Raw genomic sequence first — 115,343 nt, 5'->3', positions numbered from 1 at the left:
TTGGATGTGGATTGTCCGCTTTTAGTCGCTCGAAGATCTCGATGCGTTTTAGTTTGTTCATCGCTTAGCCTGTTACGCGGACCCGTTTCGAACCCGTACTTACGGGAGCTTCGGTTGGCTCAGGGATTGGTTGTCGCTCTTTGATTCGCTGATCAATCAGGTTTTTCAGTGCGATCAAAAGGCCTAAACCGAGGAATGCGCCCGGCGGTAGAATGGCAAATAGGAAGTTAGGGTAGTCATCTGCCAGTGTAATATGCCAGTTCGTTGCCATCTCTCCGAATAGAAGATCCATGTTGGCAAACAGAGCACCGGTGCCCAGTAGCTCACGCATCGCGCCGAGAATGACCAAGACCAGCATAAAGCCAATCGACATAAAGAAGCCGTCAATAAACGACTCTTTGATCGCATTTCGAGAGGCAAAGGCATCGGCGCGACCCATAATCACGCAGTTGGTGACGATGAGCGGAATGAAAATACCCAAAATGGTATAGAGTTCATAAGTGAAGGCCTGCATCAGTAATTCGATGGCGGTGACAAAGGCGGCAATAATCATCACGAAAATGGGTAGACGAACCGTTTCAGGTGTTAGCTTGCGGAACAGTGATACCGTCAAGTTGCTGCCGGTCAGAACGACCAGTGTCGCCAATCCAAGTCCTAGCGCGTTAACCACCGAGTTGGTGACGGCGAGTAGTGGACAGAGTCCAAGTAGTTGAACCAGGGCTGGGTTGTTAGTCCATAACCCATTCTTAATCAGTGTCTGTGTTTCACTCTGCATAGCTCTTCTCACGATTCGCGGGTGACAATAACAGATTCTTGTGGGTCTCAAAGTAGTCTAACGCAACGCTGGTTGCTTTGACGACAGCCCTAGGTGTGATCGTTGCACCGGTAAATTGATCAAATTGACCGCCATCTTTTTTCACGGCCCAGTTTGAATCATCTTGACCCTGTCGCCGAGCCCCTCTGAAGCTTTCTATCCAATCTGATTTAGCTCTATCGATTTTATCGCCAAGCCCTGGGGTCTCTTTGTGGGAGATGACTCGCACACCAGCAATGGAACTGTCCGCATTGATTCCGACAATCAGATCAATGTCGCCAGAGTAACCCTGAGAGGAGGTGACCGGTAAAATAACCCCCACTACCTGATCGTTTTGTATCGCTTGGTAACCAGTGGTCCCAGTCTCGACGTTCAGCTGTCCTGCATCCAGTTCAATGCGATGGTCATACAGCTGTTCATCAATGCTCGCAGGGAAGATCTCATAGAGTGCCTTCGATTCAGCTTCACGAACGTTGGCATCAATACGATCGACCGTCGTCACTTGGGTAATGGCGATCACAGCAGCCGACAAAACGGCAAATAGACCAATACCAACCGCGCTCTTAGAGATGGATTGAGTGGTGGTAGGGTTCTCATTGATCTCCATACTCACTCTCCTTTGGGTCCAAGACGTGCACGTTTATGGCCGTAACTACGCGGTTGGGTGTAGTGGTCGATCATTGGCGCCGCTAGATTCATTAGAAGAACCGAGAAAGCAACCGCATCAGGATAGTTACCCCAGGTTCGAATAATGAAAATTAACAATCCGATACCCATACCAAAAACGATTCGACCGCGGTTACTGGTGGCGGATGAAACCGGATCCGTAGCGATAAAAAACGCCGCTAACATAGTGGCACCCAGTGTTAGGTGATTAAACGGGTCAACAAAATTACTGGGATCGACACCATAAGCGATGGCACTCACCAAGCCTAGGGTGACAAGAATGCTGACAGGGGTATGCCAAGTGAATACCTTTTTGTAGATCAGGTAGATGCCACCCATAAACCATGCGGCCGAAAGGGCGTGATAGGCTGCGGCACCCTCAATCAAGGTTTGATTGCTGCGCCACATCTCTTCTGTCGTAAAACCATCACGGTTGCGCAGAATATCCAAAGGGGTCGCCCCGGTGTAGGCATCCATCATCTGTGATGATCCGGCAAAGATCAGTGACAGTGACTCCGATATAGCTGGAATGGACCAACCCTCACTGCCACTTAATACGTAGGGAAGGTTCCAACTGGTCATCTGAACCGGGAATGAGACCAGCAGTAGGGCGTAGGCGACCATTGCTGGATTAAAGGGATTATTACCAATGCCGCCATAAACCTGTTTAGCAAATAGAATCGCAACAAACATCCCAACAATACCGATCCAGAGCGGTGCTGAGGGCGGTATAGAGACTGCTAATAGAAGTGCCGTTACCGTGGCGGAATAATCACCTAGGTAGCGTGAAATGGGCAGTCCGCGCATCTTCAGAGCAAGCGCTTCAAACGCGAGCCCTGAGGCTAGGCAGATCGCAATCTGAATCAAAGTGCCCCAACCAAAGAAGAGGGTCAGCGCGAGTATGCCCGGAATCATCGCCAGAATGACTAACTGCATGACCCCAGAGCTGGTATTGCTGCGGGTAACGTGGGGTGAACTCATCCGTATCAGTGACATCTTTTTATCCTACTCGTACGGTTTAAGTTGTGATTCAAGTTGAGCGAAATGGGTCTTGGCTGACTTAAGATCGGTTTTCAGAGCTTCTTGCTCTGTCTCGTCGTCACTCTTACTGATTGCACGTTCAATCTTGGTCACAGCAACCTTCGCCATGGCAACATCAATGCGCAGCTGTTTTAGATCAATTCCTGCTCTCTGGGCCAGTTCAATCAGAGCATTGTCAGCGTCAGCGTGTGCTTTGCTTGCCTCTTCTAGGCGAGACTTCAACGCTTCGATTTCGCTTTCGTCTCTCTCTTCGGCGGCCTCTGCCTTCTTCAACTTGGTGCGCATGATCGAAACTTGTTGCTTCAGCGCTTTAAGATCCGGTTTAGCCTCTTTAGGTTCACTCTTAGCTGGCGTAGATTGGGCTGCTTCCGTATTAGAGCTGTTCTGCAAGGCCTGTTCAGCCTCAGTCGCTGCCTGTTTTAGTTTATCGACAGTCACTTGCAGAGTTTCAACGCCATCCAGACCTTTATCTTGGGCATTTTTGAGGGCGACCTCGGCTTTCTTCAATTTGGTTCTGGCAACGGCTGCAGCCGTTTTCAGTGCCGCTGTGTCATCTTGCGTAGTTTCACTGCTGGACTGCTTCTTCCGTTCTGCTTGTGCTTTAGCCGCTTCGGCTGCTCGTGCTTTACGTCGTTCTGCTTTCTCGATTGCCTCGCGTTCTAGGCGAGCTTGTCTCGCTTCGAATCGCTCACGAGCATGGTCAGCTTTGCGTTGTTCAAGCTCTTCTGCACGGATTTCAGATTTAGCAAAACGATAGAATTGCACCAGAGGAATGCTGCTAGGGCAGACGTAGGCACAGGCTCCACACTCTATGCAGTCAAACAGGTTGTGGTTTTTCGCCTTCTCAAACTCTTTGCCTTTTGCAAACCAGTAGAGCTGCTGCGGAAGTAGTTGTGCAGGGCAGGCCTGTTCACACATACCACAACGGATACAGGGCTGTGCCGCAGGTGCTTCTGGCATCTCGCTATCGGTCGCCGCGATCAGACAGTTGGTTGTTTTGATGACCGGAATTGAATCGGTTTCTGCGGCAACCCCCATCATTGGACCACCCATCACCAGACGATGCATGGCGCCCGGTTTTAGATCAGCCGCCGAAAGCAGTTCTGAAAAAGGTGTTCCAATCAGTGTCCAGAAGTTCCCAGGGTGCTCAACCGCCTCACCGGTTACCGTCACTATACGTTGTATTAATGGTTCACCATGATTGATCGCGCGATGCAGCGCCTGAGCCGTCCCAACGTTTTGCACCACAATGCCGATGTCAGCCGGTATTTTGCCGCTCGGTACTTCTACACCGGTTAACAGCTGAATCAATTGGCGTTCACCACCGGAAGGGTATTTGGTCGGAACCACGACGAGATCCAGATCGATATCAGCCTCAGCGAGCGCCTCATTGAGGGCGCGAATCGCGTTGGGCTTGTTATCCTCTATACCGATTAGGGTATGAGTTGGCTCCAACAGATGCTGAATGATTTTAATACCTTCTAATATTTCAGAGGCGTGCTCACGCATCAGCATATCGTCAGCAGTAATGTAGGGCTCACACTCAGCCGCATTGATAATCAAGGTGGTGACAATGTGATCTGAACCCAAGTTCAATTTCACATCGGTTGGGAAGCCTGCACCACCCATACCTGCAATACCCATTTGGCGAATCTGGTTAACCAGTGCAGAACGCTCTATGCCCTTATAATCAATTGCCTGATGTTCAATCCACTGATCTAGGCCATCTGATTCAATCACAATACACTCAGCGGTTAGACCCGACGCGTGCGGCACGGGTTGTGCTTCGATCGCGGTAACGGTGCCGGAGGTTGGTGCATGCAACGACGCACTAATACGACCTACGGGTTCAGCGATGATTTGTCCTTTAAGTACTTTATCTCCAACAGAGACAACAGGGTCAGCGGCTAGGCCAAGGTGTTGCTGGGTTGGAATGACCAAGCTTTTAGGAATGGGCATGGTCCGCACTGAAGCGCGAGTAGACTGCTTCTTATTTTCTGGCGGGTGAATACCGCCGTGAAAACTGAATACCTTCACGATGGATTCTCCTCAAAGCGAGGCTGTCTATCCGTCGCAATCAGATTATTGGTTTGAGGTGGTTCTGGCCACTTCCAGTTCAGTGTTGTCGTCGCCACTGGCAACATATCAATACAGTCGACAGGGCAGGGCTCAACACAGAGATCACAACCGGTACACTCATCGACAATGACGGTGTGCATCTGTTTTGCTGCACCTAAAATGGCATCGACTGGGCAGGCTTGAATACACTTAGTACAGCCAATGCACTCATCTTCACGAATGTAAGCGATCTTGCGAACATCCTCGACCCCGTGCTCTGAGTCCAGAGGAATAGAATCAACGTTAAGCAACTCGGCCAATTGGTCAATGGTGGTCTGCCCACCAGGTGGACACTTATTGATCGCTTCACCTGCTGCGATACCTTCAGCGTAAGGGCGGCAGCCAGGGTGACCACATTGGCCACATTGAGTTTGTGGTAACAGGGCGTCAATTTGATCAACAATCGGGTCACCCTCCACTTTGAAGCGGACGGCTGCGAAGCCAAGAATGACACCAAAAATCAGTGCCAGAATGGCGAGAACAAGAATGGCTAGTGCAACGCTACTCATGCAGCCACCTTAGAACTGAACCAGGCCAGCAAAGCCCATGAAGGCGAGTGACATAAGGCCAGCCGTAATCATACCGATGGCTGGACCTTTAAAGGCAACTGGCACCTCAGCAACAGCAATGCGCTCACGCAGCGCCGAGAAAAGAATCAGTGCCAACGAAAAGCCAACTGCAGCACCAAAACCATAACCAATGGATTCGATAAAGTCGTTCTGTTTGCGAATGTTCAACAGTGCTACACCCAATACCGCACAGTTGGTGGTAATCAGTGGCAGGAAGATACCCAGTAGCTTGTAGAGCAGTGGACTGGTTTTATGTACGACCATCTCCGTGAACTGCACAACCACAGCGATCACGAGAATGAAACTGACCGTCTGTAGATAGATCAGATCAAATGGCAGTAGCAGATAGGTGTAGACCAAGTAGCTGCAGACAGAAGAGAGCGTCAGTACGAAGGTGGTCGCGAGCGACATCCCCATGGCGGTCTCTAGCTTGTTGGATACCCCCATGAAGGGGCACAAGCCTAGAAATTGAACCAGTACAAAGTTATTCACCAGTACGGTACTGATTAAAATTAATAGAAACTCAGTCATCGTCTATCGCTATGGCGTTGAAAGCAAAAAGAAGCTTAATAAAAACGGTTTAGAGTGTACCCTAAACCGCCTCTATAACCCAGTATCAACGGTTGTTTCAGGTCAATTAGACGTCGCTAAAGTAACTTTAGTTCAGTCAGTGACTGCAGAATCAAATCTACCTGTTTTTCGGTCGGTAGGGTGATATCGAGATAAACCTCAGCGTTTGCATGCGGTCCAATGACAATATCACTTCCATCCTCGATAGTACTGAGAACAACGAGTCCTGCCTCTTTTAACAGTACTGCATCGTCTAGTCGGCTGCTCACCGCCGGTAGAAGGCCTCTATCGAAGAGACGTTTCTCCAGAGTGAACAGCACCGAATTTGTGACATTCGGTAGTCCAACAATCAGAGCGTTATGGCCTAGGCGACGAGCTCGAAGGCTAGCATCAACCACCGTTTCAGAGTGTATTTCGTTGTTCTCAATCGGCTGCTCAGCGTCAACCATCATGCCCGCGGCAATGGTTCTATTGGTTAAGCGGTCAATAACAACAAAGGATCCGGTCGAACCATTTTCTAGGTAGGGATCCATCTGAATCGCGCGATCGAGTTGCAGACTGACTTCGGCAATTTCATTAAGCGTCAATGAATCTGCAGGCAAGGCCTCTTGGCTATTCACATCCACTTTGAAATGAATATCAGTGACTCGACCAGAGGATTTCGCTGCTGTTGTTTTAATGAGAAGGTTGTTGCCTACCTTAAGGGGAGATTGGTCCATCCAGATCAGTTTGGCTCTAAAGGCGTTAATGGGCTCGACCTCATCATTCGCCAGCACCAGAGTGTCACCTCGTGAGATATCGATTTCATCTTCAAGCGTCAGCGTGACGGCCATCGGAGCGAAAGCACGTTCAAGATTCCCATCCATCGTAACGATCGATTTAACCTTGGATTGCTTATTACTGGGAAGGACTTTGACCTCTTGACCTACCTCTATGGAGCCTGATGCGATGGTTCCTGCATAGCCACGGAAGTTTAAGTTAGGGCGACTGACATACTGTACGGGGTAGCGAAAAGCCTCAGACGTTGCACGTCCAGTATCTACATCCTCTAGCAACTCCATAAGGGTTGGACCTGAGTACCAGGGAGTGTTGATGGATGGATCGACAACATTATCACCCTGCAGTGCAGATATAGGGCAGAAGTGAATATCGGATAAGCCCAGTTTATCGGCCAAAGCGAGATACTCTGCCTGAATCTCGTTAAAACGATTCTGATCGAACTCTACGAGATCCATTTTGTTGATCGCGACGACAATGTGTTTAATACCCAGTAGGGAAACGATGTAGCTGTGGCGACGTGTCTGTGTCTGAACGCCGTATCGGGCATCGACCAGAATAATCGCCAAATCCGCTGTTGATGCGCCGGTCGCCATGTTTCGTGTGTACTGCTCATGACCGGGTGTGTCGGCAATGATGAACTTACGTTTTGCAGTAGAGAAATAACGATAAGCGACATCAATGGTGATGCCTTGTTCACGCTCGGCCTGAAGGCCATCGACCAACAGCGCTAGATCAGGTTGATCGCCGGTTGTGCCAACACGCTTACTCTCTTTATTGATGGCAGCAAGTTGGTCCTCATAGATCATTTTAGAGTCGTGAAGCAGGCGGCCAATCAAAGTGGACTTGCCGTCATCGACGCTGCCACAGGTGATAAAACGGAGCAGCTCTTTATTCTCGTGCTGCTCAAGGTATGCGTTAATATCACTGGCAATAAGGGATGATTGATGACTCATAATATCTATCCTAGAAATATCCTTCGATTTTCTTCTGTTCCATGGACCCTGCACCGTCATGGTCTATAGCGCGGCCCTGCCTTTCAGAGGTGGTAGCCAATAGCATCTCTTGAATGATCTCAGGCAGTGTTGTGGCTGTAGATTCAACGGCGCCCGTTAATGGATAGCAGCCTAGGGTTCTAAAACGGACCGATTTTTGTTCAGGTACTTCACCGTCATTAAGTGGTAAACGCTCATCATCGACCATGATGGTCATGCCATCTCTCTGAACCACTGGACGCGGCTTAGAAAAGTAAAGTGGTACTAAAGAAATATTCTCTAAGTATATGTATTGCCAGATATCTAGCTCTGTCCAGTTCGATAAAGGAAAGACACGAATGCTCTCGCCTTTATTGATCTCAGTGTTGTAGATATTCCACAGCTCTGGCCTCTGGTTTTTTGGATCCCAACGGTGGTTTTGGTCCCTAAATGAGAAGACGCGTTCCTTGGCGCGAGACGCCTCTTCATCACGACGAGCACCCCCAAATGCGGCATCAAACTGATACTTATTTAGAGCCTGCTTAAGGCCTTGAGTCTTCATGATGTCAGTATGTTTTGCGGACCCATGGACAAAGGGGTTGATGTTCATATCGACGCCCTCCTGATTGATATGAACCAACAGCTCCATACCCGCATCTTTTGCCATCTGATCTCTAAACTCGATCATCTCTCGGAATTTCCAAGTGGTATCGACATGAAGCAGTGGAAAAGGAGGATTGCCAGGGTAAAAAGCCTTACGGGCTAAGTGCAGCATGACTGATGAATCTTTACCGATAGAGTAGAGCATAACAGGGTTATTAAACTCAGCAGCCACTTCACGAATGATGTGAATGCTCTCTGCTTCAAGCTGTTTGAGATGGGTCAAACGATCCGAGCTAATAAGATTCATAGCGCCTCCTTAATTTCGAAAACGCATTATGCATACCAATTTATATAACCCAAAAGAATATATAAAAATTAAGATAGCAGTTTTAGTTATATAAAATTTATCATCTATAAATATTAGCTATATAACTGATTCGGATAATATTACGACTAAATATTATTTTGAGTTATATAGAAAGGTATATATATTCCATTTCGTAATTTATATTCTTATCTTTATAACGGAGCAACCACATGGAATTTGGATACTCTTTTGCTGGCCTTTTGGTTGGTTTCGTTATTGGTTTGACCGGTATAGGTGGTGGCGCGTTGATGACGCCTATATTAATTGTCGGTTTTGGTGTGCCTTTAATAGTGGCTGTGAGTACGGACCTTCTATACGCAGCATTTACTAAAGCGGGTGGCATCATTAATTACGCAAAGAGACAGTTGGTCGAGTGGCGTGTAGCGGCATTGCTGTTGTTGGGGAGTTTGCCAAGCTCATTTTTGACGCTGATTCTCCTCAGTCAGGTTGATTCGGTGGCAACTCTCGAATCAACCATCAACTTAACGCTTGGAATCTCTCTGTTACTCACCTCTATTGCAGTCTTCTTTCGTGAGGCAATTCGTCGTTTTTCAGACAAGCAGTCCGATACGCCTTTTGCGCAAACACTTGTAAAGCTGCGTCCCTATCTAACGGTGTTATGTGGTCTCTTTTTAGGTGGGTTGGTCACACTTTCATCAGTAGGGGCAGGTGCGCTTGGAACCGCCATGCTGATCTTACTCTATCCCCGTTTTTCTATGGGTACGATCGTTGGAACGGACTTAGTCCATGCCGTTGTGCTTACGGCTTTCTCAGGGTTTGGTCACATGCATATGGGTACAGTGGATTTGGAGCTTTTGGCCTACCTATTAGTGGGCTCACTGCCCGGGGTTTGGTTAGGCAGTCGATTAGGGGCGAATCTATCTCCTAAATTGATGCAGCCGATCATCGGCAGTCTGTTGATGGCGATAGGTATCCGTTTCGTTTTAGCGGTTTAAAAGAATATTTCAGTAAAGGGTTAGGGTAGACGATGTATATCTATAACGACGTTGATCAAAAGATCGTTGATGAGCGTGTTGAACAGTATCGCGATCAAACCAAGCGGTATTTAGAAGGGCGCTTGAGTGATGACGAGTTTCTGGCACTCCGTCTGATGAATGGTCTCTATATCCAGAGACAGGCACCTATGCTTAGGGTGGCTATTCCCTATGGAACGATGACATCGACTCAGTTAAGAGCTTTGTCTGCGATCTCTAGAAAATATGATAGAGGCTATGGTCACTTTACGACGCGTACCAATATTCAATTTAACTGGCCAAAACTTGAAGAGGTGCCTGATATTTTGGCGGATCTCGCAAAGGTTCAGCTGCATGCGATCCAGACTTCAGGCAACTGTATTCGAAATACGACCACTGATCACTTTGCTGGCGTTTCCGCAACTGAAATTTCTGATCCTAGACCCTGGTGTGAGCTGATTCGACAGTGGTCGACTCTGCATCCTGAATTTGCCTATCTTCCACGAAAATTCAAGATCGCCATTACCTCAGGGCCAGAAGACCGTGCAGCCACTCAAGTTCATGATGTTGGGTTGCACCTCATTAAGAACGCTCAAGGCGAGCTAGGCTTCGAGGTATTAGTTGGCGGTGGTTTAGGGCGCACACCGAAAATAGGTAAGGTGATTCGTCAGTTCTTACCCGCTAATGAGGTGATCTCGTACTTGGAGGCAATCCTAAGGGTTTATAACTTAAAGGGGCGTCGTGATAACAAGTACAAAGCTCGAATTAAGATATTAGTTGATGCGCTGGGTGCTGATGCGTTTCGTGATCTTGTCGAAGAGGAGTGGCAGCATCTCAAAGGGAGTGATTTGCAAATTACTCAAGAGGAGATTGAACGGGTCAGTGACTTCTTCACGCCACATGACTACAACGCTCAAGCGGCTGCTGACACGACATTGGATCACTATCTAGAGACCCATTCAGAGTTTAAACACTGGTATCAGAGAAATACGCATCAGCACAAAGTGCCTGGCTATCGTGCAGTGACCGTCTCCCTTAAGCCGCAGTTAGGGGCGCCGGGGGATATCACAGCCTTGCAGATGGATCTGGTGGCAGAGTTGGCGGATCGTTTCTCCTTTGGACAGATTCGCTCAACGCATCATCAAAATCTTCTATTGGCCGATGTTGATCAGAGAAACTTGTACTCCGTTTGGGTAGCGCTCAGTGATGCAAATTTAGCTCGTGCCAATATCGGCACGCTAACCGATATGATTGTCTGTCCTGGGTTTGATTTCTGTTCTTTGGCCAATGCAAAAACCCTGAACATTGCTCAGCAGATTAATGATGCCTTTGATGATGTTGATTATCTGCATGATCTTGGTGATATACGCCTCAATATGTCGGGATGTATTAATGCCTGTGCCCATCACCATGTGGGCCATATCGGTATCCTAGGTGTCGATAAGAAGGGTGAGGATTGGTATCAAATCACACTGGGAGGATCGAGCGAAGCCGATGCATCACTGGGTAAAGTGCTGGGACGCGCTGTCGCTGCTGATGAGGTGGCCGATACGTTAAAGCGTCTTCTGGAAACCTATGTGGAACTACGAAAGGGTGATGAGCTGTTTATCGATTGCGTGCGCCGACTAGGTGTTGAGCCGTTTAAGGAGAGAGTCTATGCCGTTGCTTAAGCATAAAACCTTAGTCAGTGATGATCCTTGGGTTTTTCAGGAAGCGTTTTCAGACATTACAGAATCATCCATCGTTGTGCCATTCACTCAGCTTCTTCAGCAAGTGACGATTGCACAACCTCAGGAACGATTAGGCGTCAGACTCAGCAGTGAGGAGTCACTGGATGATCTGATTCCACATTTAAATCAGGTATCGCTGGTTGAAATCTATTTTGAAGCGCTACGCGACGGTAGAGGCTTCAGTTTTGCTCGCCTGATACGTCGAGAGGGTTTCCAGGGTGAGATACGTGCCAGCGGTGAGGTGAGCCGTGATCGACTGGATTATCTCTATCGGTGTGGCTTTGACTCGGTGCTGTTGCAGGCTCCGATCGATGCTGAACAAGCCCAAACAGCCTATCAAGAAATTTCCGTGCACTATCAGGCTGATGCGCGAAACGACCAACCTATCTATAGGCAGACATTATGAGCTTAGATATTAATAAGGCTAATCAACAACTCGCCGGTGCAACCCCTCAAGCGATTGTCGAGTGGGCACTAGAGCAGGGTGATAACCCGATTATTACGACCAATTTTCGTCCCTATGAGTCGGTCATTCTGCATCTAGTGACCTCCATTAAACCGGATATTAAAGTGCTTTGGGTTGACTCAGGTTACAACACCTCGGCGACCTACCGCTTCGCCGAAAAGCTAATCCAAGACCTAAATCTGAATGTGATTACCTATGTGCCAGCACAAACAGCAGCGCATCGTAATGTGGTCATGGGTGGCATCCCTGACGTGGATAGCCCACTGCATGAAACCTTTACACAGCAGGTCAAAATCGAGCCATTTCAGCGGGCTCTTACTGATCTGAAGCCGGACGTCTGGTTTAACGCCATTCGAAAAGATCAGACTGAGTTTAGACAGTCACTGGACGTCTTAAGCCAATCAAAAGATGGTGTGCTGAAGGTGGCGCCACTGTTTGAGCTGACAGAGGCTCAACTTGAGTCCTATCTGCTAGAACACAATTTGCCGAATGAGCATGACTATTTTGATCCAACTAAAGCGCTAGAGACCCGTGAGTGCGGGCTTCATACGCAACTGTAGAGCCACTCTTATGGAATATTTACCGCTCTTTTTTGATCTTAAAAACCGACCTGTTCTACTGGTAGGTGGCGGCGACGTGGCTTTGCGTAAAGCACGGCTATTAACACGTGCTGGCGCGCTCATTCATCTTATAGCACCAGAGGTGTGTGAAGAGGTGAAAATGCTGGTTGAGCAGAAGGGTGGTCAGGTTGAGCTAGGTAAGTATCGTAAATCTCTACTGCAAGGCAGAGTCTTGGTCGTCGCCGCGACCGATTATCAGTCGCTCAATGAGTCGATCTCTTTTGACGCGCGTTCTGCTAATGTTCCGGTCAACGTTGTAGACAGTCCTGCACTCTGTACGTTTATCTTTCCGGCTATTGTCGATCGATCCCCAATCGTTGTCGGTATCTCTTCGGCGGGTAAAGCACCGGTCTTAGCGAGAAATCTTCGAGCACGACTGGAGACTCTCATCCCTCAAGGCTATGCCGACTTAGGTGCATTGGTGGGACGGTTTAGACAGCAGGTGAAACAGAAATTTTCCACCGTTGATGGTCGTCGCCTATTTTGGGAGAAGATACTGTCAGGCCCTGTCGCCGAAAAGGTATTTGCAGAACAGCAAGATGAGGCTGAGCAGTTACTTAGGTCAGCGATTGAAGCGGCCGAAGATAAAGCACCAATGGGTGAAGTCTATCTGGTCGGCGCAGGGCCAGGGGATCCTGAACTACTGACCTTTAAAGCACTGCGTTTGATGCAGCAGGCCGATGTGGTGTTGTATGACGCCTTGGTCTCACCGGAGGTGGTGGATCTTTGTCGTCGAGATGCCGATTTAATCTTTGTGGGTAAACGCCGTGATCAACATACCTTGCCACAAGAGGGGATTAACGAGCTGCTAGTCAAACATGCGAAACAGGGTAAGCGAGTGGTCCGCCTAAAAGGGGGGGATCCGTTCATCTTCGGCCGTGGCGGTGAAGAGCTTCAAACCTTGTCAGAGCAGGGAGTGCCTTTTCAGGTAGTGCCAGGCATTACAGCGGCCAGTGCCTGCAGTAGTTACTCGGGTATTCCTTTAACTCACCGCGATTTTGCTCAATCCGTTCGATTTGTAACCGGGCAGTTAAAGAGCCGACAAGCAGAATTGGATTTCTCAGATCTATTAGCTACGAATGAGACGCTGGTCTTCTATATGGGATTGCACACTTTGCCAGAAATCTCTGCGGGATTGATGGGTGCGGGTCGTTCAGCCTCTACACCGGTCGCCATTGTCTCTCGTGGTACCTGTAAGGATCAAAGAGTGTTAACCGGAACCTTGTCGACGATATCCGACCTACAAGAGAGTGCCCAACTTCCCGCGCCATCCATCATCATCGTCGGCGAGGTGGTTAAGCTTCACTCAGAACTGGCCTGGTTTGGTGAGGTTCATCAAGAGGCTAATCATGCTTTAGAGCAGGTACAGCAACTTTCCGCTTAATAGTTTGTAGGTTGGCATGGCTTTTGCTTAACCCACAGTAGATAGGCATCAAAGTTAATGATGCTCGAAACTGTTTAGGTTAGGTGTTGGATTATTCATGCTGAACTCTTGTTTTTATTTATGCGTCGCGTTTTGCAAATATTTTGCAAAAGCTAAATCCCAGTTGTTGTTCTCTCTACTGATCTCAATCCCATTAACAGCGACTTCGGCGTCCCATAAGCCAGTGGATCCTAATCGGATAATGATTCTGTTTACTGGCCACGAACAGATCCCTTTTCAGCAAGAGGTTTTTCAGGGATTTATTGATGAACAGTATCAGCTACTGGTTAATCAATCTGAGTTATTTACAAAAGAGGTTTACATCCACCGATTGGATGCTTTCAGAAGTGAGCCGGATTACCTTCGTCACAATATCGATTCCCTTTATAAAAATTACCCTAAACTACCCGCGACGATCATAGCCGAAGGCAATTTTGCCCTGCGAGTCGCGCAGGGTCTCTCCAGTAAGCAACCCAATGCAATTGATGTTGTTTCTGTTAACACCAACATGTCTGCACTTCCCGGATTTTCGAAAGGGGAGCTGTTTGATCTAGGGAAAACGCTGGATTCAATCCCAAGGTTATTTCCAAACATCAAAGAGTTGGTTGTGCTCGCTCCAGCCTCTCGACGAGTAGAGGTTGAAGATCTATGGGATTTTAACTTTGCCGATCAGTTTGATTTAACCCTACTTGATGAGTCGTTAAGTTTTGATGAGACCCTATCCAGATTAAAACAGCTTCCTGCAGATCGAGTCATTTTATGGGTAGGGCGTGGTGCTGGTTCGATCTCGGGTGATGGATTGCCGATACAGCTAATTAAACAGATCGTTGATCTTGATGTGGCCCCTTTGATATCGATGCAGAGCTCAAGTCTAAAGGCTGGTGGATTGGGTGGATATATGACTCCTTCTAGAGAGTTGGGCCAAAAGATAGCACAGCTGGTTTACGGTCAATCTGAAGGGTTTGAACCACCTCAAAAACGCTTCATTTTGGATTATAACGAGTTAAGGCGTTGGCAGGCTGATATGTCGAATCTTAAGGGGTCGGTCACAATCATCAATGAGCCTCTCTCTATATTTACCGAGAGGCAAGTTCAGTCATACATCGGCTTACTCTTATTGATTGTTGCACTGTTGTCAGCTCTGTTTGCCTGGTGGATTTGGTATCAGTTAACTGTGCGAAATCGTCAGCTATCCAAGATAGAGGCTCTAGACAGACAACTCCATTTAGCATTAACCACCTCTAAATTAGCGCTAATAGAGGAGAACGTTAATCATCAGACGGCTCATTGGATAATTGAACCCCCTAATGAGAATGTTGCTCCATTGGTCGGTGAGGCTAGATTAAATGCTACTGAGCCTAGATATCGCAATCAAATTACAGACGCGCTTGCTCAAATAGGAGCGGTCGTTGAGTACCCGCTCTACATAGAGGCGTTGAATAGAACTAAATGGGTTAGAAACTCGACGATTGCGGAGCACACCAATGCAAAGGGTGAACTGATTCGAATTCAGCTGTCACAGGATGTAACGGATATTAAAGAGAAGGAGCTGGCACTTGCAGAGTCGGTCAAACGGACTGAAAAAGTACTGCAGCAGCTTAACGATGTTTCTGAATATGGTGATATAGGACTCTTTCACAGTGACTTGATTAACGGTGTCGTAACGGCGAATGATGTCTTTAGATCCCTTTATGATCTCCCTAAAGATCAGTATCCAACAATTACTCAAGAGGATATCAACACACGTATCGCTGCGGATAGTGGAAAGGATCAGCTTAAAAATCGACTCCTCAATTGGCAATCAAACAACTTTCAAAAGATTCAGAGAGAGTTGTTACTCCCCTCTGGAGAGAGGCGTTACCTTGAGTTGAATGCCCGCCCTGAAGTGAAAGAGGGTGTGTTGCAGGGGTTTAGCGGCGCAGTCATCAATCGTACAGATGATGTTCTGCTAAGGCATCAACTGGAGGTTACGCTTACTGAGCGCAGCCTCGCTGTTAAACGGTTAGAAGAGACGCTGCAAAAACAGAAACAGATGTTTGCTGTGATTGGTCATGAACTTCGAACACCGGCTGCGGCACTGAATATGATGTTGGAAGCGGACAATGCGGCGATTACAGAGTCACTTGGTGATATTCGCTCTACCAGTCAGCATCTGCTAGCGGTATTGGATGATTTACGATCGGTGGTTGAACCAGAACTGATTCAAGGGAGAGAGCTCTCTAATGCTCGTCCTATAGAGATAGTAGAGCGATCACTGATACCACTTAAAACGATGCTCGATAATCAACAGATTCGATGCTCGGTTAAATCGAATGATATGGCAGGTCATCAATTCAATCTCGATCAGCGGGGTATTCGACAGGTTTTAACCAACTTGGTTAAGAATGCCGTTGTGCACGGGCAAGGAGGTATGGTTCAAGTTCAGGTCGAAGTAATTACTCCTTCATCAGCCGATGAGGGGACTATGCATCAGCTTCGTATCTCTGTTGAAGATGATGGTCGTGGTATTCCTACCTCTCAGTATGAGTCGATTTTTGAACCCTTTGAAAGAGGTGATACAGATGCGGATGGAACCGGATTAGGGCTCTCAATCTGTCGTGAGATCATTCAAGCTAATGGCGGGACTCTCAATGTAAAAGAGAGTGAGGCGCTAGGAGGTGCTTGCTTCACAATCAATATGCCGGTTGAGCATAAGCAGCCTGCAACCCCGGATGAGACGGCATCGATGGTTTCACTAGAGGGGTTGAGTGTTTTGATGGCAGAAGACAATTTGATGCTCAGAAAGCTTAGTGAAAACTTACTGCAAAAATTGGGGGCTAACCCCGTTCTTGTGGAAAATGGCCAGCTGGCTCTAGATCTGTTTAATGAACAGAAATGGGATTTGATCATAACGGATATCTTTATGCCGGAGATGAACGGTTATGAGTTGGTCGAAGCGATTCGTGCGACAGGAAGTGATGTGAAGGTGTTAGGAATAACCGCCGCAACGGTCGGTAACGAACGAGATCTGTTGCTAAAGGCTGGCGCTGATGTCGTTATGGGTAAACCGATCACATCAGAATCTTTGCAAAACGCTCTGTTGCAGTTACAGCTAAGGGTGTGATTATATCTAGGCTCTAATCTTTATTGAGTGCGTTTGGCTTGTCTCACTGGTTTGTTTACGTCGTTCGTTGTTCCGATAATACCCTCTATACAGGCGTTACCACGGATCTCACTAGACGACTCCGTCAACACAATGGTGAACTGGTTGGGGGCGCTAAATACACACGAGCTAGACAACCTGTGGAGCTTATCTGGCATGAGCAACATGCAGATCGTTCAAGTGCTAGCCAGCGCGAATACGCAATTAAGCGGATGACTTTACAGCAAAAAACTCAATTAATAGGGTCGTGTCAGTTAGGATAATCTTAGCTAACTGAATGGAATTTTTTTCAGTTGAACTCCAGACCCATGGGTCTAAACTGAATAGTGAAAAGTCTGAAGCTGATATCCAGCGGTTGGCTTACCTGGCCCGGGTTTGAAGGGTATTAGGAGTCGAAATATTGCTTTCGGCCAAGCGGGCGGCAACTCACTGTTTAGAAGTTATGGTTAACAGTAAGAGTGTCGCCCGTTTTCATTAGGCGTTAGACGAAATAGCTACCTAAAAGATAACTGCTAAGGTAACCGACTAAAAACGCAATCGATAGATAGACGACGTAGCGTGCATAACTTCCGAAATTTAGGATATCCACTTTAGACATTGCAACGATGCCGGCTGCTGACCCAATTGCCAACAGCGAACCCCCAACACCCACAGAATAAGTTAAGGATAACCACTCGGCTTTTGACATCTCTACTCCAGATTTAAGCAGTGCCGCTGTCAAAGGTACGTTATCGACAAAGGCTGAGAAGACACCCATCGCAAAGTTTGCAACGGTGATGGGTAGGACCTGATAGATGCCTACTAAACTGTCTAGGGTTCCAATCTCTTTGAGCATCCCCACCAATAGCAAAATGCCCAAAAAGAACATCAATGTATCGAACTCGATGCGTCTAACGTAGTCCAATAGATTTTCACGAGTATCCTCTTCATAGAGAAAACGGCCCAGCAGAAACATGGTGGACAGTCCAAAAAGGAAGGTCAAAACCGGTGGGATACCCGCAACAATATTGAGAATAATGGTCGAAATAATGGTTAAAAGAAAAATAACCGCAATGACTTTGCCGACCTTGTCGTCTTTGCGAGGGGTAGGGGTAATTATCACCTGACCTACCAAGGGTCTAGAGAGCATGGCCGCTAACAGCATGGTGCTTAGGAAGGCTGGTAATGAAAGTAGCAGTAGGTCGGTAATCTCTACCTTGCCGGCTAGAAATACCATTAATGTGGTGACATCACCGGTAATCAGCGATACACCACCGGAGTTGACAGCAAATACAACAAGCACAGAGAGTCTAAGGGTTTTACGCCTCTCTAAACCAAGCGAGAGTACCAAGGCAATGGATACCAGGGTGGCCGTGATGTTGTCACAGAGACTTGAGAAGACAAATGAGAAGATGCCGACCAGAAAGATGAGTTTGCGTTCACTGATTTGACTGGGTAGTAGACGATATATAAGCGTCTCAATCAGTCCTTGATGGTTTAAAAAGGCGACAAAGGTCATCGCGGACATTAAAAATAGCCAAAGCCCTGCGATATCTAAAAGGTTTTCATTGAGCATATCCCTGAGTTGTTCAGGCGTAACACCTTGTTCAGGAAACAGGAAGATCAATATCCAAGAGAGCGTGCCTAGAAACAGAGTCGACTTCGCTTTGTTCAGATGAATCAGCTCTTCAAACACAATGGCTAACAGAGCAATCAGAGCAAAGGCGATGAGAGTATAGTGGAGCATTGATAATCCTTATCTGAATTTGGCAAAGGTATGCCTCTCAAGGATCGTCATTTTACTACTTTAGTTGCATTTGATTATAAATAAATCAACGTAAAAGGTGGGTTTTTAAGAATGGTTTTGAATAAGCTTATGCTTGGGTAAAGGAGGATACTCAGCCTCCTTAGACTGAGTATCGGATGCCACTAGGCTTTTTCTGCGCGAGGTTTGCGATTGCCTTTAGGTTTGCTGTTGCGGTCGCGCGGTGGTCCTTTGCGACGCGTTGGCTTACCTGACATCTCATCCTGCCATGGACGAATCGACAACTGCTTGCCGCAGACGCGAGCATCGGCAATTTTCTTCAATTGTGCATGCTTAAGATCATTTGGAAGATCAATCGTTGAGAAGTTCTCACTGATGCTGATGCGTCCAATCAGATCGCTGCTGATGTTCGCTTCGTTTGCGATCGCACCGACAATGTTACCCGGCTTAACGCCTTGTTGGTGGCCAACGCCGATCCAGTAACGGATCTTACCTTCGTCTGCACCAGAGTCACGACGAGGTTTACGATCACCTCTTTCACCGCGCTCGCCACGATCAGAGCGTTCACGACGTGGGCGCTCTTTAAAGCTGGGCTCTTTCTCATCAAGATAGAAGGGCTTATCTTTGTAGATAAGCTGAAGTGCAGCAGCGGCCAGGGCAGAGGCTGTGATACCGCTCTCTGTCACTAGTTCAGTGATCAGGTTATGGAAGTCAGCCGTCTGTGGTTTATCAATCGCATTAACAAGACGCTCTTTTAGGCGCTGTGAACGCAATTGGTTCAGAGCTTTAGCATCGGGAAGTTCAAGTGTTTCAAGTGTTGAACGCGTGTGGCGTTCAATCGACTTAAGCAAGCGGCGCTCACGATGAGTCACAAAAAGAACCGCATCACCTTGACGACCTGCACGTCCTGTACGACCAATTCGGTGTACGTAAGACTCAACATCGTAAGGGATATCGAAGTTAATAACGTGGCTAATACGCTCAACATCCAGACCGCGTGCTACGACATCGGTCGCCACGACAACATCAAGTTTGCCAGACTTTAGACGGCCTACAACGCGTTCACGTTGTGCTTGCTGAATGTCACCGTGCAGTGCAGCTGCATAGAAGCCTGCCTGAATAAGCTGTTCTGATAGCTCTTCAGTCGCTGTCTTAGTTCTAACAAAGATCAGTGCTGCGTCGTGCTCATGCATTTCGAGTAGGCGAGTTAACGCTTGGAACTTAGAGAGGCCACGAACTTCCCAAACGCGCTGGCGAATGGTGCTGGCTGTCTCAGTCTTGCTTTGAATCTTTACGTGCACAGGGTTTTGTAGGTAACGCTCAGTGATCGTTTTAATTTCACGTGGCATCGTCGCCGAGAAGAGTGCGATCTGACGAGTAGGTGGCGTGTGTTCAAGCACCCACTCTACATCGTCAATAAAACCCATGCGTAACATCTCATCCGCCTCATCCAGTACCAAACACTTTAGTTTGTCTAGGCTAAGAGTGCCGCGACGAACATGGTCCATGACACGGCCTGGTGTACCAATAATGACATGCACACCCTTACGTAGAGAGCGAAGTTGTGTGTCGTAACCCTGTCCACCATAGATTGATAGTGTACGTAGACCAGGGATGTACTTAGAGTACTTTTCGCAGGCTTCAGCTACCTGAATGGCGAGTTCGCGAGTTGGAGCAAGTACCAATACCTGTGGGTGGATCTTGCTAGTATCGACGTTCTGTAGAAGCGGCAGAGCGAAGGCGGCTGTTTTACCAGTACCCGTTTGCGCTTGCCCTAGAATATCACGGCCATCAAGAAGGGCTGGAATAGCGCCGGCTTGGATAGGAGAAGGTGTTTCATAGCCTACGTCAGAGAGTGCGTCGAGAATAGGCGTGCTTAAGCCAAGATCACTAAATGTGATCGGCTGATCAGTATCAGACATCAGATTTCCTGCTTTTAGGGGATCCCGTTACCCGCGGCCCATAAGTCAAAAGCAGGTGGAGGATCGTTGAAAGAGGCGCAAATTATACAGACTTTAGGCTAATAAGCCAGCTGTTTATTTTTTAAACAACAAAAAGGCCCGCCATGAAAGCGGGCCTGAACATTATGTGCTAGGCATCTCTAGCCCTTTAGAGACAAAGTCAAAGGACTTCATTCGCTCAATATAAGCGGCCACATTGGGGTATTGATCAGGTTCTATTTTTTGAAATTCAAAGCGATTTGCCCATGGAAAGATTGCGAAGTCAGCAATCGACAGTTGATCACAAACAAAGTCGCGTCCTTCCAATTGTTTATCCAGAACACCCCAAAGACGATGCGCCTCTTTGCAGTAGCGATCAACCGCGTAGGGGATAGGTTCCGGTGCAAATTTATTGAAGTGATGTGCCTGTCCAAGCATAGGTCCAAATCCACCCATCTGCCACATTAGCCACTGCATCACTTGCCAGTAGGCTTTAGGTTCTGTGGGCATAAACTGGCCACTTTTCTCGGCGAGATAGAGCAGGATAGCACCGGTTTCAAATAGGGAGATAGCCTCGCCATTAGGACCATCATGATCAACGATGGCGGGTATCTTATTGTTGGGACTGATGGCTAGAAATTCAGGTTTGAACTGTTCATCGTTAAGAATATCGACTCTATGGAGTTGATATTCGAAACCACAGGCTTCAAGCATGATTCGGATCTTATGGCCGTTTGGTGTGCCCCAGGTGTAGAAATCGATCATCTGATTAGCCTCGTGTGAAGTGTTGGTAAATTTTAATCAGCTCCTCTTCACTATAACTAACAATCACCAACTGTTGACCGGGTTTAATCAGGTCTGGATCCTGACCCAGCATTCCCTGTTGGTAGTTGTAAATGTAGATGTCGTTCACCTTAGAGTAGAGGAACTCGCCTAAGAAAGAGGAGCGTTGATTCTCAAGCACTTCGTCAGCAAGTTCTGGAATCTCTGCGATGAGCGTTTGTCCGTTCTCACCACTGAGCTTGATCCCTTCACGGAAGGTGTTGGTAAGGCCACGCTGCAATATGCCCCAGAGCCCTTGCATGTCGTTGGGGGTTACCGCATGAATGTAGAAGACACTGCCGGCAGCGATGTCGGGATTAGATAGAAGCTCTTTAAGACGAATTTTGTCTCCGGGTGACAGTGTTTTGGTATTGATAACATTGTCTTCAGAGATGAGTTTCATCATCTGATCAGGCTTCACCGATTCATTGCTGACGAGTGGCTGCTTCACAACAAGGGTTGAGGTTTGTACACCCTGGGTTTGAGCCTCATCAGCGGCCTCCATAGCTGTCTGAATGGTCTCTACTTGAGCGGCCTCACTCTTCATGTTGGGTAGTTCTAGCAGTTGATCACCGGTAACAAAGTTATTCGCTTGTTTAATATCGAGCGCTTCATCTTTGGTCTCTTCGGTCAGTGTTTTAATGACCTTTTTGGCCGCTTTTAGTGTCTCTGCAAGGGGCTGTTGTGAGGGGGTGCTTTGTGGTTGCACACTTTCGCCGGTTTGTGAGTCAGTGGATATTTCCGGTTTGTTCAGGAAAAGGTAAGTCGATACTGCAATGATAATCAGAATAAGAGCGATAATGACGCGTTGCATAGTGGTGTGTCCTTAACAGGCGACTGATTCGAATCAGGGTTGTTATTCGTTATTACAGCAACAATAATCACTTTATTGACCGGTTTAAAGTCTTTCTGCCGGTTTTGAGGTAATGAGTGTGTCTGATCAAGAGATTACAAACGATTTCACATCGTTAATGCTAGGTGAAGGAGTTAAACCGATTAAGGCAGAGGCTAAGGTCTCTGCGCGCGAGCACTTAAGACGTGGTGATATGCAGGCTCTTGAACAGCGTCGACGTGAGGCCGAAGGGGTTGATGAGCGCTTTCGATTTACTGACAATCAACTGTTGAACCCCTTGGACCCTGTCGAGTGGAAACGCGATGGCGTTCAAGAGGGGGTCTATCGCAATCTCCGTTTGGGTAAATACACTGTCGATGCGCGCCTTGATTTGATTAACAGAACGCTCTCTGAGGCCTGTGAAGAGGTGCCTAATTTTGTAAAGGAGTGTTACCGATTGGGTCTACGCACAGTCATGATTACCCATGGACGTGGCAAGCATCTGCAGGCACCTCAGAACAGGATGAAAAGTGCACTGACACTCTGGCTGCCAAACATTGATGAGGTGTTAGCCTTTCATAGCTGTCAGCCCCAGCATGGGGGGCTTGCAGCGATCTATCTGTTGTTACGTAAGAATGAAGAGCAGCGCCTCGCCAATCTAGAGCGTCATCGATAGTGGCCATCAACGATCGAAAACTGGTTTGGCTTCAGTGTGAGTCAGAAGTAGAGGCAGGTCAGGCGATCAATCAGCTTAAGGATCAACTCCCTCTCAACTCTATGAAAGGGTTGTTAGTCGGTCAGTCGCAAGAGGGTTTTAGTTCGATTAGAGCCGATCGATTAGCGACAGAGCTTGGTCAATCCATTGACTACCTTATCTTCAATGCTTTTGACGGCTTCACACCTAATGCTCTGGCCCAAGGGGCGGGCCTTGTTCGGGCTCCTGGTGTACTGATTTTGATCACTCCTAAAGCGTCTGTTTGGCCCAATTATGCTGATCCGTTTTTACAAGCCTTGGGGCAGTCTGAAAGTTATTATTCAAACTACATACAATTATTAATCAATAGTTTAAATCATAGTAGTAATATTATTTGTGATATTGACGCCGTCGAGCTCAATAGTACAACTAGCACTCAATTATCTGAATCAATAGCCCTAACTGCTGACCAACAGGCTGTGGTGGATAACCTGCTTGATGACTGGTCTCTATCGACCTCTACCAGAGTTATTACAGCAGACAGAGGTCGCGGCAAATCCTCAGCTTTGGGCCATGCGTTAAAACAGTCTGATTGGGAGTCCAATCAGGTCATTGTGACGGCACCGGATAAGCGCGCCGTTTACTCTCTCTATCAGCAGAGCGATGAGTTTCAGCCGCGCTTCCTCCATCCTGCTGAAGCCTTACAGGAGCTGCGTACCAACCCCGATATTCGACTGTTGGTGATTGATGAAGCCGCCGCGATTGCAACGCCTCTGCTTGATCAACTGGTTGAAATTGCCAATCATCTAGCAGTCTCGACAACGGTTAATGGCTATGAAGGATTTGGGCGTGGTTTCTCTCTTCGTTTTCTACAACGTTTGGGTCTACAGCGAGAGGGTGTTAACTACTCCCAGCTGGCTGAACCGGTTCGATGGTCTCAATGGGATCAGCTTGAAGAGACGATCAATGAACTGCTGTTTCTGACTGAAGGCGAGCCGTCTAAGGCGTTCTCAGGCTTTGATGACTGCGTGTATGGTTTAGAACTCGATGGCCTTGTTAGCCATCCTGATCGATTACAGGCGATCTATCAGCTTCTACACCTAGCTCACTACCGAACCTCACCCAACGACCTACGAGTTCTACTCGACTCCCCAGGGCAATCTATTTTCGCGACAGTGCAGGGCGGAGTGTTGGTTGGTGTTGCGTGGATTTCAGAAGAGGGTGAGCTGTCTGCTGAGCTCTCTGAGGCGATCGCTCAGGGTGTTCGACGGCCAAATGGCAATCTACTTCCGCAAACACTCATATTCTCTGAGGGTATGGTCACACTAGGTACCAAGCGCTTCTGGCGAATTGCACGTATTGCGGTCGTGCCAGATTTCAGAAGATCAGGCATTGCCGCAGCTATGCTCCGTTCTATTGAAGCGAAAGCGATTGCGTCTCAGATCGACTTCATGGGAGCTAGCTTTGCTGGATACCAAGAGGTGTGGCAGTTTTGGAACGCTTCTGGCTACAGAGCGATTCGTATGGGCGATCGTATCGATCCGGTGGCGGGTGAGCCCGCATTGCTGGTTATGAAAGCGTTAAACGCCAACGCCACAGACGATATTCAGTTTCTATGCGAGCAGGCAGTTTCTCGTTATCAATTTGAGATTGAGAGAGAGTTGAGGTCGGCAATGCCAGTTGGTTTTGAGGCTCTACCTAAAACGCTTGAGCAGAGAGCTTTATCGTCTCATCAGATTGAGTCTTTAAAGCGCTTTGCTCAGGGCAGTGCGCCACTCACACTAGTAAGACCTTGGATTGAGTTGTTAGATAAGGGGGTTGCGCATAACGAGGTTGGTCACCTTGAACTTAAACCGAACAAGCATCAACTCAAGGCTTTACGACATAGGGTGTCCCAGTTCATCGACTAGGGTCACTTTATCCCCAAGAGAGACCTTTCCAGGCTTTACCAAGCTAATATTTTGGCCAAAGTTGATCTCCCCATTCGGTCCAGAGTGAATTGCCTGCAGTGTGCGGAGCGGTTCCTGATGGCTATCTTTCAATCCAGTGATGGGATCGCGTGTGACTAAAACACAGCGTTCGCATGGCTTGCGACGTTCAAATATGGCCTCTCCGATTTGAAACCGACTCCAGCTATCTTCAATCCAGGGTATTGAACTGTCGATGACAAGGTTAGGTCTAAATCGAGCCATTTCAAACAGCCCGCCTGATGCATGGTTAAGTGCATCCAGTGAGGCGGTATTGGTCAGTAGAATAGGGTAACCATCACTGAGTATTGGGCCCCACTCATAGCGCTTTTCTGCAAGTTCTGTTGCCTGACTGTCGTTAAACACTAGGCAGACTTTGCGTTCGAACAGGGAATCCAGCGTCTTATTATTGAGCCTGATTCGTTGTACTGAGGTAATCCGACTCCAAACAGTGACGCTGAGTCTCTCCGATGAGCTGAAATCACCCTTCGCAATCATCTTGTTTTTGTAGAGGATAGAGAGAGTCTGACCGTCTGACTCGATGTTCAGATCCAGCAGAATCGGATCTTTTCTAGCTGTTATAAACCGCCCATCCTCTTCCGCTAGCATGAAACGACGGTCGCCAACGATCCCTTTAGTTTCTATGTTCGCTTGCTCTAAATGCACGGCCTGACCCGACTTGATCGGGTAGCGGATGATGTCGACGAGTTTCATCTCTGGTTAGTCCTTTAGAAGCGTCTCTTTGGCCGAGTTAATGCGAGAGGCAAGCCAATCACTGCCACCGCGATCAGGGTGGGCTTTTTGCATCAATCGCTTATGCGCAGCAAGGATCTCCTCTTTGGATGCTCCCTCTTTAAGACCCAATATTTCATAGGCCTCCTGTTTGCTTGGGTTTCCGGAGGGTTTAGGGCTGTTCTTTTGTTGCTGGCGTCGAGCCCTTAGAAAAGGTAGTAGGCGCAGCAACCAGGGAAACGCACTTTTAACAAAGGGAAGTAGGCCGGCAATCAGAGCGCCTAGCCAGTGCATCCTGCCGGTAATGGCTAAAAAGAGCATCACCAGCGCTAGGGTGATGAGTCCGGCTTGAAGCCAAGCTCTGCGTCGATGCTCTTTGGGTTTAGATCTCACCCAGCCGAGTATCAGCAGAATCAGTATAACGACAGCAATAAAAGAGATTGGATTCACAAGGTCTTGTCTCTGTACTTATATTGGGTTTGAAGGTTTGGCATGAATGCTTGGTCCGAAAGAGTATAGCTGACGTAACCTGAAAAGTAGATTTAAGGAAGCCATATGAAAGTAACTATCGAGCAGCTCAATCGTGAGCGTCCGGTTATATCTGAATTGAGATTGAAGTCCTTTGAATGTGAACACTATCTGGTTCAATTAACGACTGAGACTGGGCAATCAACCCTAGTTGACGACACTGGGCGCCCTCAGGTGTTTCGATCTCAGCTAGCGGCCAAGATTCCGTTCAAAGGATTAAGGGTTGAAAGGGCGGTGCTAGAGCATCAATCCTATTATGACGAAATGATTGGGTTGCAGGGCGACAAGGTTGAACCTCTGCTGGTTGATATCAGCCTTCCTGATAATGATTACTCATAAAAAAAACGGCACCCGAGGGTGCCGTTTTAGTATCAACTCTGGATTAGCTAATCGCTTTAAGGATTTGATCCAAACGCTCTTTAGCATCACCGAATAGCATGCGTGTGTTCTCTTTGTAGAAGAGTGGGTTATCGACACCCGCATAACCAGTACCCATAGAACGTTTCATGACAATGGTCTGTTTACCGTTCCAAGGCTCAAGTACAGGCATACCTGCGATAGGGCTGTCTGGTACTTCCTGTGCTGCAGGGTTGACGATGTCGTTGGCACCGATAACGATAGATACGTCAACGTTAGGGAAGTCTTCGTTGATCTCTTCCATCTCGTAAACGATGTCATAAGGTACTTTCGCTTCAGCAAGCAGTACGTTCATGTGACCAGGCATACGACCCGCTACAGGGTGAATACCAAAGCGAACGTTGATGCCTTTGTCGCGAAGTTTCTTAGTGATCTCGAATACGGTGTGTTGAGCCTGAGCAACCGCCATACCGTAACCTGGTAGGATCATGACCTCTTTAGCGTTAAGAAGCATGTCTGCCGCTTCATCCGATTCAACCGAGCGAATGTCTTCAGCATTACCCGCAGGGCCTGCTGGACCACCGCTTGAAGCTTTCTGACCAATACCACCAAAGATTACGTTTAGGAACTTGCGGTTCATCGCCTTACACATGATGTAAGAGAGGATAGCACCACTTGAACCGACTAGAGCACCGACGACGATGAGTAGATCGTTACCTAGCATGAAGCCCATCGCTGCAGCAGCCCAACCTGAGTAGCTGTTCAGCATTGAGACTACAACAGGCATATCAGCACCACCGATCGCTGCCACCATGTGCACACCAAATACCAGTGCGATGATGGTCATAACCGTCAATTCAAAGACACCGCCAGTTGCCGCTGTATCCATGTACTGAATCATGAAGTATAAAGCGATCACACCGAGTGCAATGTTGAATAGGTGACGACCTGGTAGTTGAAGAGGGCGTCCGCCAATCTTCCCGCTTAGTTTCAAGTAAGCCATGACGGAACCAGAGAAGGTCATCGCACCGATCAGAATGCCAAGGTAGGTTTCAACGGCGTGAATCGACTGAGCAACACCGGTGAGTGGTGCATGCTCTAGAGCATTCGCCCAACCCACAAATACGGCTGCTAGGCCCACAAGGCTGTGAAGAATCGCCACTAGCTCAGGCATAGAGGTCATTTCTACACGTTGCGCCAGAATGTAGCCAATGATACCACCGACAACAATACCACCGACCAGAAGTCCGTAGTTGTTAGAGACTAGGCCAACGATGGTAACACCGACAGCAATCGCCATACCCAGCATGCCATAGAAGTTACCGCGACGTGCAGACTCCTGATGCGCAAGACCGCCTAGTGCCATGATAAACAGGGCGCTGGCTGCAATGTAGGAAGCTGTAATAATTCCTGAAGTCATCGATTATCTCCTTACTTCCTAAACATGCGAAGCATGCGTTGTGTTACGGCGAAACCGCCCACAATGTTGATGCTGGTAATGAACACAGCCAATCCGGCAAGCGCCATCACCACTGGATTGTCACTTGAGATCTGAATTAAAGCGCCAATCACAATAATGGAACTGATTGCGTTGGTGACAGACATCAATGGTGTGTGCAGTGAGTGCGATACGCCCCAGATAACCATGTATCCGATAAAACATGACAATACGAATACGGTTAGGTGGCCAATGAACTCAGGTGGAGCAACAGAACCCAATCCAAATAGAGCGCCACCGGCGATCAGTAGAGGGATCAGGAACGCAAGTGGGTGAGCCGGTTTTTCAACCTCTGGCTCAAGCTCTTGCTTCGCTTTAAGGCCGACGTCCTCTTTAGGTGCAAGCGAGATACGAGGCGCTGGTGGTGGCCAAGTGATGTTGCCCTCTTTGACAACCGTCGCACCACGAATCACCTCGTCTTCCATGTTGATGTCGATTTCGCCGTTTTTCTCTGGGCAAAGTTCAGTCAACAGGTTCAACATGTTAGTTGCATAGAGCTGAGAGGATTGCGCTGCAAGACGGCTCGGTAGGTTGGTGTAGCCGATGATAGTGACATCGTGCTTCTTAACCACTTCGTTAGCGACGGTAAGTTTACAGTTACCACCCGCTTCCGCTGCAAGGTCAACAATGACAGAGCCAGGCTTCATGTTAGCGACCATACGCTCAGTGATCAGCTCAGGTGCCTCTTTGCCAGGGATCAGTGCGGTAGTGATAATGATATCCACTTCTGCAGCCTGAGCCGCGAATAGATCCATCTCTGCTTTGATGAACTCAGGGCTCATGGTCTTAGCGTAACCGCCAGAACCGCTGCCATCTTCGTCATCTTCGAAATCGAGCATCAGGAATTCAGCATCCATCGACTCAACTTGCTCTTTAACCTCAGGGCGAGTATCAAATGCACGAACAATGGCACCCATGCCTTTCGCAGCACCGATAGCGGCAAGACCGGCAACACCGGCACCGATAACCAGTACTTTAGCTGGGTTGATTCGACCTGCTGCGGTGATCTGACCAGTGAAGAAGCGACCGAAATGCTGCGCTGCTTCAACAACAGCACGGTAACCCGCGATGTTAGCCATTGAAGATAGGGCGTCCATCTTCTGTGCACGTGAAATACGTGGTACAGAGTCCATAGCCAGTGCATTGATACCATGATCAGCCATCTCTTTGAGCATCTCAGGGTTCATCGCTGGGTATAGGAAGCTGATGATGGTTTGATCCTTCTTCATCAACTCTACGCCATTGAAACCAAGTTCAGGGTGGGCTTTAGGTGGGCGAACCTTCAGGATAATGTCTGAATTACCCCATAGCTCTTTAGGATCTTTAATGATCTCTACACCAGCTTTCTCATACTCTTCGTCCGCATAGCTAGCATCTGCGCCAGCGCCGCTTTCCATCGAGATGTCGAAACCCAGCTTTTGCATTTTAACTGCAACGTCTGGAGTGAGGGCGACGCGTTTTTCGCCTTCTTCGTTCTCGCGGGGTACACCGATTCTCATCGATTTCACCTCTCTTATAGTATCCACCCGAGGATGGCTGTTGATAACCCTGGCTCAGCATAGAAGCTAAGCCTATATAATATGGCCATTCCATAACTAAATAGAATTAACCTAAAACTAATCTTTATAATCTACTACGAAAGTTATTAATAACCAAACTGAATTAACTTATACGGATTATTAAAATTTTTCAGGATGCTTAAGATTTAGCTTAATTCTCTTCTTATTGGGATGTAATTTAATCAACAAGGGGTAATAAAAAAGGAGCCGAAGCTCCTTTTTAAAAAGACGCACTGTTCGAAAACAGGGCTTACATGATGCGCATTCCTGGCTGAGCGCCGGCATGGGGTTCTAATATCCAAAGATCCTTACCGCCAGGTCCAGCCGCTAGTACCATCCCCTCAGACATTCCAAACTTCATCTTACGCGGTGCAAGGTTAGCGACCATAACGGTCAGTTTGCCTTCCAAGTCTTCTGGAGCATAGGCCGATTTGATACCTGCAAAGACATTGCGTGTCTCATCGCCTAGATCAAGCGTCAATCGAAGGAGTTTGTCAGCACCTTCAACATGCTCAGCTTTAGCGATGCGAGCGACACGAAGATCGACTTTGGCAAAGTCTGGAAACTCGATGGTCTCAGCAATGGGCTCTTTACTAGGCTCAGCCTTTTTAACAGGCGCAGCGGCTTGTAGATTCTGTTTTGAATCTTCGATGACCGCCTCGATCTTTTCAGGCTCTACACGCTGCATAAGCGGCTTGAACTTGTTGATCTTTTGGTCCAGTAGAGGTGTTTGAATCTCATCCCAAGCAAAGCTTTCAATATTAAGGAAGCCTTTAGCTTGTTCAGATACCTCTGGAAGAACTGGAGTTAAGTAACTAATGATCACTCGGAATAGGTTAATGCCCATGGTACAGCAGGCTTGAACCTCAGCCTCTTTACCTTCCTGCTTAGCCAATACCCAAGGCTCAGCTGCATCAATATACTGGTTGGCTTTATCGGCTAATGCCATGATTTCGCGCATCGCTTTGGCGTACTCGCGCTTTTCATAAGCATTTGCAATCGAATCACCAGCGGCAACTGCTTCGTTATAGAGCTCTGGTTGAGCCAGTGTGCTATCCAGTTGGCCATCAAACTTCTTAGTGATAAATCCTGCACAACGGCTCGCAATGTTGATGACTTTGTTAACTAGATCGGCGTTAACACGAAGACGGAAGTCCTCTAAGCTTAAGTCGATGTCATCAATACCTGAGCCCAGTTTCGCTGCAAAGTAGTAGCGTAGATACTCTGGACGTAGGTGTTTCAGGTAGGTCTCGGCCATAATAAAGGTGCCACGAGACTTAGACATCTTCTGTCCATCGACTGTTAGGAAACCGTGACAGAAAACCCCTGTTGGTGTTCTAAATCCTGCACCATGCAGTTCAGCAGGCCAGAATAGGGTGTGGAAGTAGGCGATGTCTTTACCGATGAAGTGATAGAGTTCAGCGCTGCTATCTTCTGACCAGTACTCATTGAAATCGACGCCATTTTTATCCGCCCAATTTTTAAAGCTAGCCATGTAGCCGATGGGAGCGTCCAACCAAACGTAGAAGTATTTGCCAGGGGCGTCAGGAATCTCAAATCCCCAGTAGGGCGCATCACGTGAGATATCCCACTGTTGAAGACCGGATTCGAACCACTCATTCAGCTTGTGTTTCATCTGATCCTGAACGTGTGTGTCTACCCAGCCTTTAAGGAAGGATTCGAAATCTTCAAGCTTAAAGAAGTAGTGCTCAGACTCTTTCTCGATCGGTTTTGCACCTGATACAGCAGAGTAGGCATTTTTCAGTTCAGTCGGGGCATAGGTTGCACCACACTTTTCACACGAGTCGCCGTACTGATCTTCCGCACCACATTTTGGACAGTCACCTTTGATGAAACGATCCGGAAGGAACATCTCCTTTTCAGGATCGTACGCTTGAGTGATGGTGCGACGAGCAATGTGACCTTTATCTCGTAAACGCGTGTAGATCAGTTCAGCAAACTGCTTGTTCTCTTCCGAGTGCGTCGAGTAGTAGTTGTCGAAGTTGACCAAAAAACCTGAGAAGTCACGCTGGTGCTCTTCACTGACTTTGTCGATCAATGCTTGAGGTGAGATACCCATCTGATCCGCTTTCAGCATGATCGGTGTACCGTGAGCATCATCTGCACAGACGTATGTACATTGATGGCCGCGCTGCTTTTGGAAGCGAACCCAAATATCGGTTTGGATGTATTCAACTAGGTGGCCCAGGTGAATAGGTCCATTAGCGTAAGGCAGGGCACTGGTAACAAGAATCTTGCGATTAGAATCAGTCATCTAGGTTAATCACTATCTACTACGAAAAAATTGAGCGTCGATTTTACGCGTTTACTTCGATTGATTAAAGGTCTCAGGTTTGGTCACTACTCAATGCACTGTTACACTGCGCCCCAATTACTCTTTTTAGACGTTTAAAGGCACCCATTGCATGTCATCTTTACCGGTTATTGATCCTGCCCTCTACGAACAGCAACTTGCTGAAAAAGCAGAAACAATGCAGCAGTTATTCTCAGAGTTTGATCTTCCCGAGCTCGAGCTGTTTCGCTCCCCACCAGAGAACTACCGTATGCGAGCAGAGTTTCGAGTTTGGCATGATGGTGATGAGATCGACTACGTGATGTTTGAACCGGGAGATAAGCGCAAACCGGTCAAGGTGACAGAATGCAAAATGGTCGATACGCGCATTGAATCGATGATGTTCGATTTTCTCGAGCGTTTAAAAGGTGACGTTGAGCTGCGTAAACGTCTATTTCAAATAGATTTCCTAGCGACCTTAAAAGGGGAGCTGTTGGTCAGCATGCTCTACCACCGCGCGATCGGAGAAGAGTGGATTGAGGCGGCAAAACCCCTTCGTGAAGAGTTTGGCATTGATATTGTAGGCCGTTCACGTAAAAACAAGATTGTGTTGGATCGTGATTTTGTTATTGAAACGATTCAGATCAATGGTCAGCCCTTCACCTACAAACAGACCGAAAACAGTTTCACCCAACCCAACGCTAAGGTGTGTGAACAGATGATCGAGTGGGCGTTGGATGCAACTCAAGATGCTAGGGGCGACCTGGTGGAGTTCTACTGTGGTAACGGTAACTTCAGTCTGCCGCTAGCGCAGAACTTCGATCGAGTTGTCGGTACTGAGATCTCTAAAGAGTCGGTACGCAGTGCGCAGTACAACATTGAGGTAAATGGTGTTGAGAACGTCTCTATTTTGCGCCTCTCTTCAGAAGAGTTTACTGAGGTACTTCAAGGCACTCGTACTTCTCGTAGAACCGAAGGGTTGGATCTGACCAGCTTTGATTTTCAAACCGTACTGGTTGATCCGCCTCGTGCAGGTTTAGATGCAGAGACCGTTAAGCAAGTGCAGACCTACCCGGCGATTGTCTATATCTCCTGTAACCCTGAAACCTTAAAAGAGAATTTAGAGATACTGTCTCAGACTCACGACGTGCAGCGTTTTGCTCTGTTTGATCAGTTCCCATACACCCATCATGTCGAATGTGGCGTATACCTTACTAAGAAGGTCTAGTTAATCGATCCTCTTTTTGAAATAATCCTACTAAATTACTTGGTTATTATGTTTGGGTGGTACCGTGTCTCAGAAACTTGAAAATCTTGCGGGTGTTAAAAAAATTGTCGCGATCTCCTCTGGTAAAGGCGGAGTGGGTAAGTCGACGGTCACAGCTAACCTGGCAGCTGCTCTATCTGTACAGGGTCTTCGTGTCGGCGTGTTGGATGCTGATATTTACGGTCCCAGCCAAGCAATGATGTTTGGTGTACCTGCAGGTACTCGCCCGAAAACAGCTGAAGAGAAGTACTTTATTCCCGTCGTCGCGCACGACATTCAGACTATGTCGATCAGTTATTTGATCGATGAAGATACACCTATGGTGTGGCGTGGTCCCATGGTAAGTAGTGCGCTTCAGCAGCTGTTGATGCAGACACAATGGGATGATTTGGATCTTCTGCTGATCGATATGCCGCCTGGTACAGGTGACATTCAATTGACGCTGTCGCAAAAGGTACCGGTCGATGGTGCCATCGTCGTAACCACGCCTCAGGATATTGCGCTGCTTGATGCCAAGAAGGGCATTGAGATGTTCCGTAAGGTCGATATTCCAGTGCTAGGCATCATTGAAAACATGAGCGTGCACGTCTGTTCAAACTGCGGTCATGTTGACCCCATTTTTGGGGAAGGTGGCGGTGATAAGATGGCAGAGCAGTATCAAACCAAGCTCTTGGGTCAGTTACCTTTGGCAATGCCAATTCGCGTGCAGGCCGACTCGGGCACACCCATCGTCATTGCCGAACCTGAATCTGAGTATGCCAGCCTCTATCAAAGGGTTGCGGCTTCCGTCAGTGAAGTGCTTGCCAATCACACACAGGCTGAGGCGCCTTTCATCAACATCATGGATGATTGATGTGTAAAGAAAAGGCTCTATTTCTGGAGCCTTTTTTGCTATTATTTCGCGGTTTTCTTTTTAGGTGATAAGTAATGGGTATCAAAGCCGATAAGTGGATCCGTCGCATGGCGGAACAGCAACAGATGATTGATCCGTTTGAGCCGGGTCAGGTTCGTGAAGTGAATGGTGAAAAGATCGTCTCATACGGTACGTCTAGCTACGGCTATGATGTTCGTTGTGCTGACGAGTTTAAAATCTTCACCAACATCAACTCATCGGTTGTCGACCCTAAAGACTTCAACAGCGAGAGCTTTGTTAATGTGAAGTCGGATGTCTGTATCATCCCGCCAAACTCCTTTGCACTGGCTCGCACTGTTGAATACTTCAAGATCCCCCGTGATGTGCTAACAATCTGCTTGGGTAAAAGTACCTACGCACGTTGTGGCATCATTGTGAACGTCACACCGCTCGAACCAGAGTGGGAAGGTCACGTGACACTTGAGTTCTCTAATACCACGCCGCTGCCTGCTAAGATCTATGCTAACGAGGGTGTAGCTCAGATGCTCTTTATTGGCGGTGATGAAGTGTGTGAAGTCTCCTACGGTGATCGTGGTGGTAAATACCAGGGTCAAACGGGTGTGACCTTACCACGCACTTAATATGCAAGAACAAGTCGATAGTATTAAAGCCTTTTGGGATGATCTTGCGATTACCCTAGATGCCCTTCAACACGCCACGCTCGAGCAGCTCGCTGAGCAAGGTGAGCGTGTGCTTATGGATTACAGACCGACACTGAAAGAGATCGACTCTAACCTGACGTTCCATTTTGAGCGTAATCAAGAGGATGGTCCTGTTCAGTTGGTCTTTGGTTGTGATGGCTACCCAGAGTCGATTCACAGTGTGTTAACACTGGTCGGTGCTGCGCCTAAACTGAATGGCTTCCAAGTACGCGCCTTCAATGAGCGTCATGATCCTGTGCCACGCACCGTCGATCTGGGCGGAGAGCTCTGTGAGATCAACGACTACTGGTATTCACTGCGCACCATCAATGGCAAGTTAGAGCTCGCAATCTACATGGAAGATGCACCGACCGTGCTCGATATGGATCCGCGAGTTGAGGCAGTCATGATTCTACTGGATGCGCTGATTGGTGAGTACGAGATTATGGTGCGAATTTGGGCCTTGGATTGGTATGAACTTCCAGCCTGTCCACGTGATTTTGGGCTATCGCCGCTATCCCAGCTCAGATCTGAATTTGATCAGATTAAATCTGACATTAAACCCATTGGTATCAATCTGCACTAATATGAGTGACAAGTTGACCGAACTGCTTGATGACCTTCGCGAAGCCTATCTCAAAGAGATGGAGGCTAACGGCCACAGCTACCCCTTTAAAACGGCTCACCAGCTTGCTCATAGGCGTTTAGCCTTGCCAGCTGACGAGTTAGTAGAGCTCATTCTATCAGCGCCACGCCTGTTGGCTTCACGTGCCGGTGATCTGATCGAGAGTGAAGAGGAGGGTGCAAACCCGACCATCGGAGCGATCATCAGTGCCAATCTTGTGGCGGCGGGTATGGATGGTCTAATGATGGTTGCGACCAAGCGCGACTGGTTAGAGCGTGATGAGCATGGGGATCTGTTGGTTGATGCGCATGAACTGGATCTCTGCAAACCCGTTTTAGGTGTCGATTACACGAAAACACCTAAAGAGTTTGTTCCGCAAACTGGACGGAGTCAGCTCTCTGATCTGTTCGCGGCGGCTGAAACAGCCTTCGAAAGTGCGCTGAGCAGTGAGACGATGGATGCCTATCAGCTCAGCCTTAAAATTGCGTCGGACTATGCCGTCTTTGCTCCAGACGATTTGGCACCGCTGTTGGCCGAAAACCCTTTAATGTTAGGGTTACGAAACGATGGATTGGTGGATCCCGAGATGTTCAATCAAGATCCACCTGCTGGCATGATTCTTAGTGCACACCTGACTGAGATGATGGTGGCTCAAATGGTGGATCATGCCATTGAAAAGGGCGCCATCGGAATGGATTCAGAAGGTCAGCCTCTATTTGTCGATGATGAAGAGCCACCGACACTGCATTAACAAGGTTGGCTTAGACTGGCAGTTTTCGGCTGAGCAGCGCCGCTGCTAATACCATAATCGCAGATCCAACAAGGCAGGCCACTAGCCCCGCAACGCCCAATCCAGCCCACTGAAACAGTGCACCCGATAGCAGGGTGCCGATCAAGCGCCCCATGGCATTAGCCATGTAATAGAACCCCACATCTAACGAGACACCGTCTGCTTTGGCATAGCTAACAATTAGATAGCTGTGAACGGCTGAGTTGAGAGCAAAGATCAGTGCAAACAGCGCTAAACCCACCATTATGACCCAGGTGGGCTCGACCTTTGCGAAGAGTAGAGCGGCCATTGCGGTTGGCACTAGGGTTAGCAGGGCTGCAAGCGTGACGGCTCGGTCACGACTGGGTGGGTGCTCTCTGTTATTAAGCAGTTTTGGCGATGACGCTTGAATAATGCCGTAGCCAATAATCCATATCGCCATAAACGCCCCGGTTGCCTCTTCGCCCCAGTTAAGGGTCTCTGCAAGAAAGACGGGTAGTGCAATCACAAACCAGATATCCCGCGCACCGAATAGAAAGAATCGGGCTGCTGAGAGTCTATTAACGGAGTCACTTTTAGAGAATATCTCTCTGAATTTAGGTTTGTAGCTCGCTTTACCCAACTCTTTTTTTAGAAGCAGTAGAGAGCTGATCCAGACAATCAGTAAGACCGCGGCCATGGCGGTAACCGCCCCTTGAAACCCTAGCCAGACCAGCAGGGCACCACCCATAAAGAAGCCCACACCTTTTAGCGTGTTTTTCGATCCTGTAAGCAGTGCGACCCATTTAAATAGAGAACTTTCGGCGTTTTCAGGAACCAGTTGCTTGATGGCACTTTTCGCACTCATTTTATTCAGATCTTTAGCAACGCCGGAAAGCGCTTGGGCGGCCATCACCCAGGGTATGGTGAGATAGGCTGAAGGTACTGCCAGCATAGCTAGCGCGCCAATCTGTAAGGCGAGCCCAATGTTCATGGTCCTATTAAGACCAATACGAGCTCCGAGCCAACCACCCACTAGATTGGTGACGACCCCAAAGAGTTCGTAGAAGAGGAATAGAAATGCGATCTGAAGAGGAGAGTAACCGAGTTGATGGAAATAGAGCACCACCAACATACGAAGGGCGCCATCCGTGAGGGTGAACGCCCAGTAATTACCCGTAATTAGCAGGTACTGACGAACAGCACCATTCATACACTTAACCTTCTAGCCAGCTATCAAGAGACTCAATGTCTGCAGGGCTAAGTGTACCTAGAGTAGATTTCATTTCTGTGACAAGTGCGATGTGATCGATACGCGCTTCTGCGTAGTCTGTTTTAGCTGCGTAGAGTGCGGTTTCAGCGTTGAGCACATCCACGATGTTACGGGTGCCGACTTCAAACCCTTGTGAGGTCGCTTCCAGTGCTTTTTCACGAGATTCCAGTGCGACTTTGCGAGCCTCAATGGTCTTAACGCTCGCCTCGATGTCACGCAGTAGTTTGCGGGTATCGGCTTTAACCGTTTTAACTTCACCTTCGTAAGCGAAAAGTGCTTCGGTGTGTTTGTAGGCGTACTTGTCTTGGTTCGCAGTGGTCGCGAAACCAGAGAAGATTGGAATTGTAAGGGTTAGCCTAGTAGAGGAATCACCGTTTCTCTGTTCATAATCATTTTCACCATTAAATGCGCTATGAGAAAGTTCTACTGTAGGGTAGTGCGCAGATGCGTAGGCTTCTGCTTTGTAACCGGCTGAAACTTCAGACAACTTCTTCAGACGAAGTGCAATATTACCCGCCAACGCTTTCTCTACCCACTCTGATTCTGACCCTTCAGTAATGCCCTCGATAGGGTAACTCGCTTTAATCTTCTTAAGATCGACACTGCTAACGCCCGTCATTTTTTCTAGCGAATCGAGAGCGCTCTCAACACCACTTTGTGCTGTAAACAGTGATGCGCGCGCATCATCGTAAGAGGCGCGAGCTTCTAGCACATCAGTAATCGCAATCAAGCCCACTTCGAACTGTGCGTTCACCTGATCTAGACGGCGTTTCAATGCTCGCTCCTGCGCTTCAGCAACCTCTAAACCGTTTTTGGCTTTAAGAGCACCAAGGTAGGTAGAGACAAGGCGGAACATCAAGCCCTGATCAGCAGCCTCTATAGAGAGTTGCGTGATCTCGGGTATTTGTTTTGCTGCTTTGTAACCATACCAAGCACTCATATTAAAGAGGTCTTGTGATATGGATAGAGCTAGACCGTTTGTTGTCGTACCAGATGGTTCTGATTTAGTAGAAGTGCCAACTATAGCGGCTGATGGATATAACTCAGCCAAGGCTATATCGTAATCGGTATTTGTCGCTAGAGCCAATGCTCGACTCTCTTGGTAAGAGGCGTCATTTTTAAGGGCGCTGTTGTAAAGATCGGTCAAAACACTAGCCTGTGTTGACGCTGAAATCAGGGTGGCAATCGAAATCGCAAGTGACTGCTTTGCAAAGCGAGCGTTCATAAAAGATCCTGTTTAATTCGTTAAATGGTCATTGAAGGCTATATTAGCAACTTCTAAATTAATAACAAAGGTCTGTACATAAAAAAACCGGATACGAGATCCGGTTTAGTGTAGTTCAGTTAGACCTGTTTAGGCGAGTGCTTTCGCGATTCGCTCTATCGCATCGGCCAGTATCTCTTTGCTAGTTGCAAAGGAGAGGCGCATATTGCCAGGCGCGCCGAATGCAGAACCAGGTACCAGTGCGACACCAGCTTCCTGAAGGAGGTATTCAGCCAGTTCAATATCATCGTTGATATCTGAACGTGCATCGATAACACCTTGGAAGCTTGGGAAAGCGTAGAAAGTACCATCGGCAGGGATGCACTCAACACCCTCGATTTTGTTCAGTTCTGAAACGACAAATTCATGGCGCTCTTTGAAAGCAACAACCATCTCAGCAACACAACCCTGATCGCCTTCCAGTGCAGCACGGGCCGCTTCCTGTGCAATTGAACAAGGGTTTGAAGTCGATTGAGACTGAACCTTTTTCATCGCACCGATGAGTTTAGCGGGACCTGCGGCATAACCGATACGCCAGCCCGTCATAGAGTAAGCCTTGGAGACACCGTTTAATACGATGGTGCGATCGTAAAGCTCTGGTGCTGCATTAAGAATGTTCACAAAGGGTTGGTCATTGAAGCGAATGTGCTCATACATATCATCCGTCGCAATCAGAACCTCGGGGTACTCTTTCAAAACGTCAGCCAGCGCTTTCAGCTCATCAAGCGAGTAAGCAACACCCGTTGGGTTCGAAGGGCTATTAATAACAACAAGACGAGTCTTGTCCGTAAGAACCGCTTTTAACTGCTCAGTAGTCATTTTAAAACGCTGCTTCTGAGTCGTTGGGACAATGACCGGCACACCGTCAGAGACCAGAACCATATCAGGGTAAGAGACCCAGTAGGGTGCTGGGATAACCACTTCGTCACCTTCATTGATCAGTGCCAGTGATAGGTTGAAAAAGCTCTGTTTACCGCCTGATGAGACCAGAATCTGGTTTGGCTCGTAAGAGAGACCGTTGTCTTTTGAGAACTTCTCAATAATCGCTTTTTTAAGCGCTGGTGTACCATCGACAGCGGTGTATTTGGTCATACCCTTGTTAATGGCTGCAATAGCAGCGGCTTTGATGTGTTCAGGAGTATCAAAGTCAGGTTCACCTGCACCTAGGCCAATAATGTTTTGACCAGCAGCACGAAGCTCAGCAGCACGGTTAGTGACAGCCAGGGTAGGTGACGGCTTAATGTTGTTGACGCGGTTAGAGAGTCGAACGTCCAATCGAAATATCCTCAAAAAACGAAATGTTCGTGTGGCTTTTATAAAGCGTTGCACATTATATAGGAGTTTGAGTTCCGTTATAATCCCCCGAAACCCTTATAACTCCGCGTTTTTTAATATTTTAGGTCTGATGAATGAAAACTCCGTTTAAAGTCTCATCCAAATTTGAACCTGCAGGGGATCAGCCAACGGCGATTGCTGGCCTAGTGGATGGTTTGGAGTCCGGTCTTGCGTCGCAAACTCTATTGGGTGTGACTGGTTCGGGTAAGACCTTTACCGTTGCCAACGTCATTGCTGAAGTTCAACGACCTACGATCATATTGGCGCACAATAAAACCCTAGCGGCCCAGCTGTACGGTGAGTTTAAGGAGTTTTTTCCAAACAACTCAGTAGAGTATTTTGTCTCTTACTACGACTATTACCAACCAGAGGCCTATGTTCCATCGTCGGACACCTTCATCGAGAAAGATGCGTCGGTTAACGATCACATTGAGCAGATGCGACTCTCTGCAACTAAGGCTCTATTAGAGCGAGACGATGCCATCATCGTGGCCACCGTCTCAGCCATTTACGGATTGGGTGACCCTAAATCCTATTTGGCGATGATGCTCCATTTGGACCGAGGCGATCGAATTGATCAGCGCGGGTTACTGCGTCGACTGGCGGAGCTCCAATACACGCGAAACGATATTAATTTGCACCGTGGTACCTATCGAGTCCGAGGGGATGTGATCGATATCTACCCAGCAGAATCCGATCGTGATGCGCTTCGCATTGAGCTGTTTGACGATGAGATTGAGGAGCTGGCTTGGTTTGATCCTTTAACCGGTGAAGTATTGCGTCGCGTGCCGCGTGCAACGGTCTACCCTAAAACCCACTATGTCACACCGCGCGAGACACTGCTTGAGGCGGTCGAACATATCAAAGAGGAGTTGCGAGAGAGGCTCAAGCAGCTGCGCGACAACAACAAGTTGGTTGAGGCACAACGATTAGAGCAACGTACGCTATATGATATTGAGATGATACTTGAGCTAGGTTATTGCTCTGGTATTGAGAACTACTCGCGTTACCTATCAGGGAAACCTGCCGGTGCACCGCCACCGACCCTGTTCGAGTACCTTCCAGATAATGCGCTTTTGGTGATCGATGAGTCCCATGTTACCGTTCCTCAGCTGGGTGCTATGTATCGTGGTGACCGTTCACGAAAAGAGACGCTGGTTGAGTACGGTTTCCGCTTACCTTCAGCGCTCGATAACCGCCCACTGAAGTTTGAAGAGTGGGAGCATCTAGCGCCCCAAATGATTTTTGTCTCGGCTACGCCCAGCAAATATGAAGCGGCCAATGCTCAAGCGATTGTTGAGCAGGTGGTTAGACCGACGGGGTTGGTCGATCCAGTGGTTGAAGTGAGGCCGGCTCAAACGCAGGTCGATGACCTGCTTGGGGAGGTGCGTAAAACTGTCGCTAAAGGTGAGCGAGTTATTGTGACGGTTCTGACCAAACGGATGGCTGAAGATTTAACTGAGTATCTAGCGGAGCACGATGTCAAAGTGCGCTACCTACACTCTGATATCGATACCGTGGAGCGTGTTGAGATCATACGAGATCTGCGAATAGGGGAATTTGATGTCTTGGTCGGTATCAACCTGCTTCGTGAGGGTATCGACATGCCGGAAGTGTCTCTTGTGACGATTCTTGATGCCGATAAAGAGGGCTTCTTACGATCGGATACCTCTATGATTCAGACCATCGGGCGTGCCGCGCGTAATGTAAATGGTCGGGCGATTCTCTATGCTGACCGAATTACCGGGTCTATGCAGCGCGCGATGGATGAAACCGCGCGCCGTCGTGAAAAGCAGATCGCATTTAACGAAGAGCACGGCATTACGCCAAAAGGCATTCAGAAGTCCGTTGCTGATATCATGGAAGGGGCAACCATTCCTGGTAAGAAGGTGGGTAAACAGTCAGCTCGTAAAGCGGCTGAACCAACGCCAGAGTACCAACTCTCTGCCAAAGCGATGTCGCCTAAAGAGCTCTCTAAAGCGTTGTCGACATTGGAAGATAAAATGTATGAAGCCGCTAAAAACTTGGAGTTTGAGAAGGCGGCTCAGTTGCGCGATCAGCTAGAGCAGTTGAAGCACTCGGCCATCGATACCGGACAAGACTAGCCCTTATATTTTTGGGGCGGTCTGTTGGAGCGGTATTATCTGTTGGAGCGGTCTTGCAAAGGCCGCGATAAGAGATCGTCTCATCTTCGATAAGACTCCAACAACCAATAAAAAACCCCGCAAAAGCGAGGTTTTTGTAACACAGAGACCGACTATCGCTTAGCGATACCCTCTTTACCAGGGAAGTCAGGTGCACACTCTCGAGCGTTCGGCATCTTCAGCCAAAGGCGTAAAAGGTGACGCTTCTTATCTTCCTCTTCATAATCTTCAAAGCCGGTACGAGAGTGGAAAATGGTGTAGTTATTAGCAAACTGAATATCACCCGGTTCCATCATCATGTCCAGACGGATATCGGGATCATTCAAAATCGAATCAACCAGATCAAAGGCTTCTACCTCTACTGGTGACAGTGGTAGTCCAGCTTTTTCTTGAGCAATTTCAATGTACTGGCGCAGATGCATCGCGCTCAGTTTACCTTTGTAGTAACTGAAAATCGGTACAGGGCCGGCATCGCCATTATTGATGTGCTCCATAAGGAAATGGCGGTGCAACAGGCCGAGGTACTCGATATGGTTCTCTAGAATCTCATTGAAAAGAGTAATGGCACTAGACAAGCTGCTCATACCGCCGATTTTAGCTTTACGAAGGCTCAGTAGCCCTACAACATCAGAGAGATCCGCGTGGTAGGGCAGATACTCTTTGGTCTCATAAACACGGACCGATTTAGGATCTTTTGCACCGACATCTCTCACGTGGCCAATCATATCGCCTTTGATGTTTTGTGATACTGGAATACCCATGTGAAGGCCGAGACCGTAGTAGATAATCGCGGCCTCTTCGTCAGTGTAACGCTCAATAGGTAGGCCGCGGATAAGTATGAAGCCTTTGCCATCTTCAAGCTCGGTATTGAAGTAGTTGATCTCTTCCGCAAGCTCAGTGATCGGGAAATCTTCTTTAGTGAAGTTAGGTGTAGTTAGGCCTTTCGCTTTGACTGCGGCAAGCCCTTTTTCAAGAATGGCGATTGATTCATCGGACCAGTGGTAGATCCATGATCCATCATCTTTTATATCTTTGCCTTTCCAAGCTGATGGGCCTTCGAATTTCTCTTTAAGAATGACTGACACTCTAAGTTCCTCTGTACGAAATAGTATTAATTATTTTGATAAAGCTAGGGCCAATAGATGAGGCCATTTATTAGAAATAACTGCTGTCACAATTATGATTGTTTAAGTGTATAACAATATTCAACTTTTGTATGGGGTATAAGTTGGAGCGGTTCTGAAAGGGCCGCGATAGGGCATCGTCTCATCTTCGATAAGACTCCAACAAAACTGCACAAAAAAGCCCCGCTAAAGCGAGGCTTAATATCTGGTACGACCGAGGGATTCATTCGCACCTTCCATGGTGCTCACCCTTCGGGCAGCAAGCTGTGCAAAATTAAAGTTGGAGCGGTCTTGAAAAGGCCGCGATCGGGTATCGTCTCATCTTCGATAAGACTCCAACAAAACTGCACAAAAAAGCCCCGCTGAAGCGAGGCTTAATATCTGGTACGACCGGGCAGATTCGAACTGCCGACCCCTACCATGTCAAGGTAGTGCTCTAACCAACTGAGCTACGGTCGTATTTGGGAGCGTATTTTATGGTGTGAAATTTATTCTGCAAGTAGAAAAGAGCTGGATGCAGATTATTTTTTTATAACTGTTCCTTTTTTACGTGATTCAACTATCCTAAGTCTATAAACACTGATGTTAGGGGTCTGTTTTGGATAATGTGAATGATGCTCGGCTACCTGCCGAGATGTCTGAAGGTTTAATTGTTGTCGCTCTGGGGGCATCTGCTGGTGGCCTTGAGGCGATTACAGCTCTACTGAGAAGCTCTCAACCTAATGGCCATTTAGCCTTTGTTATAGCTCAGCATATGGCACCTCAACACCGCAGTCTGTTGGTTGAGTTGCTCTCAAAAAACTGTGATTACGAGGTGATTGGGGCTGAAGATGGGGTCGAGGTTAAACCCAATACCGTTTACGTAAATACACCCAATACCGATATCTCAGTTGTGGAAGGTCGACTCCATATATCTTTACCCTCTGACAATGTTGGTGCTAAACCCTCTGTCGATAAGCTGTTTAAATCACTAGCGATTAACTACGGAAGTCGATCCATTGCTGTAGTTCTTTCGGGTACTGGATCTGATGGTACCCAGGGGTGCCGTGAAGTTCGTGATGCCGGTGGTATTATAATTGCTCAACAACCGGATACAGCTAAATACGATGGCATGCCAAATTCGGCGATCCGTGCGCGTTTGGCTGATCTCATCCTATCTCCAGAAGAGATTGCAAACTACCTATCTGACAGTCATCACCGCCCCGAGGTGTTGAAGTCTGTTGGTAAAGATGAAGAGACGGTTGTTTCAGTAGACTCTCTTATTGAGCGTATTTTGACCGATACAGGTCTAGATTTTCGTCAATACAAACGGGCAACGCTAGAGCGTCAACTTCAGCGCCGCATGTCAGCGTTAAGGCTTAACTCCATCAATGACTACTTTGCGCATGTAGACAAAGATCCGGACGAGTTGGAATTGGTGCAGCGTAGTTTCCTAATCTCAGTGACCAGCTTCTTTCGTGATGAAGAGGCGTTTGATGCGCTTGGTAAAGTGCTTGATAACATTATTAAACAAGCAGAGCAGAGTCGCTCTATTCGTATTTGGGTTCCTGCCTGTGCTACCGGTGAAGAGGCCTACACCATTGCCATTATGTTGGCGGAGCGTCTAGGAGCTACCCTTAGGGGCTTCGACGTTAAAATCTTTGCAACGGACATCAATGAACTCAATCTAGATATCGCTAGACAGGGTGTCTATATCGATGCTGCGGTAGAAAACCTCTCTCCTGCGATTTTAAGTACCTATTTTGATTTAGAGTCTAATAAGTATCGGATTAAAAAGTGGGTTAGAGACATGTGTATGTTTGCTAAGCACGATCTGGTAAAAGACCCGTCGTTCCTTAGAATGAATCTTGTAAGTTGCCGTAACTTAATGATTTATTTGAATAACCATTTGCAAGATCAGTTGGTCAATAATTTCCACTACGCCCTTACCCCAGGTGGCTACCTATTCTTGGGTAAGTCTGAATCCATCGGCTCTATGGGTGATAAGCTGTTTGATTATGTTGATAAAACGAACAAACTCTACAAGCGTAAATCGGGAGCTGTATCATATGGTCGATTCTCTAGTGCGTTAGCTAGTGGCATCACTAATACGGCTCAGCACTTAAAAAACACCAATAATCCAACACCAGCGCACCGGATAGAGGGGAAGGTCTTTTCTGCACTAATCGAGAGTTTTGCTCCACCTAGTATCCAGTTAAGTGATCAATTTCAACCGATTAAGTACTTTGGGGATATCTCTCCCTACCTGAAAATCAATCCAGGTAAAGCAAACTTTGACATCGTCAGTCTGTCACATCCTCAAATACAGACCGAAGTTCGCGCTTTGATCAATAGAGCCTCACGTGGCGACCAGGATAAAATTGATCACATCGTGCGATTTAAGTTTCCTGATAATGTCACCTCTACCGTTAATATTTCGGTTCAACGCGTGGTTGATAATATTAGTGATACTCAGGCCTACATCATGAGTTTCAATCGTATCGTAGAGAATCCAGTCGTCAGCACTGACAATTCACCTAAGGCCTCTGCGGATGTGGGAGTGGTTGAAGAGCTAGAAGAGGAGTTGCAACGTACTCGCGATCACCTTCAGGCCGTTGTTGAAGAGCTTGAGACCTCAAATGAAGAGCTTCAGGCTCTGAATGAAGAGTTGCAAGCTTCGACCGAGGAGCTGCAGGCTTCTAATGAGGAGTTGGAAACGACTAACGAGGAGTTGCAAGCCACCAATGAAGAGTTAACTACCGTTAACGACGAGTTACAGGCTAAATCGATTCTTTTGACTGACAGTAATGAAACCTTAGTGAATATTCAGCGCTCATTGGATATGGGTTTGATCGTGGTGGATACTGATCATCGCGTCGCTCGATTCACTCCGCAAGCGGTTCGACTATTCGGTATTTTGCCGGACGATGTTGGCCATAAATTGACTAAGCTACCTCGTCACATTGATGTTCCAGATTTTGAAAAGCTACTCGATAATGTCATCCAGACAGGCTCTGCTGTGCGTCGGGAATTGGAAAGTAAGGGTGAAAAATACCTTATGAACATCAGCCCATATCGCCGTGATCAAGGAATTATTTCGGGTGCTGTACTGACCTTTACCGAAACCACCAAACTGAGTAAATCGATTGATCATGCCTCTTTTGTAGAGGCCATGTTGAATGAGGTCGGTAAACTCATTGCGGAAGGCGTTATGATCCTAGCACCAGGGTTTTCAAAGATCCTGCATGTATCTCAGCGCTTAGAGCAGATCACTATGCGTAACTCTGATGTTCTCCTTAGAGATTCTGAAACCTTCCTAGATATCGTTGATCATGGTGATAGAGAGCGTGTCGCTAATCATTACAAGGACCGTGAGACGCAAGGCTGGGATATAACCTACAAGATCAAACGTCGCGATGGCTCAATCGTCAAAGTTCATGACGTTGCTAAACGTGAAGAGGTTGATGCCCATGAGGAGGATATCATCACTTCAATCATTAGGGTTGTTGACTAGTGCTTGACTAATTAAGCCTATGATTCTAAAAATGAAAGCCTCGGCAGTGCCGGGGCTTTTTTATAACTAAAAAAAACAGGGTTTTACCATGAAAAAAACACTTCTACTCGCTGCAGCTTTAGTTTCAACTTCAGCGTTCGCTGACACTCAACGTCTTGCGATTCATGTTGATGAAAACGACCCTAAAGTAATGAACTTAGCACTAAACAATGCGCAAAATGTTAAAGCGTACTATTCAGCGAAAGGTGATGATGTGATTGTTGAACTGGTTGCGTATGGCCCTGGTTTAAACATGTATCTTGAAAATTCGCCGGTAAAAGAGCGTCTGGAAACTCTAGGTATGGATGAGAGTTTCAAGTTTTCGGCGTGTAATAACACTTATACAAAAATGAGCAAGAAAGCTGGCAAGGATTTGGTGTTGCTGAGTGAAGCCAAAAAAGTACCCTCTGGCGTCGTGCGTTTGATGGAGCTTCAGAAAGAGGGTTATGCTTACTTACGCCCTTAACGCTAAGGGGCTTCGGCCCCTCTATTGAGATTTTATATGCAGCTTCTGATCGCTGATGACAGCCCAACTTTTAGGGCGCAGCTTGAATTTCTAGCCAGACAAATTGGCCATAACCCTAGTGTTTTTGAAACCGGTGACCAGTTGTGGGAGCACATTCAATCTAATGGGCTCACTCCCTCTCTACTACTACTCGATTGGGAGATGCCAGGTCTGTCAGGCCCAGACCTCTGTGAAAAGATACGCTTAGCTTATCCCCATCTAGCGATTCACATCATTCTTGTAACCAGTCGAGACGAGACAACCAGTCTTGTTGATGGTCTCTCTTCAGGGGCCGATGACTACGTAACCAAACCGATTAATCGTGATGAGTTATCTGCTCGCTTGTCCGTTGGGCAGCGAAATATTCTGCTTAGACAGCAGTTGCTAACCATTAATGAGCAACGCATTGCCGCTGAAAAGCTTGCCTCTGTTGCACAGCTAGCCAGTGGGGCGGCACATGAGATCAATAATCCCTTAGCGTTCGTGCGATCTAATTTGGATTATGTTTCGAGTCAAACATCACTACTATCAACACTGAATGAGCTGCTTAACTCCTCTGAGACCACCTTGCCTCAGTTAAGAGATTGGTTTGACAGGCACCACTTCTCTGAATTGATTGATGAACTCGAAGAGGTTTCCCGTGAGTCACTGCAGGGGGTAACCAGAATACAATCGATAGTCGAGGGGTTACTCAGATTCAACTCCGAACAGGGTTTGCAGCGACAGTCTATTGATCTGAATAGTTTGCTGACTCAGCTTCTACCAAAAGGAGCTACATTGTCGCTTCCTGAAGCCTTGTTTGTTGTGGCCGATCCTAAACAGCTAGAGAAGATGTTTGCCGCTGTTATAGAGAATGCAGAGTTGGCGTCTCAAGAGGTGAGTAGGATTAGGATACAAGGTCGCTTAGTGGGTGATGAGATAGAGATATCGGTTAAAGACTGCGGTGTTGGCATGAGTAATGAGCAGAGGGCGAGAGCCTTTGATCCCTTCTATACCACGCGATCTATTGGATCTGGATTAGGGTTGGGATTGAGTTTAGCCCAGGGTATTGCACGACAACACAATGCTGAATTAACGCTAGACAGTCAGTTGGGCATAGGTACTACCGTGATCTATCGTTGTCATGCTGCCTAAAGAGATCTATCGCGGCCATGATGAGTTTGGCACTGTTATTGTCTTGGATGATGGAAACTGTCGCTATTTGAGCTTTGGTGAAACCGATGAGCAGAGCTGTATCCTTAAACAGTCTCCAGAAGTGCCTCAATATACCTTTATAAGGGCGATGATCTATCCTCTTCTATATCTTTCACCTAACCGTGCTCTCTCGCTAGGTTTGGGAGCTGGGTCTCTGAATGGGGCGCTGCACTCCATTTTGCCAAACGTGAAACAGGAGATTGTTGAGATCAGTCCTGAGGTGGTTGAGGTTGCTCATAGGTACTTCTATCTGCCTCGGTCTAAACGAATCAACATTGAGGTGTCTGATGCCTATGAATATCTGCAAAGACCAGTGAAACGTAAGTTTGATCTGATCACTGCGGATTTATACACCTCTGATGGATTAAATGAGATTCAAGTTGAAGCGGTGTTTATCGATGCGGCAGTGGCACGATTGAGTCAAAAGGGTTGGTTGGTGCTTAACTGCTGGAGTGATCATCGTGAAGTGGAGATCTTAGACAGGCTGCGTGAACGATTCGATACTCTTTATACTTGTACCACGGGCGATGGTAACTGGGTTCTTTTTGCGACGAACGGGCCCGTTGATGTTAGCAGCTCTCAGATGAAGAGTCGGATTAAAGAGCTGAGTTCACGTGCTGGCTTTGCTGTAAACACCATCGCTAAACGAGTCAGACAAATCGTCTAAATGCTTGTTTTTTCTATCCTGATTGAGACAATGGGAGATCTTAATCAGGGAGAGTGAATGGATCAGTCATACGCCAGTCGAAACCGACCAGAACCGGGTTTGGTTATGCTTCACTCAAACCGTCAAGAGACTCTGAAATCAGTCTTGGTTGAGTGGCTTGCTAATCATCCGCTGGATCTTTTCGATAAAGAGGAGATGCTGGTTCAAAGCAACGGTATTGGACAGTGGATTAAGTTTGCCCTAGCTGAAGATAAAGAGCAGGGCGGTGTAGGTATTTCCGCTAATATCCAATTCTCTCTACCCTCTATGTTTATCTGGCGAGCCTATCGAGCGGTACTGGGTGAAGAGGCCGTTCCTAAAGTCTCTCCATTTGATAAACCACGCTTAAGCTGGCGTCTATTCAGATTGCTCAATCGCTTACCTCAAACCGCACCTTTCGAACCTCTCATTCAGTTTCTGAAGGACGACTCTGATCAACAGAGGCGTTGGCAGTTGGCACAGCAGTTGGCGGATCTTTACGATCAATATCAGATCTATCGTGGCGATTGGCTGAACCATTGGGCAGAGGGTGGTGAGCAGGTTACTGACGCCCAAAATCGTTCATTACCCCTTGCGGCGGATGATTGCTGGCAGTCGCTTTTATGGCAACTCATCTGTGACGATTTGGGATCAGAACAATCACTCTCTCGTCCTGTTGTACACCAACGCTTTTTGCAACGCTGCTCAGAAGGTCATGTTGATCGGACAAAACTGCCTAAACGACTGATCATATTTGGTGTCTCGTCGCTGTCTAAACAAGCCCTAGAGGCGATTGATGCCTTATCACAGCATATCCAGATTCTTTTCTGTGTTCTTAATCCTTGTAAGCACTACTGGGCCGATATCACTGATGGTCGCGACCTGTTAACGGCTAAGAATCGAAGACAGTTAGAAAAACCTGCAGAGGATCTATTCGCAATTGAGCATCCATCCCAGCCACTGCTAGCGGCCTGGGGTAAACAGGGGCGCGATTTTGTTCGTCTGTTGGATCTCTATGACGAGAGTCGCTCTTTCCAGAGTCAGTTTGGTTTAAATCGAATCGATCTATTTGAAGATGAAGCTACACCTAACAGTTTGTTGCACCAAATACAGCATGACATACTCGAGCTAGAGTCACCTCAGTTCGAACCTAGGGTATTAACCAGTGGTGATCAGAGTTTGCGTTTTGTTGAAGCTTACAGCGCACAACGTGAGGTAGATATACTGCAAGATCAATTGATCTGCGCGTTGAGGGATGATCCAAGCTTGCGACCACGCGATATATTGGTGATGGTACCGAATGTCGATGATTATCGTGCTCAGATCGAAAGCGTGTTTGGCCGACTTTCAACCAGTGATGAACGCTTCATCCCCTTTAGCATTAGTGATCAAAGTCGCTCTTCAACCCACTCCATGATTGGTGCGCTCGAGCGTCTATTGACACTAAACACCCAACGCATGGGCGTTACGGTCCTATTTGAGTTGTTAGATGTGCCCGCAATACGGCGTAAGTTCCAATTTGACACTGAGTCTTTAGCGACACTTCAAGAGTGGATCAATGATGCGGGTGTTCGATGGGGATTAAATGCACAACATCGATCCCTATTGGGTGTCACTACTGGAATAGAGCAGAACTCTTGGTTGTTTGGTCTGCGCCGATTGCTGACCGGTTATGCCTTAGGCGAATCTGACGGGGTTCGAGGCGTGGTACCTCTTACGTCAGTTAAAGGGGTCAGTGCCAATGCTGTAGGATCGCTGGCACAACTGTTAAGGGTGTTTTCTGAGTGGGCCAGTTTTATCGAGAATCACCATACACTTGATCTGTGGGTGGAACGAATCGAGCGCCTGATGACGCAGATATTCGATTGCATCGAACCTGATGAACAGATGATTGAGTCGTCGCTGTTGACTGAACTTAAGGCGATACAGGAGCGAGCCGCCTCAGCTGAGGTGTCAGAACCTGTCCCGCTCCATCTATTCAGTCAGCTTCTGCTTGATGCTTTGGATGCCCCAGATCTTAACCGTCGGTTTATGTCCGGCGGCGTCACTTTTGCGACTCTCATGCCAATGCGTGCGATTCCCTTTAAACGGATCTATCTACTGGGTATGCAGGACGGCGCTTACCCTCGACCCCAGGTTAGAAACGACTTTGATTTAATGGCTCGCTCGTCACTCTTTAGACCGGGTGATCGTTCTCGCAGGGACGATGATCGATACCTCTTTCTTGAAGCCTTGCTATCAGCGAGGGAGTCGCTTTCAATCAGTTGGGTAGGGCGCAGTGCGGTGGACAATAGTGAACGACCACCCTCGGTCTTGGTTGCTCAGCTGCGAGATTTTATTGATGCGCATTGGGTCAATCCTGACATGGCAGTACCTATATTAGACCTGTTAACGGACAAGCACCCTCTGCAGCCATTCGCACAGGACTATTTTGATCAAAACTCTGCCTTAAACACCTTTGCCCATGAGTGGCTAGCAGTGCATCAGCCTGATTCAGACCTGAGCTCTGTTGCAGCATCGGTTCAGCTAGATCTGCAGCTGTCCATTGACGAGCTCAATCGTTTTTACAAAGCACCTGCCCGATACTACTACCATTCACTGATTGGAACCTCACTGCCACTCCCGAAAGAGCAGTCACAGGAGAGTGAACCCTTCGTGATCTCTAAGCTTGATGATCATCTGCTCAAATCGGCGGCATTAGAACTGCTCGGATACCCCAACAAAGAGGATCGTGAGGTCAAGATAGAGTCTGTTGTCGATCGGTTAAAAGATCTGGGCACCTTGCCCTGGGGTGGTTACGCGGAAAAACCAGTTAGGGCCATAAAGAGCCACCTTGGATCGATCTGTCGACATCTTGATTGGCTCACCGATCGATACGACTGGCAGCAGCAGGACAGTCTTAAGCTTCATCTTGCGTTGAGCGGTGCCACCATTACCGGTGAAACTGGTGCTCTGTATCAGCTAGAAAAGCAGTGGGCCACTGTGGTTAAGCTAAGTGGTGCAGCCATTGAGAAAGGAACGGTCAAACAGGATCGCATGTTGGGCAGTTGGCCAAAACACCTTCTCTTAAATGCCTGCTTAGGGCCTACGACCACTTATTTCATTGGTCCTGATGCTGTGACCTACCTTAAAGTGGTTGAGTCTCATGAAGCGACCCGGTTGCTTGAAGCCTTAGATCAGGCGCGTCGAGAGATGCTTGAAAGCCCTAAACCGATCGCGGCTAGAACCTCGCTGGTTCTGTTAAATAAGGGCGAGTCACAGGCGGCCACTCAGTTTGAGGGTGAGTTCACCTTTAATGAACGGCAACGTGAGCCTGAATTGGCTCAACTCTGGGAGAGTTATGAACAGATTAAAGAGGCTGGATTAGCAGAATTCGCGGCGCGCCTCTACTCGCCACTGATTGATTACAGTGATATTTGGCGCGAGGGTAGCCGATGATCCCTATGCCACTGAACCCACTAGAGTTCCCATTCTCAGGCGCATCCTTGATCGAAGCGAGTGCGGGAACTGGTAAAACCTATACCTTGGCGGCCCTCTATGTTCGCTTGGTGCTTGGTCATGGCGATGATCGCGCTTTCCAAAGAGAGCTGCTACCACCCGAAATTTTGGTCGTAACCTTTACCAATGCCGCGACACTCGAGTTGCGAGACCGTATTCGCAGTAACTTAAGCACGACTGCTCGGGTGTTTAGGGAACTAGAGCAGAGTGACGATCACTTTACCTCTGCGTTAATCCAGAGTTATCCCCCTGAGGAGTGGGAAGGCTGCGCATTGAAATTGGAACGCGCCGCTGACTGGATGGATGAAGCGGCAATCTTCACCATTCATGGTTGGGCACAACGCATGCTGACAGCGCATGCGTTCGACTCAAATACTCTGTTTGATCTACAACTGGGTGATGATGGCTTGGCCCAACTCGAAGAGGCGTGTCGAGATTACTGGCGTATTCACTGTTCCGTGTTAGAGCCCAGAGTGGCTGAACAGATAGGGACTCTCTTGAAGTCACCAGAGGCTCTCTACGGTTGGATCTATCGATCACTGTCAAGCGATGCCAAACTGCACTGGAAAGGGGAACCTCTTGATAAGAGTGTTGATCCTCGCACTGTCGCTCAGTCCATCAATGAGTGGCTTAACGACTTAGAGAGCTGTAGCACTAAACTGCTGACTATTTGGCGCGACAATATTGATGAGATTGAAGCATCACTGAGAGGCCAGTTTGAGGCTAAACACTTTAATGGTGGGCGAGTTAAAGAGCCTGGTTTCAGTGATCAGCTTCTGGCGATGCGACAGTGGGCCATTGATGGAGAGGTGCCTGACAGTCCGGATTCACTGATTCAATATTTGACCTTTGAAGGCAAACTAAACAAAGGCAAGCCTCTGCCTGATCACCCAGCAGTGGATCTACTCTCTGCCTATACAGACCGTCTTCAGCGTCGTCCAAAACTCGAACCCATTTTATTGCACGCCTTACACTGGGTATCAGAGCGTTTTACGACCCTCAAGGAGAGCACAGGTGCCCTCGATTTTGATGATCTTTTAATCCTTCTAGAGAGGGGGCTTAAAGGGCCACTGGGGAGTAACTTAGCTTCCAGAGTGCGTGCACAGTATCCAGTCGCGTTGATTGATGAGTTTCAAGATACCGACCCATTGCAGTTCAGTATATTCAGTACGCTTTATCGAAATGTCGATGGTTGCGCGTGGATCATGATTGGAGATCCAAAACAGGCCATCTACAGTTTTAGGGGGGCTGATATTCATACCTATCTCGACGCGAGAGAGGAGAGCCAAGATAAACTCTATACCCTTGGCACCAACTATCGTTCGAGTGAATCGGTTATTTCTGCGGTTAATGGACTCTTTGTCGATGCTGATCTCAAAGAGAAGGGGGCTTTTCTCTTCAGAGACGCCAGTGGTGTGAATCATCTGCCGTTTTATCCGGTTAACGCCAACGGCTTAAAGAGCAGCCTAACCTCAAATAATCAGAGGCTCGATGGTCTACATCTGATCTGCTTGGACGATGGCGAGTGCGTGAATAAGCCTCGTTATCATCAAGCGCTGGCCACTCATACCGCAAGCAAAATCGCCTCGTTACTGAACCGGTCAGATTCTGGCGAACTATCAATGGGTGATGAGCCTATCCAGCCTGACGATATTGCCGTGCTGGTAAGAAATTTCACTGAAGCTAAAGTGGTAAGAACAGCACTCGATCAATCAGGTATCTCTTCAGTCTATCTGTCGGATAAAGAGAGTGTGTTTGAGTCACAAGAGGCGGAAGATCTTTGGCGAATTCTAAATGCTATTGCACATCCACGGTCAAAATCTTTAATCATGGCCGCGTTAGCCTCGCCGGTTCTCTGCCTAACACGTGACCAACTCTTACATCTGAATCAATCTGAGTCTGAGTGGGTCGATATCAGTCAGATCTTTGTTGAGCTCAATCAGATCTGGAAGCGAACTAATATTGCGGCCGTCATTCGAGCTCTGATCACCGAATTTGATCTACCTCGTAAATTGAGAGCGACTCGAGGCAGTAGGGTAGAGAGAAGTTTAACGAATCTATTGCACCTGGCTGAATTGCTTCAAAAACAGGTATCGGTTGTGGATGGTGAGCTGGGTATTATTCGTTACTTAGGCGAGCAGATCGTCAATCCGAGTGGTACAGGTGAGGAGCAGCTCATTCGCATGGAATCGGACTCGGGACGAGTTCAAGTGATCACCATGCACAAATCCAAAGGGCTAGAGTATCCGATTGTATTTATCCCCTTTGGTGTCAGCAGCCAGTCCGTAAAGGTGAGTGATAAGGGCTTAACCTATCGTCTTAATGGGCAAAAAGTTCAAGAACTGAATAAAGATACTCAGAAGCAAGAGAAGCCATTCAGTGAACGGGAGATGCTTGAAGAGGAGGTGCGGCTGATGTACGTCGCACTCACTCGAGCAAAATATGCCTGTTGGATAGGCTTGGGTGCTGTTGACGGTTTTGAGAAGTCCGCAATGGCAAGCCTTCTTGGAATCAACGAGGCACTTCCTAAAAAACCGTCCAAAGAGGATCTCTACGGCGCACTCAGCCAGGCCATTCTCAATGTGACCCAGCGAGATGGGGTTTTTCTGGAATCGGTCTCTGATCAAGTTGAACAAAGAGAGGTTAAAACGGATCGTCTGTTCTCACCCGAATGCCAACATTTATCTCTACCCGTTAATCGTGAATCTTGGTGGATGACCAGTTACTCTGCCATCGCAAGTCGCACTCAATCTCATGCAGTCGACTCTAAGATCGAAGAGAATTTGTTGGATCAATCGATTGCTGAAATGGAGCCGTTCGATCATTTAATTCGCTTTGATCAAGCCAAGACCGGAACCATTCACGCCTTTGAGCGTGGTGCGATTCCAGGTAATTTTTTGCATGAAGTATTAGAGCGAGCAGCAGAGCAGAGTTTTTCTCAAACCGCGACCCATTCCGAACTCATAAAGAGTGCCGTATGCATTGAGCAACAGCCAAGTCGATGGCATCAGAGTGGATTGATGATAGAGCAATGGCTTGAATCGATGCTAACCACACCCATTGTTCTTGGCTTTGAGCTGACACTTGCAGGCTTATCTCACTACCAAGCTGAGATGGAGTTTATCTTCAGTGCCCATCATCTCTCTGTCGCGGAACTGGATCAGCTCTGTATTGAGTCAATCTATCCTGAGTTAGAGCGGCCGAGATTGGAACAGCAGACGATCAATGGCCTGTTAAAAGGGTTCATTGATCTTACATTTGAAGTGAATGGGCAGTACTGGGTATGTGATTATAAATCCAACTGGCTAGGACCTGATGCCTCCTATTACACTGAGTCCAAGATGCAAGAGGCGTTGGTGGAGCATCGTTATGATCTGCAGTTGATGATCTACCTGCTCGCCCTGCATCGACAGCTGTTGGCCCGCGATGTTGAATATAGAGAGAATCCAGTCAAAGGATTTAATGAGAAAGTGGGCGGGGCACTCTACCTCTATCTTCGTGGCGTGCCAGAGGGAGAGGGGTGTTTAGCAATCAAGCCAAGCTATGAACAGATCGAGCGTTTGGATCAGTTGTTTAAACAGGGAGCAGACAGTGCAGCAAGTTGATTTATGGTCTGACTCAAACACTGATTTGAATCTAAATCAGATCTTAGAGCTTTGGTTGGAAGCAGGTTGGATTCGTTCTATTGATATGGAACTCGCACTTCACCTATCGGAACTGTATGACAATCAATCGGCATGGGCGGGTTTAGCCTTAGTCTTAGTCAGTCATCAGCTAGGGCGTGGGCACAGTTGTGTCGATGTTCACTCCCTCTATAAGGATCCTGATCGTTACCTGGCACTTCCACCGGAGTTTGCAAAATTAGCCGGTATACCTTTACCCAGTGAGCTGTTTAAGCAATTAACAAAGAGTGAGTGGCTTGACGCAGTTCATCAGAGTCCGTTGATGGGCCTGCCCGATGAGAATACCCCCCTAATATTTGATCATGAGCGTCTCTACTTAAGGCGCATGTGGCAGGTAGAGTCTCGCGTTGCAGAGCGGTTAAAACAGCGTCTATCGAAACCCTCCAGCAACACGGACTCGTTAGAAAAGTATCTGAACCAACTGTTTCCGAACGATGACGCCAGCATTGATTGGCAGCGAGAGGCCTGTGCAAAGTCTGCAATTAAGCGTTTTTCAGTTATTACCGGTGGTCCAGGTACCGGTAAAACGACGACAGTGGTTAAATTGCTGGCGCTACTTAAACGTCTAGCGGATGACCATGGTGATACCTTTGACATTGCACTTGCAGCGCCAACTGGCAAAGCGGCGGCACGTTTGTCATCCTCAATTGGGAGTGCACTTGAGCGCCTTCCAGAAGGTTTTGGAGAGGGGTTACACGCTCAAGTTGATACGGTCCACCGACTCATTGGTGTCTCTTCGGCTGGTCGAAGAAATCGTTATCATAAGGGGCATACTTTGGCGGTTGATCTGTTGATTGTAGATGAAGCATCCATGTTGGATATTGAGCTATTCGATGCGCTGCTTGATGCATTGAGTGATCGCACACAGCTTATTCTATTAGGCGATAAGGATCAGTTAGCCTCAGTTGAGGCAGGCTCTGTCTTGGCAGACCTCTGCCGTGTTGAGAGTGATACAAACCCAGAAGGCTTTGTTAGCCAACTTAAAATCAGTCACCGCTTCAACAGTGAGTCTGGCATTGGTCAGCTAGCCAAGGCCGTCAACCAGGGGTCTTTAACTGACTACCAAGCTGTTTGGCGACAGACCTACAGCGATATTCACTATCAAACGGGAGCTGACCTGCGTCAGCAGATCGCTGATCGAGTCTTAAGTAGCGATCCACAGATACCGGGTTATACGAGCTACTTAGGAAAACTCACTCAGCCATGTTGCGACCCACTTGAGGTGCTTAGGCTGTTTGACCACTTTAGGTTATTGACCCCTCTGCGTCGCGGACCAGAGGGTGTTGAATCGCTTAACCATATTTGTGAGACCCTATTAGCCAGAAAAGGGCTAATCGATCTGAGTCAAGAGTGGTATATCGGCCGTCCAGTAATGGTTACTGCCAATGATTACGCGGTAGGTCTAGCGAACGGAGATGTGGGTGTCTGTTTAGAGCGAGAGGGCAAGCCTAGTGTGGCGTTTATCAACGAATGCGGAGATGCGGTACGATGGATCGACCCCCTTCGTTTAGAGTCGGTAGAGACGGCTTACGCCATGACGGTGCACAAATCACAAGGCTCGGAGTTCAAGCACGTTGCGTATCTGTCACCTAGTCGAGCGAATCCTGTACTGAGTAGAGAGCTTCTCTACACCGCCATTACACGTGCCAGTTCACAATTTACTCTTATCGAGATGAACAGCAGTGTGACACAGCAGACAATCAGTACACAGACCGATAGAGCCAGTGGGCTTTATCATCGCTTAACCGATTAAAGGGCTAATTCAATCTCTTCTAAAGAGGGAATAGCATCCGCTGTCCCTGGGCGTGTCACCTGTATCGCCGCACCGGTAACCGCAAAGTGAAGTGATGCTTTAAGATCCCCGGTTTGGTCATAGCGCGCGAGGAAAAGCCCCAGAAATGTGTCACCGGCCCCGGTCGTATCAACGGCGTCGACAGTGGGTGAGGGCAGTATAAACTCATCCTCTGAGCCTATATATCGAACACCACGACTACCCAGTGTCACTAGAATATGATCAACGCCGCACTCTTTAATCGGGCGGTTCAATGCGCGCTCTAAATCCTTGGCCTCAATCTCATTGACGACCAACATATTGATTAACGGGAGCATCACTAGGGTCTTATCTGCGTCGAAGGGGGCTGCTGAATAGCAGAGCTTCATCCCTTTAGCCTTTGCGCATTTCATGAAGTGTTCAGTTTGCGAGGTCTCGTTTTGACAGAGCGCCCAATCAGACGCGGTTGCATCCTTTAAGCCCTCATCTACCATCTGTTCGGTAATAGCAAAGTTAGCACCTGGGTAGACAAGGATTTGATTCTCAGCCGACTCTTCATCGACCATAACAATGCCATGACCTGTTGGCGTTTCCGACATAAATAGGTGGGTCGTATCGATATTTAACGCTTCTAATTGGTCGAAGTATCGTTTATCTGCAGGGTGCATCGCACCTATATGCTTAACGCGACCACCCGCTTTAGCAATGGCAACACTCTGGTTGGCACCCTTGCCACCCAACCCCTGTGTAAAGTTATTGGCTGCGAGTGTTTCACCCGGCCTAACTAGGTGGGGCAGTGAGTAGAAGTAATCTATGTTGACTGAGCCTAGGTTGTAAATGGCCATTCACGAATCCTTAATGAGTTCAGCCAACGATATCTAAAAACCTACTTAGTGCAAAGCTTTTGAGTCAATGCAGCGACTCGGCGACCAAAAATTAGGATCACAGAGAAGGCAATCGGCCAAGCAACCAGATAAGCGTAGCCCCAACGAGCCATAAAACCTTCATCTAAACCGGTATTCACCGTGGTAATCACAAAGGTCATGATCGTTACCATCACCAGAGACATTAACACTGATTGAACAAGAGGAGCGCGTTTTTTAGGAAACATAGATAAGCCTATTAATTAGTAAATTCTAATATTGGCAATGATACGGGATTAGCTTGTAAATATTAAGAGCAGAATTCTACATATCTAAGAGATTAAGACCTACTTAAACAGTTAAATGCTCAATAGCTTTAATTTTCAAGATAAGAGAAAATATAGGCTAATAGATACAAATGGAGCCTAAGGGTGGAAAACCAAGAAACCCCGTCAACCTACCAACAACTGCGTACCGATATTTTAGAGGGCAATATAGAGCCTGAATCGAAGTTATCGATTGCTGTCTTAGCTAACCGTTATGGATCCAGTGCGGCTCCGGTTCGTGAGGCACTCTCAAGGCTCGCCGCAGAGGGGTTGGTAACTCGTCGTGGTCAGCGTGGTTATTGGGCTGCACCTATTTCAGCGGATGAGTTTGTTGAGGTGAGTCGTCTGCGGGAAATGCTTGAAGTGGATGCTTTTAAGCAGTCGATCAAGCTAGGTGATCTCGATTGGGAGGCGGCCATTGCAGGAGCACGCCACCGCGAATTAGCGGTTAAGTCACAGTCTGCTGGGCAAGAAGATGATCAGGTACTTGCGCGTACTCGTGAGAATCGCCGTTTTCACATGGCACTCATTAGCGCCTGTCCCTCTGAGTGGCAGTTACGCTTCATATCGACGCTGTATGATCAGGGTGAACGCTTTCGCCGTTTGGCATTAACCAGCCAGCCATTGAATCAACCATCAGGTAAAGATGAACACGAAGAGCTTATGAATGCCGCATTTGCGCGAGATATTAAAACGGCTACAGAACTGCTTAGACTGCACATCCGTTCATCCAATGAGAAGGTGATGAATACGCTCTTTCCAGAGCGGTAAAAGCAAGTCGCGGTTTGTCGCTTCGCTCCAATTCGCTTCTACAGAAGAGCTACGTAGATAATTTTTTCCGAAGTCCTACTGTAGGAGCGATCTCAGCCCAGCTGAGACCGCGAAAATAATCCGAATCATTTCGGCAAGAAAAAAGCGCCAACAGGCGCTTTTTTAGACCATCACGCAGAATCAATCTTTAGGCACAAGAAGCTGTACACCAGCCGCAGTGTTTGATATTGGAGCGATCAAGACGTTAACCAACTCATCAACAGGGCCAGAACAAGCACCGCGCATTGCTAACCACATGGCGAGCTCGACACCCTGTGCACCGGCAATTTCCGTGAGTTCATCATTGGTGTAGTGGGTCAGTGACTCTGGATCAGTGACCAGTTTATCCATACACATCTGGTCGAACTCAGTATTTAGGTAGCCTGCACGCTCGCCATCTAGCTGGTGCGATAGACCGCCAGTACCCAGAACAACAACTGTCTGGTCACTATCCCAAGAGCGAATGGCATCACCTATCGCTTTACCAAAAGCATATGAGCGTGATGGTTTAGGCATAGGGTGACGTTCACAGTTAATGGCGATGGGAATCACCTTAGTGCCTTTGTAGGTATGGCCTGGGTAGAGGACAGACATAGGAACTGTCGCGCCGTGATCCACTTTGATGTCCTGACAGACAGTTGGATCAAAGTCGTTTTCGATCAGGTGGTTAACGATGTGCCAAGATAGATCTGTTTCACCCGTTAGAGGTGGAATTGGTTTGATACCCCAGCCCTCATCAGCGTTGCAGTACTCGTCTGCACAGCCGATAGAGAAGGTTGGTTTCTTATCCAAGAACATCTCAAGACCGTGATCGTTGTAGAACAGTACAGCGATGTCTGGCTTGTTCTCGTTGATCCATTCGCGAACTGGTACATAAGCAGCGAATAGGTCTTTCCAGTAAGGGGTGTCCTCAATGCCGCGATCAACTGCTACACCAATAGCAGGCACGTGTGATGTGCCGATAGCACCTAAGATTTTAGCCATTCGTTTTGCCCACTCCCTGACTGTCTAAATATGCTTGGAACTCTTCAGTCGTTTGGCCGGTCATGATGCCGCCAACGTCCTGTACGTTAAGCCCAAGCGTGCCTGCAAATTTTGCAAGGTAGTAGATACTGCCGCCATTACGAAGTAGAGCGATGATGTCGCGTTTTAGGATCGCCTCTTTCTGTGCAGGGTTCAGCTTAAACTTATCGCAGTAAGCCGCTTCGTCTTGACGAAACTCTTCGCGACAGCTCTCCTCGTTGAAAGAGAAACACATCTTATTGAGGTTGTAGCCGAGTTTTGCTGCTACGCCATCAAATTTGTATGTTCCTTCAATGATCGGTTCAATCATAAGAACTCCTTATCGTTCCCAGTACAAACGCATTGGGTTGTCGATCAATAGTTTACGCTGTAGCTCTTCAGTTACGGCAATCTGTGGAATCACGTCAACCAGTGCACCATCATCAGGTGTGTGTGATTTCATGTTCGGGTGCGGCCAGTCTGTACCCCAAAGTACGCGATCTGGGAAAGCTTCAACGAGTGCACGCATGAACGGCACAACGTCAGAGTAGTCCGGTGCCTGTAGCGTCAAACGCTCAGGACAGCTGACTTTCGTCCACACCTTATCGTTGTTACGCATAAGATTCATGAAACGCTGGAAGTCAGGGTGATCAACACCATTAGCCACGTCTGGACGACCCATGTGGTCAACCACGATGGTTGTGTTTAGCTCGTTAAGGAACGGGATTAGATCTTCTAGATCTGGCGCTTCAAAGTAGACAACGATGTGCCAGCCTAGTGGTTTGATCTTCTCAGCGATCGATAGGAATACCTCTTTAGGGGTTGTATCGACTAGACGTTTAACGAAGTTAAATCGAACACCGCGGACACCCGCTTTATCCATCGCTTCAAGTTCTTCTACCGTGATCGCTGGGTCAACGACCGCTACACCGCGTGCTAGATCGCCTGCAGTCTCAAGTGCGTCAACCAGTGCTGCATTGTCTGTGCCGTGACAAGAAGCCTGAACGATCACGTTACGACTGAAACCAAGGTAATCACGCAGAGCAAAGAGTTGATCTTTAGATGCATCGCAAGGTGTGTATTTACGCTTGGGGTGGTATGGGAATTTATCCGCAGGACCAAATACGTGGCAGTGTGCATCCACTGCACCAGCAGGCGCTACAAAGTCAGGCTTTTTAGGGTTGTCGTGAAACGGGCGGTAATCTGCATCCATGTTCTTTATTCCTAATTATTCAGCGAAAACTTCGCCATCAAATAGTTTTCGCGCTGTGCGTAATAGTGCAGCGCTTTTCGGTTGGCCATCCTGATCGATATCAATAACGACCGTCATTTCTCCGATCGGGTGCTCAACGGCTAAGGTTTTTCTAGTGCCTTCAGGTAGAGTGGCCACTGAAGCGGCAGGTGAGTTCGGCAAAATAGCTGCCGTAGCAACGCTGACTGCACCCAATACACCGATAGAGGCGTGGCAGCGATGAGGGATGAATGTACGTGTAGATAGCGCACCACCATCGGTTGCTTCGCTCACCATACTCATCTTAGGTACAGACTTCTCAGTCACATCGCCGAGATTCATCATTGGACCCGCTTGTAAGCGAATGGCTTCAAGCTTGGCGCGAAGGTCGCTATTAGCTTCTAACTCTTCACGAGACTCACTGCCTGTAATACCCATATCCGATGCCCGCATTACGACTACTGGCATGCCGTTATCGATCAGGGTGCATTCAACACCGTCGATCAGATCAACTGCGTTACCGGTAGGAAGAAGGGCGCCACAAGATGAACCCGCTGTATCAAGGAACTCTAGAGGGACCGCAGCCGAAGTGCCTGGTACGCCATCAATCTTTGAGTCGCCTTTATAGGAAACCTGGCCGTTTGGTGTAGCTACTGTCGCGATAGCGATCTGGCCCGTGTTCTCCATAAAGATACGAACCTGAGTCTCATTGCCCGTTGCTTGAACTAGGCCACGCTCAATGGCGAAGGGACCGATACCTGCCAAGATATTGCCACAGTTCTGTGCATCGGTAACGATTGCTTGATCAACAAATACCTGTAAAAAGAGGTAATCGACATCGGCGTCGTCACGATCAGAAGCGCTAACAACGGCAACTTTCGAGGTCAGTGGGTCAGCACCACCGAGACCATCAATCTGGCGTGGATCTGGAGAACCCATCATGCCAAGAAGAAAAGCGTCTCGTGCGGCAGTATCTGAAGGTAGGTCGCTCTTTAGGAAGTAACCGCCTTTAGATGTACCGCCGCGCATCCACATGCAGCGAATGCCATTAGACATACTTAAGGCCTTTCTCTTCAAGGCGAGGGCGCATGTTGTAGATATCAAGACCTAGCTCACCATTCGCCATGCGAACACGCTTCTCCTCTTCACGAGCTTCACGCGCTAGCGCCTCTTTAAGAACCTCTTCGGCTTCATCGCGGCGAACAACACAGACGCCATCATCGTCAGCAACAATGATATCGCCTGGGTAGATCAATGCTTCAGCACAGACCAGAGGGATGTTCACTGAGCCCAGAGTCTCTTTGATGGTGCCCTTGGCGTAAACAGCTTTAGACCAGACTGGGAAATCCATCTCTTTAAGGATAGCAGTATCACGAACACCGCCATCAATGATTAGGCCCTGTACGCCACGCGATTTAGCTGAGGTCGCCAGTAGATCACCAAAGAAGCCATCTACAGAAGGTGAAGTTGGCGCAAACACCATGATGTCGCCGGGTTTACACTGCTCAATAGCAACATGCATCATCCAGTTATCACCGGCAGCACCAGAGATTGTCACTGCACTGCCTGCAATAGAGCGACCAGAGTAGATTGGGCGCATGTAGTGGGCTAATAGACCACGACGACCCTGAGCTTCATGAACGGTTGCAACGCCCAATTTAGCAAGACCTGCGATTACTTCTGAATCAGCTCGTTCAATATGTTGAACAACTACGTTCTCTGCCATGTTCCTCTCCTTAAACCTTCAAGCGACTGAATACACGTTGAGCGTTACCCGAGAAGATCATCTCTTTCTGCTCAGCATTCACTTTGGTTGTCGCGTCGATGTATCGTTTAGTGTCATCGAAGTAGTGACCCGTCTCAGGATCGATTCCACGAACCGCACCGATCATCTCAGACGCAAACAGAATGTTTTCAGTTGGAATAACGTCCAGAAGGCAGTCGATCCCTTTTTGGTGGTAGACACAGGTATCAAAGAAGACGTTATTCAAAACGCGCTCTTCTAGCTCAAAACCTTTATCCAATGCCATACCGCGGAAACGTCCCCAGTGGTAAGGAACTGCACCACCGCCGTGAGGGATGATGATCTTAAGCGTTGGGAAGTCTTTAAATACATCCGACATCATCAGTTGCTGGAATGCAGTGGTATCTGCGCCTAGGTAGTGTGAACCCGTCGTATCAAAGTTGGGGTTGCAGGCAGCTGATACGTGAATCATCGCAGGGATGTCGTACTCACACATCTTCTCGTAGATAGGGTAGAACTCACGAGCCGAAAGACGACTGCCGTTCCAGTGGCCACCTGATGGATCTGGGTTAAGGTTGATACCAATAAAGCCCATCTCTTCAACGGTACGTACGATCTCTGGTACAGACTTAGCAGGATCAACACCCGGTGACTGAGGCAGCTGAGCAACAGGGACAAAGTTCTCTGGGAATAGGTCACAAACACGACGAATGAGGTCGTTTTGGTTTTCAGTCCAGAACTTAGAGGTGTGTTCATTACCCACATGGTGAGCCATCCAGCTGGCACGCGGTGAGAAGATAGTCAGATCAGTGCCGCGCTCTTGCTGAAGTTTTAACTGATTATTGATGATCGACTCGCGGATCTCATCATCAGTAACACCAAAGTCGCCTTTTTCACCGACAAAATCTGGATTCTTTTCTACTTCTGCTTTTTGAGCTTCACGCCAAGCGCCAACACCAGGAGGTGTGGTTGTGTAGTGACCATGGCAATCGATAATCATGTCTCAAACGTCCTTTTATAATGAATTGGATTTCTATGTTTCTATCCTCTCTATATCGTCTTTTTTAAGCTATTTAGTTTTTACTTTTTAGGTATTTGTTTTTGATATAGGTATTTAATTCACATCAGGTTACAATGACCCTTATGTTCAAGAATCTTCCCAACATACGACATCTTCGGGTATTCATTGAGGTCTCCAATGCAGGAGGCATAAGTCAGGCTGCAGAGCGTGTCTTTCTCTCTCAACCTGCTATGACCCAAGCCATTGCAAAGTTAGAACGCTTGCTCGGAGTAAAGCTGTTTGAGCGCCAGTCCAGTGGTATGTATCTGACGGAAGCGGGTGAAATCTGGGAGGCTAGGGTGAATAGCGCCTTTGCTGTCCTAAGGCTGGGTCTGGCCGATGCGCTGTCGTCTATGTCGAATCGTCGAATGGAGACCATTGAACGCATCATGACGCAGCTGACGACGACCCAATTAAAAGCACTTGTCGCGGTTACTGATGCACAAAACTACAGTGTTGCAGGTCGAAATCTGGGCGTATCACAATCGTCACTCCATCGATCAGCTCGTGAACTTGAATCACTCATGGGGCTCTCCCTGTTCGAAAAGACCAGTACCGGCATTGCGGCAACACGAGCCGCTAAAGTCTTCTCCAAATCAACCAAGCTGGCCATTTCAGAGATTTATCAAGGACTTCAAGAGTTGTCAGGCCTTGGTGATGGTCGTGAAGTGGGACGGATGCGCATCGGCAGCATGCCACTAGCACGCACCTCTCTGTTGCCCAAAGCGATTAATGAATTTACCAAAGCTTATCCTGGTATCACTTTAGAGTTGGTTGATGGGCCCTATGAAGATCTTTTAGCCCATATCCTTCAGGGGGATGTGGATCTCTTGGTCGGTGCGTTGCGTTTCCCGATCCCAACCAGTGATATTGTTCAAGAAGAACTCATAGCGCCTCCATTAGCAATTGTGGCACGCAAAGGGCATCCCGCTCTTAATATCGATCAGATTACTCGAGAGGACCTTCTTAACTACGGTTGGGTTATCCCAAGAAGTGGGGCGCCAACCCGCAACCTATTTGAAGAACTGATTCTGCAAGGTGAGGAGAGAGAAGGTCTATCCATCGTCGAAACCAGTTCCCATGTGTTAATTCGAGAGTTGTTACTTGGGGGTGATCGACTCACGTTAATCTCTCAGCATCAGTTGGAGTTTGAGTTATCCAAAGGGGATTTGGCGGTACTGCCTTTTGAAATGTCAGGCACTAAACGCCCCATCGGCATTACCCGTCGCAGCTCATGGAACCCCACTAATGCCCAGCAAAAATTTATCGATCTACTGCGGCTGGCCGTATCTTAGAAGCGGTTTTGTATAAGCTTGCATTCACATTTTTGAATGATGTCTAGAATTTTTAACGGTTCTATGAAAGATCCATTTTGATAATCTTAGGGACAATATTTATCCATTCGAATTAGGGAGACACTAATGAGAGTTTGTGTTGCAGGCGCTATGGGCGCTTTTGGTCTAAAACACTTAGATGCATTGAGTAACATTGAAGATGTTGTTGTGACGTCAGTGGTTGGTACTAAACCTGATGCCATTGCTGAGTTTGCTAAAGAGCGTGGTATCGCTCACGCAACAACAGATCTTGCTGAATCACTGGCACGTGATGATGTTGATGCGGTCATTCTTGCAACACCGACTCAAATGCACGCTTCACAGTCTATTCAGTGTCTTGAAGCAGGCAAGCACGTCATGGTTGAGATTCCGATGGCGGATAACATTGAAGACTCAATCAAACTGGTGGAGGCACAAAAGCGCACGGGTTTGGTAGCCATGTCGGGTCAGACTCGCCGCTTCAACCCAAGCCACCAGTGGATTCATAACAAAATCCAAGCGGGTGAGCTGAAGATTCAACAGATGGATGTTCAAACTTACTTCTTCCGTCGTTCTAACAAGAACGCTCTGGGTAAGGCGCGCTCATGGACGGATCACCTGCTTTGGCACCACGCTTGTCACACCGTGGATCTATTCCAGTACCAGACTGGCGAGAAGTGTACAAAAGTACAAGCGATGCAGGGCCCAATTCACCCAGAACTTAACATTGCAATGGACATGTCGATTGGTATGAAGTCAGAGAGCGGTGCACTGTGTACACTCTCTCTATCTTTTAATAACGACGGTCCATTTGGTACTTTCTTCCGTTACATCTGTGACAAGGGTACCTACATCGCCCGTTACGATGATTTGGTAGATGGTAACGAGAACCCAATTGATCTCTCTGGCGTTGCTGTTTCGAACAACGGCATCGAACTTCAGGATCGTGAATTCATTGCGGCGATTCGCGAAGGTCGCGAGCCAAACTCAAGCGTTCAGCAGGTATTGCCAGCAATGGAGACACTACACCAGCTAGAGCAGCTTTTGGATTAAGTGTTAGCTTATCGTTAAAAAGGCCGCTGTTGCGGCCTTTTTGTTGTCTTCTGTTTCTGGAAGACGCTGAGAGAGCAGGTGACAGGCTGAAGGCCAGTCACTGGCACGAAGATGTCAAGGCAAGCACCGGTGACTGGCTATCAGCCTGTCATCCGCCCTCAAATTACGCTCCGGTCTACAGCACAAACGCCAAAACAGTGTTCAGCGTCGCATAGGACGCTACCGTAGTCAGCAGCAATGAGCTGGCAGCCGTCTTTGCAGCGCCATAAGGTGCAGCGAGAATAGGGTAGATGGTGAACATGGGTGAAGCGGTGATGACCATCAGAGCTATCTGCCACTGACGATCGAAGTCCCACCAGAGGGTAATCAGCAGAAGGGCCAGAGCAGGTTGAATCAACAGTTTTGCCCCAGCAATCATACCCAAAGTACTTAAATCATCGCGAATAGAGTTTCCTACTAAAGAGCCTCCAATAACGATCAGTGCTGCGCCACCAGCCGCTTTTGCGAGTACCCCTAAGCTTTCGTCGATGAACGACGGCAGTTGAAAACCGCTTAACGATAAGATTAAGCCAACCGCTATTGCGATGAGTATGGGGTTGTTGATCAGGCGTTTAAAAATAGAGCTTAGTGAGCCTAACAGCGTTTTGTCTCTATGATCAGCTGAGAAGTACTCAGTAGTCAGGAGCGCTAAAGGCAGCACCACTAGATTTTCGACCAGTATACAGACAACCAATACTTGAGCGGCCATATCGGGCATGACCTGCAGCAGAATAGGGTAGCCAACAAAAATACTGTTGGGCATAGCGGCCCCAATGGCTAATGCTGATGACTGTTTAGCGTCACCCTGTCTGACGCTCCGAATCAGACCCAACGAAATGAAGAAGGTAGCGACTGCGGCAATAGCGTAAATCGATACGTAATCGCTATTAAAGATATCAGCAGGGCTATTCTTAGATAAATTGCCGACAATGATCGCCGGTATGCAAAAAACCAAAACAAAGCGGGCTATCCCAGGGATAGCCTCCTTAGACAGTGCGTTATATTTAACGGCTAAAAACCCAATAGCCATTAACGTAAAGAGCGGTGCGGTAATCCCGAGAACGTTCATCATCTAAACCTGTCATCAAAGAGGTTCTATCTTATCGAGCCCTGAGACTTGGTGGTAGCGATTCGCCCCTGATTACCATAAAATCAATAATCTATTCGAAAAAGTGATGGCTAATGCAAGTTCGAGATTACAACCGCAGTAACTGGTTCAAGAACCGTCGAAGCCTGTTTAGGTTGCTGATTAATGCGTTGCTGTTGATATCATTAGCACTTTCACTTTTATCTCTGCTTCAGCAGCTTTTCACAGATTCATTGACGGGCTCCTACTTTTACCCGCTCACTCTCTCTTTGTTAGTCATCCAATATTTTGTGCACCGTATTCATTTAAGCTGGGGTGGAGCTGTAGCTTTCCTTACTATGGGAGCGGGTTCAATATCGCTAGCCTTAGTGTCGGATGATATAGCATTAGCCTATTTGTCAGGTGCGCTTTTGCCAGTATTGCTTCGCTTTGTATTGGCTCAAAAATGGGTATTACTCTTCATACCTATCTGGCTCTCTCTCCTCTTATTTATTCACTCCTATCGAGTACAAGAGGAGCTGATTTCTGAGCTCTATACCCATCTAATAACGCTCTCTTACTCCTTGCTGGTCTATGGTTCAGTAGCGGTGCTGTTTAATCGTATCTACTCTCTTGTTTTTTATAAAGAGTGTAAAGAAAACAGCGACTTAACGTCTGAATTTATAGACAATTATCAAATTCATCAGCATTTTGATTGGCTCAAAAATAAGAATCCTGACGGTGTTGTAAGAGTCTATGGTGTCTACATTAAAAATATCTTGGATAGTGTAGGAAAAAGTTCAGAAAGTTCGATTGAATTTAAAGAGAGCGTTACTCAATTTAATCAGTTGTTAAGGGAAGTTTGTCCTGCAGGTGCATCCATTGGCAGGCTTGATAACGGGGTTTACGTTCTGATGTCAGAGCGACGGTTTTGGGACGCATTTGAGCGTGGACTTCGTCAGTTAAAAAAAGAGGCAACGGATCTCTCGCCGATTGTTGTTTCAACCGATACCCCTAATGACTCAACTGATCTGGATAGTGCACTGCATAACTTGGATACAGTATTTGTGCGTGCCACCAAAGAGAAGACAGATTTTGCTCGATTCAATTTGAAAGATCGTGATCATCTTAACGGCCAAACAGATATTCAATCTTATGAAGTCTCTCAGGCATTTGCTAACCATGAGATACAGATGTTCTTTCAGCCTAAGGTCGATATTAAAGATAACAATAGACTGGTAGGTGCGGAGGCACTGGTCCGCTGGATTCACCCTGAGAAAGGTTTGCTAACACCAAAAGATTTTGTCGATCTTCTTGAGTCCTCCCCATACAGGCTTACATTTATAAACAGTGTCGTTGAGCAATCCGCACATTTTTGTGAAACGATGAAACAGTCGGGTCTACCGATCTCGGTTTCATTTAACTTAAGCGCTAATGATCTTCAGGATTTGCGTGTCACCTACGAGTTGAGTCAGGTCCAAGAAAAGTACGGTTTTAGTGCCGGAGAGTTACAGATTGAGCTATCTGAACAGGAGACAGACGTCTCTTTGGATAACTTAAAGCGCTCCTTAGATGCCGTGAAAGAGCTAGGTTATTCAATCGCTTTGGATGATTTCGGTACCGGTATGAGCTCACTCGCCTATTTTCAAAACCTACCCGCCGATACCATCAAACTAGATAGAGCCTTTATCAAAGACATTCATCTAAACCCCTCGTCTGAGCATTTAACGAAAATGGTCGTATATTTGTCCAAAGCGGAGGGGCTGACAGTCGTAGCAGAAGGGGTTGAGAACGCCTCGGAGGCAGATAGACTGCTTAAATTAGGTGTTGATCAGGTGCAGGGGTTCCTATTTGGTAAACCGATGCCGGCTACTGAGTTTCTTCAATATTACGGCTTAGAATTAGTTGAAGATGATGTTTAAAAAGCGGCATATATCTTGCTAGTTTTTATCTAACTCTTTCCAATCGTTAATGGTTTAAACCTAATCTATATGTGGTCTTAATGAATAGAAAAGTCATCACAACAACACCTTACTCTGGTCAGAAACCAGGTACGTCTGGCCTTCGAAAAAAGGTTAAAGTATTTCAACAACCTAACTACTTAGAGAATTTTGTTCAGGCTGTTTTTGACTCATTAGAGAGCTGTCAAGGCCAATCACTCGTGATCGGCGGTGACGGTCGCTATTTCAACCGTGAGGCGATTCAAACCATTATTAAAATGGCGATCGCCAATGGCTTTGAAACCTTAATCGTGGGTCAAGCAGGAATTCTTTCAACGCCAGCAGCCAGCTGTGTGATCCGTAAATATGGTGCAATCGGTGGATTGGTGTTGTCAGCCAGTCACAACCCAGGTGGTCCTGATGAAGACTTTGGGATTAAATTTAATCGTGCCAACGGTGGCCCTGCAAGTGAGACCCAGACGGACAGTATTCACCAAACGACGGAAACCATTACTCGATACTTTACGATTGATGCTGAACCTGTAGATCTTGATAGTGTTGGAGAGGTTAGCATTGGAAATGCGCTGATTAAGGTGATTGATCCTGTCACAGATTATGCCGATCTGATGGAGGAGTTGTTTGATTTTAAAATCATGAAACAGCTCTTGAGCGGTTCAAATTTCACATTTCGTTTCGATGCCATGCATGCCGTGACTGGGCCTTATGCACAAGAGATATTCATCAACCGGTTGGGTGCACCAAAAGAGAGCGTTATTAACGCGATTCCAAAAGAGGATTTTGGTGGTCATCACCCCGACCCCAATCTTGTTCATGCAGCCGAACTGGTCAAACAAGTCAATGAACAAGGGTTAGATTTCGGTGCCGCTTCGGACGGGGACGGCGATAGAAATATGATCATTGGCAACCATTTTTATGTAAACCCTTGTGACAGTTTGGCTGTTTTAGCCGCGAACGCACAAAAGATTCCCGCCTATGAAGATGGATTAAAGGGTGTCGCTCGCTCAATGCCAACCAGTCGTGCAGTTGACCGTGTGGCTGAAAAACTCGGTATCAACTGTTATGAGACTCCTACCGGTTGGAAATTCTTTGGCAACCTGATGGATGATGGCCGTATCAGCTTCTGTGGTGAGGAGAGTTTTGGTACCAGTTCAGATCATGTTCGCGAGAAAGATGGACTTTGGGCTGTTCTATGCTGGATCAATATTCTGGCCGCGACCGGTCAATCGGTCTCTGAACTGGTTAAGGATCATTGGTCTCTATTCGGAAGGGATCTATTTACTCGCCATGACTATGAATCAATCGATTCAGACAGTGCAGCCAATATGATGCAGCAGCTAACAGCCTCTTTAGGTAGTCTTGCAGGAGGGGCATTTGATGGCGTTACCGTGACTCTGGCAGATCAATTCAGCTACTCAGACCCTGTTGACGGCTCCGTCAGTCATAATCAAGGTGTGCGTATATTGTTCGATAACGGAGGTCGTATCGTTGTTCGGCTATCTGGAACCGGCACGGCCGGTGCTACGCTACGTGTCTATCTTGATCAGTTCACTCAGGATGAGTCGATTACTGACACACAAGCAGCTTTGAAACCTTTAATCGAGTTGGCGAATCAGTTGATCGGTATTAAGCAATTTACAGGACGCACAGAACCTGACGTTATTACTTGATAGAAGGTGTGGCCCTATGGATCGCGGTTTGTCGCTGCGCTCCAATTCGCTCCTACAATTTAACGCTCCGTTTGTAGGAGCGAATTGCCCGAAGGGCAAACCGCGACAATTTAACTTTTGGCTCTTTCGATCGCCTGTTCTAGACGATCCTGTCCCCAGAAAGGTTCCCCGTCTACGATGTAGAAGGGGCTGCCAAAGACACCAGCCTCAATGGCTTCGTCAGTCTCTTTGTCCAACTGATCATCTAAGCCTTTTGATTGCTCTAATAGAGCTGAATCAATACCCAGTTCATCGAGAAGTCGAGCTAACACAGCGTCCTCTGCAATATTCAGATCTCTCTGCCATACGGCACTTAAGAGTGCTCGAGCCAAACCTGGCACATCCGACCCTGCATCCCTAACTGCAAGTAGTAGTTTAGAGGCAGGACGACCATCCACTGGGAAGTACTTTGGCTTGAGGTTAATAGTAATTCCGCGTTGTTTTTGAATCCGAGCGAGTTCAGCTAAACGGTAAGCTTGACGTTGAGGCGATCGCTGAGGAACCGGCACACCCCCAGTTGCAGCAAATAGACGGCCAATATCGAATGGGTGATACACGACCTCAGCGGGTGCTTGTGTATCCAACAGATCACCGGCTAGGCAAGTAAAGGGTGAGATCGGTGACAGGTAGTAATCTATTTTGTGGCTCATCAGTATTTCCCTCTGTTTATTTTGTTACGAAAAATACATCCTTGTGGTTCCTAAAAACCGAACTTTAACTCTCTTGGGTTACGAAAGAGGGGTGTGGTTTTTCATCAATTGGCCAGTGAAGTAGAACAGCCATCAAACCAAAGAAGATACCGGCCCACCAGATGTACTCATAATGGCCATAGGTTTCATAGAGATAGCCACCTAACCAGACGCCAGAGAAGCTACCCACTTGGTGGCTAAAGAATACGAAGCCATATAGGGTGGCCATGTATCGTGTACCAAACATATTCATAACGATGCCGGAGGTTGGAGGAACAGTTGCCAGCCAGAGAAGCCCCATCACAGCACTGAAGATAAGTACCGATGTCAGCGTGATAGGGAATATCAAGAAGAGGGCGATCGCAATCGTTCTTCCTCCGTAGATTGCCACCAGTAGCTTCGATCGTGAGTGCTTGCGACAGATATTGCCGGCCCAGAACGCCCCAGCGATATTGAACAGACCAATCAATGAGAGAGACCAAGCACCGACCTGATGCGCGAAGCCTAAATCTGATAAATAGGCTGGCATGTGCGCTGTAATAAATGCGACGTGAAAGCCACAGACAAAGAAGCCAAATACCAGAAGCCAGTAGGATTTGTGACCAGCGGCTAATCGCACTGTTTCAGCAAATCCTTGATCCGTCTCTTTAATGACAGAACTTTTTTTAGCATTCAGAGGAATGGCTAACAACATCATCAATAGTGCGATAGCCGTTAGAATATGCAGTGAGTTGATCCAGCCAAAATCAGAGATAAACATCTGAACCAATGGAACAAGCGCAAATTGACCAGCAGAGCCACAAGCGGTGCCCAAACCGAGTACCCAGTCACGTCGTTCTGGTGGAACGGATTGAACTAAAGCAGGAAGAACGATGCCAAACGAAGTGCCGGCGACGCCAGCACCCACGAGAAACCCTAATCCTGCATTAAGCGTGAAAAGATCCGACACACCAGCTGTTAGATAAACACCTAGGGCATAGACCAGTGCGCCACCAAACAGGACGTTGCGATTTCCGAAACGGTCGGCAAGCCCGCCAGTGAAAACCGACATAATTCCCCAGCTCAGGTTTTGCAAGGCTAGGGCAAAGCCTATGATGTCACGCCCCCAGTCGGTTGAAGCCTCAATAGGACGCATGTACAAACCATAACTCGACCGTATACCAAAGGAGATCATCAATAATAGGCAGCCACTGGCGATCAGGAAAATCGTTGAAGGGGAGAGTCTCTGAGTCATGTTTGATCCAGCTTAAAGAAGAATCGCTCAATGATAGTTGCCTATCTATTTGCGGACAACTGTATAATCATCATCCAACATTAAGATAGTGACTCCATGTTTACAGCTTTTATCTCTGCTATTACTCCGGTTTTTTTGATCGCCGTCCTTGGTTTCTTTCTGGCACGAAAAACGGACTACCTAGAACACCCTGGTTTGGCCATGCTCTCCAGCCAGATCGCCTTGCCCGCTCTGGTGTTTACCTCGGTGACTCAGATGAAAGTTCCCGTCACAGAGATGGGGTATTTGATGGGAGTGACCGCTCTCTGCTTAGCGGTCGGTGCTACTCTGATCGCCATTTTTTGCAAGCTGCTTAACACCTCACCGCGCTTCTATCTCTCGACACTGGTCAACCCCAATACGGGCAATTTAGGTATTCCACTGGTCTTTGCACTGTTGGGGCCTGAGGCTCTGGCATCTGCGGTCATCATTTCAACAACTGTGACGCTTAGTCACTGGACATTAGGGACCACCGCCATGTCAGGCCAATACAATTGGCGCTCACTGGTCACCAATATGCCTCTGTTAGCACTCTTGTCAGGTGCAATCGTGGTATCGATGGATTTGACGATTCCTGTGCCTATCAGTCGTGCTTTAGATTCTATCTCCGGTATAGCCATACCGATTATGGTCATGTTGTTAGGCCGCTCATTAGCCCGTTTAAAGATAGGGGGTGCCCGTCAGGTTGGCATCATTGCAGGTTTATCCATCTACCGACCCTTGTCGGGTTTTTTGATTGCCTGGCTGGTTGTATCCCTAATTACTATCGATACCACTGCAGCGCTCTCACTGCTTATTCAGATGTCGATGCCGGTTGCTGTGATGAGTTATGTTCTAACGGTTCGATATGGCGGTCCTGTCGATCGTATTGCCGCTCTTACCATTACCAGTATTCCTGTTAGCCTTGTAATACTGGTGTTGATCTTCAACTTTCAGTCAGCACTGGTTTAAAAGGGTAGGTCTGGCTGACTCTTTCTTGCTATAATTTCACGCTTATTTTTTTGTCGATACCGACTGCCTATTTTTCGAGATCAAACTCGATATGGAGAAATGAATGAGCGCCCGCGTTGCAATAGTTATGGGGTCTAAATCAGACTGGCCAACCATGGAAGAAGCCGCCAAGATGCTAGATGTACTGGGTGTCGAGTACACCGCTGAAGTGGTATCGGCACATCGCACCCCAGATAAGATGTTCCGCTTTGCTGAACAAGCTGCCGACAATGGCATCAAAGTTATTATTGCCGGTGCTGGTGGTGCGGCTCACCTCCCAGGTATGATTGCTGCTAAAACCATTGTGCCTGTGCTGGGTGTGCCTGTGCAGAGCAAGGCATTGAGCGGCCAAGACAGTCTTCTATCCATTGTTCAGATGCCACGTGGTATTCCTGTTGGAACCCTGGCTATCGGTGGAGCAGGTGCATTTAATGCCGCGCTACTGGCCTCTCAGATGCTAGCAACAACAGATGCAGAGCTCGCCGTTCGTCTGCAAAATTGGCGTAATGAACAGAGCCAAACGGTTCTAGATAATCCAGATCCACGAGGTTAAGCATGCAGTTGCCACGTATTGTCATTGCCGGTAATGGTCAACTAGGTCAAATGCTTCAGCAAGCAGGTGCACCCCTGCAGCTTGAAGTACAACCTATTCACCCGATAGGTGATCAACTAGTCGAGTTGAATGACGACGACGTTATCTCGGTAGAGATTGAGCACTGGCCTGAGAACCCTGTCGGTAATCAGCTTAAATCTCACCCAAACTTTCGCAACGATGCGGCTCTATATCAGGTCATTGATCGTTTTCGTCAGAAATCGACCTTAGATCGCCTTAATGTCCCAACGGCCCCTTGGGTTGATTTAAACAGTGCCGATGCATCCATTGCCGAGTCGCTATCCTCTCTGGGTGAGCGTGCCGTCGTAAAGGCTCGTATGGGTGGTTACGATGGGCGTGGTCAATGGCGCTGGAAGCAGGGTGATGAGATTCTTGCTGAATGGGATGGCATTGCCATCGCTGAAGCGATGATCCCGTTCTCACATGAGGTGTCGTTAGTTGGCGCACGAAATGCACAGGGTGAGAAGGTCTTCTACCCATTGACGCGTAACTGGCATCAAGACGGCATTTTGCGTGCGAGTATTCCTGGGTTAGATAATGACCCTGCGATGCAAGCAAGTGCTGAAGGTTGGCTGGGATCGATCATGGATGACTTTGACTACATCGGCGTCATGGCGATGGAGTGTTTTGTTGTCGATGGTGAATTATTGGTTAATGAGTTAGCGCCACGTGTCCATAACTCCGGACACTGGAGCCAAGAGGGTGCTAGTGTCAGTCAGTTTGAATTGCACCTAAGAGCGCTTGCTGGTTTACCTTTGATCACCCCTGAGTTTCGTGGTGTCTCTATGATGTATAACTTGCTTGGACGAGACTGGAAAGCAGAGTGGCTGGCGGTACAGGGCGCTCATGTGCACTGGTATGGTAAAGAGATCCGTCCTGGTCGTAAGGTAGGTCATCTCAACATCGTTAGACCGACTGTTTCCGCACTAGTTGAAAGCTTGTCCGAACTCGAGCCTCACTTGGATGAGGGTGAAGCAGTGGTGGTTGAGTGGGCAAAAGCTCAGCTTAGCTAATTTAACAAGCTAATCTCTAAAACTAAAAAAGCCGCTTGAGGTATCTCAAGCGGCTTTTTTGTATCGACTGATCGATTAAGCAGTTGCTTTTGGAGCAGCCGCTTTACGAGTTGTTTTTGCAGCTGGTTTAGCCGCTTCAACTGAAGGCATGAAGTTTGAAAGATCAAAGTTTTTCATGTCGAATTTAGAAAGGTCGAACTGTGCTAGATCGAATTTCGCTAGGTCGAACTTAGAGAACTGAGCCATCGCTTCTTCTGTCATCTCTTGAGTAGACTTTTCGAAGATTTCAGTCAGTTCAGCTTTTGCAGCCATTAGAGCAGAGATCTCTTCTTCAGCAACAGTGTTTAGTTTTGCTTCCATCTCTTTAAAGAAAGCAACCTGAAGTTCTAGAGCAGCTTTTGGCTCTTTTGATTCAGTCAATGCTTTAACATGCTCAAGACCACGGTTTAGCATCTCTGTAGCAACAGTTTGCTGCATGCCGAATAGTTTTTCAGCAGTTTGTTTGTTGATTTCAGCTGCTTTAGTGAAAGGAGCCATCTGTGCTTTGAACTGGTTCATCATTTCGTTGTACATGGTGACCTCCGAGGTCTTTAAGTTTCTATCTAAAAAGTTTGTTGCACTGCAACATTTGACGCCATATTAGACATTGACTAAAAAACAATCAACACTTTTTTGTGCATTGCACAAAAATAATTATTCTGACCATCTCATATCATTCTGCGTTAAACTTATTCGTAACTTTAGATCTGTATTTGACGATTAATGAATCCATATGAACACGCTCCGATTGGAGTCTTTGATTCAGGAGTGGGCGGGTTAAGTATCTTATCCGCTTGCCTTAACAACCTACCCAATGAGTCCTACCTGTATATCGCTGACAGTGGCTATGCACCCTATGGTGATAAGAGCGATGCAGTGATCCGTGAGAGGGTGGTTCAGATCGTCTCTTACCTCATTGAGAAGGGCGCCAAGGCGATTGTGATCGCGTGTAATACAGCAACCGCTGCTGCTGTTCACGAGTGCAGAGAGCTATTCTCCTTACCGATCATTGGTGTTGAACCCGGACTAAAGCCTGCCATTAAGATGAGTCAGTCAAAACGCGTTGGCGTTCTGGCAACTCAATACACGGTAGAGAGTCAGAAGTTCCAACGATTGGTCTCCCAGCTTAAACAGCAAGCAGAGTCGATTACAGCACTTGGCTGCCCTGGATTGGTCGAATTAATTGAAAACCCAAACACCACCAATCAACAACTCAGCACACTACTAACCACTTATATTGATCAGTTTGAAGCAGCCGATATTGATACCTTAGCGCTTGGATGTACGCATTATGGATTTGTTGAGAAAGAGATCAGCGAGTTGTTCAGTCATCCAGTTAAGGTGATCGACACATCGGAATCGATCGCGCTCGAAGTTAAACGTCGTTTAACTGAACAGAAATTACTCTCTCTCTCCAATCAAGCGGGTAAATTAGAGATACTGACCACAGGACGAGACAGAGAGGCTCTCTCTGAGTTATCTAAACGTTTAATCCAATTTGAGGGGGTCGTCACCCCTGTAGAGGTATCCAAGTGATTGAGTTTATAAAAAAACTTCTCCGTTCAGACCCTGTTGAAGAGCCGGTGGCTTCGGAGTTTGAATACAAAGGGTTCAAGGTTTCAGTCAAACCGAGAAAAGTGGATGGCGGCTATGGTGTGGGTGGCATGATCTCCAAGGAGATTGATGGCCAATGGTTGGAACAGCCGTTTATTCGTGCTGACAGCATGGCATCAAAAGAGATCTGTGTAGAGGTCACCATGAACAAAGCAAAAATGACGATTGATCAGATGGGGGATGCACTGTTTAGCAAATCTGGCCATCGGTAAGGGCTTCTTCAGATTTTTCAGAGTCAGAGTGTATTACAGAATCATACATCACGACCTGATTTCGGCCTGAGTGTTTGGCTGCGTAAAGTGCTTTGTCACTATCGCTGATCAGCCCCAGCATGATCTCTTTTGTTGTCATTGTGCTGATGCCATCAAAGGTCGCAATTCCGACACTGACGGTTACTCCTAAAGAAAGATCGCTCTCTAAGAAGGTCGTTGATTCAATCACCTCTCTGAATCGCTCGAAAATCGCTTTAGGATCTGATTCAAGCGCCGTACAGCAGACAACAAACTCTTCACCGCCGTATCGTGACACTAGATCATAGGGTCTAAATGTCTCTTTCATTCGATCAGCAAACTCTTTAAGCACTCTGTCGCCAACGGGGTGTCCATAGGTATCGTTTACCCGTTTAAAAAAGTCGATATCGCAAATGGCCAGTGCTAATGGCTCACCGGTTCGTTTAGTTCGTTCAATTTCATTATCAAGATGCTCGATCAGAGAGGCGCGATTTTGCAAACCGGTCAGCTCATCATGCTCTGCCTTGTAGGCGAGCATCTCATTGGCAATATTGAGTCGATTTTGCAGCTCTAAAGTTCGTAAACCAACGCCCAGTCGTGCGCGCAACTCAACGGGTTTAGTAGGTTTGCTGATGTAGTCGTTAGCTCCGGCTTGCAGTGCAGTTGCCAAGTGCTCTTGATCGGAGTGTGCAGTGACCAACACAATGTAGGGTGGGTCATTACTCTCAAGCGCTCTGATTTTACGACAAAGCTCTATGCCATCCAGATTGGGCATCTCCCAATCAAGAACGAGCATACGTGGAGGTTCTGCTTCTGTTGTCAGAATTTCAAATGCCTCTTCACCATCCTGCGCGGTCATTACGTCAAAGCCCCAACCCTCAAGTTGGCGCTCCATCAGCATTCTTAAGACTTTATCGTCGTCGGCAATCAGTACTTTCATAATCTCTGTTAATAGATTGAATTTCATTCAGTGTAGCAGGGCATTCAGAAAGTACAGAAAATATTAAAAAATCTTTTATATTAGTTTTGCCTAATATATTATTACCGGAACTTAACCCTTATAAACGAATAGAGTGTTTGATATGCAGATCAGAAAGGCCGTTAACCTAGCAGTGACCGCGTGCACCCTAGTGACAACCATTTCACTAACGCAACTGGCTTCAGCCCAAGAGCTAGCGTTTACTGAGACCAAAATTATTCAGCAACCGATCAAGGTCGAATTCGACGGGACTGTGGAAGCGGTTAATCGAGCTATTGTTGCCGCACAAACTTCTGGTCGAATTCTAGAATTACCTTTTGATTATGGCGATTTTGTTGAGCAGGGCAGTGTGATAGCTCGCCTAACACAGAGTGAACAGCGCGCAGGGCTGGATGCTGCAAGAGCTTCTCTCAATGAAGCACAAACCGCTTTTGATGAAGCTACTCGTCAATTGGATCGTTTAACCGCACTGTTTGAGCGCAAATTGGTCGCGATCGCGCCTGTAGACAGCGCTCGCCAACAACGTGATGCAGCCAAAGCAAGACTCGATGCAGCAAAAGCTCAGGTTTCTAATGCCCGTGCTCGTTTTGATTACACTGAGGTAATCGCGCCCTATTCAGGTGTAGTGGTTAACAAGCTAGTTTCTGAAGGGGAGACGGTACAACCAGGTACACCATTGATAGAGGGGATTGCACTGGATAGATTACGTGTTCGAGTTCAAATCCCGCAAGCCAACCTGGTCGATGCCAAACAGAGTCAGTTTGTTAATGTTGTGTTGGGTGATCAGGTTGTAGAACCTGTCGATCAACGCTTAATTCCGACAGCCGATCCACTAAGTCATACCTTTACACTGCTTCTAACGTTACCAGCGGGTGACCCTGCTCAAATGCCGCTTCCAGGTGAGTTAGCACGTGTTCAATTTACCATTGATGAAGAGCCTGTGCTGACTCTGCCTAAGTCATCTATAGCGACTCGTGGTGAAGTGGAAGGTGTTTATGTGGCTTCAGGCGATTCAGCTCTCCAATTTAGATACATCAGAACCGGTCAAACTGCTGGTGAACAGGTAGAAATTATCTCTGGTCTCGCAGAGGGCGAAACCGTAGCACTTGATCCTATTAAAGCGGCCTCAATTTATAAGGAGGCGAATCGTGCAGAGTAATGACACTCAAACACTGGGCATATCGGGACGAATTGCCAAGAGTTTTTTAACGACTGAAATTACCCCGCTACTGGCGATCGTGGGTCTTCTGCTAGGTCTTTTTGCCGCGCTGGTGACACCGCGTGAGGAGGAACCACAGATCAACGTCACCTTTGCCAACGTGATGATTCCTTTTCCAGGCGCAAGTGTTGCTGAAGTAGAGTCGCTTATCACCACATCTGCAGAGCAGGTGGTGTCAGAGATCAGTGGCGTCAAAAACATCTACTCTGTTTCCAGCCCAGGCATGGCGCTGTTGACGGTTCGTTTTGAGGTCGGCGAGCCAAGAACCGATGCGATTGTCCGTCTCTATAACGCCTTCTACTCGAACAGAGATATCTTCCCGCCGAATATGGGTATTGGTGAACCGGTCATCAAACCTAAGGGCATTGATGATGTACCAGTTCTAGCTGCGACCTTATGGAGTCGTGATGAATCAGTTAGCAGTGCCGATCTATTGAACGTCGCTCATACGATTCAGTCTGAGCTTCAGCGAGTTGAAGGAACCCGCGATATCACTGTGATTGGCGGCGCTAACCGTGCCATTCAGATCGACTTCGATCCAGTCAAGATGGCGGCACTCTCGGTTACTTTGGATGATGTTCGCGCTAAGTTGCAATACGCTAATGTGACAGCCGATACTGGTGATCGCGTCAAAGCGAACAGCGCCATTCGAGTTCAAGCAGGTCAACTACTTCAGGATGTCTCAGAGGTTAAAAACCTAGTGATAAACGTTCGAAATGGCGCACCGGTTTACCTTCGCGACATTGCTAATATCTACGATGCTCCAGAACAACCGAATCAATACGTCTCTTTTGGTACTGGGCAGGCTGCAGCAGATCAGACTGCATTGACCCCTGCAATCACCATTGCCGTGGCAAAGAAACCGGGTGAGAACGCGGTTGAAGTCGCTGATGCATTGATCGATCGATTTGAAGCGATTCAGGGTATCTATGTTCCGGATAACATCGAGACAACGATTACCCGTAACTATGGTGAGACAGCTGATGATAAGGCGCAAACCCTAATCAAAAAGCTGATTTTCGCTACGCTGTCGGTCATCGTCCTAGTGCTATTTGCACTGGGTGTTCGTGAAGCTATTGTGGTGGGCATTGCCGTTATCGTCACCTTGGCTATTACACTCTTTGCCTCATGGGCATGGGGCTTTACCCTTAACCGAGTGTCGCTATTTGCGTTGATCTTCTCGATCGGCATTTTGGTTGACGATGCCATTGTCGTTGTAGAAAACATACACCGTCATATGTCGATGGGTGTTAAATCACTACGTGAAGCGATTCCCCTTGCAGTCGATGAAGTGGGTGGCCCAACAATATTGGCAACCTTTACTGTCATTGCAGCCCTACTGCCTATGGCCTTTGTCAGCGGCTTGATGGGCCCTTACATGTTGCCGATTCCGATCAACGCCTCAACAGGTATGCTGATCTCACTAGCCGTCGCCTTCATCTTGACCCCTTGGCTCTTTTTGAAGCTGTTTAGACGTCATGTTGAAACAGGTCATTCAGCGGACCATGGCCACTCTGAATCTCGCTTCAAAGGTCTATTTGTTAAGCTACTGACACCGATGCTACGTCAAGGCAAAGGAGCGTTGAACCGTTACCTTTTGCTGGTATCAATTCTGGCGATGATCGGTGGATCCGTCTACTTAGTTGTTAATCAGTCGGTCATTCTTAAGATGCTACCCTTCGATAACAAGAGTGAGTTCCAGGTTATCGTTGATATGCCAGAGGGAACCTCTCTAGAGCAGACGCAGCGTGTCTTAACTGAGTTGGCAGAGGATCTGCAGGCACTTCCTGAGCTGAAAGATTTCCAAATCTACTCAGGGTCTGCCTCACCGATTAACTTCAACGGTTTAGTTCGTCAGTACTACTTGCGTTCAGCACCTCATATGGGTGACATTCAAGTTAACCTCAGTGATAAGGCGTTACGTGATCGTAAGAGTCACGAAATAGCGCTTGAGGCACGCGCTCTGCTTGCCGACACGGCTAAGCAATTCAACGCCAACGTGAAGGTCGTCGAGATGCCGCCAGGGCCTCCGGTTATGGCACCTCTAGTGGCAGAGATCTATGGTCTGGATAAGCAGGGTCAAATTGACGTAGCCAAACAAGTTCGCGCGCAATTTGAGTCTACCGATGGCGTGGTCGATGTCGATGACAGCATTGAGGCCCAACAGACTAAAGAGATCTTTGCGATTGATCGCGTTCGTGCAGCGCACTTTGGTGTAGCAGATGCGACCATTGTTGCGGCACTAAACAGTGCGATCCGCGGTGAAAGCTTGGGATACCTGCATGATGACAACTCACGCGTTCCCGTGCCATTAACGCTTAAGCTGGGTGACCAAGATAAGGCAAACATCGCTAAGATTGAGTCTATTCAAGTTCGATCAGATAAAGGCACCTTAGTATCTTTGGCTGATGTTACTCAGCGTATCGATACGCAAGTAGAGCAGAGTGTTTACCACAAAGATCTACTGCCTGTTGTTTACGTCACCGGTGATGTGGCAGGTGATACGGATAGCCCGCTCTATGGTCTATTTGAGATTGAATCGAAGCTGGATGACGTCGCACCAAGTGGTAATCCGATAGAGCGTTTCTTCTTCTCAGAACCTTCTGATCCCTATGAGTGGAGCTTGAAGTGGGACGGCGAGTGGCAGATCACCTTTGAAACCTTCCGAGATATGGGTATTGCCTACTCAGTCGGTCTGATCATGATCTACCTACTGGTTGTTGCTCAGTTCCGTTCTTACGGCATCCCATTGATTATCATGGCTCCGATTCCTCTAACGATTATCGGCATCATGCCAGGTCACGCGATACTGGGGCAGCAGTTCACGGCGCCTTCTATGATCGGCATGATTGCACTGGCCGGCATCATTGTTCGAAACTCCATACTGTTGGTGGATTTCATTCAGCAACAAGTGAAAGAGGGCATGAGTTTCCAAGAAGCAACGATTAATGCGGCTGCAGTTCGTTCGTTACCCATTGCACTCACCGCAGTCGCTGCGATGATGGGTGGCTTCTTTATCATTGACGATCCAATCTTCGGTGGTCTTGCAGTTTCATTGATCTTCGGTTTGATGGTATCAACCATACTGACCTTAGTCGTAATTCCGGTGGTCTACTACCACTACCATTGGAAGAAACATGCTTAATTGATGTTTGATTTGAAAACCCGGCTTTTGCCGGGTTTTTTATTTTGCAAAAGTTGGCACGCCATTTGCTTAACCTAATCAATCGCACCAACAATAATAAGGGGATTGATATGCAACTTTCACAAAACGATTCAAATTACTTAGCAAGCTTCGAACTAGAAACGCTGATGATGGACGCTAAGGATCTTAAAGAGGCAATGTCTAAAGAGATCGCCATTCTTAGTGATAAGGGTAACTACTCGTTAAGAGCCATTAAACGAAGCTCACTGCGCCTATTAGCTTACCAAACAGCTTTGCACAGCCAACAAAATTCGATAGAACGATATGCGCGCGTTCATGCACCACTATTGGTGCATTAAGTCTGGCTGGCAATTAACGACCCTTTTGAGTCATTTCATGGATCAAGTCAGTTGTGCTCGCAAGATTAACTAAAGACACTTAGTAGGAATCTTTGAATTCGTCGGCAAGCCAGCTTGATTAAACTTGCGGGTTCGATATTATGGAGAGGTGATTTTAGCTTGTTCTGGCTTGGGATAATTTGCGCGAAGATCTTTGCGTTAACTATACTGAGACGAGCCTTCTAAATCGGGTGACGTCTAGTTGGCTGACGCAAATATATCTCACTCTGCACAATGCTAACGGATTTAGCGGTGCCGCAACTGCGCCGTATATCTGTGCTAAAAGGATGCTTTTCGTAATGGCTCAAGTTAGAAAGTCACTGCTGTTACTGTTCACAATCTTCGGGATTTTTCTGCTGTTTGTTCTGCTGAACAATACCAAAGATAGTGTCTCTGCGGCTCATGCAGAACACCGTAGGGCTCTGTTACTGGCCGATGAACTGCGACAGACGTCTGATGATCTTACACGAATGATTCGCACCTATGTGGTGACTCGCGATCCTATCTACAAAGAGCACTTTTACGAAATCCTAAATGTCCGTGATGGTAAATCCCCACGACCCGAATATTTAGGGCAGATCTATTGGGATCTTTTCGTTTCCAACGAGCCGCGACCCTACGGTTTTGGTGAGGCAATACCGTTCCCGGATTTGATTCGTGCTGCGGGCATGACAGAGCAAGAAATTGAAATGCTGCAAAACGCCAAAGCTGCATCTGACAGTCTCGCTCGACTCGAAATGGAGGCGATGCGCCTGGTCGAAAGTGATACATCAGGTTCGGCGGTGCATAAGCAAGCTATCGACCTTGTGCATAGCACGGAATACCACCGCTTCAAGAAGGAAGTCATGGCACCGATCGCTGAGTTCTATTCAGCGGTCAATGAACGAACCCTCACGAGCATAAGCAATGCAGAGCGTACCGCCTTCGTTCTGGAGCTGTTGATGGGTCTAGGGGCGATCGTATCGCTGTTCATTCTTTGGAGGGTCTACCGTAATGAGGTGGAGCAGTCTGAGCGACTAGCTGCGCAAGTGCGATCTAAAACACGTTCGCTGGAGCAGTCTACGGCGTTGGCAGAAAAAGCGAGTCAGGTTAAGAGCGAGTTCCTGGCTAACATGAGCCACGAGATACGTACGCCGATGAATGCGGTTATAGGCGTGGGCGAATTGTTAAGTGCCTCCAAACTCGATCAAGAACAGGCGCAATTAGTCGGCGTCTTGAAGAGCTCATCCGCAGCGTTAATGCACGTAATTGACGATATCTTGGACCTCTCAAAACTTGACTCAAAACAGATGAGGTTTGAGAATATCGAATTCAAGCCTCAACAGCTATTGACCGAAGTGGTCGATATGTTTGGCTCGAGTCTCAGTGAGAAGGGGCTAAATTGTGTTCACGACTTCGATTTGAGTCCGAATGCTGTCATGAAGTCTGACCCCTTCAGAATCCGGCAGGTATTGATGAATCTGCTCAGTAATGCTGTCAAATTTACGGATGCTGGCGAAATATGTATTCAGGCCTCAATGGTTGGAAGCTCCACAAAGTCATTAAAGGTCCGCGTGAAGGATACGGGGATAGGTATTCCAGATGGGTCAAAACAACGGCTTTTTGCTCAGTTTGTGCAGGCTGACTCATCAATATCCAAACGCTGCGGTGGCACTGGTCTGGGCCTTTCGATCTGCAAGAGTATTGTGGAGCAGATGGGTGGATCGATTCGCTGCATCAGCGAATTAGGCAAGGGCAGTGAGTTTATCTTTGAAGTGCCAATTGAGTATCTAGGTGAGACGCAAGTTGTTACCGAACCGGTTGAAATGACAGTCGATGAGAAGCGTGCCTCGAAACATATCTTATTGGTTGAAGATATGCTGATGAACCAACTCATTGCTCGTAAGTATTTTGAGAGGATGGGACACCGCGTTGAGGTAGCGAACAACGGCCGTGAAGCGCTGGACCTCGTACAAAGTATGAAGTTCGATCTAGTTTACATGGATCTGCAGATGCCAGAGATGGATGGTCTAACTGCAACTAAAAGGATTCGAGAACTCGGCAATGAGTTCGCAACACTGCCCATTGTTGCGATGACTGCCAACGCTTCTAACGATGATCGCGTGAAGTGTATGCAGGCGGGAATGAATGATTTCCTCCCGAAACCAGTGCAGTTGAGCGCCCTAATGGAAATGACGCAAAAGTGGAGTGTGGCAGTGTAGATCTTCTAACAATTCGTAAGATTAAGGGAACCGGAACCGGAACCGGAACCGGGCGCTTGCATCTGAAGATGTATACGGTTTAAGTAAAAGTGCCTAAAACTTAAGCGTATATTTTACTGTGTAGGCAACATTTAACTGCCGATGTCTGCGAGTTTAAAACAGGTATTTTCGACCCACAAAAGACATTTCATGGGCACCGCGTTTAACTGATACCAATTTCCAAGTGGCGCACTTGGGACTATAGTTGTTAAAACATTGCGAAGACTCTTTCTAGAAGACCCAAGGGATTCATCTTCATCTGGTCTATGTGTATTGCAAGGAGTTGCGCGGTAAGAGCTGTGGAAAGGACTGTTGAAATGAATTCGGAAGACTTTACTTATGATGCCTCGCAGAGGTTGGCCTTAGTTCTCAAAGGAACAGGACTCGGGCTTTGGGATTGGAATCCGCAGACGGGGGACGTGGTGTTTGATGAACGGTGGTGCCAGATGTTGGGCTACCACCTCGATGAAATAGAGCCCAACGTAGAAAGTTGGAGGTCAAGAGTTCATCCCGACGACCTCGGTCAATGTTACGCTGACATTACCGCTCACATTGAAGGGCGCACTGAGTTCTACACAAATACTCACCGTATGCGTCATAAAAACGGCTCGTGGCTCTACATTTTAGATCGCGGTCAGGTAATGGAACGTGATTCAGACGGAATGCCAGTAAGATTTACTGGTTCGCATGAGGACGTAACCCTTCTGGTCCAAGCACGCAAAGAGCTGGAAGTGAAGACCGAACAGCTTGAATTGGCCAACCGACATAAAAACCAATTTCTAGCGAATATGTCACACGAAATTCGAACACCACTTAATGGCATTTTCGGCTCGTTGCAAGTTATACGAGGAAGGCTTGAGGATCAAAGCACTGTAGCGCGTTACACCAACCTTGCTTTGCAGAGCTACCACTCCATTATCGCTATCGTGAATGACATATTGGATCTGTCTAAGATGGCCGAGGACAAAGTTGAAATATACCCTGAGCCCAGTAGTGTTGCGGAAATGGTTTCCCTCGTAGCTTCAGAAATGAGAGCGGTAGCTTTGAATAAGGGGATCGCCTTATCGGGTTCTTGCTCTCCTGAACTCGCTAACCAGACTCGTTTGATCGACCGTACCCGTCTCGCTCAGGTTTTACGAAATTTTCTCTCGAATGCGGTCAAGTTCACTACCACGGGTTCGGTGACTCTGGATGCTCAGGTAGGCAATAACCCCGAGGAAGTGGTAATTACGATCACTGATACAGGGGTAGGTATTCCTGAAGACAAACTGAGCGCCATATTTGAGCCGTTTGAACAAGTGGAAGGCTCGCGTGCCGTCGAGCGCAGCGGCACAGGATTGGGCTTGCCAATCGCTAAGCGGTTGGTGGAGTTGATGGGCGGATCGATCACACTCGTGTCTACCGTGGGCGTAGGAACGACTTTTACGGTTGTCTTAAGGCTGCCTCAAACCACACTAGCGCGCACGGACAAGAGAGGCTCTATCGATAAGACGAAGCTTCAGCCAGCGAGAATCCTATTGGCTGAAGATGTTATGACGAATCGGATGATCTTCAACGCTTTGCTCAAAGATTGCCCCTATACAATCGATGAGGTCGAAAACGGTGAGTTGGCCGTTGAGCGAGCGCTGTCTGAGGACTACGACCTTGTGTTTCTCGATATACAGATGCCTGTCATGGATGGCCTATCAGCACTGCATGCGCTGAAGACTGTTGATTACCCTAAACCTATCATCGCCTGTACAGCAAATGTGATGAGGGAAGATGTCGCGCAGTACATGGATGCGGGGTTCGATTGCGTAATCGGCAAACCCTACCTTAAAGAGGATCTGGTGGCCTGTATACAAGCGGCTGTTACTCGGGAGAACTTGGCATCATCTGATCGTTAAAGGGCGGCTTTGTCCCGAAATTGATGCTTAGTCTCTAGGAGACTTGAGTCAACTTAATGACTCCTTAGTGCCGTTAAGAGACAAAAAAGAGAGCCGTAGCTCTCTTTTTTAAAATCACAGCATTCTGCTATGCAAAGTGCAGTGATGTTTAGTTGCTCATTATGCTTTAGCAGACATGAACTTTTTTAGTTCTTCGAACATTGGAGCTGAAGCGTAATCTTCTACACTCTGTTCCATCAGTTCAGTCAATTCAGCTTTAGCGGCTGCAAGTGCTGCGATCTCTTTCTCAGCAACTTCAGTCATTTTAGCTTCAGCTTCTTTCAAGTATTTAACTTGAAGTTCTAGAGCTGCTTTTGGATCTTTAACTTCAGTTAGAGATTTCATCTGTGAAAGAGATGCGTTAACAACCTCTGTTACATAAGATGATTGAAGACCAATTAGGGCTTCAGCAGTCTTCTTGTTGATCTCAGCCATCGCCATCATTGGCTTCATGCTATCTTTTAGTTCGTTCATCATGAGTCATACTCCTAATTTAATTTATTGTGCACTGCACCATAGGGTCAATATATTGTGGTTTTTGCTAACTGTCAAACCTTTTTGTGCACCGCAACAAAAATATATTTAGAAACTCCCACTGTGGTTTTTTTCACGAATAGGTATCATGGCGGCAACACAAGGAAACCGACATGCAACTCTCTATACTCTTCGAAGATGACTATCTTATAGCAGTAGATAAACCCTCGGGTTTATTGGTTCATCCGAGTTGGATTACAAAGCCTGATGAACCCACCTTAATGGGCCTGCTGAAAGAGCACTTTAATGCTGAAAAGCTGCATACTATCCACCGACTTGATAGGGCAACTAGTGGGGTTATGTTGGTTGGTAAAGAGCTTGAGTCATCGAAAACAATGCAAGAGCAGTTTCAGGCCAGAGGTGTAAAAAAAGAGTACGAGTGTCTTGTAAGAGGGTGGTTTAGTGAACCCCAGGGCAGAATTGATCATGCATTGGTGCCCAAATACGATAAATATGCAGATCCCCTAGCAAGCCAGGATAAAGAGGCCAAAGAGGCGGTAACCGACTTTGAAGTCATCGCGCAAACTGAGCTGGATATTCCGGTTGGGCGCTACTCAACATCCCGCTACAGCCTTGTAGCCTGTTTCCCGCACACAGGGCGTAAGCACCAAATTCGCCGTCACATGAAGCACCATCTTCACCCCATTATTGGCGATACCAAATACGGAGAGGGGCGTCATAATCGTATGTTTCGAGACCATTTCAACCTTCATCGATTGGTATTAATGGCGAGATCGATTCAGTTTTCCCATCCAGTGACTGATGAACTGATGACAATTCATGCCGATCTACCTGTTGATATAGAGCGGTTATACGAAGCGATAGGGCTGAATAAGTCCTAATAAATCGTGTTAGAATTTACACCTTATTAGTCCAAACCTTAAGAGTTCCTGATGAGCCGTCCTGACGATATCAATGCCAAGATCCAAACTGACAATGCCACTTCATCCAGTTTAGAGAGCGCACTTAAAAATAGCCCCGTCATCGCACTGATTGGTGCCATGGATCAGGAGATTGAACGCCTAAAAAACAGTATTCAATCTTTACAAGTAAGTGAAATCGCAGGCTTTACTTTTTTTTCAGGGCAGATCGACGGTGTCGACGTGGTGCTGCTTAAATCGGGCATCGGTAAGGTCAATGCTGCAGTGGGTACCACCTTGCTGTTAGATCACTTTAAACCAAGCTGTGTGATTAACACAGGTTCTGCTGGTGGCTTTGATCCAACGTTGAAAGTAGGGGATGTGGTGATCTCTGATGAGGTTCGTCACCACGATGTTGACCTAACCGTATTTGGCTACGAGATCGGTCAAATGGCTAGAATGCCTGCCGCTTACCTAGCGGATGAGTTGCTACTTAAGGTGGCTGAAGAGTCTATAGCTCAGTTTGAAAACACCGCATGTCAGCGTGGTTTAATCGCGACCGGTGATGCCTTTATGAGCGATCCAGAGCATGTTGAGAAGGTTAGAGCCAACTTTCCTACGATGAAAGCTGCAGAGATGGAAGCGGCTGCCATTGCACAGACCTGTTACCGCTTTGAGGTTCCGTTTCTAGTTATTCGGGCGTTGTCGGATATCGCAGGCCAAGAATCTAATGTCAGCTTTGATCAGTTCATCGAAACGGCATCAGAAAATTCGGCTCAGATGGTTTTAGCAATTGTTGCCAGACTTGCAAAACTAAGCTGATCCGAAGAGTCGCTGGTTGCTATTCAGCAGCCAGCTCTTTCAGATAGTTGACGACCGATTCACTGTCCCATTCGCGCTCACCGATCACCTTATCAATCACTTCGCCCTCTTTATCGAGCACAAATGTCATGGGTAATCCCTCAAGACGCAGAGTCATAAAGGCCGCTCCCGGCTCATCCAGCCAGATTTCGGGTTCTGCGCCATCAAAGTTCTCCAATACGAAGGCCTCCACCTGATCACTCATATCACCTACATTGATAGCTACCACTCGCGCGTGACCTTCAACAGCCTCCTCTAAACGCCCTAATGCAGGCATCTCACGAATGCAGGGCGGGCACCAGGTTGCCCAGAAGTTAATCAAGCGTACTTCACCTTGGTACGCATCAAGCGTGATAGGGTCACCCTCTAGGGTTTTGAAATCCAGCGGTGGAAGTTGCGCGGCCTGTGAAGTGATCGAACAAATCGATAAAAACATTCCTAGCGTATAGGACTTAATAGTGTGTAAGCTCATAGTTATTAATACGAATCATATAGAGAATAAGGATCATATCATGGCAAACGTTGCTTTTATTGGCTTAGGTACAATGGGTTACCCAATGGCAGGGCATCTTACTAAGGCGGGACATGAGGTCACTGTCTACAACCGAACCTTTGCTAAAGCAGAAGCCTGGGTCAGTGAATACGCGGGTAAAGCAGCTAAAACCCCACAAGCAGCCGCTGAAGGCTGTGACATTGTATTTGTGTGTGTCGGTAATGATGATGACCTATACCAGGTTACAACGGGCGACGAGGGTGCCATTAAAGGCATGAAGGCTGGTGCAATTCTCGTAGATCACACCACGGCATCCGCTGAAGCGGCTAGAACACTCAATACGGTTTGCCGCGAACAAGGTTTGGGATTCATTGATGCCCCTGTGTCTGGCGGACAGGCGGGCGCTGAAAATGGCGTGCTTAGTGTGATGTGTGGTGGTTATTCAGATGTCTACAAACAGGTTGAGCCTGTCATTGATGCGTATGCTAAATCACAAAGCTTGTTGGGTGATGCTGGAGCAGGGCAACTGGCTAAGATGATGAACCAGATCTGTATAGCTGGTTTGGTGCAGGGGTTAGCTGAAGCGATTCACTTTGGCCAGAAGAGCGGCCTTGATGTTGCCGCCGTCATTGATGTCATTCAGCATGGCGCCGCCGGTTCTTGGCAGATGGTTAATCGTCACCAAACAATGATCGACGAAAAGTATGACTATGGTTTCGCCGTTGATTGGATGCGCAAAGACTTAGGTATTGTCCTTAATGAAGCGCGCAGCAATGGCGCACGCCTTCCTGTGACAGCGATTGTGGATCAATTCTATTCGGAAGTTCAGGCGCTGGGAGGCAATCGTTGGGATACCAGCAGTCTGCTGAAGCGACTGCAGTCGATGGATAAATAGTTGTATATATCTTGCAGGAATTGATTTAGATCAATAAAATGCGTACCGTCTTAAATAAACAAATTAATGAGGTTTAGTCAGATGGGCTCAATCGACAAATACAACATGATTTCTCTAGCTCCAAGCCTAGTGATCATCGGTGCAATGCTTGTTATGACAGTAGTCGGCATTAAGCTTCTTAAAGGCGCTATTGCTAAAGATGCGGCGAAAGCTGGCGAATAAGCGACCTTGTTAAAAAAAACCGCCTTGATTGGCGGTTTTTTTTATGTCTGATCGATCATCGACTCTGCTTTATCTACCCAGGCCTCTGGCACAATAAACAGCCTTTCCACTAACTGTCTTGAACGGCCTTCGCCCAATACCACGAACAGTTGTTGTGGTCGGTCGATCACACTCTTTGCTCTCTTTAACAGGTTGCTTTTACTCACTGCGATGTCATGGATATGTGAAGGGGAGATCAACCACTCAGATCTCGATGGTATTAAAAAACGAACTGCGTCTGGGTATTCATCTAAGAAGCCTTCCAATTCGTTAACGCAAAGCCAGCGGCCACGAGGATGCTGCGGGTGAATGTTATCCGGTATCTTCGATTGGTTATCGCTGACATGGTAGAAGAGCCAGCCAAATATTTGTGCATAGCTCTCAACCGCCGAATCGACTCCTAACAATTGCAGAGCGCGTTTTGCTGGCTCAGACTCAAGAAGCTTTAACTGCTTGTTTTCTATATGTGTGATTTTTCTATCCAGAGAGTCCGTCAGACTAGGACCTAAATAGTCACTCATCTGGCCGCTACTCCCAACACGAAGATAAAATTTTATGGCGACCTCTATATGCTGCCAAGCGCCATCTTTGCAGACTAGAAAATCCGCTTCGCCTAAGGTTTTCTTATCCTCAATTATTTGAATATGACTTTTTAAATCAGTTATTTGAGGAAATGTTTTAAGATGAAGCTCGAATAGATCCTCAAAGTGAACACCCAGCCTGTGATGATTTTTAAGCTTCGGAATCAAGGAAGAGTTAATAGCGAGAGGGTTACGTCTAAACTTGTTTTCATCCACCAGGGTTTGGGCTTGGCTTAACCAGGCAAGTTCACTCGCTGTCTGCTCTGTTGTGTAGACGATCTTTTTCATAAAACACGCTGGCTGAATTTTAAATTCAAATTAACATTCTAGCGGCCAATACGGTACTCTATAGTCTCAATTTTAGTGAGCGAGTTAAGGAGCAGGGAATGGCTTTAATGACGAAACGTCAAGCTCAAGAGGCTGAAGCGGAAGCACGAATGGAGAAAACCACTCGTAGTCCACGTCTCTCTGATACGGATATTAATTACATCCTCATCAACGGTGCACAAATTGCACTGAGCAAAATGAAACGTGCCGATGCCTATGATGATCGTCTCTACTATCATGCGCAAATCAGTGCTTACCTTGAGGTGTCACTATCACGCGGCGCAGGGATTACAGATGATACACGTGATGATCTAAACAACCTCTATAAAGAGGCTACTTACATCTACATGGAATCTAAGCGACACAGCACTAAGGATTAATTGATTGACGCCTTTTGATCCTAAAGCCTTCTTAGCAACACTCCCTAACAAACCTGGCTGTTATCAGATGTACGACAGTTCTGGTGAGTTGTTGTATGTCGGTAAAGCAAAGAACTTAAAGAACCGTGTCTCAAGCTATTTCAGAGAGACTGGACTCTCTATTAAGACCCAAGCATTAGTCAGCAAAATTCAATCCATTGAGATTACGTCAACCGGTTCTGAGACAGAAGCACTGCTGCTAGAGCAGAATTTAATTAAGCAGTATCGACCGCCTTACAACATATTGTTGCGTGATGATAAGTCTTACCCCTACATATTGATCACCGATAAAGACGAATTTCCAGCCGTTAGGTATCAACGCGGAAAACGTTCTCCCAACGGTTCACTATTTGGCCCTTTTCCTAGCGGTGGGGCGGTAAAAGAGAGTCTGAACCTTCTACAAAAGCTGTTTAAAGTACGTCAGTGTGACGACAGTTTTTTCCGTAACCGCTCTAGACCCTGCCTGCAGTACCAAATAGAGCGCTGCAGCGCTCCTTGTGTGGGTTTAGTTGACGATGCGGATTATCAGCGTGACGTGCGTCATACCAAGCTTTTTTTGCAGGGTAAAAATCCAAAAGTGATGAGTGAGCTCGCATCCGAAATGGAGGCTGCCTCTCGTCAATTAGCGTTCGAAAAAGCCGCTCAGCTTCGGGATCAATTGGCTCGCTTGCAGCACGTACAAGAGCAGCAGACCGTTATCGGTCAAAAAGGTGAGGCGGATGTCTTTGGCGTAGCCGTTCAACCTGGCGGCGTTTGCGTACACGTTCTTTTTGTCCGTCAGGGGCGAGTTATTGGCTCCAAAGTGTATTATCCCCGAATTGCTATCGAAGACAGTGCAGAGGATGTCTTAAGCGCTTTTATTGCTCAGTTTTACTTGGCTGGCGGGCGCGAGATACCAGAGTCTATTATTACGGCGATTGAACTGCCCGAGTCTAACCTTCTCAGTGAAGCTCTTAGTCAAATGCGCGAACGTAAAGTCTCTATTACTAGTAAAGTGCGTTCTGATCGCAACAGTTGGCTTAAGTTAGCTCAGCAAAATGCCGAACAGAATTTACAGTCACAGCTGGCCAATAAACAAAATATCTATAACCGATTCCTAGATCTTCAGTCAGCGCTAGGCATGGAGGAGATCCCCTCAAGACTTGAGTGTTTCGACATCAGCCACTCCAGTGGAGAGGCTACTGTGGCCTCTTGTGTAGTGTTTGATCGGAATGGCCCGCTGAAACGTGACTATCGTAAATATAATATCGAAGGTATTACTGGGGGTGATGACTACGCCGCCATGAACCAAGCCTTGCACCGTCGTTTTGAAAAGGCGACCAGTGCGGATGCAATACTCCCTGATATCCTGGTTATTGACGGGGGTAAAGGACAGGTAGCTCAGGCTGTTGAGGTGCTTAATGAGCTCAATATTCAAGGGATCAAGGTAATTGGTATCGCGAAAGGCCCAACACGTAAAGCGGGCTTTGAAATTCTGATTGATGCCGAAACAGGCAGCGAGAATATATTGCAGTCTGACTCTCTTGCGCTTCATTTGTTGCAACACATCCGTGACGAATCCCACCGATTTGCCATCACGGGTCACCGTGCGCGTCGTGCTAAAGCGAGAAAGCAGTCACTACTCGAAGGCATTGATGGCGTCGGCCCTAAACGCCGTAGAGAGCTACTGAAACATTTCGGAAGTGCGAAAGCGGTTGAGTCAGCAAGTGTTGAAGAAATCGCAAAAGTCTCTAGTATTAGTAATAGTCTTGCAGAGACGATCTATCTCGCTCTGCACCCCGATAGCTAAAGGTGCTTCTCTGCATGAATCTACCCAACGTATTAACTCTGTTACGTATTGTTTTAATTCCATTTTTCATCATTGCATACTACTGGCCGACACCTTTTGCCGGTTGGATATCAGCAGGAATCTTTGCCTTAGCGGCCGTTACTGATTGGTTGGATGGTTATCTCGCTCGCAAATGGCAGCAAGAGAGCAGCTTTGGGGCATTCCTTGACCCTGTGGCCGATAAGTTAATGGTCGCTGCGGCTTTGATTTTACTGGTCGATACCTATGGACGTCTCTTTTCTGATTGGCCTGCCATTCTCTCGATTCCAGCCATCATCATAGTCGGTCGTGAAATCGTGATCTCTGCATTGCGTGAATGGATGGCTGAAATAGGGGAGCGCGCTCAGGTTGCCGTCTCTATGATTGGTAAAGCTAAAACAGCCCTTCAAATGCTAGCCATCTTTATCATGATTGGTGCTGCGCCCGGAACGACTCTGGCCTGGATCGGGGTCGGTATTCTCTATGCTGCTGCGCTACTAACGCTATGGTCTATGTTTGTCTACCTGCGTGCTGCTTGGCCACACCTTAAACCTAATCAGTGATAGGCATTAAAGTCGAGTAAGTGGTTATTTTTTAAGCAGATCTAATTTCAATCTAGCGATTGACAGGGTGGGTGAAGCGTCTATAATACGCGCCACTTGTTCAGCAAGTGCGGGAATAGCTCAGTTGGTAGAGCGCAACCTTGCCAAGGTTGAGGTCGCGAGTTCGAGCCTCGTTTCCCGCTCCAATATGGCGAGTTGGCAGAGCGGTGATGCAAATGATTGCAAATCATTACTAGGCCGGTTCGACTCCGGTGCTCGCCTCCATATTCTCTTCCTAAAGATCTCTCTTTAGGGATGTATCAAACGATACACATCATCAATGCCCTGGTGGTGGAATTGGTAGACACAGCAGACTTAAAATCTGCCGGCCGTTAGGCTGTACCGGTTCAAGTCCGGTCCGGGGCACCATTTTTATCTACTTTTTCTTGTCTACTTTCAACTTCTTGCTAAATTGAATTTACTTTTAACATTCTTATTAAGCAGTTGAGATATGTCTAAAAAAACCATCCTTTGCATTGACGATGACTCGTTTACTCTTGCCCAGATCCGTGATGCTTTGGAGTCTGATTATAAATTGGTCTGTGCAGTTGATCCTGAAGTGGGACTTTCATTAGCGGTCAAACGCCAACCCGATCTGATTCTACTTGATGTCAATATGCCGGGAATGAATGGATTAGAGTTGGCTGATCTGCTCGACAAAATCACCATGACCAGCAATATACCTGTGATTTTCCTGAGTGCATTTGCCACCCCTGAGATACAGGAGCGTGCAGAACAGTTAGAAGCAAAGGCGTTTTTAACTAAGCCATGTAACGGTCGTTACATTAAAGAGATGGTCGCTAAGTTTTTAGAGACTGAGTAGATACTTTGTTAGATCGCACTCCCTAAGCTGAGTAGCGATCTAACATCTCCTGCGAACTTAACGGTTTGCTGAAATAGTAGCCTTGAATGTAATCGCAACCCAGCTCTTTCAGAGCAAGCAGTTGCTCCTCTTGTTCCACACCCTCAGCGATCACTTTGATTCCTAGCGATTTTGACATCTGAATAATCGCTTTACAGACGGATAGGTTTCGACTGTTTTCGGGTAGTCCGTCGATGAATACTTTATCGATTTTCAAATAATCAATTTTAAAGTCCAGTAGATAAGATAAGGCAGAGTAACCGGTTCCGAAGTCATCCAACGCCAGCTCAATCTGATTTTGTGAACAGTATCCCATTAAATCATTGAGCTTTTCAGACGGAAGAAAGAGCGAGCCTTCAGTCAATTCAAGCCGTAACTTGAGCAGTTTTCCATGGTTTAAGTTAGAGAGGAGATTGATGATATCTGAACTACTATTTTCACCAGTATTAATGCTTCGTGCAGAGACGTTCACAGAGAAAACGGGCAAAGGGTCTATAACGGCTTGCCACTGCTGAGCGGCCTCAATCGTCTTATGAAAAACTCGCTCATCCAGTTGCGCAATAATACCTATCTCTTCTGCAATTTGAATAAACTCATCTGGTGAAATTTGGCCATAGTAGGGGTGATGCCACCGCGCTAAGGCTTCAACACTGTATAACTGCTCAGTATCACAACTAATAATTGGCTGAAACATCACCTCAATTTGATCATCTGCAACCGCCTGTTTTAGATCTGCGATGAGTGTTTGACGCCTAATCGAAGCGGTCGTCATTTCAGGTGAATAGAAGATAAATTGATTGTCTCCGAGCTGTTTTGCTCGATAGAGCGCCTGCTCAGTAAACTTCAGCAGGTCGGTTGCATCAAGTGCATCTGATGGAAATTCAGCCGCACCAATACAGCAGGAGATATCGTATTGCTGATTTTGATAGAAAAATGGTGCTTGAATGTCGGATCGAATTTTAATCGCTAAATCGACTATGTTGGTTTTATTCTTTTGATTACCGATGAGCAACAGGAACTCATCACTACCGACTCGCGCCACTATGTCTTGGTCAGACACATTAGTATGAATGCATTCAGCAACATGAATCAGTATCGCATCGCCGCAACCATGACCGTAACTGTCATTAAACGATTTAAACCGATCTATATCCAGTGCAAGTAGTGTGTAGCGGTGCCCAGTATTAGCCTCGTGAATAGATGAATTCAAACAACCCACAAAGTAATTACGATTAGGTAGTCCAGTCAGGGCATCACAGTTTGTGTGTTGCCAGATGAGCTTTTCACGACGCTTATCTTTGGTGATGTCTCGACCAAAACCAATCAACCCGACAATTTTTCCATCACTGTTCCTAAGGGGTAACTTTGAACAAAGATTAAATGTCTCACCGCCCTTAGGCCAGGTTTCAGTATAGAGTTTGGCAAGCAGTGGCTCACCAGTCTGCATAAGGTCCAACTCTTCCTGTCTCATCGCTTCTGCATGTTCAGCAGTGTAAAAGTCAAAATCACTCTTGCCCAGTATTTGGTCAACCTCCTTAAGCCCATAATGTAGGGCTAGGTTCCTATTTGCGTAGATCAAGGTTGACGATAGATCTTTAATAAATATCTGGTCAAAACAGTTGTCTAGTATCACGTTCAATAGTGGCTGGTCCCTGAGCCACTCAGTCGTCAGGGAATCCATAATTTCTGCTTTATAGCGTGACATAATTGATGCCTTAGTAGTTAACTATCTTAAGCATAGTTTAAAATTGAAATAATGCATTCTTACAAAAGATGATTAACAGGTAGAAACAAAGAATAATGATAAATCTTGAGGTAAATATGTCTAAAGTGGCTTTTATAGGTATTGGCTTAATGGGGTTGCCCATGACTAAACGGTTGTTGAATGATGGTTTTGAGTTAACCGTCTGGAACCGAACCCAAGACAAATGCCTACCTTTAAAAGAGTCTGGTGCTGTCATTGCCAACGATCTTAGCGAAATCAGCGGCAGTGAAATCATCATTACCATGCTAGCGGATGGCCAGGTTGTTGAAGAGGTCGTCTCTCAGCTTTTAACTAAACTCACGAAGCAGCACTTGGTAATCGACATGAGTTCTACATCTCAAAAAGAGGTCATGAGTATCGCTGACAAAGTTGAATCAACCGGTGCTCGTTTCATAGACGCCCCTGTGTCAGGAGGAGTAAAAGGCGCCGAAGAGGGTACACTGGCCATTATGGCAGGAAGTCGTGATGAGCGAACATTCGAAGAGGCCAATGTCGTTTTTTCATCAATGGGGCGAGCCACAAGAGTAGGGGATGTAGGATCTGGTCAGCTATCTAAACTGGCCAATCAGGCTATAGTAGGCGGTACCATCGCTATTGTATCGGAGGCTGTATTGCTGCTGGAACGAGCAGGCGTTGATTCTGAAGCCTTTAGACGCGCACTGTCAGGCGGGTTTGCTGATAGCACCATCCTTCAGTTACACGGTAAGCGTATGAGCGAACGAACATTTGAACCGGGCGGCAAAGTCACAACTCAACTCAAAGATGAGAAAAATGTTCTCGAAGCTGCGCAATCATTGAACTTAGAGCTGCCTGTTACAAAAGCCATTTATGAGCGGTATCAAGATCTTTCTGAGAATATGGGTAAAGGTGACTTAGATCACTCTGCGCTTTTCCTACAGTTACTCAAAATTAATAATTTAGGCTAGAATGCAATAAAACACTCTAGGGGAAATAGCATGCAGGGCAGTAAAGTCGTAAGTAAAAGCGCTTTGAAAGTGTATGTCCGTATGCATGATGGGGCCCGTCTAGTCGGAGCATTCTATCTAGCCCCAGGGGAGCGACTTCAAGATATTATGAATGATGACCGCTCCTTCATCCCACTCTACCTAGACGACACCAAAGAGAACAACCCGGTTGTGATGATATCTAAACGTTATGTCTCTCAAGTTGAAGAGATAAAGGACAGTAGAGACAATTCATCAACAACCACGAACACCAATCGTCCGATGAACTTTACCCTAGCGGATGAGCAAAACTCGCCTGACTCATTAAAAAAATTAGAGCTCGAGTAGCGATTGGCATAATTCCTGCTATGTTTTAACTAAAGTTATTAGTTAAAGCAGTGACCATTGAAGCAGAATCGATCAAACAATCATCAAATCGAGTCAGACACGCAATATACAAAGTTGTGTAAAGCCTTTGATTCACTCGATGAATCTCAATTTGATATTGTCATAGACTCTAGTACTGAGAAGGTTCATTTAGATGCCAGGGCTCAGCAGTTTTTTGTCTTATCAACACCTCTACCTCTGAATCAGTTCGACGCTTATTTCACCCCAGCTAATAAACTCATTGAAACGGCACCAATACGGTCTGGCACCAACTTTCGATACAGAGGAATTGATAAAGAGGTGCATCATCTGTCAGCCTATGAAACGAGAACAGAAACTGCGCCTCATTTAAAACATATTCGCTTTAAGCGTATCGATCTCTTTGATCCATCAAAATTGACCGAAATCGAAGAGAAACTGATCAATCAGAGGCAATTGTTCGCCATCATCTCTCACGAGATGAGAACGCCTGTCGCTACCCTGCAAATGCTTATTGAAGATCTAGAGCAGGGTGCTCCTAGTCCAAAACATACAGAACAGATGAAAAATACCGTTGATCATCTGATGTCTGTACTGCAGGACATGACCCAAGCCGTTAATCCTGAAAGGGCGCTACCAATAAGCAAGACAGCATTCCACCCTAATCAGCTATTAATCGATGCTCATTCACAGATGACAAGGTTAGCTGAGCTTAACGGTATGGTTGTGAAATTAGAGCTCATCGATAACGAAAATATAAGACTTGAGTCAGATAAACAACGTATAAAAATCATAGCGTTAAATCTGATAAAGAATGCAATACATCACTCAAAAGGCAGCACAATTAATGTGAAGGTTGAGTGGATACAAAGAGTAGATAAGGGTTACTTGGTGCTCACTGTATCTGACGATGGCCAAGGAATACCGAAAGAGGCAACCAATAAGATCTTTGAGCCGTTTGAAAGGCTGGGCACAAAGGTTGATGGCAGCGGACTTGGTTTGTTTATTGTAAGGCAATCACTCAACGAGCTGCATGGCGACGTTGATGTCGATCGAAATGAGCAGGGTGGCGCTCGTTTTGTTGTCAAGATACCTATGGTTGACCTTAATGCAAAGCAGTCTGAGCCAGTATTTAGGCAAGAATCTAAAGATACTGGAGATCTGCTTAAACGCCTAAACCTACTGGTCGTTGAAGACGACCCCATCATAAGAATGGTCTCTAAAAACCTACTGGGTAAATTAGTAAACCAAGTTGATGTCGCGGAGAATGGCCATCTAGGCTACGAAATGGCCACTAGCAAAGAGTATGACCTCATTCTAAGCGATTTCTTTATGCCTGTTCTGGATGGCCGGCAAATGATTCAAAAACTTAGAAAAGAGGGTGTGTCTGTACCCATAGTGGCAGTGACCGCTGCCGTCATGGGGCAGGAGTCAGAGGCACTACTCGATGCTGGTGCGAATAAAGTCATCGCAAAACCGATATCAATGAATACCTTTCTAGAAGTTGTCGAGCAGTGTGTTGCTAGATAACAGCCCATCTTATGTATATAGTACGTATTTTAAATATGTATTATGTATCAAATGACCAGTACAAAACGCGAACAAGTCTACGAAATTGCCGACGAACTACTCAAACAGGGCATCAAACCTACCCAGCAAAATGTCAGAGACAGACTCGGATCTGGCTCTTTAACCACAATTAACAAAGCGCTCAATGAGTGGTGGAGCGGGCTAGGGCAGAGATTAGACGCACAGGCCAGTGGCTACGATCTTCCAGAGCCTGTCATTAAGCTCGCCAGCAAGATCTGGACGGATGCGATTACCTACGCAAACCGAGCCAGTGAAAGTAAGCACAAAGAGGCTGACGAAGCGCGCAAGAAACTCACCGAAGAGCTATCAATAATTGACAGTAAATATAGCCAACAAATAATTGATTTAAATACCATTATTAGTGAGCGAAATAACGAGATTAGCAAGCTTAAAATAGAATTGAAACAGGCTGTAACCGATCTTGGTTCTGAACGAGACCAGTCATACAGGACAGCCAAAGCCTTAATGGATGCTGAGACCAAGCTAAAGCAATCCGAAGCGGGCGCACATAACAATGAGGGCTTGCTTGAAGCACAAGTACGGTTGAAAATACAGGCCGAAGAGATTGCGCGCCTTAATGCTGAAGTATTGAGATTATCGACAGAAAACGCGCAGCTGAAGCTTAAATAGAGACCGGAAATAGCATGCTCATTCACGTTAAACCCAACGCGGACACCGATAAGCTTAAGAAAATTGTTACGAACAGCAACCCTGGAGACAATATCAATGTCTCTAGCCTACAGCAATTTGAGCAGCTCAAAGGTCTAATTATTGATGCAAAGGCGATAGATCTTAAGCTATCACTGATTGATGATGATGGTTATGTGCTAAAACAGATCTCCACTAAGCGTCGAGATATCCAGAGTAGCGCCGCAAAGAGCCCAGGCTTCACAGCACGCCAAATGTCCGTTATCTCTGCGCTAGAGCGCGTCATGACGCTTCTCGACAAGGAGGGGATCAACCTAATCGGCTACAGTGACGAGCTGGTCGCAACCATTGCAGATGACTCATCATTGCAAACTGGTGAGCTTGCTATCGACATAGACACCAAGGGCATCTACAAAGGCGCTTTGTAAGGTTCTTATTCGCTTTGTGGCAAAAGATAGAGGTAGGGATCTCCTGCCTTTTATTTATAATACTATATTTAACATAATATATATTATACGTATCTTTATATATCGTTATTGCGGTAGCTGTGTTTAGGTAATTATTCGCTAACCTAATACTGAAAGACCGATAAAAACCATCAGATCAACACATCTAATAGCGCCTAAAAAGAATCAATCACCACCCTTAAGGCTTAATAAGCACTGAAAACCGATTGACCCCAACCAAACCATTGGCTGTTGATAGTTGTGTTAATCAATCTGAGGATCACTTGTGTGCAAACAATCACATTCAGAGCTTGTAGCGCCTTCCGTCATATATTTGCGTAAGGGTTAAAAACAGTTGAGCTTATCTAACCTTTAACGAAAATTGCCTTATCTCCTTTATTTAAATATTTAAAAACAGCTGTTTACCGAACAAAACAATAATCAACCTTATTTTTATACCCCTTTATCTTCGCGCGTATCTAAGCCTGCTAACCGCCGTTATTTGGCTCTATTAAAATGATTCATGATGCTTTTAGGTGAGGATTGATGCGGTTTTTCAGTGTGGATAACTTTTATGAACTGCTTTAAATCAGGTATGATTAATCCCTTATTTTTATTAAGGAATTTCCGATGTCAGACTCATACCCAGCTTGCCCTGAATGCTCCTCTCCATATGCCTATGAAGATCAAGGACAACTTGTCTGCCCTGAATGCGGACATGAGTGGGATCCCAATGCAGCGGCTGAGTCTGAAGACCTGCTGATTGTTAAAGATGCAAACGGTAATCAGCTGCAAGAAGGTGATTCTGTAACCTTGATTAAAGATCTTAAAGTCAAAGGTGGTGGTACAGAGAAAGTTGGCACTAAATTCCAAGTGCGACGTTTAGTAGACGGGGATCACAATATCGATTGTGGCAAATTGATGCTGAAATCAGAGTTCGTTAAAAAGGCCTAAAGTATTAAGGTGTCAGGCTTTTGGCCTGACACCCTGCCCTGACTGTTTAGTTCCCAGTTTCAACACCCCTATTGGGATCTCTAATCCACTCAGACCAGGATCCTGGGTAGACACTGACTGGTGGCAATCCCGCCAACTCAATGCAGAAACGACTTAAACAAGCGGTTACACCAGAACCACACATCAGGATTGGGTCCTGCGCTTTATAGTCACCCAGCTTGTGGCGATAGATCTGTTGTAGTTGGTCTGCAGATAGAAATTGTCCTTCAGCGTCGTAGTTATCAGACAGTGGAATGTTCTTTGCGTTTGGAACATGCCCTGCGACCGGATCAATGGGTTCTACCTCACCTCTGAAGCGCTCGGCTGCACGTACATCCGCAATAATACGATCCTTCAGTTTAGAAGCCTTAATAACATCATCAACATCAACAACGGATTCCAAACTCTCCTTAACCGTCAAATCACCCTTTTGATTTATATTAGGCGCTTCTGTTGTGACCTTTCCGCCCTGCTGTTTCCAAGCGTTAATGCCACCCTCAAGAATAGCCACTGATTCATGGCCTATCCATCGACACATCCACCAGAAACGAGCCGCAAACAGACCAGCCGAATTATCATAGGCAACCAGCTGTGTATTCTCAGAAACACCGCAGGACCTTAGAAACTGTGCGAACGACTCCTTTGATGGCAATGGGTGTCTTCCGCTTGTGGATGTGATTGGAGAGGACATAACCTCATCTAAGTTAACGTAAATAGCATCTTCAATATGCCCTTCATCGTACTCTTGCTGCCCTGTTTCTGGAGTCATCAGATCAAAACGGCAATCAAAAATAACCGTTTCACAATCCAATGAAATCAACTCTCTCGTACTCATTAACGTCGTCAAAGGGTTAGTCACTTTCTGTTCCCTGCTCTATGATAAATGGATAAGAAATTTAACATTTGATTAATCTCTTCGTGTTAAGTTAAAGCAAATAGATTGAGGTGTATATGGGTATTATTACTGGTTTTTTTGATTTCATTCTGAGCTATCTACCGGGCGTTATCCTTCTGATTTTTGTCTCTGGCCTTATCTTGCTTTATGTCAGTGATCGTCATCAGGTTGACCACACCATTCGTCGTAACTACCCCGTTGTTGGGCGACTACGTTACATGTTTGAGGAGATGGGCGTCTTTTTCAGGCAGTATTTCTTTGCTCAAGATCGTGAGGAGATGCCCTTTAACCGTGCCGATAGAACTTGGGTTTATCAGGCGGCTAAGCAGGAATCTACTCTTCAAGCCTTTGGTTCTACGCGCCTTCAACATGAAGGGGATGTTCTCTTTGCGAACTCGGTCTTTCCCTACACGGGCAATGAAGAGCCTCAACAACAGGTATTTGGCCCCTACTGTCCCAACCCCTACGCCACAGACAAGGTGTTTCATATTTCAGGTATGAGCTTTGGTGCTATTTCAAAACCCGCTGTCAAAGCGCTCGTTGCAGGCGCACGTGAAGCCGGTATCTGGATTAACACGGGTGAAGGAGGAGCTTCCACAGAGCATCTTCAAGGTGGAGCGGATGTGGTCTACCAAATTGGTACCGCAAAGTATGGCGTACGTAACTCAGATGGCTCATTAAGTGAAGAGAAGCTGAAGGTGGTTGCAGAAAACTCAAATGTGAAAATGTTTGAGATTAAGCTCTCTCAGGGCGCCAAGCCCGGCAAAGGCGGCATACTGCCGGCTGACAAAGTGACTGCAGAGATTGCTGCACAGCGAGGCATTCCTGAGGGTAAAGCCAGCATTTCGCCTCCTACCCATCAAGAAATTCAGAGTTATGACGACCTTTACAATTTCATAAGGCACGTCAGATTAGTGACCGAAAAACCTGTAGGTATCAAACTCTGTGTGGGTAATATTTCAGAGTTCAGGGAGATGCTTACCGCCTTAACGAGTAGAGCTTCGGCGGCTGCCGCAGATATAGCTGATAGCCAATCAAAGCAAAGCGCGTTTGATGATGTGATTAACGCCTATGCCCCTGATTTTATCACTCTAGATGGGGGTAACGGCGGTACAGGGGCAGCGCCCATGTCTCTTATCGATGCCGCGGGTATGAACTTGCAAGAATCACTCCCCTTAGTCTCTAACATTCTGACTGAGTTAAACCTAAAAGAACGGATAAAATTGGTCGCCTCAGGCAAGTTGATTACTCCTGTTGATGTAGCTTGGGCCCTTTGTGCCGGTGCAGATGCTGTCACAACAGCCCGAGGCTTCATGTTCTCGTTGGGATGTATACAAGCTTTGCAGTGTCATAAAAACTCCTGTCCAACCGGAATCACGACGCATGATAAGCGACTTCAAGCGGGTCTAGATCCCGTCAACAAATCAGTTCGTGTTGCTGCTTATGCTAAAGAGATGCACAAAGAGCTTGAGACCATCGCTAAGAGCTGTGGGGTCTCTTCCCCCTCTAAACTGAGCCGAAAAAATGCTCTGATCTACACCTCTAATCAACACGCTAAGCCAATGGATGAAGTGTATCGATAGTTTTTGACCTGATATTGATTTTGATCATACATCTAATCCTTGATACACATTAGAATTATCTAATATTAATCAATTAAAGGGATTTTTATGTCGAATCGCAAAGTCGATACCGTCATCATTGGTGCTGGAACGGCTGGTTTATACGCTCTTTCAGAAGTCAAAAAGAGCGGTCGTTCCTGGCTGTTGATTCAGGGTGGTGAAGATGGAACCACTTGCGCTCGCGTTGGCTGCATGCCTTCGAAAGTACTGTTAAAAACCGCTGAGTTATTCAGTAGTAGAGATCAGTTTGAAAGCCAAGGTATTTTAGGCAGCTCGCATCTTGAGTTGGATCCTGTCGCTGTAATGACGCACCTTAGGAAGATGCGCGACATGTTCACAAATGGTGTACGCGGACGCACCACTGAGAGAATGGATGATAACCATTTAATCCGTGGTTATGCTGAATTCACAGGTAAAAATAGCCTTAGGGCTAACGGCCAAGATATCACGTTTAATAATGCTATCGTCGCTACTGGGTCATCCCCTGTTATACCTAAACCTTGGCAGGACTTTGCTAACCTATACACGACAGACACTTTTTTTGAGATCGAGAAACTCCCCTCATCAATTGCCATCATAGGGATGGGTGCTATAGGCCTAGAAATGGGTCAAGCTTTAAGTCAATTGGGTGTTCGTGTTGCAGGTTTTGATCAAGCTCAAACGGTTGCCGGAATTCAAGATAATGAACTACTCGAGGATGCACTAGAATCACTATCCACGTATTTCCCAATCCACCTTGGGGAGCCCGTGACCCTTAATCAAAATGATTCTGGCGGTGTCAATGTTATATGCAACGGCATTGAAGAGTCGTTTGATGCGGTCTTGCTCGCACTGGGTCGACGCTCAAACAGTTTGAAAATGAACCTTGAAGCAGCGGGAGCAGCTATCTTAGATGGACAGGTGAGCTTTAATGAGCAGACAATGGGCGTCGAGGGTACATCACTTTATATTGCAGGTGATGCAACCTCAGAACGCGCGGTTATGCATGAAGCTGCTGATGAAGGTCTGATTGCAGGCTATAACGCTAATCAAACAACCGCTAAAAGGTTTAAACGCAAAACAGCGCTTGGCATTGTCTTTACACAGCCAAACATTGCACGTGTCGGCAATTTAGTCGAGGATGAAACGACTCTCTCTTCTCTCGTTAAACTGACAGCTAACGGGCGAGCAAAGGTTAAACACGCCACTGTTGGCGGTATAAAGATAATCGCAGATAGAGAGACAGGGACTATTAGAGGGGCCGAGATTGTCTCGGTTGATGGTGAGCATCTGGCCCATTTAATGGCCTGGGCGATTGAGCAAAAACAGACAGCAATGCAGCTATCCAAAATGCCGACATACCATCCTGTGGTCGAAGAGGCTCTATCAGCCTGTATCGACTCACTCACTCATCAATTAAATCCTAACAAGAGCATAGCCGAGCAAAAATTAAGCATTTTGGATTAATGGGTTGTTCTATGCAGTTCAGATACCCTCTCCTCTAAGGTTTGGGTATCTATCTGCATCAACAGATCCCAGCTTAAGCGGCGGTACTTGTAAGTCGGTAGTTTAAAGCCATATTCATCAAGAATGTGCCCATTCATAATCGATGGCTGTGAGCGGTAGTCGGCCCATATTTTACCGGGGCAGTTTGGATCAAAACGAAAATTGATCTGAAGTGCGAATTTCGCTCCCTCGCCATTCACCCATGAAGATATAGTCGTCAGGATATCTTTACCATCTTCATCGATCTGCTCCGTGATCCATACATCGTTCAGGTTACATTGGCTGTTAGTTAAGCTATCAACATTAAAAACCGCTTGATCCGTTAGCGACTCACAGATTTGTCTATTCATAATGCACCCTTAAATTCGTCCAATATCTCTGTTGATCTATACAACCCATCAACTAGCAATCAGCGTGCCAACTTTAATTATTTAAAGAGGACTAGAACTGATTGACGCTCTAGACCGTTCGGTCTAGTATGGCTAAAAATTGGCTATACACTTTGCTATGAATGACTTAAGCGCTAAAGAGAAGCTGTTACGAATAGGCACCGAGTTAATGACCTCACAGGGTTTTGCCTCAACGCCGCTCGACAAGTTACTTAAACAGTCCGGGGTACCAAAGGGCTCTTTCTATCACCACTTTGGTTCTAAAACTGGCTTTGGGTTAGCGGTAATCGAAAGTTACAACGAATTCTTTAAGCATCAACTGAATAAGCAGTTTCTAAATGCCGATCTATCCCCTATTGAGCGATTAAAAGCCTTTGTTACCTCCGCCGCTAATGGAATGCAGAAGTACAACTTTCAACGCGGCTGTTTGATTGGCAATTTAGGGCAAGAGATTAGCGCGTTGGATAATGATTTTCGTAATGCGATTGAATCGATTTTTAATCAATGGGCTGATTTAACAAGTGATCTATTTGAGCTAGGTAAACAAGCGGGACAAGTTGTTCGAAGTGCCGATTCTTCTCAACTCGCTCAAGCGTTTTGGATCGGTTGGGAAGGTGCTGTGTTGAGAGCAAAACTTCAGCAGTCAGCCACCCCGCTCTACCTGTTTTTTAATCAATTTATATCCAGTCGAACCTTTCTAGAGGAGTATCCATTCGATGAAAGCCATTCTCATTAACAAAGACGAAACAGCTGGTTACACCTGCAAACTCTCTGAGGTAGATGAAGCGCAGCTTCCAGAGGGTGATGTTCTGGTGCAAGTTGAGTACTCAACCCTTAACTATAAAGATGGTTTAGCCATTACGGGTAAAGCGCCTGTAGTCCGCCGCTTTCCAATGGTTGCCGGAATTGATTTTGCAGGCACCGTTATCGAAAGCACAAACAGTCGTTTCCAAGCCGGCGATCAAGTCATTTTGAATGGCTGGGGTGTTGGCGAAACCCACTGGGGTGGTCTAGCAGAGAAAGCGCGAGTGAAAGCCGATTGGCTAATCAAGAAACCTGAAGCACTCAGCGCAGCCCAAACAATGGCCATTGGCACGGCAGGTTACACTGCAATGCTCTGTGTACAAGCGATTCAATCAGCAGGTATTACACCCGAGTCGGGTACGGTGCTGGTAACGGGGGCCAATGGCGGTGTCGGTAGCTTTGCGCTTCGCATTTTGAAACAACTTGGGTACACCACCTGTGCATCAACAGGACGCCCTGAAGAGGCTGATTATCTTAAATCATTGGGCGCATCTGAAATTATTGATCGTGCCGAGCTCTCTGAGCCGGGCAAACCTCTGCAAGCTGAACGCTGGGCAGCGGTTATCGATAGCGTGGGTAGTCATACTTTGGCGAATGCCTGTGCTCAAACCCAGTGGGGTGGCGCTGTGGCTGCCTGTGGCCTGGCACAGGGCATGGATCTGAAAATGACCGTTGCTCCGTTCATCTTGCGCGGGGTATCGCTTTTGGGTGTCGACAGTGTGATGCAACCTATCGCTCAACGTGAATTCGCTTGGGCGGCTCTTGCAGAGATTATCAATCAAGATGATCTTAACACCATGACCAACGAGATCACTCTAGATCAGGTCATCGAAACAGGGGCTGCTCTACTGGAAGGTAAAGTGCGTGGCCGCGTTGCAGTGAAGATTTAAAACATGGAAAACAGATCACTCATCTATGTTATGGACCCGATGTGCTCCTGGTGCTGGGCCTTTTCAAAGACGTTAGATAACTGGCTGCAACAGCATCCCGATCTCGACGTACTTTGGGTGATGGGTGGTCTGGCACCAGACTCTGATGAGCCTATGCCGCAATCGATGCGTGAGGCGATCGCATCGACCTGGCAACGGATTGAGTCTCAAACAGGTACTCGCTTCAACTACGATTTTTGGACTCGCAATACACCAAGACGTTCAACCTACCCTAGCTGTCGAGCCGTCATAGCGGCAGGTGAGCTTCATCCACAGGGTCGGCAATTGATGAGCCAAGCCATTCAAAAGGCCTACTATTTGGATGCTAAAAACCCCTCTGAAACAAGCAGCCTGCTTGAGTGCGCAGAATCGATTGGGCTTGATGCTAGCCAGTTCGCTGAATTACTCAGCAGCGATAGGATAGAATCAAAACTGAACAGTGAACTGGAGTTTTGTAGAACCCTTGGCATTCAAGGATTTCCTGCCCTACTTCTGGTCAACGACGAGGCGGTAATACCCTTAGCCTTAGGTTATTCAACCCTCGATAAAATCGAGAAGCGTTTCCGAGAGACGCAATAAGCGTTCAATATCATCTAAGACTCTAACCCTTTAATCTACCAAACTTCTAGCTAAAACGACTCATCTCCATTAGCATTATCGATCGCGAAATTTCAGACTCTTTTATTACCCATGGAAATTATTAATTTCACACCTTACAGTGCACTCCTTGGTGGTGCCTTAATTGGCCTGTCGGCTGCCGTTCTTCTGCTTTTTAAAGGGAGGATAGCGGGTATTTCAGGGATAGCCGGTGGTGTTATTCTTCCCGAAAAAGGTGATATCCCATGGCGTATTCTATTTTTAGTCGGCTTAGTTGTAGGCGGTGTGCTTTACCAATTATTTGGCATCTCACCTGGTGTAGAGAGCATTCAGCCCGTTACTGGAAAAGTGGGTTTGATCCTTGCCGGTCTTTTGGTCGGCATCGGCTCAGCACTTGGCACTGGCTGTACCAGCGGCCATGGCATATGTGGTTTGGCTCGTAGAAGCTTTAGATCTCTTGTAGCAACGCTGATCTTTATGCTGACAGCGATGATAACAGTGTTCATTGTTCGCCATCTTGTAGGGGGCGCTTAATGAACATTAAATCCTTACTAGTCGCTTTGATATCAGGCACCCTATTTGGTCTTGGTCTCTCTGTAGCCCAGATGATCGATCCCGCCAAGGTGGTCAACTTTCTTGACGTTACAGGGCAATGGGACCCCTCATTAGCCTTTGTCATGGCAGGAGCCTTAGCTGTAAACATAGTGGCTACACCCTTGATTCTAAAGCGAAATAAACCGGTCTGCGACACACTATTCAGAACACCACTTAAGGAACAGATTGATCGCCGCCTGATACTTGGCGCGGCTCTGTTTGGCGTGGGTTGGGGAATCGCTGGCTACTGCCCAGGCCCAATGATCACCGCGGTCAGCTTTGTTAACAGTGATATTTTGATCGTGTTAACAGCTTACGTTATCGGCACACTGTTAACACGCCTGTGGATGCGCAAACGAGAATCACACCTGTCTGAGCAAGAGCGACAAGCTCAATCCTGTATTGAGTAGTAGATATTTACTCTAAACCCAGGAAACCGCCGGTTTGATGGGCCCAGAGTTGCGCATAGATCCCACCGGAATTGAGTAGCTCTTGGTGTGTCCCCTGCTCCACAATTTGCCCTTCATCGATCACAATCAGTCGATCCATTGCTGCAATGGTTGACAGACGGTGCGCAATGGCGATGACGGTCTTACCTTGCATCAATTGGTAAAGACTCTCTTGAATAGCGGCCTCCACTTCAGAGTCCAAGGCGGACGTTGCTTCGTCTAGGACCAAAATAGGCGCATCTTTAAGCAGCACACGCGCGATGGCGATGCGCTGACGCTGCCCGCCGGACAGTTTGACGCCACGTTCACCCACTTGCGCATCCAAACCACGATTACCCTCAGGGTCTGTTAGGTCATTAATGAACAGATCCGCTTGAGCCTGCTTTAAGGCTTTCAACAGCTCCTCCTCACTGGCATCAGGGCGTCCATAGAGAATGTTCTCGCGAATCGTTCGGTGCAGTAGAGATGTATCTTGAGTGACCATGCCAATCTGCGCTCGAAGCGAGTCTTGCGTCACATCGGTAATGTCGACACCGTCAATTTTAATCTGACCAGAATGCAGGTCGTAAAACCTCAACAGGAGATTAACCAGCGTTGATTTACCGGCACCTGAGCGCCCCACAATACCGACTTTCTCTCCCGGATTGATGTGTAAGCTCAATTTATTCAGCACAGGCTTTTCGACATCATAGTTGAACTGAATCGCATCAAACTCAATCTCGCCATTCACGAGCGCCAATTCAGACGCGTCAGGCTTGTCAATGATATCGATCGGTTTAGAGAGCGTTCTCATGCCGTCAACTGAGCTTCCGATATTCTCAAACAGCATGCTGATCTCCCACATAATCCAGTGAGAGATGCCACTTAATCGCAGAGAGAGACTCACCGCGATCGCTATCGCACCCACTGTAACAATTGAGTCTGACCAGAGATAAATGGAAACGCCGGCAACACTAAAGGTCAGAAGGTAATTGATGAGGTTAACCAGCACGTTAAACCCGGTCCCTAAGCGCATTTGGCTGTAGACCGTTTTTAGGAAGCCATCCATGCTCTCTTTGGCATAATCTGACTCACGCTGAGTGTGGGCAAACAGCTTTACCGTGCTTATGTTGGTGTAGCTGTCGACAATACGGCCTGTCATCACTGAACGAGCATCGGCCTGCTCAGTCGCAACCCGCTTTAACTTAGGAATAAAAAAGAGTTGAATGCCGATGTAGCAGATCAACCAAACCAGCATGGGAATCATTAGGCGCCAGTCTGATTGAGCCACCAGCACCAACATACTGATAAAGTAGACCAGCACATAGACCATCACATCCAACAGTTTCATCACTGCTTCCCTAACGGAGAGCGCTGTCTGCATCACTTTGGTCGCTATACGACCCGCAAAGTCATTCTGATAGAAGCTGACACTCTGTTTAAGCAGGTATCGGTGAGACAGCCAGCGAATCGCCATTGGATAATTACCCAACAGGGATTGGTGCATCACCAAAGAGTGGATTAGCGTTAGCAACGGGAACAGGATCAATAGCACAGCTGCCATCATCCAGAGTTCTGAGCTCTTTTCAGAGAGCAACTCAGCTGGTGTCATGGTCGAAATCCAGTCAACCAAATCACCCATAAAACTGAATAGAACCGCCTCTAGAATCGCAATGGAAGCGGTACTTAACGACAGGATTAACAGCGGAATCTCAAACCCTTTGGTATAAAAACGCATGAACGCAAACAGCGTTGAAGGGGGCTGTAATTCACCCTGTTCTGGGTAGGGCTGAGTAAAACGCTCAAAGAGTCGAAACACAGTAAAAACCTTAAGCTAACAGATTGAGATCGGTAAAAACTTGACCCACAAGATCAAGTCGTTAGAGTAACAGAACAGCCCATCAAACGGGTGGTATTTATACCCTTCAGTAGAGATCTACTATGAACCAAGATTCAAACACCGGCGCCATTCGTCAACGTAACCGCCAACTCATTATTAACGCTGCGGTACGTGAATTTGCCCAAAAAGGATTTTCAGGCACCACCGTTCAATCCATAGCGGATAGAGCCGAGCTTCCAAAGCCCAATGTACACTACTACTTTGGCTCTAAAGAGGCTCTCTACCAAGAGGTGTTAACACACATTCTTTCACTTTGGGATGGATCCCTCGATCTACTGGTCGCCGAAGATGATCCTAAAGCCTTCATCACGGAATATATCTCTAAAAAGATCACCTTTTCACGCGAAAACCCAGAAGCTTCGCGTATCTTTGCAGCGGAAGTGATCAACGGCGCACCGCATATGAAAAAACGCTTCGGTAAGCAGTACCATGAGTGGTTTACCGGCCGTTGTGACATCATCAAACAGTGGCAATCAACAGGCAAGGTTAATCCTGACCTCTCTGCAGAGCATCTACTCTTTATCATCTGGGCATCTACCCAACACTACGCCGATTACGAACTTCAAGTGAAGGCCGCTCTGGGGCAAAGACGACTCAATTTAGAGGTCTATGATCAGGCTGAGAAAACGCTAACGGCATTGGTTCTTGCAGGTATGCAGATCAGCTAAACGCCTTAGTTAAGGTTGTTTTCATTCTCTTTTGGCCCAATAACCAAATTGAGCATTCACTACCAGGGAGCTGGCCATGCGCGTACTACTCGTCGAAGATGAATTGGCATTAGCTAACGCTTTAACAGAGCATCTGGAGCTTTCAGGCATGGCAGTTGATGGTTTCGATCATTTGCGCCAAGCCGAAACCGCTCTACTAACAACAGAGTACGATATTGTTCTTCTCGATCTACAGCTGGTAGACGGCGATGCCATCCCATGGCTTAAAAAGCGTCGCCAAGCAGGCCTTACAACCCCTGTCATCATCCTGACAGCGCGTGATCAAATCAGCGATCGAATTGCCGGTCTTGATGCCGGTGCCGATGACTATGTGATCAAGCCTTACGATTTGGATGAGGTCAATGCCAGAATTCAGGCGGTAACACGCCGAGGAGCCGGATTAGCGACCAATGCGGTCACCTTTGGTCGAATCACAGCCGACCTTCAAAAACACTCACTGCAGGTCGACGAGCAAGATGTCGAGCTGACGGCTCGTGAGTGGAGTATCTTAGAAACACTGATTAAACGACCCGGACACATTGTCAGCAAAGAGCAGATCGAAGATCGTCTCTACGCCTTTGGACATGAGGTAGAGAGTAATACCGTCGAGGTCTACATCAGTCGTTTACGCAAGAAACTGGGTAAAGAGCTGATTAAAACGGCACGTGGCCTTGGCTACCGTTTAGAGGCCTAGCGTGTTTCTAAAACCCAAAACCTTAGCCGCTCAGCTCGGCGTACAAATTGCACTGAGCTTGGTGCTGGTTTGGTTATTGGCAACGGTGGTCGCGCTATGGGTACTCGTTAAGGAGCTCAATTCAACCTACGATCAAAGCCTAAAAGAGACCGCACAACGTGTTTTGCCTCTCGCTATATCCGACTACCGACTTAACCAATTCGGCCTGCTTGATCTAAGACCTGAGCTAAGCTTACTGGGCACGCTCAATCTAAGCGTTGGTCCAAGAATTTTGGGCGATCAACCCGAATACCTGATGTATCAACTGCGTGACTTTAAGGGGCGAATACTGGTGCGTTCGAATAATGCGCCCATGACGCCAATGCTTGATAGTTTGCAGACAGGCTTTACCCATGGCAAAAATTTCAGCATTTATACAGCTTCATCGCTAGATGGTCGCTACCATCTTCAGGTCGCGGAGACCGTCGATCACCGCTACGGCG

Annotated in this window: 103 protein-coding genes, 4 tRNA genes and 1 pseudogene (2 of these 108 cut by a window edge); 65 read left to right on the top strand and 43 right to left on the bottom strand. The window is 47.1% G+C overall.

Translation table 11 applies throughout. The features are described 5' to 3' along the window. The 9 genes from nth to cysD form a co-directional block, all read right to left on the bottom strand. A protein-coding gene (gene nth / locus XMM312_RS06510; RefSeq protein WP_173480848.1) for an endonuclease III crosses the window boundary here: on the bottom strand, positions 1-61 show its start. It extends 575 nt beyond the left edge of the window; the window shows 61 of its 636 coding nt (coding positions 1-61); it begins with the start codon at positions 59-61; its stop codon lies off the left edge, out of view. 3 nt (positions 62-64) lie between these two features. Next, entirely contained in the window at positions 65-775 is a 711-nt protein-coding gene (locus XMM312_RS06505) for an electron transport complex subunit E (protein ID WP_173480849.1), read from the bottom strand. After that, positions 765-1,421: an electron transport complex subunit RsxG gene (gene rsxG / locus XMM312_RS06500; RefSeq protein WP_173488910.1), complete on the bottom strand. Its 657-nt coding sequence runs from the start codon at positions 1,419-1,421 to the stop codon at positions 765-767. The genes XMM312_RS06505 and rsxG overlap by 11 nt, the downstream gene beginning before the upstream one ends. Before the next feature lie 2 nt (positions 1,422-1,423). Continuing rightward, a complete protein-coding gene (locus XMM312_RS06495; RefSeq protein ID WP_173488909.1) occupies positions 1,424-2,476 on the bottom strand; it encodes an RnfABCDGE type electron transport complex subunit D in 1,053 nt (350 codons plus the stop codon). Positions 2,477-2,485: 9 nt separating this feature from the next. Beyond that, positions 2,486-4,558, bottom strand: coding sequence for an electron transport complex subunit RsxC (rsxC, locus tag XMM312_RS06490; RefSeq protein WP_371731432.1), 2,073 nt, complete (start codon positions 4,556-4,558; stop codon positions 2,486-2,488). After that, positions 4,555-5,148: an electron transport complex subunit RsxB gene (rsxB, locus tag XMM312_RS06485; protein ID WP_173482437.1), complete on the bottom strand. Its 594-nt coding sequence runs from the start codon at positions 5,146-5,148 to the stop codon at positions 4,555-4,557. Before rsxB ends, rsxC begins: the two co-directional genes overlap by 4 nt. A 9-nt stretch (positions 5,149-5,157) precedes the next feature. Beyond that, positions 5,158-5,739 carry an electron transport complex subunit RsxA gene (gene rsxA, locus XMM312_RS06480; RefSeq protein ID WP_173480853.1) on the bottom strand — a complete coding sequence of 194 codons (582 nt, stop codon included), beginning with the start codon at positions 5,737-5,739 and terminating at the stop codon, positions 5,158-5,160. A 116-nt stretch (positions 5,740-5,855) separates the two neighbouring features. Further along, complete coding sequence (gene cysN, locus XMM312_RS06475; protein WP_173480854.1) at positions 5,856-7,511, bottom strand: sulfate adenylyltransferase subunit CysN; 1,656 nt, start codon at positions 7,509-7,511, stop codon at positions 5,856-5,858. Positions 7,512-7,521: 10 nt separating this feature from the next. Then, positions 7,522-8,439, bottom strand: a complete 918-nt coding sequence (gene cysD, locus XMM312_RS06470) for a sulfate adenylyltransferase subunit CysD (RefSeq protein WP_173480855.1) — start codon at positions 8,437-8,439, stop codon at positions 7,522-7,524. A 230-nt stretch (positions 8,440-8,669) separates the two neighbouring features. On the opposite strand from cysD, the gene XMM312_RS06465 reads away from it, so the two are divergent. The 7 genes from XMM312_RS06465 to XMM312_RS06435 all read left to right on the top strand — a co-directional run bounded on the left by XMM312_RS06465 (position 8,670) and on the right by XMM312_RS06435 (position 17,117). Further along, positions 8,670-9,455 (top strand): sulfite exporter TauE/SafE family protein, encoded by a 786-nt coding sequence (locus tag XMM312_RS06465; protein ID WP_173488908.1) that lies wholly within the window; start codon positions 8,670-8,672, stop codon positions 9,453-9,455. 32 nt (positions 9,456-9,487) lie between these two features. Continuing rightward, positions 9,488-11,143, top strand: a complete 1,656-nt coding sequence (locus XMM312_RS06460) for a nitrite/sulfite reductase (RefSeq protein WP_173488907.1) — start codon at positions 9,488-9,490, stop codon at positions 11,141-11,143. Beyond that, positions 11,130-11,609, top strand: coding sequence for a DUF934 domain-containing protein (locus XMM312_RS06455; protein WP_173488906.1), 480 nt, complete (start codon positions 11,130-11,132; stop codon positions 11,607-11,609). Before XMM312_RS06460 ends, XMM312_RS06455 begins: the two co-directional genes overlap by 14 nt. Continuing rightward, positions 11,606-12,229 carry a phosphoadenosine phosphosulfate reductase family protein gene (locus tag XMM312_RS06450; RefSeq protein WP_173488905.1) on the top strand — a complete coding sequence of 208 codons (624 nt, stop codon included), beginning with the start codon at positions 11,606-11,608 and terminating at the stop codon, positions 12,227-12,229. The genes XMM312_RS06455 and XMM312_RS06450 overlap by 4 nt, the downstream gene beginning before the upstream one ends. A gap of 10 nt (positions 12,230-12,239) precedes the next feature. Continuing rightward, on the top strand, positions 12,240-13,673 hold the full coding sequence (cysG, locus tag XMM312_RS06445; RefSeq protein WP_173480860.1) for a siroheme synthase CysG: 1,434 nt from the start codon (positions 12,240-12,242) through the stop codon (positions 13,671-13,673). Between the two features lie 241 nt (positions 13,674-13,914). Further along, positions 13,915-16,815, top strand: coding sequence for a hybrid sensor histidine kinase/response regulator (locus tag XMM312_RS06440; protein WP_173488904.1), 2,901 nt, complete (start codon positions 13,915-13,917; stop codon positions 16,813-16,815). A 23-nt stretch (positions 16,816-16,838) separates the two neighbouring features. Continuing rightward, positions 16,839-17,117, top strand: a complete 279-nt coding sequence (locus tag XMM312_RS06435; protein ID WP_371743471.1) for a GIY-YIG nuclease family protein — start codon at positions 16,839-16,841, stop codon at positions 17,115-17,117. Positions 17,118-17,335: 218 nt separating this feature from the next. Here XMM312_RS06435 and nhaD read toward each other — a convergent pair whose 3' ends face one another. From nhaD to XMM312_RS06415, 4 genes are all read right to left on the bottom strand, one after another. Continuing rightward, positions 17,336-18,580: a sodium:proton antiporter NhaD gene (gene nhaD / locus XMM312_RS06430; protein WP_173488902.1), complete on the bottom strand. Its 1,245-nt coding sequence runs from the start codon at positions 18,578-18,580 to the stop codon at positions 17,336-17,338. Positions 18,581-18,762: 182 nt separating this feature from the next. Further along, complete coding sequence (locus XMM312_RS06425; RefSeq protein ID WP_173488901.1) at positions 18,763-20,520, bottom strand: DEAD/DEAH box helicase; 1,758 nt, start codon at positions 20,518-20,520, stop codon at positions 18,763-18,765. 162 nt (positions 20,521-20,682) lie between these two features. Continuing rightward, positions 20,683-21,303 (bottom strand): glutathione S-transferase family protein, encoded by a 621-nt coding sequence (locus tag XMM312_RS06420; protein WP_173480865.1) that lies wholly within the window; start codon positions 21,301-21,303, stop codon positions 20,683-20,685. Positions 21,304-21,307: 4 nt separating this feature from the next. Continuing rightward, positions 21,308-22,174, bottom strand: coding sequence for a hypothetical protein (locus XMM312_RS06415; RefSeq protein WP_173488900.1), 867 nt, complete (start codon positions 22,172-22,174; stop codon positions 21,308-21,310). 112 nt (positions 22,175-22,286) lie between these two features. Between XMM312_RS06415 and smrA the strand changes: the two genes are divergently transcribed. Further along, a complete protein-coding gene (gene smrA, locus XMM312_RS06410; RefSeq protein WP_173488899.1) occupies positions 22,287-22,868 on the top strand; it encodes a DNA endonuclease SmrA in 582 nt (193 codons plus the stop codon). After that, the gene (locus tag XMM312_RS06405) at positions 22,868-24,796 is read left to right on the top strand and encodes a GNAT family N-acetyltransferase (RefSeq protein ID WP_173488898.1); all 1,929 of its coding nucleotides are present in this window, start codon (positions 22,868-22,870) and stop codon (positions 24,794-24,796) included. The genes smrA and XMM312_RS06405 overlap by 1 nt, the downstream gene beginning before the upstream one ends. On the opposite strand, the gene XMM312_RS06400 is transcribed toward XMM312_RS06405, so the two are convergent. Further along, positions 24,764-25,567, bottom strand: coding sequence for an MOSC domain-containing protein (locus XMM312_RS06400; protein WP_173480869.1), 804 nt, complete (start codon positions 25,565-25,567; stop codon positions 24,764-24,766). The two genes, XMM312_RS06405 and XMM312_RS06400, sit on opposite strands and share 33 nt — an antisense overlap. Before the next feature lie 6 nt (positions 25,568-25,573). Continuing rightward, positions 25,574-26,035, bottom strand: a complete 462-nt coding sequence (locus XMM312_RS06395) for a DnaJ domain-containing protein (protein ID WP_173480870.1) — start codon at positions 26,033-26,035, stop codon at positions 25,574-25,576. 105 nt (positions 26,036-26,140) lie between these two features. On the opposite strand from XMM312_RS06395, the gene XMM312_RS06390 reads away from it, so the two are divergent. Continuing rightward, a complete protein-coding gene (locus XMM312_RS06390; RefSeq protein WP_173480871.1) occupies positions 26,141-26,452 on the top strand; it encodes a DUF6482 family protein in 312 nt (103 codons plus the stop codon). A gap of 43 nt (positions 26,453-26,495) precedes the next feature. On the opposite strand, the gene XMM312_RS06385 is transcribed toward XMM312_RS06390, so the two are convergent. The 3 genes from XMM312_RS06385 to metG form a co-directional block, all read right to left on the bottom strand. After that, positions 26,496-27,890 carry an NAD(P)(+) transhydrogenase (Re/Si-specific) subunit beta gene (locus XMM312_RS06385; protein WP_173480872.1) on the bottom strand — a complete coding sequence of 465 codons (1,395 nt, stop codon included), beginning with the start codon at positions 27,888-27,890 and terminating at the stop codon, positions 26,496-26,498. An 11-nt stretch (positions 27,891-27,901) separates the two neighbouring features. Continuing rightward, positions 27,902-29,467, bottom strand: a complete 1,566-nt coding sequence (locus XMM312_RS06380) for a Re/Si-specific NAD(P)(+) transhydrogenase subunit alpha (RefSeq protein WP_173480873.1) — start codon at positions 29,465-29,467, stop codon at positions 27,902-27,904. 310 nt (positions 29,468-29,777) lie between these two features. Further along, the gene (gene metG, locus XMM312_RS06375) at positions 29,778-31,802 is read right to left on the bottom strand and encodes a methionine--tRNA ligase (RefSeq protein ID WP_173482451.1); all 2,025 of its coding nucleotides are present in this window, start codon (positions 31,800-31,802) and stop codon (positions 29,778-29,780) included. A gap of 151 nt (positions 31,803-31,953) precedes the next feature. Between metG and trmA the strand changes: the two genes are divergently transcribed. The 5 genes from trmA to XMM312_RS06350 all read left to right on the top strand — a co-directional run bounded on the left by trmA (position 31,954) and on the right by XMM312_RS06350 (position 36,017). Further along, a complete protein-coding gene (gene trmA, locus XMM312_RS06370) occupies positions 31,954-33,048 on the top strand; it encodes a tRNA (uridine(54)-C5)-methyltransferase TrmA (RefSeq protein WP_173480875.1) in 1,095 nt (364 codons plus the stop codon). A 64-nt stretch (positions 33,049-33,112) separates the two neighbouring features. Then, entirely contained in the window at positions 33,113-33,940 is an 828-nt protein-coding gene (gene apbC / locus XMM312_RS06365) for an iron-sulfur cluster carrier protein ApbC (RefSeq protein ID WP_371731518.1), read from the top strand. Between the two features lie 74 nt (positions 33,941-34,014). Continuing rightward, positions 34,015-34,581, top strand: a complete 567-nt coding sequence (gene dcd, locus XMM312_RS06360) for a dCTP deaminase (RefSeq protein WP_173480876.1) — start codon at positions 34,015-34,017, stop codon at positions 34,579-34,581. A gap of 1 nt (position 34,582) precedes the next feature. Beyond that, entirely contained in the window at positions 34,583-35,227 is a 645-nt protein-coding gene (locus tag XMM312_RS06355) for a hypothetical protein (protein WP_173480877.1), read from the top strand. Between the two features lies 1 nt (position 35,228). Next, the gene (locus tag XMM312_RS06350) at positions 35,229-36,017 is read left to right on the top strand and encodes a hypothetical protein (protein WP_173488897.1); all 789 of its coding nucleotides are present in this window, start codon (positions 35,229-35,231) and stop codon (positions 36,015-36,017) included. A 10-nt stretch (positions 36,018-36,027) separates the two neighbouring features. Here XMM312_RS06350 and arsJ read toward each other — a convergent pair whose 3' ends face one another. From arsJ to XMM312_RS06335, 3 genes are all read right to left on the bottom strand, one after another. Further along, a complete protein-coding gene (gene arsJ, locus XMM312_RS06345) occupies positions 36,028-37,227 on the bottom strand; it encodes an organoarsenical effux MFS transporter ArsJ (protein WP_173488896.1) in 1,200 nt (399 codons plus the stop codon). A 4-nt stretch (positions 37,228-37,231) separates the two neighbouring features. Then, positions 37,232-38,512, bottom strand: coding sequence for a TolC family outer membrane protein (locus tag XMM312_RS06340; RefSeq protein WP_173488895.1), 1,281 nt, complete (start codon positions 38,510-38,512; stop codon positions 37,232-37,234). Positions 38,513-38,641: 129 nt separating this feature from the next. Then, positions 38,642-39,826, bottom strand: coding sequence for a pyridoxal phosphate-dependent aminotransferase (locus tag XMM312_RS06335; RefSeq protein WP_173488894.1), 1,185 nt, complete (start codon positions 39,824-39,826; stop codon positions 38,642-38,644). 134 nt (positions 39,827-39,960) lie between these two features. Here XMM312_RS06335 and uvrB point away from each other — a divergent pair, with 134 nt between their 5' ends. After that, positions 39,961-41,991, top strand: coding sequence for an excinuclease ABC subunit UvrB (gene uvrB / locus XMM312_RS06330; protein ID WP_173488893.1), 2,031 nt, complete (start codon positions 39,961-39,963; stop codon positions 41,989-41,991). Between the two features lie 152 nt (positions 41,992-42,143). On the opposite strand, the gene XMM312_RS06325 is transcribed toward uvrB, so the two are convergent. Continuing rightward, the gene (locus XMM312_RS06325) at positions 42,144-43,115 is read right to left on the bottom strand and encodes a TauD/TfdA family dioxygenase (RefSeq protein ID WP_173488892.1); all 972 of its coding nucleotides are present in this window, start codon (positions 43,113-43,115) and stop codon (positions 42,144-42,146) included. Between the two features lie 421 nt (positions 43,116-43,536). Next, positions 43,537-43,613: transfer RNA gene (locus tag XMM312_RS06320), tRNA-Val, on the bottom strand. A 148-nt stretch (positions 43,614-43,761) separates the two neighbouring features. On the opposite strand from XMM312_RS06320, the gene XMM312_RS06315 reads away from it, so the two are divergent. The 7 genes from XMM312_RS06315 to recD all read left to right on the top strand — a co-directional run bounded on the left by XMM312_RS06315 (position 43,762) and on the right by recD (position 58,004). Beyond that, positions 43,762-46,647 carry a chemotaxis protein CheB gene (locus XMM312_RS06315; RefSeq protein ID WP_371743472.1) on the top strand — a complete coding sequence of 962 codons (2,886 nt, stop codon included), beginning with the start codon at positions 43,762-43,764 and terminating at the stop codon, positions 46,645-46,647. 88 nt (positions 46,648-46,735) lie between these two features. Beyond that, entirely contained in the window at positions 46,736-47,152 is a 417-nt protein-coding gene (locus XMM312_RS06310) for a DsrE family protein (protein ID WP_173484500.1), read from the top strand. Between the two features lie 36 nt (positions 47,153-47,188). Next, positions 47,189-48,325 (top strand): sensor histidine kinase, encoded by a 1,137-nt coding sequence (locus XMM312_RS06305; RefSeq protein ID WP_173488890.1) that lies wholly within the window; start codon positions 47,189-47,191, stop codon positions 48,323-48,325. Next, positions 48,315-49,052 carry a spermidine synthase gene (locus tag XMM312_RS06300; protein ID WP_173488889.1) on the top strand — a complete coding sequence of 246 codons (738 nt, stop codon included), beginning with the start codon at positions 48,315-48,317 and terminating at the stop codon, positions 49,050-49,052. Before XMM312_RS06305 ends, XMM312_RS06300 begins: the two co-directional genes overlap by 11 nt. A 57-nt stretch (positions 49,053-49,109) precedes the next feature. After that, entirely contained in the window at positions 49,110-52,508 is a 3,399-nt protein-coding gene (gene recC / locus XMM312_RS06295; RefSeq protein WP_173488888.1) for an exodeoxyribonuclease V subunit gamma, read from the top strand. Beyond that, complete coding sequence (gene recB, locus XMM312_RS06290; RefSeq protein ID WP_173488887.1) at positions 52,505-56,173, top strand: exodeoxyribonuclease V subunit beta; 3,669 nt, start codon at positions 52,505-52,507, stop codon at positions 56,171-56,173. Before recC ends, recB begins: the two co-directional genes overlap by 4 nt. Next, positions 56,160-58,004 (top strand): exodeoxyribonuclease V subunit alpha, encoded by a 1,845-nt coding sequence (gene recD, locus XMM312_RS06285; RefSeq protein ID WP_173480890.1) that lies wholly within the window; start codon positions 56,160-56,162, stop codon positions 58,002-58,004. The genes recB and recD overlap by 14 nt, the downstream gene beginning before the upstream one ends. Here recD and XMM312_RS06280 read toward each other — a convergent pair. Beyond that, entirely contained in the window at positions 58,001-58,867 is an 867-nt protein-coding gene (locus tag XMM312_RS06280; protein WP_173484506.1) for a ribokinase, read from the bottom strand. The genes recD and XMM312_RS06280 overlap by 4 nt on opposite strands. Positions 58,868-58,908: 41 nt before the next feature. Next, the gene (locus tag XMM312_RS06275) at positions 58,909-59,133 is read right to left on the bottom strand and encodes a DUF2798 domain-containing protein (protein WP_173488886.1); all 225 of its coding nucleotides are present in this window, start codon (positions 59,131-59,133) and stop codon (positions 58,909-58,911) included. A gap of 183 nt (positions 59,134-59,316) precedes the next feature. Here XMM312_RS06275 and XMM312_RS06270 point away from each other — a divergent pair, with 183 nt between their 5' ends. Next, complete coding sequence (locus XMM312_RS06270; protein WP_173488885.1) at positions 59,317-59,982, top strand: GntR family transcriptional regulator; 666 nt, start codon at positions 59,317-59,319, stop codon at positions 59,980-59,982. 180 nt (positions 59,983-60,162) lie between these two features. On the opposite strand, the gene XMM312_RS06265 is transcribed toward XMM312_RS06270, so the two are convergent. Genes XMM312_RS06265 through XMM312_RS06240 form a run of 6 tightly spaced genes read right to left on the bottom strand, consistent with a single transcriptional unit; the run spans position 60,163 to position 64,998 of the window. Further along, a complete protein-coding gene (locus XMM312_RS06265; protein ID WP_173480894.1) occupies positions 60,163-61,005 on the bottom strand; it encodes a class III extradiol dioxygenase family protein in 843 nt (280 codons plus the stop codon). Next, positions 60,998-61,354 (bottom strand): protocatechuate 3,4-dioxygenase, encoded by a 357-nt coding sequence (locus XMM312_RS06260; protein WP_173480895.1) that lies wholly within the window; start codon positions 61,352-61,354, stop codon positions 60,998-61,000. Before XMM312_RS06260 ends, XMM312_RS06265 begins: the two co-directional genes overlap by 8 nt. Positions 61,355-61,363: 9 nt before the next feature. Beyond that, positions 61,364-62,236, bottom strand: a complete 873-nt coding sequence (locus XMM312_RS06255; protein WP_173480896.1) for an amidohydrolase family protein — start codon at positions 62,234-62,236, stop codon at positions 61,364-61,366. 15 nt (positions 62,237-62,251) lie between these two features. Then, positions 62,252-63,310 carry a 4-oxalomesaconate tautomerase gene (locus XMM312_RS06250; protein WP_173488884.1) on the bottom strand — a complete coding sequence of 353 codons (1,059 nt, stop codon included), beginning with the start codon at positions 63,308-63,310 and terminating at the stop codon, positions 62,252-62,254. Then, on the bottom strand, positions 63,303-63,980 hold the full coding sequence (locus XMM312_RS06245) for a 4-carboxy-4-hydroxy-2-oxoadipate aldolase/oxaloacetate decarboxylase (protein WP_173480898.1): 678 nt from the start codon (positions 63,978-63,980) through the stop codon (positions 63,303-63,305). The genes XMM312_RS06250 and XMM312_RS06245 overlap by 8 nt, the downstream gene beginning before the upstream one ends. Positions 63,981-63,990: 10 nt before the next feature. Beyond that, a complete protein-coding gene (locus XMM312_RS06240; protein ID WP_173488883.1) occupies positions 63,991-64,998 on the bottom strand; it encodes an amidohydrolase family protein in 1,008 nt (335 codons plus the stop codon). A 143-nt stretch (positions 64,999-65,141) separates the two neighbouring features. Here XMM312_RS06240 and XMM312_RS06235 point away from each other — a divergent pair, with 143 nt between their 5' ends. Together XMM312_RS06235 and XMM312_RS06230 are read left to right on the top strand one after the other, a co-directional pair. Beyond that, positions 65,142-66,353, top strand: a complete 1,212-nt coding sequence (locus XMM312_RS06235) for a LysR family transcriptional regulator (protein ID WP_173488882.1) — start codon at positions 65,142-65,144, stop codon at positions 66,351-66,353. A gap of 126 nt (positions 66,354-66,479) precedes the next feature. Beyond that, on the top strand, positions 66,480-67,424 hold the full coding sequence (locus XMM312_RS06230; RefSeq protein WP_173488881.1) for a Gfo/Idh/MocA family oxidoreductase: 945 nt from the start codon (positions 66,480-66,482) through the stop codon (positions 67,422-67,424). A gap of 175 nt (positions 67,425-67,599) precedes the next feature. Here the strand turns inward: XMM312_RS06230 and XMM312_RS06225 are convergent, their stop codons facing one another. After that, positions 67,600-68,535 carry an AEC family transporter gene (locus tag XMM312_RS06225; protein ID WP_173488880.1) on the bottom strand — a complete coding sequence of 312 codons (936 nt, stop codon included), beginning with the start codon at positions 68,533-68,535 and terminating at the stop codon, positions 67,600-67,602. A gap of 110 nt (positions 68,536-68,645) precedes the next feature. On the opposite strand from XMM312_RS06225, the gene XMM312_RS06220 reads away from it, so the two are divergent. Together XMM312_RS06220 and XMM312_RS06215 are read left to right on the top strand one after the other, a co-directional pair. Next, positions 68,646-70,451 (top strand): EAL domain-containing protein, encoded by a 1,806-nt coding sequence (locus tag XMM312_RS06220; RefSeq protein WP_173488879.1) that lies wholly within the window; start codon positions 68,646-68,648, stop codon positions 70,449-70,451. 80 nt (positions 70,452-70,531) lie between these two features. Next, a complete protein-coding gene (locus XMM312_RS06215; RefSeq protein WP_173488878.1) occupies positions 70,532-72,157 on the top strand; it encodes an alpha-D-glucose phosphate-specific phosphoglucomutase in 1,626 nt (541 codons plus the stop codon). A 110-nt stretch (positions 72,158-72,267) separates the two neighbouring features. Here XMM312_RS06215 and XMM312_RS06210 read toward each other — a convergent pair whose 3' ends face one another. Beyond that, on the bottom strand, positions 72,268-72,846 hold the full coding sequence (locus XMM312_RS06210; RefSeq protein ID WP_173488877.1) for a 2-hydroxychromene-2-carboxylate isomerase: 579 nt from the start codon (positions 72,844-72,846) through the stop codon (positions 72,268-72,270). Positions 72,847-72,910: 64 nt separating this feature from the next. Beyond that, entirely contained in the window at positions 72,911-74,119 is a 1,209-nt protein-coding gene (locus tag XMM312_RS06205) for an MFS transporter (protein ID WP_173488876.1), read from the bottom strand. Between the two features lie 96 nt (positions 74,120-74,215). Here XMM312_RS06205 and XMM312_RS06200 point away from each other — a divergent pair, with 96 nt between their 5' ends. From XMM312_RS06200 to purK, 3 genes are all read left to right on the top strand, one after another. Beyond that, positions 74,216-75,109, top strand: a complete 894-nt coding sequence (locus XMM312_RS06200; protein ID WP_173480907.1) for an AEC family transporter — start codon at positions 74,216-74,218, stop codon at positions 75,107-75,109. A 103-nt stretch (positions 75,110-75,212) separates the two neighbouring features. Then, positions 75,213-75,701: a 5-(carboxyamino)imidazole ribonucleotide mutase gene (gene purE / locus XMM312_RS06195; protein ID WP_173480908.1), complete on the top strand. Its 489-nt coding sequence runs from the start codon at positions 75,213-75,215 to the stop codon at positions 75,699-75,701. A 2-nt stretch (positions 75,702-75,703) separates the two neighbouring features. After that, positions 75,704-76,774, top strand: a complete 1,071-nt coding sequence (gene purK, locus XMM312_RS06190; protein WP_217363654.1) for a 5-(carboxyamino)imidazole ribonucleotide synthase — start codon at positions 75,704-75,706, stop codon at positions 76,772-76,774. Positions 76,775-76,849: 75 nt separating this feature from the next. Here the strand turns inward: purK and XMM312_RS06185 are convergent, their stop codons facing one another. Beyond that, on the bottom strand, positions 76,850-77,347 hold the full coding sequence (locus tag XMM312_RS06185) for a phasin family protein (protein ID WP_173480909.1): 498 nt from the start codon (positions 77,345-77,347) through the stop codon (positions 76,850-76,852). Between the two features lie 189 nt (positions 77,348-77,536). Between XMM312_RS06185 and murI the strand changes: the two genes are divergently transcribed. Then, positions 77,537-78,349 (top strand): glutamate racemase, encoded by an 813-nt coding sequence (murI, locus tag XMM312_RS06180; RefSeq protein WP_173480910.1) that lies wholly within the window; start codon positions 77,537-77,539, stop codon positions 78,347-78,349. Next, complete coding sequence (locus XMM312_RS06175; RefSeq protein ID WP_173480911.1) at positions 78,346-78,639, top strand: HlyU family transcriptional regulator; 294 nt, start codon at positions 78,346-78,348, stop codon at positions 78,637-78,639. The genes murI and XMM312_RS06175 overlap by 4 nt, the downstream gene beginning before the upstream one ends. On the opposite strand, the gene XMM312_RS06170 is transcribed toward XMM312_RS06175, so the two are convergent. Then, positions 78,617-79,597 carry a diguanylate cyclase gene (locus tag XMM312_RS06170; RefSeq protein WP_173488875.1) on the bottom strand — a complete coding sequence of 327 codons (981 nt, stop codon included), beginning with the start codon at positions 79,595-79,597 and terminating at the stop codon, positions 78,617-78,619. The genes XMM312_RS06175 and XMM312_RS06170 overlap by 23 nt on opposite strands. Positions 79,598-79,739: 142 nt before the next feature. Between XMM312_RS06170 and XMM312_RS06165 the strand changes: the two genes are divergently transcribed. From XMM312_RS06165 to XMM312_RS06145, 5 genes are all read left to right on the top strand, one after another. Beyond that, the gene (locus XMM312_RS06165) at positions 79,740-80,795 is read left to right on the top strand and encodes an efflux RND transporter periplasmic adaptor subunit (RefSeq protein ID WP_173480913.1); all 1,056 of its coding nucleotides are present in this window, start codon (positions 79,740-79,742) and stop codon (positions 80,793-80,795) included. Beyond that, entirely contained in the window at positions 80,785-84,000 is a 3,216-nt protein-coding gene (locus tag XMM312_RS06160) for an efflux RND transporter permease subunit (RefSeq protein ID WP_173488874.1), read from the top strand. Before XMM312_RS06165 ends, XMM312_RS06160 begins: the two co-directional genes overlap by 11 nt. 110 nt (positions 84,001-84,110) lie before the next feature. Continuing rightward, positions 84,111-84,359, top strand: coding sequence for a hypothetical protein (locus XMM312_RS06155; protein ID WP_173480915.1), 249 nt, complete (start codon positions 84,111-84,113; stop codon positions 84,357-84,359). A 338-nt stretch (positions 84,360-84,697) separates the two neighbouring features. Next, complete coding sequence (locus XMM312_RS06150) at positions 84,698-86,599, top strand: response regulator (protein ID WP_173488873.1); 1,902 nt, start codon at positions 84,698-84,700, stop codon at positions 86,597-86,599. Between the two features lie 356 nt (positions 86,600-86,955). Next, positions 86,956-88,524, top strand: coding sequence for a PAS domain-containing hybrid sensor histidine kinase/response regulator (locus XMM312_RS06145; protein WP_173488872.1), 1,569 nt, complete (start codon positions 86,956-86,958; stop codon positions 88,522-88,524). Positions 88,525-88,683: 159 nt separating this feature from the next. On the opposite strand, the gene XMM312_RS06140 is transcribed toward XMM312_RS06145, so the two are convergent. Continuing rightward, the gene (locus tag XMM312_RS06140) at positions 88,684-89,040 is read right to left on the bottom strand and encodes a phasin family protein (RefSeq protein WP_173482481.1); all 357 of its coding nucleotides are present in this window, start codon (positions 89,038-89,040) and stop codon (positions 88,684-88,686) included. A gap of 167 nt (positions 89,041-89,207) precedes the next feature. Here XMM312_RS06140 and XMM312_RS06135 point away from each other — a divergent pair. Together XMM312_RS06135 and mtnN are read left to right on the top strand one after the other, a co-directional pair. Next, positions 89,208-89,939: pseudogene (locus XMM312_RS06135) on the top strand (RluA family pseudouridine synthase); the annotation flags it as partial. A gap of 51 nt (positions 89,940-89,990) precedes the next feature. Continuing rightward, on the top strand, positions 89,991-90,779 hold the full coding sequence (gene mtnN / locus XMM312_RS06130) for a 5'-methylthioadenosine/S-adenosylhomocysteine nucleosidase (RefSeq protein WP_173480920.1): 789 nt from the start codon (positions 89,991-89,993) through the stop codon (positions 90,777-90,779). A 19-nt stretch (positions 90,780-90,798) separates the two neighbouring features. On the opposite strand, the gene XMM312_RS06125 is transcribed toward mtnN, so the two are convergent. Next, a complete protein-coding gene (locus tag XMM312_RS06125) occupies positions 90,799-91,290 on the bottom strand; it encodes a TlpA disulfide reductase family protein (protein ID WP_173488871.1) in 492 nt (163 codons plus the stop codon). Positions 91,291-91,330: 40 nt separating this feature from the next. On the opposite strand from XMM312_RS06125, the gene XMM312_RS06120 reads away from it, so the two are divergent. After that, positions 91,331-92,206, top strand: a complete 876-nt coding sequence (locus XMM312_RS06120) for an NAD(P)-dependent oxidoreductase (protein ID WP_173488870.1) — start codon at positions 91,331-91,333, stop codon at positions 92,204-92,206. A gap of 81 nt (positions 92,207-92,287) precedes the next feature. Beyond that, the gene (locus tag XMM312_RS06115) at positions 92,288-92,428 is read left to right on the top strand and encodes a hypothetical protein (protein ID WP_173480923.1); all 141 of its coding nucleotides are present in this window, start codon (positions 92,288-92,290) and stop codon (positions 92,426-92,428) included. Between the two features lie 41 nt (positions 92,429-92,469). Here XMM312_RS06115 and XMM312_RS06110 read toward each other — a convergent pair whose 3' ends face one another. Further along, positions 92,470-93,336: a DUF1853 family protein gene (locus XMM312_RS06110; RefSeq protein ID WP_173488869.1), complete on the bottom strand. Its 867-nt coding sequence runs from the start codon at positions 93,334-93,336 to the stop codon at positions 92,470-92,472. A 98-nt stretch (positions 93,337-93,434) separates the two neighbouring features. Here XMM312_RS06110 and XMM312_RS06105 point away from each other — a divergent pair, with 98 nt between their 5' ends. From XMM312_RS06105 to XMM312_RS06075, 7 genes are all read left to right on the top strand, one after another. Further along, positions 93,435-93,755 (top strand): high mobility group family protein, encoded by a 321-nt coding sequence (locus XMM312_RS06105; RefSeq protein WP_254442870.1) that lies wholly within the window; start codon positions 93,435-93,437, stop codon positions 93,753-93,755. 4 nt (positions 93,756-93,759) lie between these two features. Continuing rightward, positions 93,760-95,583 (top strand): excinuclease ABC subunit UvrC, encoded by a 1,824-nt coding sequence (gene uvrC, locus XMM312_RS06100; RefSeq protein WP_173488868.1) that lies wholly within the window; start codon positions 93,760-93,762, stop codon positions 95,581-95,583. Positions 95,584-95,597: 14 nt separating this feature from the next. After that, complete coding sequence (pgsA, locus tag XMM312_RS06095; RefSeq protein ID WP_173480926.1) at positions 95,598-96,164, top strand: CDP-diacylglycerol--glycerol-3-phosphate 3-phosphatidyltransferase; 567 nt, start codon at positions 95,598-95,600, stop codon at positions 96,162-96,164. Positions 96,165-96,273: 109 nt separating this feature from the next. Next, positions 96,274-96,349 (top strand) — tRNA-Gly (locus tag XMM312_RS06090). A gap of 4 nt (positions 96,350-96,353) precedes the next feature. Further along, a tRNA-Cys gene (locus XMM312_RS06085) sits at positions 96,354-96,428 on the top strand. 57 nt (positions 96,429-96,485) lie between these two features. Then, positions 96,486-96,572 (top strand) — tRNA-Leu (locus tag XMM312_RS06080). A gap of 82 nt (positions 96,573-96,654) precedes the next feature. After that, entirely contained in the window at positions 96,655-97,026 is a 372-nt protein-coding gene (locus tag XMM312_RS06075) for a response regulator (RefSeq protein WP_173480927.1), read from the top strand. 22 nt (positions 97,027-97,048) lie between these two features. On the opposite strand, the gene XMM312_RS06070 is transcribed toward XMM312_RS06075, so the two are convergent. Next, entirely contained in the window at positions 97,049-98,770 is a 1,722-nt protein-coding gene (locus tag XMM312_RS06070) for a GGDEF domain-containing phosphodiesterase (RefSeq protein WP_173488867.1), read from the bottom strand. Positions 98,771-98,886: 116 nt separating this feature from the next. On the opposite strand from XMM312_RS06070, the gene XMM312_RS06065 reads away from it, so the two are divergent. The 6 genes from XMM312_RS06065 (at position 98,887) to XMM312_RS06040 (ending at position 103,778) form a co-directional block, all read left to right on the top strand. Further along, positions 98,887-99,756: an NAD(P)-dependent oxidoreductase gene (locus tag XMM312_RS06065; RefSeq protein WP_173488866.1), complete on the top strand. Its 870-nt coding sequence runs from the start codon at positions 98,887-98,889 to the stop codon at positions 99,754-99,756. Between the two features lie 30 nt (positions 99,757-99,786). Further along, positions 99,787-100,122: a hypothetical protein gene (locus XMM312_RS06060; RefSeq protein WP_173480932.1), complete on the top strand. Its 336-nt coding sequence runs from the start codon at positions 99,787-99,789 to the stop codon at positions 100,120-100,122. A gap of 57 nt (positions 100,123-100,179) precedes the next feature. Beyond that, the gene (locus tag XMM312_RS06055) at positions 100,180-101,670 is read left to right on the top strand and encodes a hybrid sensor histidine kinase/response regulator (protein WP_173488865.1); all 1,491 of its coding nucleotides are present in this window, start codon (positions 100,180-100,182) and stop codon (positions 101,668-101,670) included. Positions 101,671-101,721: 51 nt separating this feature from the next. Further along, on the top strand, positions 101,722-102,360 hold the full coding sequence (locus tag XMM312_RS06050) for a DNA-binding protein (RefSeq protein ID WP_173488864.1): 639 nt from the start codon (positions 101,722-101,724) through the stop codon (positions 102,358-102,360). Positions 102,361-102,374: 14 nt separating this feature from the next. Continuing rightward, positions 102,375-102,806, top strand: a complete 432-nt coding sequence (locus tag XMM312_RS06045; RefSeq protein ID WP_217363887.1) for a response regulator — start codon at positions 102,375-102,377, stop codon at positions 102,804-102,806. Between the two features lie 648 nt (positions 102,807-103,454). Then, the gene (locus XMM312_RS06040; protein WP_173488863.1) at positions 103,455-103,778 is read left to right on the top strand and encodes a zinc ribbon domain-containing protein YjdM; all 324 of its coding nucleotides are present in this window, start codon (positions 103,455-103,457) and stop codon (positions 103,776-103,778) included. A 46-nt stretch (positions 103,779-103,824) separates the two neighbouring features. On the opposite strand, the gene XMM312_RS06035 is transcribed toward XMM312_RS06040, so the two are convergent. Beyond that, the gene (locus XMM312_RS06035; protein WP_173488862.1) at positions 103,825-104,676 is read right to left on the bottom strand and encodes a sulfurtransferase; all 852 of its coding nucleotides are present in this window, start codon (positions 104,674-104,676) and stop codon (positions 103,825-103,827) included. Between the two features lie 92 nt (positions 104,677-104,768). Here XMM312_RS06035 and XMM312_RS06030 point away from each other — a divergent pair, with 92 nt between their 5' ends. Next, positions 104,769-106,295, top strand: coding sequence for an FMN-binding glutamate synthase family protein (locus XMM312_RS06030; RefSeq protein WP_173488861.1), 1,527 nt, complete (start codon positions 104,769-104,771; stop codon positions 106,293-106,295). Positions 106,296-106,382: 87 nt separating this feature from the next. Then, the gene (locus tag XMM312_RS06025; protein WP_173480939.1) at positions 106,383-107,780 is read left to right on the top strand and encodes a dihydrolipoyl dehydrogenase; all 1,398 of its coding nucleotides are present in this window, start codon (positions 106,383-106,385) and stop codon (positions 107,778-107,780) included. Here the strand turns inward: XMM312_RS06025 and XMM312_RS06020 are convergent. Then, positions 107,777-108,169: a hypothetical protein gene (locus XMM312_RS06020; RefSeq protein WP_173480940.1), complete on the bottom strand. Its 393-nt coding sequence runs from the start codon at positions 108,167-108,169 to the stop codon at positions 107,777-107,779. The two genes, XMM312_RS06025 and XMM312_RS06020, sit on opposite strands and share 4 nt — an antisense overlap. Before the next feature lie 157 nt (positions 108,170-108,326). Between XMM312_RS06020 and XMM312_RS06015 the strand changes: the two genes are divergently transcribed. The 5 genes from XMM312_RS06015 (at position 108,327) to XMM312_RS05995 (ending at position 111,542) form a co-directional block, all read left to right on the top strand. Then, positions 108,327-108,944 (top strand): TetR/AcrR family transcriptional regulator, encoded by a 618-nt coding sequence (locus XMM312_RS06015; RefSeq protein WP_173480941.1) that lies wholly within the window; start codon positions 108,327-108,329, stop codon positions 108,942-108,944. After that, entirely contained in the window at positions 108,925-109,902 is a 978-nt protein-coding gene (locus XMM312_RS06010) for an MDR family oxidoreductase (RefSeq protein WP_173488860.1), read from the top strand. Before XMM312_RS06015 ends, XMM312_RS06010 begins: the two co-directional genes overlap by 20 nt. Positions 109,903-109,905: 3 nt before the next feature. Beyond that, positions 109,906-110,520 (top strand): DsbA family protein, encoded by a 615-nt coding sequence (locus XMM312_RS06005; protein ID WP_173488859.1) that lies wholly within the window; start codon positions 109,906-109,908, stop codon positions 110,518-110,520. 111 nt (positions 110,521-110,631) lie between these two features. Next, positions 110,632-111,072, top strand: a complete 441-nt coding sequence (locus tag XMM312_RS06000; protein ID WP_173480944.1) for a YeeE/YedE family protein — start codon at positions 110,632-110,634, stop codon at positions 111,070-111,072. Further along, positions 111,072-111,542: a YeeE/YedE family protein gene (locus XMM312_RS05995; RefSeq protein WP_173480945.1), complete on the top strand. Its 471-nt coding sequence runs from the start codon at positions 111,072-111,074 to the stop codon at positions 111,540-111,542. Before XMM312_RS06000 ends, XMM312_RS05995 begins: the two co-directional genes overlap by 1 nt. A gap of 7 nt (positions 111,543-111,549) precedes the next feature. Here the strand turns inward: XMM312_RS05995 and XMM312_RS05990 are convergent, their stop codons facing one another. Then, positions 111,550-113,379, bottom strand: coding sequence for an ABC transporter ATP-binding protein (locus XMM312_RS05990; RefSeq protein ID WP_173483960.1), 1,830 nt, complete (start codon positions 113,377-113,379; stop codon positions 111,550-111,552). 122 nt (positions 113,380-113,501) lie between these two features. Here XMM312_RS05990 and XMM312_RS05985 point away from each other — a divergent pair, with 122 nt between their 5' ends. From XMM312_RS05985 to XMM312_RS11665, 3 genes are all read left to right on the top strand, one after another. Continuing rightward, entirely contained in the window at positions 113,502-114,128 is a 627-nt protein-coding gene (locus XMM312_RS05985) for a TetR family transcriptional regulator C-terminal domain-containing protein (RefSeq protein WP_173482499.1), read from the top strand. A 76-nt stretch (positions 114,129-114,204) separates the two neighbouring features. Continuing rightward, complete coding sequence (locus XMM312_RS05980) at positions 114,205-114,861, top strand: response regulator transcription factor (RefSeq protein ID WP_173480948.1); 657 nt, start codon at positions 114,205-114,207, stop codon at positions 114,859-114,861. A gap of 1 nt (position 114,862) precedes the next feature. Beyond that, on the top strand, positions 114,863-115,343 hold the start of the coding sequence (locus tag XMM312_RS11665) for an ATP-binding protein (RefSeq protein ID WP_173482500.1). 878 nt of this gene lie beyond the right edge of the window; only the first 481 of its 1,359 coding nucleotides appear in the window; the start codon lies at positions 114,863-114,865; the stop codon falls past the right edge of the window.

The organism is Marinobacterium sp. xm-m-312, assembly GCF_013283295.1.
Taxonomy (GTDB): domain Bacteria; phylum Pseudomonadota; class Gammaproteobacteria; order Pseudomonadales; family Balneatricaceae; genus Marinobacterium_E.
The sequence above is the reverse complement of the archived record's forward strand: the minus strand, read 5'-3'. Positions and strand labels throughout refer to the sequence as shown.

Bases quoted from the DNA above. Each gene is read 5' to 3' on its own strand.
- XMM312_RS06505 (WP_173480849.1), bottom strand. From the start codon at position 775: ATGCAGAGTGAAACACAGACACTGATTAAGAATGGGTTATGGACTAAC.
- rsxG (WP_173488910.1), bottom strand. From the start codon at position 1,421: ATGGAGATCAATGAGAACCCTACCACCACTCAATCCATCTCTAAGAGC.
- XMM312_RS06495 (WP_173488909.1), bottom strand. From the start codon at position 2,476: ATGTCACTGATACGGATGAGTTCACCCCACGTTACCCGCAGCAATACC.
- rsxB (WP_173482437.1), bottom strand. From the start codon at position 5,148: ATGAGTAGCGTTGCACTAGCCATTCTTGTTCTCGCCATTCTGGCACTG.
- rsxA (WP_173480853.1), bottom strand. From the start codon at position 5,739: ATGACTGAGTTTCTATTAATTTTAATCAGTACCGTACTGGTGAATAAC.
- cysN (WP_173480854.1), bottom strand. From the start codon at position 7,511: ATGAGTCATCAATCATCCCTTATTGCCAGTGATATTAACGCATACCTT.
- cysD (WP_173480855.1), bottom strand. From the start codon at position 8,439: ATGAATCTTATTAGCTCGGATCGTTTGACCCATCTCAAACAGCTTGAA.
- XMM312_RS06465 (WP_173488908.1), top strand. From the start codon at position 8,670: ATGGAATTTGGATACTCTTTTGCTGGCCTTTTGGTTGGTTTCGTTATT.
- XMM312_RS06460 (WP_173488907.1), top strand. From the start codon at position 9,488: ATGTATATCTATAACGACGTTGATCAAAAGATCGTTGATGAGCGTGTT.
- XMM312_RS06455 (WP_173488906.1), top strand. From the start codon at position 11,130: ATGCCGTTGCTTAAGCATAAAACCTTAGTCAGTGATGATCCTTGGGTT.
- XMM312_RS06450 (WP_173488905.1), top strand. From the start codon at position 11,606: ATGAGCTTAGATATTAATAAGGCTAATCAACAACTCGCCGGTGCAACC.
- cysG (WP_173480860.1), top strand. From the start codon at position 12,240: ATGGAATATTTACCGCTCTTTTTTGATCTTAAAAACCGACCTGTTCTA.
- XMM312_RS06440 (WP_173488904.1), top strand. From the start codon at position 13,915: ATGATTCTGTTTACTGGCCACGAACAGATCCCTTTTCAGCAAGAGGTT.
- nhaD (WP_173488902.1), bottom strand. From the start codon at position 18,580: ATGCTCCACTATACTCTCATCGCCTTTGCTCTGATTGCTCTGTTAGCC.
- XMM312_RS06425 (WP_173488901.1), bottom strand. From the start codon at position 20,520: ATGTCTGATACTGATCAGCCGATCACATTTAGTGATCTTGGCTTAAGC.
- XMM312_RS06420 (WP_173480865.1), bottom strand. From the start codon at position 21,303: ATGATCGATTTCTACACCTGGGGCACACCAAACGGCCATAAGATCCGA.
- XMM312_RS06415 (WP_173488900.1), bottom strand. From the start codon at position 22,174: ATGCAACGCGTCATTATCGCTCTTATTCTGATTATCATTGCAGTATCG.
- smrA (WP_173488899.1), top strand. From the start codon at position 22,287: ATGAGTGTGTCTGATCAAGAGATTACAAACGATTTCACATCGTTAATG.
- XMM312_RS06400 (WP_173480869.1), bottom strand. From the start codon at position 25,567: ATGAAACTCGTCGACATCATCCGCTACCCGATCAAGTCGGGTCAGGCC.
- XMM312_RS06390 (WP_173480871.1), top strand. From the start codon at position 26,141: ATGAAAGTAACTATCGAGCAGCTCAATCGTGAGCGTCCGGTTATATCT.
- XMM312_RS06385 (WP_173480872.1), bottom strand. From the start codon at position 27,890: ATGACTTCAGGAATTATTACAGCTTCCTACATTGCAGCCAGCGCCCTG.
- XMM312_RS06380 (WP_173480873.1), bottom strand. From the start codon at position 29,467: ATGAGAATCGGTGTACCCCGCGAGAACGAAGAAGGCGAAAAACGCGTC.
- metG (WP_173482451.1), bottom strand. From the start codon at position 31,802: ATGACTGATTCTAATCGCAAGATTCTTGTTACCAGTGCCCTGCCTTAC.
- trmA (WP_173480875.1), top strand. From the start codon at position 31,954: ATGTCATCTTTACCGGTTATTGATCCTGCCCTCTACGAACAGCAACTT.
- dcd (WP_173480876.1), top strand. From the start codon at position 34,015: ATGGGTATCAAAGCCGATAAGTGGATCCGTCGCATGGCGGAACAGCAA.
- XMM312_RS06355 (WP_173480877.1), top strand. From the start codon at position 34,583: ATGCAAGAACAAGTCGATAGTATTAAAGCCTTTTGGGATGATCTTGCG.
- XMM312_RS06350 (WP_173488897.1), top strand. From the start codon at position 35,229: ATGAGTGACAAGTTGACCGAACTGCTTGATGACCTTCGCGAAGCCTAT.
- arsJ (WP_173488896.1), bottom strand. From the start codon at position 37,227: ATGAATGGTGCTGTTCGTCAGTACCTGCTAATTACGGGTAATTACTGG.
- XMM312_RS06340 (WP_173488895.1), bottom strand. From the start codon at position 38,512: ATGAACGCTCGCTTTGCAAAGCAGTCACTTGCGATTTCGATTGCCACC.
- uvrB (WP_173488893.1), top strand. From the start codon at position 39,961: ATGAAAACTCCGTTTAAAGTCTCATCCAAATTTGAACCTGCAGGGGAT.
- XMM312_RS06310 (WP_173484500.1), top strand. From the start codon at position 46,736: ATGAAAAAAACACTTCTACTCGCTGCAGCTTTAGTTTCAACTTCAGCG.
- XMM312_RS06305 (WP_173488890.1), top strand. From the start codon at position 47,189: ATGCAGCTTCTGATCGCTGATGACAGCCCAACTTTTAGGGCGCAGCTT.
- XMM312_RS06300 (WP_173488889.1), top strand. From the start codon at position 48,315: ATGCTGCCTAAAGAGATCTATCGCGGCCATGATGAGTTTGGCACTGTT.
- recC (WP_173488888.1), top strand. From the start codon at position 49,110: ATGGATCAGTCATACGCCAGTCGAAACCGACCAGAACCGGGTTTGGTT.
- recB (WP_173488887.1), top strand. From the start codon at position 52,505: ATGATCCCTATGCCACTGAACCCACTAGAGTTCCCATTCTCAGGCGCA.
- XMM312_RS06280 (WP_173484506.1), bottom strand. From the start codon at position 58,867: ATGGCCATTTACAACCTAGGCTCAGTCAACATAGATTACTTCTACTCA.
- XMM312_RS06275 (WP_173488886.1), bottom strand. From the start codon at position 59,133: ATGTTTCCTAAAAAACGCGCTCCTCTTGTTCAATCAGTGTTAATGTCT.
- XMM312_RS06265 (WP_173480894.1), bottom strand. From the start codon at position 61,005: ATGGCTAAAATCTTAGGTGCTATCGGCACATCACACGTGCCTGCTATT.
- XMM312_RS06260 (WP_173480895.1), bottom strand. From the start codon at position 61,354: ATGATTGAACCGATCATTGAAGGAACATACAAATTTGATGGCGTAGCA.
- XMM312_RS06255 (WP_173480896.1), bottom strand. From the start codon at position 62,236: ATGGATGCAGATTACCGCCCGTTTCACGACAACCCTAAAAAGCCTGAC.
- XMM312_RS06250 (WP_173488884.1), bottom strand. From the start codon at position 63,310: ATGTCTAATGGCATTCGCTGCATGTGGATGCGCGGCGGTACATCTAAA.
- XMM312_RS06245 (WP_173480898.1), bottom strand. From the start codon at position 63,980: ATGGCAGAGAACGTAGTTGTTCAACATATTGAACGAGCTGATTCAGAA.
- XMM312_RS06240 (WP_173488883.1), bottom strand. From the start codon at position 64,998: ATGATTATCGATTGCCATGGTCACTACACAACCACACCTCCTGGTGTT.
- XMM312_RS06235 (WP_173488882.1), top strand. From the start codon at position 65,142: ATGTTCAAGAATCTTCCCAACATACGACATCTTCGGGTATTCATTGAG.
- XMM312_RS06230 (WP_173488881.1), top strand. From the start codon at position 66,480: ATGAGAGTTTGTGTTGCAGGCGCTATGGGCGCTTTTGGTCTAAAACAC.
- XMM312_RS06225 (WP_173488880.1), bottom strand. From the start codon at position 68,535: ATGATGAACGTTCTCGGGATTACCGCACCGCTCTTTACGTTAATGGCT.
- XMM312_RS06220 (WP_173488879.1), top strand. From the start codon at position 68,646: ATGCAAGTTCGAGATTACAACCGCAGTAACTGGTTCAAGAACCGTCGA.
- XMM312_RS06215 (WP_173488878.1), top strand. From the start codon at position 70,532: ATGAATAGAAAAGTCATCACAACAACACCTTACTCTGGTCAGAAACCA.
- XMM312_RS06210 (WP_173488877.1), bottom strand. From the start codon at position 72,846: ATGAGCCACAAAATAGATTACTACCTGTCACCGATCTCACCCTTTACT.
- XMM312_RS06205 (WP_173488876.1), bottom strand. From the start codon at position 74,119: ATGACTCAGAGACTCTCCCCTTCAACGATTTTCCTGATCGCCAGTGGC.
- XMM312_RS06200 (WP_173480907.1), top strand. From the start codon at position 74,216: ATGTTTACAGCTTTTATCTCTGCTATTACTCCGGTTTTTTTGATCGCC.
- purE (WP_173480908.1), top strand. From the start codon at position 75,213: ATGAGCGCCCGCGTTGCAATAGTTATGGGGTCTAAATCAGACTGGCCA.
- purK (WP_217363654.1), top strand. From the start codon at position 75,704: ATGCAGTTGCCACGTATTGTCATTGCCGGTAATGGTCAACTAGGTCAA.
- XMM312_RS06185 (WP_173480909.1), bottom strand. From the start codon at position 77,347: ATGTACAACGAAATGATGAACCAGTTCAAAGCACAGATGGCTCCTTTC.
- murI (WP_173480910.1), top strand. From the start codon at position 77,537: ATGAATCCATATGAACACGCTCCGATTGGAGTCTTTGATTCAGGAGTG.
- XMM312_RS06170 (WP_173488875.1), bottom strand. From the start codon at position 79,597: ATGAAAGTACTGATTGCCGACGACGATAAAGTCTTAAGAATGCTGATG.
- XMM312_RS06165 (WP_173480913.1), top strand. From the start codon at position 79,740: ATGCAGATCAGAAAGGCCGTTAACCTAGCAGTGACCGCGTGCACCCTA.
- XMM312_RS06155 (WP_173480915.1), top strand. From the start codon at position 84,111: ATGCAACTTTCACAAAACGATTCAAATTACTTAGCAAGCTTCGAACTA.
- XMM312_RS06150 (WP_173488873.1), top strand. From the start codon at position 84,698: ATGGCTCAAGTTAGAAAGTCACTGCTGTTACTGTTCACAATCTTCGGG.
- XMM312_RS06145 (WP_173488872.1), top strand. From the start codon at position 86,956: ATGAATTCGGAAGACTTTACTTATGATGCCTCGCAGAGGTTGGCCTTA.
- XMM312_RS06140 (WP_173482481.1), bottom strand. From the start codon at position 89,040: ATGATGAACGAACTAAAAGATAGCATGAAGCCAATGATGGCGATGGCT.
- mtnN (WP_173480920.1), top strand. From the start codon at position 89,991: ATGAGCCGTCCTGACGATATCAATGCCAAGATCCAAACTGACAATGCC.
- XMM312_RS06125 (WP_173488871.1), bottom strand. From the start codon at position 91,290: ATGAGCTTACACACTATTAAGTCCTATACGCTAGGAATGTTTTTATCG.
- XMM312_RS06120 (WP_173488870.1), top strand. From the start codon at position 91,331: ATGGCAAACGTTGCTTTTATTGGCTTAGGTACAATGGGTTACCCAATG.
- XMM312_RS06115 (WP_173480923.1), top strand. From the start codon at position 92,288: ATGGGCTCAATCGACAAATACAACATGATTTCTCTAGCTCCAAGCCTA.
- XMM312_RS06110 (WP_173488869.1), bottom strand. From the start codon at position 93,336: ATGAAAAAGATCGTCTACACAACAGAGCAGACAGCGAGTGAACTTGCC.
- XMM312_RS06105 (WP_254442870.1), top strand. From the start codon at position 93,435: ATGGCTTTAATGACGAAACGTCAAGCTCAAGAGGCTGAAGCGGAAGCA.
- pgsA (WP_173480926.1), top strand. From the start codon at position 95,598: ATGAATCTACCCAACGTATTAACTCTGTTACGTATTGTTTTAATTCCA.
- XMM312_RS06075 (WP_173480927.1), top strand. From the start codon at position 96,655: ATGTCTAAAAAAACCATCCTTTGCATTGACGATGACTCGTTTACTCTT.
- XMM312_RS06070 (WP_173488867.1), bottom strand. From the start codon at position 98,770: ATGTCACGCTATAAAGCAGAAATTATGGATTCCCTGACGACTGAGTGG.
- XMM312_RS06065 (WP_173488866.1), top strand. From the start codon at position 98,887: ATGTCTAAAGTGGCTTTTATAGGTATTGGCTTAATGGGGTTGCCCATG.
- XMM312_RS06060 (WP_173480932.1), top strand. From the start codon at position 99,787: ATGCAGGGCAGTAAAGTCGTAAGTAAAAGCGCTTTGAAAGTGTATGTC.
- XMM312_RS06050 (WP_173488864.1), top strand. From the start codon at position 101,722: ATGACCAGTACAAAACGCGAACAAGTCTACGAAATTGCCGACGAACTA.
- XMM312_RS06045 (WP_217363887.1), top strand. From the start codon at position 102,375: ATGCTCATTCACGTTAAACCCAACGCGGACACCGATAAGCTTAAGAAA.
- XMM312_RS06040 (WP_173488863.1), top strand. From the start codon at position 103,455: ATGTCAGACTCATACCCAGCTTGCCCTGAATGCTCCTCTCCATATGCC.
- XMM312_RS06030 (WP_173488861.1), top strand. From the start codon at position 104,769: ATGGGTATTATTACTGGTTTTTTTGATTTCATTCTGAGCTATCTACCG.
- XMM312_RS06025 (WP_173480939.1), top strand. From the start codon at position 106,383: ATGTCGAATCGCAAAGTCGATACCGTCATCATTGGTGCTGGAACGGCT.
- XMM312_RS06020 (WP_173480940.1), bottom strand. From the start codon at position 108,169: ATGAATAGACAAATCTGTGAGTCGCTAACGGATCAAGCGGTTTTTAAT.
- XMM312_RS06015 (WP_173480941.1), top strand. From the start codon at position 108,327: ATGAATGACTTAAGCGCTAAAGAGAAGCTGTTACGAATAGGCACCGAG.
- XMM312_RS06010 (WP_173488860.1), top strand. From the start codon at position 108,925: ATGAAAGCCATTCTCATTAACAAAGACGAAACAGCTGGTTACACCTGC.
- XMM312_RS06005 (WP_173488859.1), top strand. From the start codon at position 109,906: ATGGAAAACAGATCACTCATCTATGTTATGGACCCGATGTGCTCCTGG.
- XMM312_RS06000 (WP_173480944.1), top strand. From the start codon at position 110,632: ATGGAAATTATTAATTTCACACCTTACAGTGCACTCCTTGGTGGTGCC.
- XMM312_RS05995 (WP_173480945.1), top strand. From the start codon at position 111,072: ATGAACATTAAATCCTTACTAGTCGCTTTGATATCAGGCACCCTATTT.
- XMM312_RS05985 (WP_173482499.1), top strand. From the start codon at position 113,502: ATGAACCAAGATTCAAACACCGGCGCCATTCGTCAACGTAACCGCCAA.
- XMM312_RS05980 (WP_173480948.1), top strand. From the start codon at position 114,205: ATGCGCGTACTACTCGTCGAAGATGAATTGGCATTAGCTAACGCTTTA.